The organism is Rhizobium sp. BK650, from assembly GCF_014195325.1.
Classification (GTDB): domain Bacteria; phylum Pseudomonadota; class Alphaproteobacteria; order Rhizobiales; family Rhizobiaceae; genus Rhizobium.
Window position 1 is genome coordinate 1 of record NZ_JACIBK010000002.1, and the last position, 115343, is coordinate 115343.

103 protein-coding genes, 1 tRNA gene, 1 other RNA gene and 3 pseudogenes (1 of these 108 running past the window's edge) are annotated in these 115343 nt (G+C 59.2%); 50 read left to right on the top strand and 58 right to left on the bottom strand.

What is annotated here, in order from left to right; genetic code table 11:
- Window positions 1-974: 974 nt before the first annotated feature.
- A complete protein-coding gene (locus tag FHX15_RS04300) occupies window positions 975-1757 on the top strand; it encodes a helix-turn-helix transcriptional regulator (protein WP_184394044.1) in 783 nt (260 codons plus the stop codon).
- Window positions 1758-1761: 4 nt separating this feature from the next.
- Here the strand turns inward: FHX15_RS04300 and FHX15_RS30885 are convergent, their stop codons facing one another.
- Window positions 1762-2085, bottom strand: a complete 324-nt coding sequence (locus FHX15_RS30885; RefSeq protein ID WP_246778882.1) for a hypothetical protein — start codon at window positions 2083-2085, stop codon at window positions 1762-1764.
- A 368-nt stretch (window positions 2086-2453) separates the two neighbouring features.
- Between FHX15_RS30885 and FHX15_RS04305 the strand changes: the two genes are divergently transcribed.
- From FHX15_RS04305 to FHX15_RS04325, 5 genes and pseudogenes are all read left to right on the top strand, one after another.
- Window positions 2454-3476 (top strand): UDP-glucuronic acid decarboxylase family protein, encoded by a 1023-nt coding sequence (locus FHX15_RS04305; RefSeq protein WP_409526997.1) that lies wholly within the window; start codon window positions 2454-2456, stop codon window positions 3474-3476.
- A gap of 1 nt (window position 3477) precedes the next feature.
- Complete coding sequence (gene galE / locus FHX15_RS04310; RefSeq protein WP_184394046.1) at window positions 3478-4461, top strand: UDP-glucose 4-epimerase GalE; 984 nt, start codon at window positions 3478-3480, stop codon at window positions 4459-4461.
- Window positions 4458-6335 carry a glycosyltransferase family 2 protein gene (locus FHX15_RS04315; protein ID WP_184394048.1) on the top strand — a complete coding sequence of 626 codons (1878 nt, stop codon included), beginning with the start codon at window positions 4458-4460 and terminating at the stop codon, window positions 6333-6335. Before galE ends, FHX15_RS04315 begins: the two co-directional genes overlap by 4 nt.
- A 10-nt stretch (window positions 6336-6345) precedes the next feature.
- A pseudogene (locus FHX15_RS04320) lies at window positions 6346-6873 on the top strand (DUF995 domain-containing protein); the annotation flags it as partial.
- A 7-nt stretch (window positions 6874-6880) separates the two neighbouring features.
- A complete protein-coding gene (locus FHX15_RS04325; protein WP_184394050.1) occupies window positions 6881-7855 on the top strand; it encodes a glycoside hydrolase family 26 protein in 975 nt (324 codons plus the stop codon).
- Window positions 7856-7909: 54 nt separating this feature from the next.
- Here FHX15_RS04325 and FHX15_RS04330 read toward each other — a convergent pair whose 3' ends face one another.
- Entirely contained in the window at window positions 7910-9196 is a 1287-nt protein-coding gene (locus FHX15_RS04330; RefSeq protein ID WP_184394052.1) for an ABC transporter substrate-binding protein, read from the bottom strand.
- Window positions 9197-9354: 158 nt separating this feature from the next.
- Between FHX15_RS04330 and FHX15_RS04335 the strand changes: the two genes are divergently transcribed.
- From FHX15_RS04335 to FHX15_RS04345, 3 genes are read left to right on the top strand one after another with little or no spacing between them, the layout of a single operon-like run.
- The gene (locus tag FHX15_RS04335; protein WP_184394054.1) at window positions 9355-10383 is read left to right on the top strand and encodes a LacI family DNA-binding transcriptional regulator; all 1029 of its coding nucleotides are present in this window, start codon (window positions 9355-9357) and stop codon (window positions 10381-10383) included.
- Window positions 10384-10392: 9 nt separating this feature from the next.
- Window positions 10393-12249, top strand: coding sequence for a DUF2264 domain-containing protein (locus FHX15_RS04340; RefSeq protein WP_184394056.1), 1857 nt, complete (start codon window positions 10393-10395; stop codon window positions 12247-12249).
- Window positions 12246-13256 (top strand): hydroxyacid dehydrogenase, encoded by a 1011-nt coding sequence (locus FHX15_RS04345; protein ID WP_184394058.1) that lies wholly within the window; start codon window positions 12246-12248, stop codon window positions 13254-13256. The genes FHX15_RS04340 and FHX15_RS04345 overlap by 4 nt, the downstream gene beginning before the upstream one ends.
- Before the next feature lie 6 nt (window positions 13257-13262).
- Here the strand turns inward: FHX15_RS04345 and FHX15_RS04350 are convergent, their stop codons facing one another.
- The 5 genes from FHX15_RS04350 to FHX15_RS04370 all read right to left on the bottom strand — a co-directional run bounded on the left by FHX15_RS04350 (window position 13263) and on the right by FHX15_RS04370 (window position 18568).
- Window positions 13263-14537: a Gfo/Idh/MocA family protein gene (locus tag FHX15_RS04350; protein WP_184394060.1), complete on the bottom strand. Its 1275-nt coding sequence runs from the start codon at window positions 14535-14537 to the stop codon at window positions 13263-13265.
- 46 nt (window positions 14538-14583) lie between these two features.
- Window positions 14584-15414 (bottom strand): sugar phosphate isomerase/epimerase, encoded by an 831-nt coding sequence (locus FHX15_RS04355; RefSeq protein ID WP_184394061.1) that lies wholly within the window; start codon window positions 15412-15414, stop codon window positions 14584-14586.
- Window positions 15415-15444: 30 nt separating this feature from the next.
- Window positions 15445-16608, bottom strand: a complete 1164-nt coding sequence (locus FHX15_RS04360) for a dihydrodipicolinate synthase family protein (protein ID WP_184394063.1) — start codon at window positions 16606-16608, stop codon at window positions 15445-15447.
- A 3-nt stretch (window positions 16609-16611) separates the two neighbouring features.
- Window positions 16612-17760 carry a Gfo/Idh/MocA family protein gene (locus FHX15_RS04365; protein ID WP_184394065.1) on the bottom strand — a complete coding sequence of 383 codons (1149 nt, stop codon included), beginning with the start codon at window positions 17758-17760 and terminating at the stop codon, window positions 16612-16614.
- A gap of 133 nt (window positions 17761-17893) precedes the next feature.
- Window positions 17894-18568, bottom strand: coding sequence for a TetR/AcrR family transcriptional regulator (locus FHX15_RS04370; protein ID WP_184394067.1), 675 nt, complete (start codon window positions 18566-18568; stop codon window positions 17894-17896).
- 206 nt (window positions 18569-18774) lie between these two features.
- On the opposite strand from FHX15_RS04370, the gene FHX15_RS04375 reads away from it, so the two are divergent.
- The 7 genes from FHX15_RS04375 (at window position 18775) to FHX15_RS04405 (ending at window position 27508) form a co-directional block, all read left to right on the top strand.
- A complete protein-coding gene (locus tag FHX15_RS04375; protein WP_184394069.1) occupies window positions 18775-20061 on the top strand; it encodes an ABC transporter substrate-binding protein in 1287 nt (428 codons plus the stop codon).
- Between the two features lie 6 nt (window positions 20062-20067).
- Window positions 20068-21027, top strand: a complete 960-nt coding sequence (locus FHX15_RS04380; protein ID WP_183727402.1) for a carbohydrate ABC transporter permease — start codon at window positions 20068-20070, stop codon at window positions 21025-21027.
- Window position 21028: 1 nt separating this feature from the next.
- Complete coding sequence (locus FHX15_RS04385) at window positions 21029-21907, top strand: carbohydrate ABC transporter permease (protein ID WP_184395313.1); 879 nt, start codon at window positions 21029-21031, stop codon at window positions 21905-21907.
- 37 nt (window positions 21908-21944) lie between these two features.
- Window positions 21945-23018, top strand: coding sequence for a Gfo/Idh/MocA family protein (locus FHX15_RS04390; RefSeq protein ID WP_184394071.1), 1074 nt, complete (start codon window positions 21945-21947; stop codon window positions 23016-23018).
- A 16-nt stretch (window positions 23019-23034) separates the two neighbouring features.
- Complete coding sequence (locus FHX15_RS04395) at window positions 23035-24111, top strand: ABC transporter ATP-binding protein (protein WP_184394073.1); 1077 nt, start codon at window positions 23035-23037, stop codon at window positions 24109-24111.
- Window positions 24112-24181: 70 nt separating this feature from the next.
- A complete protein-coding gene (locus FHX15_RS04400) occupies window positions 24182-25057 on the top strand; it encodes a choline kinase family protein (RefSeq protein ID WP_184394075.1) in 876 nt (291 codons plus the stop codon).
- On the top strand, window positions 25058-27508 hold the full coding sequence (locus FHX15_RS04405; protein WP_184394077.1) for an FAD-dependent oxidoreductase: 2451 nt from the start codon (window positions 25058-25060) through the stop codon (window positions 27506-27508). It begins immediately after the preceding gene.
- Between the two features lie 79 nt (window positions 27509-27587).
- Here the strand turns inward: FHX15_RS04405 and FHX15_RS04410 are convergent, their stop codons facing one another.
- Together FHX15_RS04410 and uxaC are read right to left on the bottom strand one after the other, a co-directional pair.
- A complete protein-coding gene (locus FHX15_RS04410) occupies window positions 27588-29045 on the bottom strand; it encodes a mannitol dehydrogenase family protein (protein WP_184394079.1) in 1458 nt (485 codons plus the stop codon).
- Complete coding sequence (gene uxaC, locus FHX15_RS04415; protein WP_184394081.1) at window positions 29042-30457, bottom strand: glucuronate isomerase; 1416 nt, start codon at window positions 30455-30457, stop codon at window positions 29042-29044. The genes FHX15_RS04410 and uxaC overlap by 4 nt, the downstream gene beginning before the upstream one ends.
- A 170-nt stretch (window positions 30458-30627) precedes the next feature.
- Between uxaC and FHX15_RS04420 the strand changes: the two genes are divergently transcribed.
- The 3 genes from FHX15_RS04420 (at window position 30628) to FHX15_RS04430 (ending at window position 33316) form a co-directional block, all read left to right on the top strand.
- On the top strand, window positions 30628-30837 hold the full coding sequence (locus FHX15_RS04420) for a SlyX family protein (RefSeq protein WP_007814119.1): 210 nt from the start codon (window positions 30628-30630) through the stop codon (window positions 30835-30837).
- A gap of 103 nt (window positions 30838-30940) precedes the next feature.
- Window positions 30941-31567, top strand: a complete 627-nt coding sequence (locus tag FHX15_RS04425; protein ID WP_184394083.1) for a ribonuclease D — start codon at window positions 30941-30943, stop codon at window positions 31565-31567.
- A 225-nt stretch (window positions 31568-31792) separates the two neighbouring features.
- Entirely contained in the window at window positions 31793-33316 is a 1524-nt protein-coding gene (locus tag FHX15_RS04430) for a hypothetical protein (RefSeq protein WP_184394085.1), read from the top strand.
- Between the two features lie 90 nt (window positions 33317-33406).
- On the opposite strand, the gene rpsA is transcribed toward FHX15_RS04430, so the two are convergent.
- The 3 genes from rpsA to aroA all read right to left on the bottom strand — a co-directional run bounded on the left by rpsA (window position 33407) and on the right by aroA (window position 37470).
- Window positions 33407-35110 carry a 30S ribosomal protein S1 gene (gene rpsA, locus FHX15_RS04435; RefSeq protein ID WP_112564859.1) on the bottom strand — a complete coding sequence of 568 codons (1704 nt, stop codon included), beginning with the start codon at window positions 35108-35110 and terminating at the stop codon, window positions 33407-33409.
- Between the two features lie 178 nt (window positions 35111-35288).
- On the bottom strand, window positions 35289-35933 hold the full coding sequence (gene cmk / locus FHX15_RS04440) for a (d)CMP kinase (protein WP_184394087.1): 645 nt from the start codon (window positions 35931-35933) through the stop codon (window positions 35289-35291).
- A 184-nt stretch (window positions 35934-36117) separates the two neighbouring features.
- Window positions 36118-37470: a 3-phosphoshikimate 1-carboxyvinyltransferase gene (gene aroA, locus FHX15_RS04445; protein WP_184394089.1), complete on the bottom strand. Its 1353-nt coding sequence runs from the start codon at window positions 37468-37470 to the stop codon at window positions 36118-36120.
- 274 nt (window positions 37471-37744) lie between these two features.
- Here aroA and FHX15_RS04450 point away from each other — a divergent pair, with 274 nt between their 5' ends.
- The 4 genes from FHX15_RS04450 to FHX15_RS04465 all read left to right on the top strand — a co-directional run bounded on the left by FHX15_RS04450 (window position 37745) and on the right by FHX15_RS04465 (window position 40630).
- Window positions 37745-38125 carry a TIGR02300 family protein gene (locus FHX15_RS04450; RefSeq protein ID WP_184394091.1) on the top strand — a complete coding sequence of 127 codons (381 nt, stop codon included), beginning with the start codon at window positions 37745-37747 and terminating at the stop codon, window positions 38123-38125.
- Between the two features lie 149 nt (window positions 38126-38274).
- Window positions 38275-38350, top strand: a tRNA-Ala gene (locus FHX15_RS04455).
- A gap of 406 nt (window positions 38351-38756) precedes the next feature.
- Complete coding sequence (locus tag FHX15_RS04460; RefSeq protein ID WP_184394093.1) at window positions 38757-39659, top strand: macro domain-containing protein; 903 nt, start codon at window positions 38757-38759, stop codon at window positions 39657-39659.
- Window positions 39650-40630, top strand: a complete 981-nt coding sequence (locus FHX15_RS04465) for a DarT ssDNA thymidine ADP-ribosyltransferase family protein (protein WP_184394095.1) — start codon at window positions 39650-39652, stop codon at window positions 40628-40630. Before FHX15_RS04460 ends, FHX15_RS04465 begins: the two co-directional genes overlap by 10 nt.
- A gap of 68 nt (window positions 40631-40698) precedes the next feature.
- Here FHX15_RS04465 and FHX15_RS04470 read toward each other — a convergent pair whose 3' ends face one another.
- The 5 genes from FHX15_RS04470 to FHX15_RS04490 all read right to left on the bottom strand — a co-directional run bounded on the left by FHX15_RS04470 (window position 40699) and on the right by FHX15_RS04490 (window position 44204).
- On the bottom strand, window positions 40699-41640 hold the full coding sequence (locus FHX15_RS04470) for an STM4504/CBY_0614 family protein (protein WP_184394097.1): 942 nt from the start codon (window positions 41638-41640) through the stop codon (window positions 40699-40701).
- 100 nt (window positions 41641-41740) lie between these two features.
- A complete protein-coding gene (locus FHX15_RS04475; protein WP_184394100.1) occupies window positions 41741-42133 on the bottom strand; it encodes a thermonuclease family protein in 393 nt (130 codons plus the stop codon).
- A gap of 202 nt (window positions 42134-42335) precedes the next feature.
- A complete protein-coding gene (locus tag FHX15_RS04480) occupies window positions 42336-43106 on the bottom strand; it encodes an SOS response-associated peptidase family protein (protein WP_184395315.1) in 771 nt (256 codons plus the stop codon).
- A 328-nt stretch (window positions 43107-43434) separates the two neighbouring features.
- Window positions 43435-43749 (bottom strand): hypothetical protein, encoded by a 315-nt coding sequence (locus FHX15_RS04485; protein ID WP_184394102.1) that lies wholly within the window; start codon window positions 43747-43749, stop codon window positions 43435-43437.
- A 65-nt stretch (window positions 43750-43814) separates the two neighbouring features.
- Entirely contained in the window at window positions 43815-44204 is a 390-nt protein-coding gene (locus tag FHX15_RS04490; RefSeq protein ID WP_184394104.1) for a hypothetical protein, read from the bottom strand.
- Between the two features lie 967 nt (window positions 44205-45171).
- Here FHX15_RS04490 and FHX15_RS04495 point away from each other — a divergent pair.
- On the top strand, window positions 45172-45753 hold the full coding sequence (locus FHX15_RS04495; RefSeq protein WP_184394106.1) for a recombinase family protein: 582 nt from the start codon (window positions 45172-45174) through the stop codon (window positions 45751-45753).
- A gap of 13 nt (window positions 45754-45766) precedes the next feature.
- Here the strand turns inward: FHX15_RS04495 and FHX15_RS04500 are convergent, their stop codons facing one another.
- Entirely contained in the window at window positions 45767-46240 is a 474-nt protein-coding gene (locus tag FHX15_RS04500) for a hypothetical protein (protein ID WP_184394107.1), read from the bottom strand.
- Between the two features lie 421 nt (window positions 46241-46661).
- Between FHX15_RS04500 and FHX15_RS04505 the strand changes: the two genes are divergently transcribed.
- From FHX15_RS04505 to FHX15_RS04525, 5 genes are all read left to right on the top strand, one after another.
- Complete coding sequence (locus tag FHX15_RS04505) at window positions 46662-47177, top strand: hypothetical protein (protein WP_184394110.1); 516 nt, start codon at window positions 46662-46664, stop codon at window positions 47175-47177.
- Window positions 47174-47929, top strand: coding sequence for a hypothetical protein (locus tag FHX15_RS04510; protein ID WP_184394111.1), 756 nt, complete (start codon window positions 47174-47176; stop codon window positions 47927-47929). The genes FHX15_RS04505 and FHX15_RS04510 overlap by 4 nt, the downstream gene beginning before the upstream one ends.
- A 53-nt stretch (window positions 47930-47982) precedes the next feature.
- Window positions 47983-49251 (top strand): hypothetical protein, encoded by a 1269-nt coding sequence (locus FHX15_RS04515; RefSeq protein WP_184394113.1) that lies wholly within the window; start codon window positions 47983-47985, stop codon window positions 49249-49251.
- Between the two features lie 338 nt (window positions 49252-49589).
- A complete protein-coding gene (locus FHX15_RS04520) occupies window positions 49590-49919 on the top strand; it encodes a hypothetical protein (protein WP_246778884.1) in 330 nt (109 codons plus the stop codon).
- A gap of 64 nt (window positions 49920-49983) precedes the next feature.
- Window positions 49984-51054 carry a hypothetical protein gene (locus tag FHX15_RS04525; RefSeq protein ID WP_184394117.1) on the top strand — a complete coding sequence of 357 codons (1071 nt, stop codon included), beginning with the start codon at window positions 49984-49986 and terminating at the stop codon, window positions 51052-51054.
- Between the two features lie 14 nt (window positions 51055-51068).
- Here the strand turns inward: FHX15_RS04525 and FHX15_RS04530 are convergent, their stop codons facing one another.
- Together FHX15_RS04530 and FHX15_RS04535 are read right to left on the bottom strand one after the other, a co-directional pair.
- A complete protein-coding gene (locus FHX15_RS04530; RefSeq protein ID WP_246778885.1) occupies window positions 51069-51785 on the bottom strand; it encodes a TIR domain-containing protein in 717 nt (238 codons plus the stop codon).
- Window positions 51786-51948: 163 nt separating this feature from the next.
- On the bottom strand, window positions 51949-53316 hold the full coding sequence (locus tag FHX15_RS04535; RefSeq protein ID WP_246778886.1) for a DUF6538 domain-containing protein: 1368 nt from the start codon (window positions 53314-53316) through the stop codon (window positions 51949-51951).
- 269 nt (window positions 53317-53585) lie between these two features.
- On the opposite strand from FHX15_RS04535, the gene FHX15_RS04540 reads away from it, so the two are divergent.
- Both FHX15_RS04540 and FHX15_RS04545 read left to right on the top strand, forming a co-directional pair.
- Window positions 53586-54308 (top strand): YoaK family protein, encoded by a 723-nt coding sequence (locus FHX15_RS04540; RefSeq protein ID WP_184394118.1) that lies wholly within the window; start codon window positions 53586-53588, stop codon window positions 54306-54308.
- Window positions 54309-54374: 66 nt separating this feature from the next.
- Complete coding sequence (locus FHX15_RS04545; protein ID WP_184394119.1) at window positions 54375-55163, top strand: YdcF family protein; 789 nt, start codon at window positions 54375-54377, stop codon at window positions 55161-55163.
- 3 nt (window positions 55164-55166) lie between these two features.
- Here FHX15_RS04545 and FHX15_RS04550 read toward each other — a convergent pair whose 3' ends face one another.
- On the bottom strand, window positions 55167-55592 hold the full coding sequence (locus FHX15_RS04550) for a hypothetical protein (RefSeq protein ID WP_184395321.1): 426 nt from the start codon (window positions 55590-55592) through the stop codon (window positions 55167-55169).
- Between the two features lie 154 nt (window positions 55593-55746).
- Here FHX15_RS04550 and FHX15_RS04555 point away from each other — a divergent pair, with 154 nt between their 5' ends.
- The gene (locus FHX15_RS04555; protein WP_184394120.1) at window positions 55747-56382 is read left to right on the top strand and encodes a trimeric intracellular cation channel family protein; all 636 of its coding nucleotides are present in this window, start codon (window positions 55747-55749) and stop codon (window positions 56380-56382) included.
- A gap of 3 nt (window positions 56383-56385) precedes the next feature.
- Here FHX15_RS04555 and irrA read toward each other — a convergent pair whose 3' ends face one another.
- Entirely contained in the window at window positions 56386-56805 is a 420-nt protein-coding gene (gene irrA, locus FHX15_RS04560) for an iron response transcriptional regulator IrrA (RefSeq protein WP_184394121.1), read from the bottom strand.
- Window positions 56806-57108: 303 nt separating this feature from the next.
- Between irrA and fabA the strand changes: the two genes are divergently transcribed.
- Genes fabA through fabI form a run of 3 tightly spaced genes read left to right on the top strand, consistent with a single transcriptional unit; the run spans window position 57109 to window position 59715 of the window.
- Window positions 57109-57624, top strand: coding sequence for a 3-hydroxyacyl-[acyl-carrier-protein] dehydratase FabA (gene fabA / locus FHX15_RS04565; protein ID WP_184394122.1), 516 nt, complete (start codon window positions 57109-57111; stop codon window positions 57622-57624).
- A gap of 46 nt (window positions 57625-57670) precedes the next feature.
- Window positions 57671-58903: a beta-ketoacyl-ACP synthase I gene (gene fabB, locus FHX15_RS04570; protein ID WP_184394123.1), complete on the top strand. Its 1233-nt coding sequence runs from the start codon at window positions 57671-57673 to the stop codon at window positions 58901-58903.
- Window positions 58904-58908: 5 nt separating this feature from the next.
- Window positions 58909-59715: an enoyl-ACP reductase FabI gene (gene fabI, locus FHX15_RS04575; protein ID WP_184394124.1), complete on the top strand. Its 807-nt coding sequence runs from the start codon at window positions 58909-58911 to the stop codon at window positions 59713-59715.
- Window positions 59716-59775: 60 nt separating this feature from the next.
- Here the strand turns inward: fabI and FHX15_RS04580 are convergent, their stop codons facing one another.
- The 10 genes from FHX15_RS04580 to rimP all read right to left on the bottom strand — a co-directional run bounded on the left by FHX15_RS04580 (window position 59776) and on the right by rimP (window position 71981).
- Window positions 59776-60792: a class I SAM-dependent methyltransferase gene (locus FHX15_RS04580; RefSeq protein ID WP_184394125.1), complete on the bottom strand. Its 1017-nt coding sequence runs from the start codon at window positions 60790-60792 to the stop codon at window positions 59776-59778.
- Window positions 60793-60926: 134 nt separating this feature from the next.
- Window positions 60927-63077 (bottom strand): polyribonucleotide nucleotidyltransferase, encoded by a 2151-nt coding sequence (gene pnp / locus FHX15_RS04585; protein ID WP_184394128.1) that lies wholly within the window; start codon window positions 63075-63077, stop codon window positions 60927-60929.
- A 332-nt stretch (window positions 63078-63409) separates the two neighbouring features.
- A complete protein-coding gene (rpsO, locus tag FHX15_RS04590) occupies window positions 63410-63679 on the bottom strand; it encodes a 30S ribosomal protein S15 (RefSeq protein ID WP_132653118.1) in 270 nt (89 codons plus the stop codon).
- Window positions 63680-63829: 150 nt separating this feature from the next.
- Window positions 63830-64681: an alpha/beta fold hydrolase gene (locus FHX15_RS04595; RefSeq protein ID WP_184394129.1), complete on the bottom strand. Its 852-nt coding sequence runs from the start codon at window positions 64679-64681 to the stop codon at window positions 63830-63832.
- Between the two features lie 84 nt (window positions 64682-64765).
- Window positions 64766-65698, bottom strand: coding sequence for a tRNA pseudouridine(55) synthase TruB (gene truB / locus FHX15_RS04600; RefSeq protein ID WP_184394132.1), 933 nt, complete (start codon window positions 65696-65698; stop codon window positions 64766-64768).
- A gap of 11 nt (window positions 65699-65709) precedes the next feature.
- On the bottom strand, window positions 65710-66111 hold the full coding sequence (rbfA, locus tag FHX15_RS04605; protein ID WP_184394134.1) for a 30S ribosome-binding factor RbfA: 402 nt from the start codon (window positions 66109-66111) through the stop codon (window positions 65710-65712).
- A 75-nt stretch (window positions 66112-66186) separates the two neighbouring features.
- Window positions 66187-68922: a translation initiation factor IF-2 gene (gene infB / locus FHX15_RS04610; protein ID WP_184394136.1), complete on the bottom strand. Its 2736-nt coding sequence runs from the start codon at window positions 68920-68922 to the stop codon at window positions 66187-66189.
- A 102-nt stretch (window positions 68923-69024) separates the two neighbouring features.
- Window positions 69025-69711, bottom strand: a complete 687-nt coding sequence (locus tag FHX15_RS04615; protein WP_184394137.1) for an RNA-binding protein — start codon at window positions 69709-69711, stop codon at window positions 69025-69027.
- Window positions 69711-71315, bottom strand: coding sequence for a transcription termination factor NusA (gene nusA, locus FHX15_RS04620; RefSeq protein ID WP_184394138.1), 1605 nt, complete (start codon window positions 71313-71315; stop codon window positions 69711-69713). The genes FHX15_RS04615 and nusA overlap by 1 nt, the downstream gene beginning before the upstream one ends.
- A gap of 60 nt (window positions 71316-71375) precedes the next feature.
- Window positions 71376-71981, bottom strand: coding sequence for a ribosome maturation factor RimP (rimP, locus tag FHX15_RS04625; protein WP_184394140.1), 606 nt, complete (start codon window positions 71979-71981; stop codon window positions 71376-71378).
- Window positions 71982-72227: 246 nt separating this feature from the next.
- Between rimP and FHX15_RS04630 the strand changes: the two genes are divergently transcribed.
- Window positions 72228-73859 carry an MFS transporter gene (locus FHX15_RS04630; protein WP_184394142.1) on the top strand — a complete coding sequence of 544 codons (1632 nt, stop codon included), beginning with the start codon at window positions 72228-72230 and terminating at the stop codon, window positions 73857-73859.
- A gap of 8 nt (window positions 73860-73867) precedes the next feature.
- Entirely contained in the window at window positions 73868-74323 is a 456-nt protein-coding gene (locus tag FHX15_RS04635; RefSeq protein WP_184394144.1) for a GNAT family N-acetyltransferase, read from the top strand.
- A gap of 15 nt (window positions 74324-74338) precedes the next feature.
- On the opposite strand, the gene FHX15_RS04640 is transcribed toward FHX15_RS04635, so the two are convergent.
- The gene (locus tag FHX15_RS04640) at window positions 74339-75595 is read right to left on the bottom strand and encodes a lytic murein transglycosylase (RefSeq protein ID WP_184394146.1); all 1257 of its coding nucleotides are present in this window, start codon (window positions 75593-75595) and stop codon (window positions 74339-74341) included.
- An 8-nt stretch (window positions 75596-75603) separates the two neighbouring features.
- Window positions 75604-76209: a recombination mediator RecR gene (gene recR / locus FHX15_RS04645; RefSeq protein WP_184394147.1), complete on the bottom strand. Its 606-nt coding sequence runs from the start codon at window positions 76207-76209 to the stop codon at window positions 75604-75606.
- Window positions 76210-76266: 57 nt separating this feature from the next.
- Between recR and FHX15_RS04650 the strand changes: the two genes are divergently transcribed.
- Window positions 76267-76884: an MOSC domain-containing protein gene (locus tag FHX15_RS04650; RefSeq protein WP_184394149.1), complete on the top strand. Its 618-nt coding sequence runs from the start codon at window positions 76267-76269 to the stop codon at window positions 76882-76884.
- A 1-nt stretch (window position 76885) separates the two neighbouring features.
- Here FHX15_RS04650 and FHX15_RS04655 read toward each other — a convergent pair whose 3' ends face one another.
- The 4 genes and pseudogenes from FHX15_RS04655 to ffs form a co-directional block, all read right to left on the bottom strand.
- Entirely contained in the window at window positions 76886-77497 is a 612-nt protein-coding gene (locus FHX15_RS04655) for a LysE family translocator (protein ID WP_184395323.1), read from the bottom strand.
- Window positions 77498-77547: 50 nt separating this feature from the next.
- Window positions 77548-77877, bottom strand: a pseudogene (locus tag FHX15_RS04660) (YbaB/EbfC family nucleoid-associated protein); the annotation flags it as partial.
- 13 nt (window positions 77878-77890) lie between these two features.
- Window positions 77891-79765, bottom strand: a complete 1875-nt coding sequence (locus FHX15_RS04665) for a DNA polymerase III subunit gamma/tau (RefSeq protein ID WP_184394153.1) — start codon at window positions 79763-79765, stop codon at window positions 77891-77893.
- A 43-nt stretch (window positions 79766-79808) separates the two neighbouring features.
- An RNA gene (gene ffs / locus FHX15_RS04670) (signal recognition particle sRNA small type) lies at window positions 79809-79906 on the bottom strand.
- An 89-nt stretch (window positions 79907-79995) separates the two neighbouring features.
- On the opposite strand from ffs, the gene FHX15_RS04675 reads away from it, so the two are divergent.
- From FHX15_RS04675 to FHX15_RS04695, 5 genes are all read left to right on the top strand, one after another.
- The gene (locus FHX15_RS04675) at window positions 79996-80406 is read left to right on the top strand and encodes an HIT domain-containing protein (RefSeq protein ID WP_184394155.1); all 411 of its coding nucleotides are present in this window, start codon (window positions 79996-79998) and stop codon (window positions 80404-80406) included.
- Window positions 80403-81362 carry an NAD(+) diphosphatase gene (nudC, locus tag FHX15_RS04680; RefSeq protein ID WP_184394156.1) on the top strand — a complete coding sequence of 320 codons (960 nt, stop codon included), beginning with the start codon at window positions 80403-80405 and terminating at the stop codon, window positions 81360-81362. The genes FHX15_RS04675 and nudC overlap by 4 nt, the downstream gene beginning before the upstream one ends.
- A gap of 64 nt (window positions 81363-81426) precedes the next feature.
- Window positions 81427-82119, top strand: a complete 693-nt coding sequence (locus FHX15_RS04685) for a helix-turn-helix transcriptional regulator (RefSeq protein WP_184394159.1) — start codon at window positions 81427-81429, stop codon at window positions 82117-82119.
- 234 nt (window positions 82120-82353) lie between these two features.
- Window positions 82354-82575, top strand: a complete 222-nt coding sequence (locus FHX15_RS04690) for a hypothetical protein (RefSeq protein WP_184394161.1) — start codon at window positions 82354-82356, stop codon at window positions 82573-82575.
- Between the two features lie 136 nt (window positions 82576-82711).
- Window positions 82712-83080, top strand: coding sequence for a VOC family protein (locus tag FHX15_RS04695; RefSeq protein WP_184394163.1), 369 nt, complete (start codon window positions 82712-82714; stop codon window positions 83078-83080).
- Window positions 83081-83130: 50 nt separating this feature from the next.
- On the opposite strand, the gene FHX15_RS04700 is transcribed toward FHX15_RS04695, so the two are convergent.
- Window positions 83131-83985, bottom strand: coding sequence for a prephenate dehydratase (locus FHX15_RS04700; RefSeq protein ID WP_113298111.1), 855 nt, complete (start codon window positions 83983-83985; stop codon window positions 83131-83133).
- Between the two features lie 12 nt (window positions 83986-83997).
- On the bottom strand, window positions 83998-84753 hold the full coding sequence (locus FHX15_RS04705; protein ID WP_184394165.1) for a 3-deoxy-manno-octulosonate cytidylyltransferase: 756 nt from the start codon (window positions 84751-84753) through the stop codon (window positions 83998-84000).
- A gap of 154 nt (window positions 84754-84907) precedes the next feature.
- Here FHX15_RS04705 and FHX15_RS04710 point away from each other — a divergent pair, with 154 nt between their 5' ends.
- Window positions 84908-85480: a cytochrome c family protein gene (locus tag FHX15_RS04710; RefSeq protein WP_184394167.1), complete on the top strand. Its 573-nt coding sequence runs from the start codon at window positions 84908-84910 to the stop codon at window positions 85478-85480.
- Between the two features lie 57 nt (window positions 85481-85537).
- On the opposite strand, the gene FHX15_RS04715 is transcribed toward FHX15_RS04710, so the two are convergent.
- Window positions 85538-86485 (bottom strand): AEC family transporter, encoded by a 948-nt coding sequence (locus tag FHX15_RS04715; protein WP_184394169.1) that lies wholly within the window; start codon window positions 86483-86485, stop codon window positions 85538-85540.
- Between the two features lie 398 nt (window positions 86486-86883).
- On the opposite strand from FHX15_RS04715, the gene FHX15_RS04720 reads away from it, so the two are divergent.
- Window positions 86884-87876, top strand: coding sequence for an adenosine kinase (locus FHX15_RS04720; protein ID WP_184394171.1), 993 nt, complete (start codon window positions 86884-86886; stop codon window positions 87874-87876).
- Here the strand turns inward: FHX15_RS04720 and FHX15_RS04725 are convergent.
- Entirely contained in the window at window positions 87869-88411 is a 543-nt protein-coding gene (locus FHX15_RS04725) for an SH3 domain-containing protein (RefSeq protein WP_184394173.1), read from the bottom strand. The genes FHX15_RS04720 and FHX15_RS04725 overlap by 8 nt on opposite strands.
- 177 nt (window positions 88412-88588) lie before the next feature.
- Here FHX15_RS04725 and FHX15_RS04730 point away from each other — a divergent pair, with 177 nt between their 5' ends.
- Window positions 88589-89590 (top strand): D-glycerate dehydrogenase, encoded by a 1002-nt coding sequence (locus FHX15_RS04730; protein ID WP_184394174.1) that lies wholly within the window; start codon window positions 88589-88591, stop codon window positions 89588-89590.
- 22 nt (window positions 89591-89612) lie between these two features.
- On the opposite strand, the gene FHX15_RS04735 is transcribed toward FHX15_RS04730, so the two are convergent.
- From FHX15_RS04735 to FHX15_RS04750, 4 genes are all read right to left on the bottom strand, one after another.
- Entirely contained in the window at window positions 89613-90086 is a 474-nt protein-coding gene (locus FHX15_RS04735; RefSeq protein WP_184394176.1) for a GNAT family N-acetyltransferase, read from the bottom strand.
- A complete protein-coding gene (locus tag FHX15_RS04740; RefSeq protein WP_184394178.1) occupies window positions 90083-90907 on the bottom strand; it encodes a molybdopterin-synthase adenylyltransferase MoeB in 825 nt (274 codons plus the stop codon). The genes FHX15_RS04735 and FHX15_RS04740 overlap by 4 nt, the downstream gene beginning before the upstream one ends.
- Window positions 90904-92028, bottom strand: coding sequence for a DNA replication/repair protein RecF (recF, locus tag FHX15_RS04745; RefSeq protein ID WP_184394180.1), 1125 nt, complete (start codon window positions 92026-92028; stop codon window positions 90904-90906). Before recF ends, FHX15_RS04740 begins: the two co-directional genes overlap by 4 nt.
- 76 nt (window positions 92029-92104) lie before the next feature.
- Complete coding sequence (locus FHX15_RS04750; protein ID WP_184394181.1) at window positions 92105-92305, bottom strand: hypothetical protein; 201 nt, start codon at window positions 92303-92305, stop codon at window positions 92105-92107.
- Between the two features lie 270 nt (window positions 92306-92575).
- On the opposite strand from FHX15_RS04750, the gene FHX15_RS04755 reads away from it, so the two are divergent.
- Complete coding sequence (locus FHX15_RS04755; protein WP_184394183.1) at window positions 92576-92941, top strand: helix-turn-helix domain-containing protein; 366 nt, start codon at window positions 92576-92578, stop codon at window positions 92939-92941.
- 30 nt (window positions 92942-92971) lie between these two features.
- Here the strand turns inward: FHX15_RS04755 and FHX15_RS04760 are convergent, their stop codons facing one another.
- The 5 genes from FHX15_RS04760 to FHX15_RS04780 form a co-directional block, all read right to left on the bottom strand.
- Window positions 92972-93178 carry a hypothetical protein gene (locus FHX15_RS04760; protein ID WP_184394185.1) on the bottom strand — a complete coding sequence of 69 codons (207 nt, stop codon included), beginning with the start codon at window positions 93176-93178 and terminating at the stop codon, window positions 92972-92974.
- A gap of 208 nt (window positions 93179-93386) precedes the next feature.
- Window positions 93387-94526, bottom strand: a complete 1140-nt coding sequence (gene dnaJ / locus FHX15_RS04765; protein WP_184394186.1) for a molecular chaperone DnaJ — start codon at window positions 94524-94526, stop codon at window positions 93387-93389.
- Between the two features lie 80 nt (window positions 94527-94606).
- A complete protein-coding gene (dnaK, locus tag FHX15_RS04770; RefSeq protein WP_184394188.1) occupies window positions 94607-96517 on the bottom strand; it encodes a molecular chaperone DnaK in 1911 nt (636 codons plus the stop codon).
- A 301-nt stretch (window positions 96518-96818) separates the two neighbouring features.
- A complete protein-coding gene (locus FHX15_RS04775; RefSeq protein ID WP_184394190.1) occupies window positions 96819-99134 on the bottom strand; it encodes a transglycosylase domain-containing protein in 2316 nt (771 codons plus the stop codon).
- Between the two features lie 835 nt (window positions 99135-99969).
- Window positions 99970-101358, bottom strand: coding sequence for a dipeptidase (locus tag FHX15_RS04780; protein ID WP_184394192.1), 1389 nt, complete (start codon window positions 101356-101358; stop codon window positions 99970-99972).
- Window positions 101359-101545: 187 nt separating this feature from the next.
- Here FHX15_RS04780 and FHX15_RS04785 point away from each other — a divergent pair, with 187 nt between their 5' ends.
- Window positions 101546-103930, top strand: a complete 2385-nt coding sequence (locus FHX15_RS04785; protein WP_184394194.1) for an EAL domain-containing protein — start codon at window positions 101546-101548, stop codon at window positions 103928-103930.
- A 2-nt stretch (window positions 103931-103932) separates the two neighbouring features.
- Here the strand turns inward: FHX15_RS04785 and FHX15_RS04790 are convergent, their stop codons facing one another.
- A complete protein-coding gene (locus FHX15_RS04790) occupies window positions 103933-104349 on the bottom strand; it encodes a MarR family winged helix-turn-helix transcriptional regulator (RefSeq protein ID WP_184394195.1) in 417 nt (138 codons plus the stop codon).
- A 403-nt stretch (window positions 104350-104752) separates the two neighbouring features.
- Here FHX15_RS04790 and polA point away from each other — a divergent pair, with 403 nt between their 5' ends.
- Both polA and FHX15_RS04800 read left to right on the top strand, forming a co-directional pair.
- On the top strand, window positions 104753-107752 hold the full coding sequence (gene polA, locus FHX15_RS04795) for a DNA polymerase I (protein ID WP_184394197.1): 3000 nt from the start codon (window positions 104753-104755) through the stop codon (window positions 107750-107752).
- A 174-nt stretch (window positions 107753-107926) separates the two neighbouring features.
- A complete protein-coding gene (locus FHX15_RS04800) occupies window positions 107927-110293 on the top strand; it encodes a DNA translocase FtsK (protein WP_184394199.1) in 2367 nt (788 codons plus the stop codon).
- Window positions 110294-110308: 15 nt separating this feature from the next.
- Here FHX15_RS04800 and FHX15_RS04805 read toward each other — a convergent pair.
- The 6 genes and pseudogenes from FHX15_RS04805 to phnE (FHX15_RS04830) all read right to left on the bottom strand — a co-directional run.
- Window positions 110309-110814: pseudogene (locus FHX15_RS04805) on the bottom strand (GrpB family protein).
- A gap of 2 nt (window positions 110815-110816) precedes the next feature.
- Window positions 110817-111422, bottom strand: a complete 606-nt coding sequence (gene phnN, locus FHX15_RS04810; RefSeq protein ID WP_184395325.1) for a phosphonate metabolism protein/1,5-bisphosphokinase (PRPP-forming) PhnN — start codon at window positions 111420-111422, stop codon at window positions 110817-110819.
- Window positions 111422-112561: an alpha-D-ribose 1-methylphosphonate 5-triphosphate diphosphatase gene (locus FHX15_RS04815; protein WP_184394201.1), complete on the bottom strand. Its 1140-nt coding sequence runs from the start codon at window positions 112559-112561 to the stop codon at window positions 111422-111424. The genes phnN and FHX15_RS04815 overlap by 1 nt, the downstream gene beginning before the upstream one ends.
- Before the next feature lie 12 nt (window positions 112562-112573).
- Window positions 112574-113269 carry a DUF1045 domain-containing protein gene (locus FHX15_RS04820; RefSeq protein WP_184394203.1) on the bottom strand — a complete coding sequence of 232 codons (696 nt, stop codon included), beginning with the start codon at window positions 113267-113269 and terminating at the stop codon, window positions 112574-112576.
- 138 nt (window positions 113270-113407) lie between these two features.
- Window positions 113408-114754: a phosphonate ABC transporter, permease protein PhnE gene (gene phnE, locus FHX15_RS04825; protein WP_184394205.1), complete on the bottom strand. Its 1347-nt coding sequence runs from the start codon at window positions 114752-114754 to the stop codon at window positions 113408-113410.
- 7 nt (window positions 114755-114761) lie between these two features.
- Window positions 114762-115343 carry the 3' portion of a phosphonate ABC transporter, permease protein PhnE gene (phnE, locus tag FHX15_RS04830; protein WP_184394207.1) on the bottom strand. It continues 384 nt past the right edge of the window, so 582 of the gene's 966 nt are visible here — the last part of the coding sequence; its start codon lies off the right edge, out of view; the stop codon is at window positions 114762-114764.

Consider the following 115343-nt stretch of genomic DNA (forward strand, 5'->3'; position numbering starts at 1 on the left):
AGCCCGGTAGCTCGTCAGGCTCATAACCTGAAGGCCGCAGGTTCAAATCCTGCCCCCGCAACCAATCCCCTTCATACCGAAATCCATTAGCCCCGCACCGAAAACCACTTTCGCTGCAGCGAAAACTGCGCTTGCCTCGCGAGCGGTAGCTCATGTGGCTTTCGAAGTTTCTTATCTCAAATGGGAATCTTTGCTCGCGCTTGCTCCGATGCGTTAACATCGGCAGACGTCTTCAATACCCTCCACCGCAGCTCCATCGCGATTTGTTGGCCAAATTCTGAATTGGGATTGTGCCTACTTAGAACGAAGACGCACAAACCCGCCCCCGGATTTGATATGAGCGTGAGCAATGTGGTCGAACTTCTTTTGAGGTTCCTCGACTGAAGACCAAGTATCAAACACATACCGATACTTGATTTTCGCATCGCCGCTTTAGAGATCATTATAGAAAAGTAGTACCCGGTAGATATCAATTCGGGTTAAGACACCGCTCAATACTTGAGATAAGCCGAGGCAGATAGCAGGCCAAGGGAGAGCTGTGTGCTAATCCCGGACGATGTCCCGTATTTTGGAAATCAATGGGCTCGACTGATTACGACGCGCCGAAGTTAAGTCCAAAAAGTTTTCCGTCTTATTTTTGAAATATCATCTGTCCATTACCACTGTGCTTTTGCACGTCTTGAAATAATACGTAGTGCTTTATACCGCGATTTAGTTCAAATACCGCCCTCTAGTATGTTTCTTGCTTGAAATACAACCATAAAGTAGTAAAAATAAATATATCTTGGTGCCAACTAACCCATTTGGGCCATTTCTTTCCTTTGAAATCCATATTAACATAATTAAGAAATGCCTAAAAGATAAGGCGGTCACATGCCGAGGGGCAATGTTCGTCGGCATGTAATACCCGCCATCGCGCCAACGGGAGTAGATACTCCGAGTTTTAGTATAGTGTAGCGCTAGGGGAGGCGTATATGTTCATGGTTGGGTCGGAAGTAGGAGATTCGGATCAGGCAAGGAGATTGGGTCCGAATGGAGAAACAATTCTGGTAATCGCTAAGGCGGACTTGTTCTCCGAATGCATGGTTGAAGCACTGGCGAAGAAATTTCCGAATTTCGAAGTTCTAAGCGTCCCGAGCGCGCAGTCCATATCCGAGAAGGATATCCACGACATGCGGCTTGTACTGTTCTATCATATCGCCGGCATCGAGTTGCACGAGGCGATGCAGACCGTTCGAGAAAATCGCCCGGACACGTCGATCGGCCTCGTCGTTGAAGCCATCGACATGATGGAGCCTTACGTCAGCCGCCTTGTCGAAGCGCGCGTCATCGATGGCGTACTGCCGCTCAATCTGCGCCTTGACGTGTTCATGGCGGCAGTCGACTTGCTGATGAAGGGTGGCGAGCATTTCCCGTCCGCGCTTCTTGGCCGTCTGTCCAATCGAGCGGCAGCACAGCTTGAGCCTTCACTGTACCAGACAAAGTCTGTCGACGCAGCGCGCACCAATGCGCTGAAGCTTCGCCGCAACAGCATGGCGGCGCTGACGACGCGCGAGGTGCAGATTCTCGATCTTATCTGCAAGGGCACGCAGAACAAAATCATCGCCGATAAGCTTCACCTGTCCGAAAACACGGTGAAGGTCCACGTCCGCAATATCTATAAGAAGATGAACGTGAGAAATCGCACGGAAGCGGCCTCACGTTTCTTCAACGACACCTCGGACAGTGGCGATCTTTCCGGCAGATGGCCGCACTAGGCCATCATTCCATCAGGGATGAGCGGGCGAAGCAACGCGACTTCTGACCGAAGCCGCTTGGCGAGCAGATGTACGGTGCAGAGCCGGGGTATCTGGCTGCGTCGATCCGTGCAGGAGCGGCAATCTTTATTTCGGCAGCGTAGGCGAAGTCCTTAGTGGCGTGCGGAACGCGCGCCACCATGACGCTCTTCTTCGTGCTTCCTACAGTGTTCACGTCGATGATCGCACAGGACATCGGTCCGATGGCCGAAAGAACTGTGATTGCTGCCAAAGCCAAAGAATTAAGTCTGCATGGCCATGTGCCACGCACTTGGTGATGAGCTGTCATTCGGCCCCCGTTATTTGGGCAATAGCGACGCGCCCTTACAAGCCAGTAGTTGACGGCTCCTTTATATCAACCCCTTGGCCGAGGCTAGAGCAGCCGGATGAAAAGCTTTGCAGAATAACCCTGTAAAAAGGATTAATTAAAGGAACGCCGAGTTTTCCGCATAGCTATTTGGAATTGTACTCCTGTTTTTAAATTGACCTCGGTTGATATTTTTCTATCATTTTGAGTATGGCTACAATCATCTGATGAATAGATGATGTATTTAACATGAGATTCTACTTGATGTTGAATGTATCGATGCGGATGAGAGAGGCGCCTAAAATATAGAAGGGTCCAGAAAGACCCCGTTGCATGGGAAGGAGTTTGTAGTGCGTAGTTTCATTCCCATCGGAACTTGTCGGGAACCTGCGTCCGCATCGACGACATCATGGCCAAAGGTGGTACTGGTCAACGGCGGCGCTGGTTTCCTGGGTTCCCATCTTTGTGAGGGGCTTCTCGATCGCGGCCATCAGGTCATCTGTCTCGATAATTTCTATACCGGCCGCCGCATCAATATCGAGCATCTGCTGCAGAATACTCGTTTCCGGCTTCTCGAACATGATGTGCGGCAGCCCTACGACATCGAAGCGTCCCTCATCTTCAATTTCGCTTCGCCGGCCTCGCCGCCGGATTATCAGCGCGATCCTGTCGGTACCTTGCTGACCAATGTGCTTGGAGCCGTCAATACGCTGGATGCAGCCCGCCGCATTGGTGCGACGGCCGTACAGTCCTCGACTTCGGAGGTCTATGGCGATCCGCATGAGAACCCGCAGCGTGAAACCTATTTCGGCAATGTCAACCCGATCGGTCCCCGCGGCTGTTACGACGAAGGCAAGCGGTCCGCGGAAACGCTCTTCTTCGATTATCACCGCAAATACGGCGTCGATATCAAGGTTGGCCGGATCTTCAATACTTACGGTCCACGCATGCGTCTCGATGACGGACGGGTCGTGTCAAACTTCATCGTCCAGGCGCTCTCGAACGCCGACATAACGATCTACGGCGATGGCCGGCAGACCCGTTCCTTCTGCTATGTCGATGATCTCGTCGACGGTTTCCTGCGTTTCGCAGATGCCGGCGAGAGCTGCATCGGTCCGATCAATCTCGGCAATCCGGCGGAGATCACGGTGGGGGATCTCGCGGAAATCGTGATCGATCTGACCAATTCGCGCTCGCGCATCATTTATCTTCCGGCCCTCACCGACGATCCACGGCAGCGCCGGCCGGATATAACCCGTGCCAGGGAAGAACTGAACTGGTGGCCAAGCACGGAGCTCAAGACCGGGCTGAAGCGCACGATAGCCTACTTCGATGCGTTGCTGGCCGAAAAGCAAGTGGCGGAGGCCGTATGAGATGCCTCGCTACATCCTGGTTACGGGTGGCGCCGGCTTCATAGGCAGTCACATCTGCAAGGTACTTGCGCGCGCTGGCATGGTGCCAGTGACCTATGACAATCTTTCGACCGGACATATCGACAGCGTCCTATGGGGGCCGCTGATCCAGGCGGATATCGCCGATGGCGCAACGCTGCGGCAGGTCATGGCGGAGTACTCGCCGGATTGTGTCATCCATTGCGGCGCCAATGCCTATGTCGGCGAATCTGTCGAAAAACCGGGCATCTATTATCGCAACAATGTCATCGGCAGTTTGTCGCTGCTTGAAGCATGCCTCGATCGCAATATCGACCGGATCGTTTTTTCCAGCAGCTGCGCGACCTACGGCATCCCGGAGGTGCTGCCGATCAGCGAGAAAACGCCGCAACATCCGGTCAATCCCTATGGAAGGACCAAGCTGATCTTTGAAATGGCACTGGAGGATTATGCCGCAGCCTACGGCATCCGCTTTGCCGCCCTTCGCTACTTCAACGCCGCCGGTGCCGATCCCGAAGGCCAGCTTGCCGAGCGGCACTATCCCGAAACGCATCTGATCCCGCGCGCGCTTCTCGCGGCCAGCGGCCGGATCGACAGGCTCGATATTTTCGGCACGGATTATCTGACCGAAGACGGCACTTGCGTCAGGGACTATATTCACGTGAGCGATCTCGCGGAGGCACATCTTGCCGCCGTTCGTTATCTTCTGACCGGCGGTAACTCATTGAGCGTCAATCTGGGCTCTGGCCGCGGAACGTCGATCCTTGAGATTCTCCATGCGATCAAACGCAAGACCGGCCGCGACGTGCCGGTGCGCCATCAGCCGCGTCGCGCAGGCGATCCGCCAGTTCTTTTTGCCGATACGAGAAAGGCCCGCTTGGAGCTCGGTTTCACGCCGGCGCTTTCGGATATCGATACGATTATTCGCACGGCCAGCCCGACTTTCGGACTGGAGGTGATTGCATGAGCGCTCGAGCCGAAGACCGCGAGTATCAATCTTCTGTCGTAAAGCCCGAGATGTTCGAGCCCATCTTTACCAGCTGGAACCGGGCCGCTTATGGATTTGGCGTCCTCTGCTGGCTGGCTGCGCTTGGTTATTTCTGGCTATGGTGGGCTCAGCCCATCCACATCGTACTGTGGCCCACATTCCTGCTCGTCACAGTCGTCCTTACATGGGTCACGCTATTGCCGGCTTATTTCATCCTGATTTTCCTGGATGCCAGGCAGATCGGACCATCTGCACGCCCGCCGAAGGGCCGCGTCGCCATGGTGGTCACGAAAGCATCGGCGGAACCTTTCGCCGTCGTGCGCAAGACGCTCCTTGCGATGCTTGATCAAAGGGGCGTCGAGTTCGATGTCTGGCTCGCCGATGAAGATCCGTCCGAGGAGACGAAGAGATGGTGCGGGCAGCATGGCGTCATGATCTCCACGCGCAAGGGCGTGAGCGAGTATCACCGTCCGGTCTGGCCGCGCCGCACCCGCTGCAAGGAAGGCAATCTTGCCTATTTCTATGATCACTTCGGCTATGAGCGCTATGATTTCGTCGCTCAGTTCGATGCCGATCATGTGCCGACGCCGACCTATCTTCGTGAAATCCTACGACCCTTCTCCGATCTCGAAGTCGGATACGTCTCGGCCCCCAGTATCTGCGATGCCAACGCGTCGGGAAGCTGGGCTGCCCGCGGCAGGCTATATGCGGATGCGAGCCTGCACGGCTCGTTGCAGACAGGATATAACAATGGCTGGGCGCCGCTTTGCATTGGCTCTCATTATGCCGTTCGCACAGCTGCGTTGCGGGAAATCGGTGGGATCGGCCCCGAACTCGCCGAAGATCATTCGACCACTCTGATGATGAATGCCGGCGGTTGGCGCGGGGTTCATGCGGTCAATGCGATAGCCCATGGGGATGGGCCGGCGACCTTTGCCGATTTGGTGGTTCAGGAGTTTCAGTGGTCGCGCAGTCTGGTCACCATTCTCCTGCAATATTCCGGCAGGCATGTTTCCAGGCTGCCGCTGAAGCTGAAGTTCCAGTTCCTGTTTTCGCAGCTCTGGTATCCGCTGTTTTCGGCCTTCATGGCAGTGATGTTCCTGCTGCCTGTGGCAGCTCTGCTCACGGGTCATGTCTTCGTCAATGTCACCTATCCGGCATTCCTGCTGCATTCCCTGCCGCTTTCGATCGTGCTGATGGCATTTGCCATCTTCTGGCGCGCGTCAGGGACTTTTCGGCCCTACGATGCGAAGCTCTTCGGCTGGGAAGGAGTGGCGTTTATCCTGCTTCGCTGGCCCTGGTCGCTTGCCGGTAGTCTCGCAGCCCTACGCGATCATGTAACCGGCTCTTTCGTGGATTTTCGCATCACCCCGAAGGGCGATCAGGTACAGCGCAAATTGCCGGCGCGGATAGTCGCACCTTATATCGCCCTGGCCGGCACCTGCGCCGCAGCTATGGTCTTTCCTGCCGATGGCGACGGCGCACGCGGTTTCCAGATCTTCGCGATGATCAACCTGCTGATCTACGCGTCGCTCGCAGTCTTGGTCTTTATCCGGCATGCCATCGAAAATGACCAGCCGCTTGTGCCTCGGTCGCAGGGCCTCAGGCTTGCCGCCGCAGGCGGCCTAGTCGCCTGCCTCATTGGCGGCGCGCAGCTTGGTAACCACGGGCTGACCGCTTTAGAAGCGATTTCACACGGTCAGCCATTTGTCACCTTCACCCGATCGCAATTCGCTGTGGCCGGTGCAGGGCTCGGCGGTGGCAATATCAGGATCGTGGAATTCCATCTCAAATGGCGCGGCTTTGCCGCTGGCCATATGGGAAGGGGTATTTGGGAGAGTAGAAATGCGTGAGGAGGATAAAATGAGCATGGCAGCACAATTGACGGGAGGAGCGCTGGCTCTGTGCCTTAGCCTTATCCCTCCGATGAGCGCACTCGCGACGGAAAAGAACAGTGTTCCGACACCGACACTGACGCCGCTGAGTGCCTGCGAGCTCTACGCAATCTACGCCGACAAAACCTGGACCTGGGACACCGGCGGCGGTCGTTTCATGGCGAGGGCAGGCATTTCGTCGCCTGGGTCAATAATGGCGGTAAGCAGTCTTTCGCCGAGGGTCGCTGGGTCGTCGACGATTTCGGCCAGATGTGCATGCGTGCGACCTGGACCAATAATGAGGGGGCGGCACGTGCCAGTACCTGCTTCGGCCACCGCAAGATCGGTGACACGATCTATCAGCGGCGTCAGCCGGACGGGAACTGGTACGTGTTCCGGCACGCCTCGATAAAAACCGACGACGAGTTCCGGAAACTGGTTCCGGCCGACACGGTGAGCCTGAAAGCCAAGGAGCTGAAACAGGTTCTCGCGACCGGCAAATAGCCGGAGGGGAGGAAAAGACCATGAAAACCTTGGCGAAGAAAATTTCGACGGCAACAATCGCGATGCTTCTGCTCGGCGTTGCCGACCTTTCGCACCGAAGCGAGGCGCAGAACACAAGCGCCGTCATGAATGCGGGTGCCCAGACAGTCACCGGCAAGACGATCACCGACAAGAGGCCCGCCATTCATGCCGATGGCATCAAGTTTGGTGCCTACGATCCGCATGGCGATTTCGGCGCGCAACAGAGCGTGACGACGGAGCACCTCTTCCTTCCATGGGAGGACGTCGATCTCGAAACGCTGCGTGTGGCGGATGCCTATGCGCTGGCAAGAGGCCGCAATCTGCTGATCACGGTGGAACCCTGGTCATGGGATGTGGACTGGCGGCTGTCCTCGGATGAGCTTCGCTGGAAGCTGTTTCGCGGCGATTATGATGTAAACATGCGGGCGATTGCCAGTATGATTGCTCAGTTGAAAAGCCCGGTCATCGTCCGCTGGGGACAGGAAATGGAAGACGACTCCGGCCGTTTTTCGTGGTCCGGCTGGAATCCTCCTGAATATATAGCCGCCTACAGGCGCATGATGGATATCGTGCGGGAGGAGGCGCCCGGCACACAACTCATGTGGTCGCCGAAAGGAAAGCCCGGCCTTAATGCCTATTACCCCGGCGACACCTATGTCGACTTCGTAGGCCTGTCCGTTTTCGGTTTGGAGCCCTACGACAAAATCGCTCATAACGGCCCGCGAACCTTCACCGAGGCATTGAAGCCAGGCTACGACCTTGTCGCTCAATACGGCAAACCCATCTGGGTTGCGGAGCTCGGCTATGAGGGCAGCGACGCCTACATCAAGCCGTGGATGGAAACAGCGACGTTGAAGCAGAGTGATTTTCCGGAGCTGCAGGAAGTCGTCTACTTCAATGACCGCGACGTACACGCCTGGCCGTTCAATCTCGGTCGGCCCGATTGGCGGGTTGTAGAAGACGCAAGCAACTAGGCTGGAGAGAAGGCTCGCCGACGGCGGGCCTTTGTCTCTGTATGCGGGATATAATTAACCCTTGAGGGTGGCCTTGCCGGTTTCGACGAGCTTGGCTGCGGCATCGGCTACCGAGATGCGCTCGAAGGCGAGCTCGTCGCAGGTGGGACGAAGAATACGCTGGTCGAATTCGGTCGCGCCCATTGGTACCGGCCGCGGATATTCGCCGACCTGGTCCTTGAGCAGGTTGATGTACTTGACCGTTTCCTGCTCCGTCGGGTTGAGCTGCGGCAGGATAGCTTCACGAACTGCCGTCGACATCGGCACGCCACGTTCAACACCCAGAATCTTGCCCGCTTCCGGATCGTTGACAAAGAAACTGATGAACTTTGCGGCGGCTTCACCGTGCTTGGTCGTGGCCCCTACGCTCCAGATCAGCGCCGGGCGGTAATAATGGCCTGACGGACCGCCCTTCTTCTCGCGCGGCAGCATGGTGATGCCGAGCTTATTCTTGATGATGAGCTGATAGCCGATCATCTGGTTGGAATAGGCCATGCCGATGACCGATTTGCCGAGGCCGAGGCAGTTGGTGTCGATGGTGTTCTGGTCGAGTGTCTGAACGTCGGCGGCAACGGTGCCGCCCGCCTTGCGTAGCTTTTCCCAGTAGTCGAACCACTCCTTGGCATCGTCGACCGCAAAGCCGAGGCCGACACCTTCCTTGGCGAAAACGCTCTTGCCGCGCTGGCGTAGCCAGGCGTCGAAGACGTAATTATAACGCGCCGCATAGGGGCCGCCGCCCTTGCCGGAGGCTTTGGCGAGTTCCACGGCGAGCTTGGCATACTCATCCCAGGTGAGATCGGGCGTCGGCAGCGGAATACCCGCCTTTTCGAATTCGGCGGTGTCGAAGAACATCGCGAAGGAGTTGAGCCCGAGGCCGACGCCATAGAGCTTACCGTCGACGGTGGTGAGCTTCAGCATGTCGGCGCCGAAACTGTCGACCTTCAGCGTCGAGGGAACGAATTCATCGAGCGGCAGGCAGGCGCCGCGCTTGGAATAGTCGGAAATCGTGCTCGGCTCGAGCTGGAAGACATCGGCAATCGAGCGGCCGGCCATCTGCGTTGCAAGCTTGGTCCAGTAGCCGTCGCCCGAAAGCGATTCACCGACGATGGTCACCCCTGGTGTCTTCGACTGGTAGAGCTTGGCGACATCGAGTGTGCGCTTGGCGCGGTCGTTGGAGCCCCACCACATGGCACGAAGCGAAGCGTCCTCGGCAAATGCGGGAATCGAACTGCCGGCGCCGAAGGCAAGGCCGGCCGCTGCACCTGCGGTTCCCATCAAGAATGAACGGCGATTGACCTGCATGATTTCCTCCTTTGTCTGATGCCCGATGCCATCCTCCAATGGTCTTTTCGAGCGCTCGGCAGCTAGACTACGCAAAAAATTTCTGTTTGCAAGAACTTATATCATACTTGCAAATTTGCATTATTTGCATAAACATTGCCGCAATGAGTGAGGTCAAGATGAACGAGACAAGGATCAGAAAGCCGCGCCAGGCTGATATTGCCAGATTGGCCGGCGTTTCCGTTTCCACGGTCTCACGCGTGCTCGCCAACGAGCCTGGTATCAGCGAAAACGTGCGGCGGCACATTTTGAAGGTCGCCGCCGAACATGGCTATCCGGTGAAGACTGTATCGGAAAGCGTTCCGGGCGGGCTTGCCCTGATTGCCAGCGACGGGGCGACCGGCGGCCTCAGTGTCTTCTACGAATCGATCGTCGAGGGCCTTCGTGCCGGCGCCGCCGATGCCGGCATGCCTTTCGAAGTCCGGCTGGTGCGCGAAGACCGTACGACGCCTGATGTTGTGGGCGAATATCTGCAGACGGCGGAAGCAGAAGGGCTCTTCCTCGTCGGCATCGATCCCGGCGATACGCTGCGGGCCTGGCTGGAAGAGACGGGAACGCCGACCGTTCTCGTCAACGGTACCGATCCGCGCCTGCGCCTCGATGGCGTCTCACCCTCCAATTTCTTCGGCGCCTACGAGGCGACGAGCCGGCTCACGAAAGCCGGTCATCGCCGTATCCTGCATCTCACCGGCTCGCATCGCCACACGATCCGCGAACGCGTGCGCGGCTTCGAGGCGGCGATTGCCGCGGTTCCCGGTGCTGAAGGCCGGCTCGTCCCGCTCACCTTCCAAGGCAGCGCCAGCCGCGAGGCACATGAGCGTACGGTCGCGATGCTCGCGGAAGATTCCGGATATACAGCGGCCTTCTGCATGAATGACTTCATTGCCGTCGGCGTGCTCGAAGCCGTCATCGAAGCAGGCCTTCGCGTTCCCGAGGATTTCGCTATCGTCGGCTTCGATGACTTGCCCTGTGCCGTCATGACCAATCCCAGGCTTTCCACCATGCGCGTCGACCGCGCGGCGCTTGGCCGTGAGGCTGTTTCCTTGATGATCTCCCGCTACCGCGACAGAACCGCTCCCGCCCGCCATATCTGCCAGGCGGTCGTTCCCGTTGCCGGAGGCACCGTTATTGATACCGACAAGCTGTGAGTGATGCCGATGACCTATGATCCCGCCAGCGCCAATCCGCTTGCAGGCAATCCGTTGAAAACCCGCGCCGATATGATCCGCGCCGTCAACGCTCTCTTCAATCCGCTGCTGCCTTTCTTCTCCGATGGGAATGCCCGCGTTCGCCTCGATGGTGCCGGCGCTCATTTCGACCGGGCCGCTGCCGATCTTGAAGGCTTCGCTCGTCCGCTCTGGGGGCTTGCACCGCTCGGCGCCGGCAAGAACGCTTTCAATCACTGGCACCGCTTTGCCGATGGTCTTGCGAATGGCTGCGATCCGGCCCATCCCGAATATTGGGGCACCGTCAATGCCCGCGATCAGCGCATGGTGGAGCTCGCCGCCCTCGGTTTTGCCCTGGCGCTGGTGCCGGAGAAGATCTGGGAGCCGCTCGACAAGCGCTCTCGCGACAATATCATCGCCTATTTCAAGCATGTCCGGCAGTTCGACTATGCCGACAATAACTGGAAGTTCTTTCGTATCTTCGTCGATATCGCCCTCGACCGCCTCGGCGCTGATTTCGACCGCAGCCTGACCAAGCAATATCTTGAGGAGCTCGAAGGCTTCTACATTGGTGATGGCTGGTACCGTGACGGCAATATCCGCCGCATCGATCATTACATTCCCTTCGCCATGCATTTCTACGGCTTGATCTATTCCAAGCTGGTCGATGACGAATATGCCAAGCGTTATCGCGAACGTGCGGTGCTTTTCGCCAAAGATTTCCGCCACTGGTTTGCGCCCGATGGCGCGACGATTCCCTTCGGCCGCAGCCTCACCTATCGTTTCGCCTGCGCCGGCTTCTGGTCGGCGCTCGCCTTCGCCGATCTGGAGGCATTGCCTTGGGGTGAAATCAAGCATCTCTGCCTGGAGCATCTGCGCTGGTGGCGGGACAAGCCGATCACTAGTCACGACGGCGTTCTCTCCATTGGCTTCGGCTATCCGAACCTCTTGATGTCGGAGAGCTATAATTCCGCCGGCTCGCCCTATTGGGCGTTCAAGGCTTTCCTGCCGCTCGCCATTGCCGAGGATCATCCCTTCTGGACCGCGGAGGAAAGGGCGCCCGAACAGACGCCGGAAGTCGTTCCGCAACGTCATCCTGGCATGGTGGTCATGCGTGCCGGCAATGATGTCGTGGCGCTCTCGTCCGGTCAGGAAAACCTGCAGATGCGCTTCGGCACGGAGAAGTATGCAAAATTCGCCTATTCTGCCCGCTACGGCTTCAGCGTCGAAGCTGACGAGCGGGCCTTCGCACTTGGCGTCTTCGATTCCGCGCTCGCCTTCAGCGATGACGGCCTCCATTACCGGGTCCGCGAAACCAACGAAGAAGCGAAGATCGCCGGCAACGTCCTTTACTCCAGATGGTTGGCCTTCAAGGACGTGAAGGTAGAAACCTGGCTCGTACCATCGGCACCCTGGCATATCCGCGTCCACCGGATCACGACACCACGCCCGCTGCAGACTGCGGAAGGCGGCTTCGCGATTGCCAAACGCGATCTCGACGCGGAAACGCTTTTAGCGGTTGAGGGCTCGGCTTATGCGATCGGCGAATTGGATTTCACCGGCATCGTCGACTTGGGCTCGTCGATCAAGCGATACGGCCTTACCCAGAAGGCGCTGCCGAATACCAACTTGATCGTTTCCAAGACGCTCGTGCCCCAGCTTCGTGGTGACATTCCGGCTGGCGAAACAGTTCTGGTCACGGCTGTACTCGCGTTGAACGATCCGGCTGCCGTATCGAGGGCGTGGACCACGCCGCCGAAAGCGCCTGATATCGCCACCCTTCAGAAGCTGCTCAGCGAAACGGGCATGACTGTCAGCGCCATCGAAGCGCCAGGACATATGCCATGAGCCATGCTGCCATCGTTCTCGCCATGCAGCCTTCCCGCACGGAGCATGTGCTGCCTGAGGCGCTCCTTCGCCGGCTGGATGGCATCGGGCGCCTGCTCGATGCCGAACCACTTCAGCACTTCGATGACGAGCGTGCGAAGCGACTGCTCTCCGAGGCGGAAATCCTGATCACCGGCTGGGGGGCGCCTTATGTCGGTCGCGAGGTGCTGGCGCTTGCGCCGAACCTGAAGCTCATCGTTCATGCGGCAGGAACAGTGAAAGGCATCATCGATCCCGGCATTTTTGAAGCCGGTATCGCCGTCAGCCATGCAGCCGAAGCCAATGCCGTACCGGTCGCCGAATTCACGCTTGCCGCGATCATCTTCGCCGGCAAACATGTCTTCCGGTTCCGCGACTTCTATGTTGCGGATCGTCATCGCGACCGCACCTACCCGATGCAGCGCGAGGCCATTGGCAATTATCACCGTACGGTTGGCATCATTGGCGCTTCACGGATCGGCCGCCGGGTCATCGACTTGCTGCGGCCCTTCGCTTATCAGGTGCTGTTGTCGGATCCGACTATCGATGCGGATCAGGCGCGCAGTATGGGCGTGCAGAAAGTTGAACTCGACGACCTGATGCGCGGCTCGGATATCGTCTCCGTCCATGCACCGTCGCTGCCTTCCACACGGCATATGATCGATGCGGCAAAGCTGGCATTGATGAAGGACGGCGCGACGCTGATCAACACGGCGCGTGGCGCACTGATTGATGAGGATGCTTTGCTGGCTACGCTGAAAACCGGCCGCATCGACGCCGTCATCGATGTGACCGATCCCGAAATTCCGGGACCGGAATCCGCTTTCTACCATCTTCCCAACGTTTTCCTGACACCGCATATCGCCGGCGCAGTCGGCCTCGAGCGCACCCGCCTAGGCGAAATGGCAGCAGATGAAGCTGAACGCTTCATCAAGGGTGAGCCTCTGCTTTACCGGCTCACTCTCGAAAACCTTGAAAACACCGCCTGAAGCCTCTTACGGCGCCTTCAGCGAGTTTGGCGAACCATCATTGGCAAGCTCCGGCATAAGATCCGAGATGTTGACAACTTTGCCGGTGCGCGAACTCGTCAGCGCCGCGATGCCGCAAAGCACGGACATGGCGCCGGCGCGCGTACCGGCCCGCTGCGCGAGCTTGTCCTGCATGTCGGGCTTGAAGATCATGTTGCGCATCCGGTCGTCGCCGCCATAGTGGCCGCCCGAGGAATGCGGCACCTTGATGCGTTCGACCGCTTCCTTGCCATGCGGGAAGTTGCGGATCAGCAGGATCGTGTCTTCTCTCGGCTCCTCCCAGGGCTGTGCCTCATACTGGCGGATCTCGATGCGGCCCTTGGTGCCGTTGAACGCGAGGTGATGACCCTCGATCGGCTGGAACGTGTTCAGCGAATAGGAAACATGGACATTGTTGCGATAGCGGATGGAAACGACCATCGTGTCGGGAATGTCGATATCCTCGCGAAAAACGCAGCCGTCGCGGAAATAGCCATCGATCTTCGAGGGATCTTCATAGAGCGAATCGAGGAAGGGATCCTTTTCGAGATCAAGATAGTAGTCGCAGTCCTGCGCGTGCGGACAGAGCTTGCAGCGCGGCCCGCGGAAGGGTCCCTTGCGGCCGTAATTCTGCAAGTCGGCGAAAGAGGTAACGGCGTCGGGATCGCCGTCCAGGTACCAGTTCAAAAGGTCGAAATGGTGGGTCGCCTTGTGAACGAACAGACTGCCGGAATTTTCCGTATAGGCATGCCAGCGACGGAAATAGTCGGCGCCATGCTTGGTGTTTAGGTACCAATGGAAATCGACCGAGGTGACACGGCCGATCTCGCCGGAATTCAAGAGCTCCTTGATCTTCGCTGCCGTCGGCGCATAGCGGTAGTTGAAGGAAACGTCGACCCGGCGGCCGGTGCGCTTTTCGGCATCCAGAATCCGGCGAATCTTCTCGACCGTAGTGGTCATCGGCTTCTCGGTGATGACGTCGATGCCGGATTCCAGCGCCCGCACGACGATATCGTCATGCGTATGGTCGGGCGTGCAGACGATCACCAGATCCGGCTTCTGCTCTGAAAGCATCGCATCGATGTTTTCGTAAAGCGGCGCGTTGCTGCCGATCATGGTGCGGGCACGTTCGCCACGCAACGAATTCTTCTCGACGATCGCAGTCAGGTCGACATGCTCACGCCAGCCGGCCAACAGATCCTTGCCCCACATTGTGGTACCGCGGTTACCGGTGCCGATCAGGGCAAAACGGCGCTTCTCCATCGAATGATTCCTCCTTCATACGTGATGAAACGATTGGATTTTAAAACTAGATCTGGCAGCAGCTCCTGAAGCGCTCGACGCAGGTGGCGATCACCTCGTCGGCAGGACGCTTCCACCAGTTGTCGGCAGAGAAGATTTCGACCTCCTGCGCGCCGAAGAAGCCGGCGGCCTCCACCATCCGTCTTATGCCCTTGAGATCGATGACGCCATCGCCCATCATGCCGCGGTCGAGCAGCATGTCCTTGGTCGGCACCAGCCAATCACAGATATGGTGCGCAAAGATGCGGTTCATGCGTCCGGCACGGGCAATCTGGTTGGCAAGATCGGGATCCCACCAGACGTGATAGACATCGACGGCGACGCCAACATCCTCCCCGAGCTGCTCGCACATGTCGAGCGCCTGGCTGAGCGTATTCACGCAGGCGCGGTCGGCGGCATACATCGGATGCAGCGGCTCGATTGCGAGTTTCACGCCCGCAGCCTGAGCATGCGGCAACACGGCGGCAATGCCGTCGAACACCATCTGCCGTGCGGCGACGATATCCTTCGAACTGCGCGGCAGGCCGCCGACGACGAGGACCAGGCAATCGGCGGAAAACGCTGCCGCTTCGTCGATGGCGCGCCTGTTGTCATCGAGGTTCTTCTGCCAATCGGCCTCGTTAGCGGCCGGAAAGAAGCCGCCGCGGCAGAGCCCCGTCAGCTTGATGCCGTTCGACTTGACGATCCTCACCGCCTCGTCGAGTCCGGCTTTGGCAACCTGATCGCGCCAGGGCGCGATCGAGGTGATGCCGTGTTTCAGGCAAATATCGACGGCTTCGGCGAAGCCGCATTGCTCGCGGATCGTCGCAAGGTTGATTGAAAGTCCTTCGACCTGCATGTCATTCCCCTCCCATTGCCATGCCGACGCTCAGAGAACGCCGTGGAGGGCAAGCACCTGTTTCATGCGATCAGTCGCGAGTTCCGGATCGGCGAGAACCCGGGCCTTGTCGGCAAGGCGGAAAAGCTCCGCCAGATGCGTCAGCGAGCGCGTGCTCTGCTGGCCGCCGATCATCGTGAAATGATCCTGCAGGCCGTTGAGGTAGGCGAGGAAGACGACGCCGGTCTTGTAGAAGCGGGTCGGTGCCTTGAAGATGTGGCGGGACAGCGGAACGGTCGGCTCGAGCAGGTCGAAGAATTCGTGGTTGCTCTTGCGGCCGAGTGCGTCGAGCGCAGCAGACGCCGCCGGCGCGATGGCGTCGAAAATGCCGAGCAGTGCATCCGAATGGCCATGCTCGTCGCCGGCGATCAGTTCGGCATAGTTGAAGTCGTCGCCGGTATACATGCGCACGCCCTTCGGCAGCTGCCGGCGCATCGCCACTTCCTTCTCCTTGGAAAGCAGCGAGATCTTGATGCCATCGACCTTTGCTGCATTGGCCTCAATCACCTGCAGGCAGGTTTCCATGGCCTTCAGGTGGTCGCCATTGCCCCAATAGCCGGCCAGCGCAGGGTCGAACATTTCGCCGAGCCAGTGGATGACCACGGGTTCCTTCACCTGGCGAAGAATGCGGTCATAGACCTTGATATAATCGTCCGGCCCCCTGGCTGCCGCAGCTAGCGCACGGCTTGCCATGAGGATGATGCGACCACCGGCGGCTTCCACCGTCTCGATCTGTTCCTCGTAAGCCCGGATGATCGTGTCGATCGTCACGTCAGGGCCGGGCGTCAGATGGTCGGTACCGGCGCCGCAGGCAATCAGCGCGTCCTTGCGCCCGGCTGCTTCGCCAAGTGCGCGGCGGATAAGCTCGCGCGCCTCCGGCCAGTCAAGCCCCATGCCGCGCTGCGCCGTATCCATCGCTTCGGCAACGCCAAGACCGAGATCCCAGAGGCGATGGCGGAAAGCGAGCGTACGCTCCCAGTCGATCGCCGGCGTCAACCAGGGATCATTGTCGGCCAGCGGATCGGCGACGACATGGGCGGCGGCAAAGGCGATGCGCGGGAAGCTCTTGGCGTCCCGCTTCTTGAGTTCGATCGGCGTGCCGGTCAGCGTATAAGCGACGCTCTTGCCGTCGAGAGGAAGATTGATCGTCATCACGGCTCAAAACTCCAGGGCAGGGACATCGAGCCAGCGGCGCTCGGTCCAGGATTTCAGGCCGAGTTCTGCAAGCTGCACGCCCTTGGCGCCGGCTTCCAAGCCATAAGGCCAGGGAGCGTCTTCGACCACGTGACGGATGAACATTTCCCACTGCGCCTTGAAGCCGTTGTCGAAGACCTGCGTATCCGGCACTTCGTCCCATGTCTTGTAGAAATCGATCGTCTGTGGCTGGTCGGGGTTCCAGACCGGCTTTGGCGTATTGACCCGATGCTGGCTCCAGCATTTGGTGAGGCCGGCAACGGCTGAGCCATGCGTGCCGTCCACCTGGAAGGTGACAAGATCGTCGCGGCGCACGCGCACCGCCCAGGAGGAATTGATCTGCGCGATCGCGCCGCCTTCGAGCTCGAAGGTCGCATAGGCAGCATCGTCAGTGTCGCAATTATATGGCTTGCCCTGCTCGTCGATGCGCGATGGAATATGCGTGGCGCCCAGGCAGGAAACGGCTTTCACCTCACCGAAGAGATTGTCGAGCACATAGCGCCAGTGGCACAGCATATCGAGAATGATGCCGCCGCCATCGGCCTTGCGGTAGTTCCAGGACGGGCGCTGGGCCGGAACGCCCCAGTCGCCTTCGAAGACCCAGTAGCCGAACTCGCCGCGCACAGAGAGGATCTTGCCGAAGAAGCCGGAATCACGAAGCAGCGCCAGCTTGCGCAGGCCGGGCAGGAAAAGCTTGTCCTGCACCACACCGTGCTTAAGGCCGGAGGCACGGGCCTTGCGTGCGAGGTCGATCGCCACCTGCAAGTCGTCGGAAATGGGTTTTTCGCAATAGACATGCTTGCCGGCATCGAGCGCCTTGGAAAGTAACTCGGCGCGCATCAGCGTCGTGCCGGCATCAAAGAAGATCGTGTCGTCGGGATTGGCGAGCGCGGCATGGAGATCGCTCGACCAGCGCTTGATGTTATGCTTGCGGGCAAGCTCCTCCATCTTCGCGCCGTTGCGGCCGACGATGATCGGATCGATTTCCAGTTTCTCGCCTGATTTCAGCGTGATGCCGCCCTGATCGCGAAAGGCGAGGATCGAGCGAACGAGGTGCTGGTTGTAACCCATACGGCCGGTAACGCCGTGCAAAATGATCCCCAAACGTGCCACTTTTTCCTCCCTGGAAGCTCTTATGCGTCGGGAGCGGGCAGTCAGGCCCGGCCCTCCCAAGCCGGTAACTAAACAGTTACTTGATGGCAGAAGAGGAATATTGCTGTCAATAGCCAATTCGTTCTTTTGAAAATCAGCGCTTTATCGAAGCGAGCGTGACGTGAACGATGTGCCGTTCCCAGGCCTCGAGATTGGCAGGCGTGATGAGATCGCGGCCGAAGATCGTCGAAAGCGTGTACTGGTTGGACAGGTAGAAATAGCCAAGCGAGGCGATCGTCAGATAGACATGAAGCGGATCGGCGGTCTCGATGAAGACGCCAGACTTTTTGCCTTCTTCCAAAACCTGAGAAAGCTCGCCAATCAGATGTGAATGCAGCTCCTTGAGCCGTACCGACTGTCGTAGCCAGCGGGCACGATGCAGGTTCTCCGTACCGAGCAGGCTCAAGAATTCCGGATGCTGCAGGAAATAGCGCCAGGTAAAGAGGGCTAGCTCTCCAATGCCCTCCTCAGGGTCGCGAGTACCGATGTTCAGCGCGCGCTCTGCGGTGCGAATGCGGACATAGGCCTCCTCCAGCACGCGCAGATAAAGCTGCTCCTTGTCGCCGAAATAGTGGTAGAGCATGCGCTTGTTGGTGCCGGCGCGCTCGGCGATGGAATCGACGCGCGCCCCGCCCATACCGTTCTCGGCGAACTCCTTCGTCGCGGCTTCAAGAATGGCAGCGCGGGTGCGCTCCGGATCGCGCTGGGTTGTGCGCTCGGCGGACGGACGTTTGGTCTTCCTTTTTACGCTCTCCCCAGAGTCGCTCATGCGATTTCCCCTATTTTCTCATGTTGCGCTCATAAGGCTTAAGCGGAAGAATGTAAAAACCCGATTTGGTCAGAGCAACCGGGCCAGCAACACCGCTTGACAGCTCGGAGGCTTTGAACGTAGCTTGTAACCAATTAGTTATTTGTTGCAAGATGGCTAATTCGGAAGCGTGTGGAGGCGCTTCCTATTGGGAGGAGGAAACCAATATGACTTTTCGTGTGAGCAGACGTAATTTCATGGCGGGCGGGGCAACGCTCCTTTCGCTTTCAGCGCTTGGAAACAGCGCTTTCGCACAGGAAACCCGCCTGCGCCTTATCTGGTGGGGCTCACAGCCGCGCGCCGACCGCACTAACAAGGTCTCCGACCTTTTCAAAACGAAAAACAGCGGTGTTTCGATCACTGGCGAGTTTCTTGGATGGGCCGATTACTGGCCGCGCCTTGCCACGCAGGTGGCCGGCCGCAACGCCCCCGACGTCATCCAGATGGATTATCGCTATATCGTCGAATATGCCCGGCGCGGTGCTCTTGCCCCGCTGGAGTCCTATTTGCCCTCGAAGCTGCAGCTCGATGATTTCGACCCGGCACAGATCGAAGGCGGCAAAGTCGACGGCCATCTCTACGGCGTCAGCCTCGGCGCAAACTCGGCAGCGACTGTCATCAACACTGTCGCATTCAAGGAAGCCGGCATAGACGTGCCGACCAGCAAGACGACCTGGGAGGAATTCGGCAAGATCGGCGCGGAAATCACCAAAGCCGGCAAGCGCAAGGGCTATTTCGGCTTTGCCGATGGCAGTGGCGGCGAGCCGCTTTTCGAAAACTATGTGCGCCAGCGCGGCAAGGCACTGTACACGTCGGATTCGAAGATCGCCTTCGGTGCAGATGACGCTGCGGAATGGTTCGATATGTGGGCGAAGTTCCGCGACGCAGGCGCCTGCGTGACGCCCGACATTCAGGCACTCTACAAGGATACGATCGACACCAGCCCGCTGACCCTCGGCAAGGCTGCGTGTGATTACGCTCACTCCAACCAGTTCGTTGGCTATCAGGCGATGGTCAAGGACAAGCTGATGCTCAGCAACTATCTGAGGATCAAGCCGGACTCGAAGGGTGGCCACTACCGCAAGCCTTCGATGTTCTTCTCCGTTTCCGCCCAGTCGAAGGTGATCGACCAGGCCGTCGATTACGTCAACTTCTTCGTCAAGAATCCCGATGCCGCCAAAATCCTCGACGTCGAGCGCGGCATTCCGGAATCGAAGGCGATGCGTGAGGTCGTTGCCGGTTTGCTCGATGAAACCGGCAAGGTCCCGCTCGAATATGTCAGCGGTCTCGGCGATCTTGCAGGCCCGCTTCCGCCGCCACCGCCGACCGGCGCCGGCGAAGGCCAGGTCGTTCTGCGCACCATCTCTGAACAGGTCGCTTTCGGCCAGATTAAGCCGGCCGATGCCGGGAAGCAGCTCGTGGATGAAATCACCCGAATTCTCGCGCGGGGTTGATCTTTAATGACAAATGCGATGCGCACGTCCGCAGGGACGGTAACCGTGGAAAGATATCAGGGAGTGCGAGCTGACGGACGCTTCCGGCGCCTGTGGAACGCCAATGCTCCCGGCTATCTGTTTCTGCTTCCGTGGCTGGTAGGCTTCTTTGGCCTGACGCTCGGCCCGGCCCTGATTTCGCTCTACCTCTCCTTCACCGACTTCGACATGCTGCGGGCGCCGGGTTGGGTAGGGGCGGCAAATTACGTGCGCATCGCCACAGCCGATCCGAAATTTGCATCGGCCATGTCTGTCACGCTGACCTACGTGGTGCTGTCGGTTCCCTTCAAGCTGACCTTTGCGCTGCTTGTCGCACTTGCTCTGAACCGCGGCTTGCGCGGCCTGCCGATCTACCGCGCGATCTTTTACCTTCCGTCGCTTCTTGGCGGCAGTGTGGCGATCGCCGTGCTGTGGCGCCAACTCTTTGCAAGCGATGGCCTCGTCAACGCTGCACTGTCGCATTTTGGCATTGTCGGCCCGAGTTGGATCTCGCATCCGAGCTATTCGATCTACACCCTGGTCGCGCTGTCCGTGTGGCAGTTCGGCTCACCGATGATCATCTTCCTCGCTGGCCTGCGCCAGATTCCGCAGGACATGTATGAGGCCGCAAGCCTCGACGGCGCCTCCAAGTTCCGCCAGTTCTACAAGATCACGCTCCCGCTGCTCACGCCTGTGATCTTCTTCAATGCCGTCGTCCAGACCATCGATGCCTTCAAGGCCTTCACGCCGGCTTTCATCATCTCCGGCGGCACGGGTGGCCCGATCAATTCGACGCTGTTTTATACGCTCTATCTCTATCAGGAGGCTTTCGGCAATTTCCGCATGGGCTATGCCTCGGCGCTCGCCTGGATCCTCGTGGTGATCATCGCGATCTTTACGGCTTTCTCCTTCCTGACCTCGCGCTATTGGGTACACTACGATGACTGAGATGCCCGCTTCCGTCACCGCGGCCAGGCCGCCATCGGACATTACCAAACGCAGCCTGCCGGCAACGCTCGTCATCCACGCGCTGCTGATCGCCGCCTCGCTTTTGATGCTCTATCCGCTCTTGTGGATGGTGTCCGCGTCGGTCAGGCCGGAAAACGAGATCTTCTCGTCAACCTCGCTCATCCCGTCGGCTGTCGATTTCTCCTCCTATATGCGAGGCTGGACCGGTCTCGACATCAGCTTCGGCCGCTTCTTCTGGAATTCGCTCGTCATCTCGTTGCTGGTCGTTACAGGCAATGTCATCGCCTGTTCGCTGACGGCATTCGCCTTCGCGCGGCTGCGTTTTGCCGGCCGGAATTTCTGGTTTGCGATCATGCTCGGCACGCTGATGATCCCCTATCACGTGACGCTGATCCCGCAATATGTGCTCTTCCTCGATCTCGGCTGGGTAAACACCATCCTGCCGTTGGTCGTGCCGAAGTTCCTCGCAAGCGACGCCTTCTTCATCTTTCTGATGGTTCAGTTCTTCCGCGGCATTCCGCGCGAACTCGACGAAGCCGCAATGATGGACGGTTGCAGCGCCTGGCGCATCTATTGGAAGATCATGCTGCCGCTGTCGCTGCCGGTTCTGGCCACCGCCGCCATCTTCTCCTTCATCTGGACCTGGGACGATTTCTTCGGCCCGCTGATCTACCTCAACGACATGAACACCTATACGATCCAGCTCGGCCTGCGCACCTTCGTGGATTCTACCAGCGCATCGGACTGGGGCGGATTGTTTGCCATGTCGACGCTCACGCTCGTGCCCGTGTTCTTCTTCTTCCTGTTCTTCCAGCGGCTGCTGATCGAAGGCATCGCCACGACCGGCATGAAGCGCTGATGGATCGGACAGGAAAGCCAGACAGGATAAAAGTGACATGAGCATCAAGACAGTCGCGATCATCGGCTGCGGTATCGGCCGCTCCCATATCGTTGAAGGTTACCTGCCGCATCCGGACAAGTTCAAGGTCGCAGCAATCTGCGACCTGAACGAGGAACGCCTGAAGACGGTCGGTGACGAATTCGGCATTGAACGACGGACGACCTCCTTCGAGGAATTGCTTGCTGACGACAGGATCGACATCATCGATATCTGCACACCGCCTGGCATCCACAAGGAGCAGGTCATCGCAGCACTAACCGCGGGCAAACATGTAGTCTGCGAGAAGCCGCTCACCGGTTCGCTCGCCGGTGCCGACGAAATCATCACAGCTGAAAAATCCGCCAAGGGCACGCTGATGCCGATCTTCCAGTATCGGTATGGCGACGGCGTCGAAAAGGCCAAGCGCATCATCGATTCCGGTCTTGCCGGCAAGTTCTACATGGGTTCGGTCGAAACCTTCTGGCGCCGCAAACCGGAATATTACGCCGTTCCCTGGCGCGGCAAATGGGCAACCGAGCTTGGCGGCGTACTCGTCACCCATGCACTCCATCTTCACGACATGCTCTTCTATCTCGCTGGTCCCGCTGTCCGCGTCTTCGGCCGCGTGGCGACCCGCGTCAACGAGATCGAGGTCGAAGATTGCGCCTCCGTCAGCCTGCAGATGCAGAACGGTGCTTTCGTCTCGCTCTCCTGCACGCTCGGTTCGCAGAACGAAATCAGCCGGCTGAGGCTTCATTTCGAAAACATCACCTTCGAAAGCAATCATGAGGCCTATGCGCCCGGCCAGGACCCCTGGCAGATCATTGCTGCCGATGATGACGTCCAGGCAAAGATCGATACCCTCATCGCCGATTGGCAGCCGGTGCCGCTGCGTTTCAACACGCAGATGCTGCGCTTCCACGATTATCTGATGGGCAAGGGACCGCTTCCGGTGACCAGCGCGGATGCCAGACGCGCGCTGGAACTGGTGACGGCCATCTACCAATCTTCCGATAGCGGCGCTGATGTCGCTTTGCCGGTCGGTCCTGACAGCCCGAAATACGCCGACTGGCGTGCAAGAACGAAATAAGAGGGGATTTCGGAACATGGCAACGAGTGTCGTTCTTCAGAAGGTCGAGAAGCGTTATGGCCAGCTCGACGTCATCCACGGCATCGACCTGACGATCGATCCCGGTGAATTCGCCGTCTTCGTCGGTCCCTCGGGCTGCGGCAAGTCCACGCTGCTGCGCATGATCGCCGGCCTTGAGGAAATCTCGGGTGGCGCGCTGCTGCTCGATAATGAGCGGATGAACGAGGTGACGCCCGCCAAGCGAGGCATCGCCATGGTCTTCCAGTCCTACGCGCTCTATCCGCATATGTCGGTATACAAGAATCTCGCCTTCGGTCTGGAGACCGCAGGTTACAAGAGGGCTGAGATCGAGCCGAAAGTGCGTCGCGCCGCGCAGATCCTGCAGATCGAGAAGCTGCTCGAGCGTAAGCCGAAGGCACTATCGGGTGGTCAGCGCCAGCGCGTCGCGATCGGCCGCGCAATCGTGCGCGAACCGCGCATCTTCCTCTTCGATGAGCCGCTGTCCAACCTCGATGCCGAACTGCGTGTGCAGATGCGTGTCGAGATTTCCCGGCTGCACCGCAGCCTTGGCAACACGATGATCTACGTGACTCACGACCAAGTCGAAGCCATGACCATGGCCGACAAGATCGTCGTGCTGAACTCCGGTCGTATCGAGCAGGTGGGCGCACCACTCGATCTCTACAACAATCCCGCCAATCGCTTTGTCGCCGGCTTCATCGGTAGTCCTAAGATGAATTTCCTCAATGCCAGGATCGAAAGCGTCACCGACACAGGCTCGATGCTCAATGTCTGCGGCAATTCCCTTCAGCTCGGCCGTCGGCTTGCCGGTCAAGCGGGGCAGGACGTCACCTTTGGCATCCGCCCCGAACATCTCGCCTTAACGGAAGGCGGCACTATTCTCTCGACCGTCAACGTCGATCTTGTCGAAAATCTCGGCGGCGCCACGATGCTTTACTCCACGACGCCGGACAATCAGGCACTGACCATCGCGCTCGACGGTCAGCAGAAGGTCGAGCGCGGCACCAATGTGAAGGCCTCCTTCGATCCCGCCCGCTGTCACGTGTTCGACGCGAGCGGCAAGACAATCTGAAAAGGCCGCCGCTTGACAGTCGATCCCCCTCAAGCCCATCATTTCCTTGAGGGTGATAAGGGGGATAGGCGTGACGCCTGAAGAGAGGATTCATGCGCTTGGCATCTGGCAGGGTCCGATCGACATAGTCCCGATCACGGGCGGCCTCACCAACCGGAACTACTTGGTGAGAGATGGCGCGAAGCGTCGCGTCGTTCGTCTCGGCGACGATATCCCCATCCACCACATCAACAGGCAGAACGAGCTTGCGGCAAGCCGCGCTGCGCATGCGGCGGGCATCTCGCCTGCGGTTATCCACCATGCGCCGGGCGTGCTGGTTCTCGATTTCATCGACGCCACGCCGCTGTCGCCTGATGATGTCAGAAGGCCGGAAACGCTTGCCCGTCTCATTCCATTGATCCGTGCCTGCCACAACGACATGGTCCGCCATTTTCGCGGCCAGGCGCTGATCTTCTGGGTTTTCCACGTGATCCGCGATTACATCGCAAACCTGAAGGCTGCGGGCAGTCCTCATGCGCCGTTGCTGAATGAGCTGCTTGCAAAAGCGGAGTGTCTCGAAGAGGCCGCAGGTCCCTTCGAGATTGTGTTCGGTCACAATGATCTGCTCGCTGCCAATTTCCTCGACGATGGCAGGCGGCTTTGGCTGATCGACTGGGATTATGCCGGCTTCAACACGCCGCTGTTCGATCTCGGCGGTCTTGCGTCCAACAGCGAGTTTTCCGAAGAGGCGGAGCGCCTCATGCTGGAGACCTATTTCGATCGGCCGCTGACGGATGATCTGAGCCGCCGCTACCAGGCCATGAAATGCGCCTCGCTGCTGCGCGAGACGCTGTGGAGCATGATCTCCGAAATCCATTCGACCATCGATTTCGACTACGCCACCTATACCGCCGAAAATCTCGCCCGCTTCGAACGTGCCTATCGGGCATTTGAACAGGATCATTGAATGACGAAGGAATTACCGAAGACGGCAAAGGCCGTGGTCATCGGCGGCGGTATCATCGGCTGCTCGACCGCCTATCATCTGGCCAAGCTCGGCTGGACCGATACGGTGCTGCTGGAACGCAAGAAGTTGACCTCCGGCACCACGTTCCACGCAGCGGGCCTCGTGGGGCAACTGCGCACAAGCGCAAATATCACCCAGCTTCTGGGATATTCCGTCGATCTTTACAAGAAGCTGGAAGCCGAGACCGGCCTTGGCACCGGCTGGAAGATGAATGGCGGCCTGCGGCTCGCCTGCAATGCGGAACGCTGGATCGAGGTCAAGCGCCAGGCGACGACAGCCCAGTCCTTTGGCCTCGAAATGCATCTCCTGACACCGCAGGAGGCCTTCGATCTCTGGCCGTTGATGACGACGGACGATCTCGTTGGCGCCGCCTACCTGCCGACGGACGGCCAGGCCAATCCCTCCGACATTACTCAGGCGTTGGCAAAAGGCGCCCGCATGGCCGGCGTCTCGATCTTCGAGGACACCGAAGTTCTCGATCTCGAAATTGACAAGGGCAGGATCCGCGCCGTCATCACTGCGCAAGGCCGCATCGAATGCGAGCGCGTGGTGGTCTGTGCCGGCCAATGGACCCGCAGTTTCGCCACCCGTTTCGGCGTCAACGTGCCTCTCGTCTCCGTCGAACATCAATACATCATCACCGAATCCTTCGGGGTGCCTTCCAATCTCCCGACACTGCGCGATCCCGATCGCCTCACCTATTACAAGGAGGATGTGGGTGGCATGGTCATGGGCGGCTATGAGCCGAATCCTATCGGCTGGGCTCTGGACGGAATACCCGAAGGTTTCCACTATACGCTGCTCGACAGCAACTTCGATCACTTCGAACAGATCATGGAGCAGGCGCTCGGTCGCGTGCCGGCACTCGAAAATGCGGGTATCAAGCAGCTTCTGAACGGGCCTGAGAGCTTTACGCCCGACGGCAACTTCATCCTCGGCGAGGCACCGGAACTGAAGAATTTCTTCGTCGGTGCCGGCTTCAACGCCTTTGGCATTGCGTCTGCCGGTGGCGCCGGCATGGCGCTTGCCGAATGGGTAACGAAGGGCGAGCCGCCCTATGATCTCTGGCCCGTCGATATCCGTCGCTTCGGCCGCCCGCATTTCGATACGGATTGGGTTCGCACCCGCACGCTCGAGGCCTACGGCAAGCACTACACACTTGCCTTCCCCTTCGAGGAATATGCAAGCGGCCGCCCCTGTCGAAAGTCGCCGCTCTATGACCGGCTGAAGTCGCAGGGTGCCTGCTTCGGCGAAAAGCTCGGCTGGGAGCGGCCGAACTGGTTTGCAGATCTCTTCGCCAATGAAGAGCCGAAGGACGTCTACACTTATGGTCGCCAGAACTGGTTCGATGCCGTCGGCCGCGAACACAAGGCGGTGCGCGAAGCAGCCGTCATCTTCGACCAGACGTCATTCGGCAAATTCGCGCTGAAGGGCAGGGATGCTGAAGCGGCACTGTCATGGATTGCCGCCAATGATGTCGCAAAGCCTGTGGGATCGCTGATCTACACGCAGATGCTGAACGACAAAGGCGGCATAGAATGTGATGTCACCTGCGCGCGCATCGCCGAAAACGAATATTACATCGTCACCGGTACCGGCTTTGCCACGCACGATTTCGACTGGATCTCGCGCAGCATTCCGGATGGTCTCCACGCCGAGCTCGTCGATGTCACCTCGGCCTATACCGTGCTCTCGCTGATGGGCCCGAATTCCCGCAGCATCCTGGAAAGAGTCACGACCAGCGACGTCTCCAACGCTGCCTTTCCCTTTGGCCGGGTCAAGACCATCGGCGTCGCCGGCTGCCCCGTGCGGGCGCTGCGCATAACCTATGTCGGCGAACTTGGCTACGAACTGCACGTGCCAATCGAATATGCGACGACCGTCTATGATGCGCTGATGGCGGCGGACGGGCAGTTCGGCCTCGTCAACGCCGGTTATCGCGCGATCGAGAGCTGCCGTCTGGAAAAGGGCTATCGCGCCTGGGGTTCTGAAATCGGTCCTGATCATACGCCCATCGAAGCTGGGCTAGGCTGGGCGGTGAAGACAAGCAAAACTACGCGCTTCAAGGGGCGGGCGGCGATCGAGCGGCAACTCGAAAGCGGTCTGAAGAAGATGCTCGCCTGCTTCGTGCCTGATGATCCTGATATCGTGCTGCTCGGCCGCGAAACCATCTATCGTGACGGAAAGCGCGTCGGTTGGCTTTCCAGCGGCGGCTTCGGCTACACTATGGGAAAACCGATCGGTTACGGCTACGTGCGTCACCCTGATGGTGTAACGGAGGATTTGGTTCTCTCCGGCACTTATGAGCTGGATGTAGCCCGCGAACGTGTGCCTTGCAAGCTTTCGCTAAAGCCGCTCTATGACCCGGAAATGAAGCGGATTAAGGCCTAGACGATTGCGGTGAAAACCGATTTCCCTTGACGCTTTCTCATCCCATGGCGGCCACGGGATGAGAAAGGCGCGCAGCGCTTCAGTAAAGGGGCAGCCTGCTGTCCTGGATAAGAATCTCTAGCTTGTTCGCCACGTCCTCAGTCCAGGCGATGTTCCCGGTCAGCGCCTTCGGAAACAGGCCTGGCAGCTTGAACAGCGCAGCCGAGACCGCCGCGCCATTGCGCGGCACTTCCGCGATCAAGGCCGCAATCTCCCCAGCGCGAGGGTCGCGCAGCTCATAGCGCTCGCCATTGCGGTCGATGCCCGTCGCATAGCGCATCCAGGCCGCGACGGCGATCGCATAGGTCTCCGCCTTGCTGCCCCTGGCAAGTGCTTCCGTTGCCGGTTCCAGCAGGCGCTGCGGCAGCTTCTGTGTGCCGTCCATGGCGATCTGGTAGGTGCGGTGCGCGATCGCCTTGTTTGCAAAGCGTGCTATCAATTCGTCCGCATAGACGTCGAGATCGATACCGGGAACCGGATCCAGCGTTGCCGCCGCGGCATTCATGTGCCGGCGCGCAAGCGCTGCCAGTCCTGCATCATCCATCACGTCACGGACAAATTCATAGCCTGCTATGTAGCCAAGATAGGCGAGGAGCGAATGCGCGCCATTCAGCATACGCAGCTTCATCTTCTCATAAGCCGAGACTTCCTCGACCATCAGCGCGCCATGAACCTTTTCCCAGGCCGGACGGCCGTTGGCGAAATGATCCTCGATCACCCATTGGGTAAAGGGTTCCGTCTCGATCGCCGCGAGGTCGGTGCGACCAGTCAGCCGCTTGGCATCGGCATAGGTTACGTCGGTGCTTGCCGGCGTGATACGGTCGACCATCGTGGACGGGAAGGGCACGTTCGCTTCAATCCAGTCATGCAGGTCGGTATCGATGCGAGAGGCGAATTCCAGCACCAGACGCTTCAACACCGCACCATTGCTCGGCAGGTTGTCGCAGCTGAGCGGCGTAAAGGGCGCGATACCCTTCTGCCGGCGCCGTGCCAGACCTTCGACGACATAGCCGATGACGCCGCGCGGCGCATGCCGGTTGGCGAGGTCGGCGACGATATCGGGATGCTTGAGATCGAGCCCGCCTGTCGCCGGATCGAAGCCATAGGCCTTTTCGGTCACTGTCATGCTGACGATGCGGATATCAGGATCTTCGAGCCGCGCCAGCAGGCCCGCCGGATCGCGGGGCGCCACATGTGCTCCAAGGATCGAGCCGATGACATGAGCCGTCGTGCCCGATGTATCGCGGATCAGCACGGTATAGAGCCCGTTCTGGGCGGAGAGGTTATCCGCGACATCGGGCGTGCGCAGGCTCGCCACCTCGATGCCCCAGTCGCCGCCAGCGGCTGCCAGCGCGCCATCCGTGAAAGGCGCGAAATGGGCTCGGAAGAAGGCGCCGGGACCGAGATGGAGGATGCCGGCCTTCAGCGCACTCCGGTCATAGGCAGGAAGCTTCGCCGTCGGCGCAAGGTCGGTCACGTTCTGTAATCTGTCACTCACAGTTTGTAGGCCTTCTTCGCATTGTCATAGGAAAGTTCGCGCGCGACGATCTCGGCTTCCTTTTTGGAAATCCGATGCTCGACCGCCAGCTGTGCCAGGAAACGGCAAATCTCGCGGCGCCAGACGTCGTGGCGGGCGGGAATCGATAGCAGGGCACGGGTATCGTCGTTGAAGCCGGCGAGGTTGGCGAAACCGGCCGTCTCCACGACCTGATCGAGATAACGGCGGATGCCGAGCGGGCTGTCATGGAACCACCAGGGTGGCCCGATCATCAGGCAGGCCCAGTGGCCGGCCATTGGCGCCAGCTCGCGGGCATAGGTCGTCTCGTCAAGCGTGAAGAGCAGGATACGCAGATCAGGCGCATGACCGTACTTCGACAGCAACGCATTGAGGCCGCCGACCCAGTCTGTTCGCGTCGGAATATCGGCGCCCATATTCGGTCCGCGCGTTTCGAAAAGGGCACGGTCGGTATTACGGCGCGAGCCGGCATGGATCTGCATCACCATGCCGTCTTCGGCAGAAAGGCCGGCCATCTCCGTCATCATCTGCCCGCGGAAAAGTTCCGCGTCTTCGGCTGAAAGCGGCCCCTTCAGTGCCTTTTCAAGCAGTGCCTGCTTTTCAGCAAGCGGCAGGTCGGCGGTAAAGGCACTCGGCACCCCGTGGTCCGTCGCCGTCGCGCCGAATTGACGGAAATAGGCGCGCCGCTTGCGATGAGCTTCAATCAGGCCGCCCCATTTGGTAATATCGCAGGTGGTGATCTCTCCAAGCTTGATCAGATTGTCGCGGAAGCCGAGTGCGTCGGGATCGGTGACGCTGTCAGGCCGGTAGGTCGTGCGGACTTTGCCGATCCAGCCGTCCGCAGCCATCTTCTGATGGTGCGGCAGCGGATCGAGCGCACCTTCCGTCGTGGCGATCGTTTCGATGCCGAAGCGCTGATGCAGAGCCCGCGGCCGGAACTCCAGAAGCCTGAGCTGTGCGTTGATGTGGTCGTAGAGCGCGTCGGCATTCTCAGCCGTCAGCGGTTCGGTGCATCCGAGCACGGCCGACATGGCATGATCGACCCAGAGGCTCGAAGGCGTTCCGCGGAAAAGGTGATACTGGGCGGCAAAAGCACGCCAGATATCGCGGCCGCTGGAAACCGACTTGCCGTCGAGACGCGGCACGCCGAGCTGGTCGAGTTTTGTGCCGGTGCTGTGCAGCATACGGAAGAGGTAATGGTCGGGAATAACGAGCAGCGACGAGGCGTCTTCGAAGGCCTTGTCGTCAGCGAACCAAGACGGTTCGGTATGTCCGTGCGGGCTGACGATCGGAAGCGCACGCACAGTCTCATAGAGATCGCGCGCTATTGTTCGCGTCGCCGGATCGGCGGGAAAGAGCCGGTCCGGATGAAGAAAGCCATTGCCTACATCCATCAGTTTTCCTCCCAGGTGGATAACGGCCTACCCCACATCCTCAGAGGCGGCAAGGGCTTTTAGTAACCAGACGGTCCACTTTCGGAATCGTTTTCGCTGTGACTCGAACCCATTGACGCTCCGGCGTATTTCGGCTTTGGAATGGGACCGGATCTCAGGGGAGAAAGCCGATGTCCGACGAGGCAGCCCGCATCACAAGACTCGAGGAAATGCTGGCCCATCAGGCAAAGACGATCGACGAGCTTTCCGATCAACTTGCCGAGCAATGGAAGGTCATGGAGCAGACTCGCGCCAAACTTGACCGATTGACGGAGCGCTTCTTGAGTCTGGAGGAACAATCGCTGGAAGCGCCGGCGATCACCAAACCGCCGCACTACTGAGCGGCTATGTCGCACCCGAAGGCGGCCTGCAGCAGGAAAGCGGTTTCGCGCTTTCGCCCTTTGCGATATAGCCGGAAAGACGAAGCTGAACGAGAGACATCCCATGGCGGCCACTATCCGTTATCACCAGGGCGATATTTCCGCGGCGGATGCCGCCCGTTACACCGGTGCGATCGCGATCGATACCGAAACGCTGGGCCTCGTGCCGCGCCGGGACCGCCTCTGCGTCGTGCAGCTCTCGCCAGGTGACGGCTCTGCTGATGTGATCCGCATCGCGGCCGGTCAGAAACAAGCGCCGAATCTCATTGCGCTGCTTGCAGATCCGTCGCGCCAGAAGATCTTCCACTACGGTCGCTTCGATATCGCTGTGCTCTTCCATACCTTCGGTGTCACCACCACGCCGGTCTTCTGCACGAAGATCGCCTCCCGTCTGACCCGCACCTACACGGATCGTCACGGCCTTAAGGATATTCTCAAGGAAATGCTCGAGGTCGATATCTCAAAAGCCCAGCAATCTTCCGATTGGGCTGCCGAAACACTCTCGCAGGCGCAGCTCGAGTACGCCGCCTCCGACGTGCTTTACCTCCACGCGCTGCGCAACAAGCTGAATGAGCGCCTTGTCCGAGATGGCCGCCTGGAACACGCGACGGCCTGCTTCGAATTTCTGCCGACGCGCGCCAAGCTCGACCTTCTCGGCTGGGAAGAGGCAGACATCTTCGCCCATAGCTGACATCGGCCCCTTATCCGACATGCACCTGCGGCCCTAGACTGGTGTCTGCGGCCATTAGGCGTTCGTTAAGACATTTTCAGTAACATTATCTTCAATTTTTATGCATTCGACGGTGCAACACGCGCCGATGCGGACAGGAGGATCTGCCGGGATGCAAGAGACCGGATGAGCGCGGTCTCTTTGTAGAACCTGCTTTCATAGCCACTTTGCGAAAGGAGCATGCCTGTGTTGTCTCCCATTCGTTCAGCGTCCAATGCAAGCCTTTCTTCTCAGGGTCAGACGGCGGCAATCGTTGCCGGTGGCCTTAGCCGTTCGGTGGTCGCCCCCACCCCGGTGAACGCAGTTGAAGCAGCCGATCTGAATTCCGCGATTGCCGGCAAGCTAAATATTCTGCTCATCGCCGCGCGTCAGCGCATGATTGAAGCACTTCTCGACATCATCAATGCAACGGGACGTACCATCACGTTGCAGCGCGGCGAAGGTGAATCCGACCAGGCCTTTTCGATCCGCGTCGCTGATGCCATCCGTCGCATGCCCGACGCCGAGATCGATGCGGTCGAACGCCAGCTCTCCGATGACGGGCATGGCCTGCCGCTGAGGATGATCGCCGCGGCGCTCAAGGAACCAACCGGTCCGGAGGCTGCCCGCGTCATTGCCTATCTTGAGATTGTCAACTACAAGGAGAGGGATCTCGCAGCCCGCGCTGTAGTCCGCTCTTATCGCCAGAACGACGCCGCGCCGCTGCCGCGCGCCGAACCGCGGCCGGAAATCAAGCTTCAGGGAGAAAACCTGCCCGCTATACGTCAGCCCGCAGCAAAACCGGCCGAAAATGCAGCGATGCCTGCTGCCGAAGAAATCGTTCCAGCCGAAGCAGCTGTCGTCGTGACGATCGACCCCGATGTGGAGGCCCCGGAAGCCGATAGTCGATCCGCGACAGCGGCGCATGACGTTTCATTGCAGATAGCCGTGCCGAGAGAGACGGAAGAAGTTCAGACTGAAGCGGCAGGGCAGGTGGCCGAGCCGGAACGGGCCCGACCCGCCACAAAGCAGCAGACAATCTCCGCCAAGGCTGATCCGGTTATCCCGCGCAGCTGGACCGGTATCGCCAGCTCCATGACCGAGCAGGTTTCGCAAAAGATCGCAACGGTCATCCGCGAGCAGGAGGCTACTGTCCTGCTGACGGATATGCCTGTCGAAGCTGCCGTCGAAATCGATGCTATGCTGGACGAGGCCGTTATCAGCGACGCGACGGAGAGCCTGGTTCGCACAAGCCGGGAGGATGTGATCGAACCCGCATCGGCCCAGGCCGTCCAAGCTTCCAGCCCGTCCCAGGCGGAGCTCGAAACAGCCGCCCAGACGACGCGTCCTCCCAGGGACATTGCCGCTCAGCCGCAGCCGGTTCCTCCCTCGGCGGTCGAGATACCCTCATACATTCCGCTCGCAGCACGTATGCCGGATGGTCTGCCCTACGCCCAGACGCCGTACCAGTTCGCTCGTGACGAATATAAGGCGGCCAAGGCCGATGAGCCGCCTCATCGCCATCACGAAAATGGCGACTCTCAGGATCAGCAGCAACAGCAGCAGGCACAATCCGGTCAGGGCGGCGAGGAGCAGCAGGCGGGGGAGGGCGAAGCCCCGCGTGATGAGCGGCGCCAGCCGAAGATGTTCGATCCCGATGCGTCGACCGCACCGGCAACAGTCGCCGACCCGGTCTATGCCCTCTACCAGCGCATGGTCGGCTGGGAATAATCCGATCGGAAATTCAGAAAATCTCCCAAAACGAAAGAACCCGCCGAATCGCTCCGGCGGGTTCTTCATGTCTAAGGGATCAGCGAAGGATTATTCGCCGCCGCGGTTCTTCAGAGCCGCACCCAGGATGTCGCCGAGCGAAGCACCCGAGTCGGACGAACCGAACTGAGCAACGGCTTCCTTCTCTTCCGCGATTTCCAGAGCCTTGATGGACAGCATGATCTTGCGGTCCTTCTTGGAGAAGTTGGTGACGCGAGCGTCAACCGTCTGGCCGATCGAGAAGCGTTCCGGACGCTGCTCGTCGCGATCGCGAGCGAGGTCGGCGCGACGGATGAAGGAAGTGATGTCTTCGTGGTTGACGAGCTTCACTTCGATACCGCCGTCGTTGACAGCGATGACTTCAGCCGAAACGACGGCGTTCTTGCGCAGGTCGCCGGAAGCGGCGGCTTCACCGACCGAGTCCTTGCCAAGCTGCTTGATGCCGAGCGAAATGCGCTCCTTTTCGACGTCGACGTCAAGAACGACTGCCTTGACGACGTCGCCCTTGTTGTACTCTTCGATGACCTGCTCGCCCGGACGGTTCCAGTCGAGGTCGGAGAGGTGCACCATGCCGTCGACATCGCCGTCGAGGCCGATGAACAGGCCGAATTCGGTCTTGTTCTTGACTTCGCCTTCGACTTCCGTGCCGGCCGGATGGCTGCGGGCGAATGCTGCCCACGGGTTTTCCAGCGTCTGCTTGAGGCCGAGCGAAATACGGCGCTTGGACGGATCGACTTCGAGAACGACGACTTCGACTTCCTGGCTCGTGGACAGGATCTTGCCGGGATGGACGTTCTTCTTGGTCCAGGACATTTCCGAGATATGAATCAGGCCTTCGATGCCCGGCTCCAGCTCGACGAACGCACCGTAGTCGGTGATGTTCGTAACGGTACCGGAAATCTTCTTGCCTTCCGGATACTTGGCCTGGATGCCATCCCACGGATCGGACTCGAGCTGCTTCATGCCGAGCGAGATACGGTGGGTTTCCTGGTTGATGCGGATGATCTGAACCTTGACCTGCTGGCCGATGTTCAGGATTTCCGACGGATGGTTCACACGGCGCCATGCCATGTCGGTGACGTGCAGCAGGCCGTCGATGCCGCCGAGGTCCACGAACGCACCGTAATCGGTGATGTTCTTGACGACGCCGTCAACAACCTGGCCTTCTTCGAGGTTCTGAACGATTTCAGAACGCTGCTCGGCACGGGACTCTTCCAGAACCGTACGGCGCGAAACCACGATGTTGCCGCGGCGCTTGTCCATCTTGAGGATTTCGAAGGGCTGCGGGTTGTGCATCAGCGGGGTGACGTCGCGGATCGGACGGATATCGACCTGAGAACGCGGCAGGAAGGCGATCGCACCGTCGAGGTCGACCGTGAAGCCGCCCTTGACCTGGTTGAAGATAACGCCTTCGACGCGCTCGCCAGCTTCGAACTTGGCTTCGAGCTTGATCCAGCTTTCTTCGCGGCGAGCCTTCTCGCGCGACAGAACAGCTTCGCCAAGCGCGTTTTCGATGCGCTCGACGTAAACTTCGACTTCGTCGCCGACCTTCAGCGAACCGTCCTTGGCACGTGCGCCAAATTCCTTGAGCGCGATGCGGCCTTCGACCTTCAGGCCAACGTCAACAACGGCGACATCCTTTTCGATGCCCGTGACGATACCCTTGGTAACATAGCCTTCAGCCAGATCGTTCTTGGCAAAGGACTCTTCGAGAAGGGCCGCGAAATCCTCGCGAGAGGGAGTTGCTACTGACATAAAATCTCCTGCGTGGCCTTCGATAGCTTCAAGGCTCACGTATGCGCCGGTTGGTTCGTGTTGAATGGGCCTGAACCCAGTCCGCCTTCTTTCAGGAAGGCAATCCGGCGCTTGGACGGAATTTCAGGCTTGCTTTCGCATGAGCGTCCCGCGCATGAAGCGCGGAAAATCGCTTGAGTTAGGCATTTCGGCTCAAGGCAGCGTCGATAATCGACTTAGCAGCTTGAAACGCGGCTTCTATACTCATTTCTGAGGTGTCAAGCAAGTGCGCATCGACTGCCGGTTTCATTGGGCTGTCCGCCCGGTTCATGTCGCGATCGTCGCGCCGTTTGACGTCTTCGAAGATCGCTTCGAAATCCGCTGATCCGCCCTTGCCGATAATCTCGTCGTAACGGCGCTTCGCACGGACTTCCGGCGACGCCGTCACATAGAGTTTCACCGGGGCATCTGGGCAAACGACGGTGCCGATATCGCGCCCATCGAGAACCGCCCCCGGCGCTTTCTCGGAAAACCGCCGCTGCGCCTCGACCAGCGCCCGGCGAACCGCCGGCATCACGGCAATCTTCGAGGCGGCTTCACCGATCTCGTGTCTCGACAATATATCGCGATCCAGACCTGCCAGTTCAACCTCGCGCGCCATCTTTTCAGCCACCACTTCATCGTCGAGCGGCAGTCCCGCATCGATCAGCGCCTTGGCCGTTGCCCGATAGGTGAGGCCGGTGTCGAGGTGATGGAAGCCGTATTGCTCAGCGATCTCTCGCGAAAGCGTGCCTTTACCCGCCGCGGCCGGGCCGTCGATAGCGATGACGAAGCTGTCGGTCATGAAATCATCCCGTGCCGAGGCCGCCATAACGGCGTACCAGTTCCTGCATCTCCGCTTGCTCTGCCATTTCCTCCAAGCCCTTGGCAACACCCTCAAGGTCGGAAACCGACCGGTTTTGACTCAGCAGGCTAGGCGCATGTTTACGCCGAGATCATCTTCGCCAATATGCGCTGGCTGGTACATGTCAGACCTGCTCGATCCTTCCGCCCAGGCTCTTCATCAGATTCATGAACTGCGGAAAGCTGGTGGTAATCATATTGCTGTCATCGATCCCGACAGGATGCTCCGAAGCCAGTCCCATGACAAGGAAGCTCATTGCGATACGATGGTCGAGATGCGTGATGACCCGCTCGCCGGCAGCATTACCAAGTCCCTTGCCGTCAGGCCGGCCGGTTACAGAAAGCCAGTCCCGACCCTCCTCGCATTCGACACCGTTGAGCTTGAGCCCATCAGCGATGGCAGAGAGACGATCGGATTCCTTGCCCCTCAATTCCTGCAGACCGTTCATGATGGTTTTGCCTTTCGCGAAGGCGGCGGCAACGGCAAGCGCAGGATATTCATCGATCATCGTTGGCGCACGCTCTGCCGGTACGCTGACGCCTGTCAATTCTGAGTGGCGCACACGCAGATCCGCCACATCCTCCCCGCCTGCAAAGCGCGGATCGCGGATTTCGATATCGGCGCCCATCTCCTGCAACGTCAGGATCAGCCCGGTTCGTGTCGGGTTCATCAGTACATTGGAAATGATGATGTCGGAGCCCGGCACCAGCAAAGCCGCCACGAGCGGGAAAGCGGCGGAGGAAGGATCGCCCGGCACCTCGATAATCTGGCCGGTCAGCCTGCCACGGCCCTGCAGCCGGATCGTCCGTGCACCATCCTCGCCGGTTTCGGCCGACAGCTCCGCGCCGAAGCCGGCCAGCATCTTTTCTGTATGGTCACGCGTGATCGCCGGTTCGATGACCGTCGTCACACCCGGTATATTGAGCCCGGCAAGCAGTATTGCTGACTTCACTTGCGCCGAGGCGACGGGCAGGGTGTAGCGGATCGGCGCCGGCGTTTCAGGTCCGCGCAGCATGACCGGCAGGCGATCGCCCTCCATGGCCTTTACCTGCACGCCCATGCGGTGCAACGGATCGAGCACGCGGCCCGTTGGCCGGCGGGAGAGCGAGGCGTCACCGACAAAGACGGTGTCGAAATCATAGACGCCGGCTAGGCCCATGATCAAACGCGCCCCCGTGCCGGCATTGCCGAAATCGAGCGGAGCCTCCGGTGCCAGCAACGCTCCATTGCCGGTCCCGTTGACGATCCATTTGTCGCCGTCCTTGCGGATCACGGCCCCCATCGCCTGCATCGCCTTGCCGGTATTGAGGACATCCTCGCCTTCGAGAAGGCCGGAAATACGAGTTTCACCCGATGCCAGCCCGCCGAGCATGAGCGCGCGATGCGAGATCGACTTGTCGCCGGGGATGCGAACGGTTCCGGAAAGGCTAGAGGATTTGCGGGCAATGGCCGGTTTCAGTGTGGAACCCTGCGACATGGGTTAATCCCTGCAAAGGCGATATATTCACGCCGCTCACAATTCAGTGCCAGCATATTCTTCCTGCAAGCTCGGCGGCAATTGCGGCTGGTTAGCACAAACCTGCCGAGCGGTCATCCGCAATGCCGGGCAAAAGCCTGATGTGCCAGATGAAGTTTAGCTTTGACACGGGAAGCCGTTGCGATTAAGGGGACCGGCTTATAAATTCCGAATAGAACGCCGGTTTGACGGCATTTGCCGAATCTCGCATTCGGCCATTCTCACGAGGCTTATAGTGGCGAAAGCGGAACTTGGAACCAAGCGCACCGATCCGGAAACCGGCAAGAAGTTCTACGACCTGAACCGGGACCCGATCGTTTCTCCTTACACGGGCAAGTCCTACCCTCTGTCCTTCTTTGAAGAAACTTCGGCCATCGCTGAAGTTCAGGACGAAGATGAGGTTGCAGAGGTCGATACCGAAAACACCGAAGTCGAACTGGTTTCGCTCGAGGACGCCGATGACGGTGCGTCTGGCGACGACATCCCGGACATCGGTGATGACGATGTCGAAATCGAAGGCGATGACGACGATACCTTCCTCGAAGCAGATGAAGATGACGAAGATGACGACATGAGCGACATCATCGGCGTCACCGGTGACGAAGACGAAGTCTGACAAGACGAATACCGGCCCGGACGACAAAAAATTTCTGGGCCGGATTTTTTAGGCTTGCTATCTGCGAAAACCGCAAGTAATAAGCCGCCACTCTGGAGGAAACGCCCTCCGGAACATCCCAGGACCGGCGCAGGCCGGACCACCCTGATGGGGCTATAGCTCAGCTGGGAGAGCGCTTGCATGGCATGCAAGAGGTCAGCGGTTCGATCCCGCTTAGCTCCACCAAATCACACGTCGATCAATTTATAGCTGGAAAATCAACCGGATAAAGCGTTACTGCGTTTGCGTAAGTACCCATTTAAGTACCCAGCGCAGGTCCCATCGTTGGTCCCCGGCCCGAGTTGACGAATGCTCGATGCAAGCTTCAGGGTATACCTTCGGTAAAATGCGCTTCGGCTTCGCCTATCTTCATGCGAACAAAAAGGTGTGCAACAATCCCGCTCGAAGGGGTGTGCAGGTTGACTGGCTTCCTGAAAGGCGATTCGTAGTGACTTTGGTTGCTCCGGCAGGCGCAATAATTCCTTCACCAAGGTTGGCTTGAGGGTTGGCATTACGCTCTCGGTTCCGCTATGTTCTTATTTTGTTCTCGTGATGGCGGGAAGCCGATAAGAAAACCAAGAGGTAAATAACTATGCTGGTTTATCGACGCACCGATCTATTTTCCTCTCCGGCACAGACGCTGGTTAATACCGTCAACTGCGTCGGCGTAATGGGAAAGGGAATCGCGAAGGAGTTCAAGGACCGTGATCCCGACATGTTCGCTGCTTACAAGCGACTATGCGACGACAAGCGTTTATCGCCGGGAAAGCTGTGGCTGTGGAGGGGGGCCAATTACTTAACACTCAATTTTCCAACTAAGATGCACTGGAGGAATCCGTCGAAGTTGGAATGGATAGAAGCCGGATTGAAGAAATTCGCTTCCTCCTATGCTGATGTCGGGATTGAGGAGATTTCGTTTCCGCGACTTGGTTGCGGCAATGGTGGCCTGAACTGGGACGATGTCCGTCCTCTTATGGAGAGATACCTCAAACCTTTGCCCATCAGCGTCTACATTCACGACTATACCGTAGACGTGGGCCTCCCTGAGCACCTGGAACACCTAGCAAAAGACCTCAAGGCTTCAACACGTGAACTGACCTTTGAGAGCTTCCTGTCAGATCTTGTAAAGGCTGTAGATCTTTCAGGCGATAAGCTTGTTGATCTGGTGACTCACAGGCCGATGCGCGCTCATATAATTGACGACGACCTGCGAATTGACACCGACCATGCGTCTTGGACGTTCGAGCGGGACGATCTGCGGAGCGCCTGGATCAGTCTTGTTAAGGGACTCCTAACGAAAGATGAACTGAGTTGGGGAGACGAGGGGAGCCCGTTGCTCTCCTTGTTGAGCATTCTTCCGCAAGTACGACCTATCGAGATCCACCGGTCGGAAGAAGCCTCACCGGAGCTGGCGATCGAGTTAGATCCCCGCAGTCGTGGAACTGCGCAGATCCCACAGCCAAAATCCGGTCAATTGGAGATGGCATGGCACTGACCGAAGGGGCTGTCGAAGCCCACATAGCGGTGTGGGAAGGCTGGCTATCACAACCACAGCATATCGCTCATCGTGCGCGGTGGCCAAATTACCTTTTCCACCACAGCCCCTTGCAAAACGCGATTGAAATACTTCGGTCGGGACAGTTGCGGTCTCGGAATGATCCGAACAATCCTCATCCGGTGGACGTTGCTGCGCCCGGAGTTATTGATGCACGCCATGAAGCGCACGAATTTGTGAGGCTATATTTTCGACCCTGCACGCCGACCCAGTATCGAATAGAGGGAATCCGTAAAGCTGGCGAAGCAAAGTACGGTGATCAATCTCACGCGCCGTTTCTGGTGATGTTTGTTCTGGACGCCAGATCGATTTTGACGCGCGCCGGCACGTACTTCAGTGACCGCAACATGCAGGCCGGTGGGGGCTTTGGCGACACCCCCGAATACTTTGCCAGCATTCCGTTCGCGAAAGTTTACCATATGGGCGGCACAAGCCATGATATGTCAATTATCCAACATCGTTGCGCGGAAGTCCTGGCAGCATCACCAATGCCGCTCAGCGAAACGATGCAATGGGTTTACTGTCGATCAACGGCTGAACGCGAAACTCTGATCTATCATCTTCGTGGCTTACAAATCGATTGGTCCAGGCTCGTGATTTCTGACGACCTGAAGGTCTTCCAGCGTGAGTATACCTTCGTAGAAAACGTCAGATTGAGCAGCAACGGCCTTATATTTCAGCTAAATCCTCGTCTGGATGGTGCCACGGTTTCTATCGACCTTAGGATCTGGGATTCTGCAGATAGACTTGTAGCCACCTTCTCCAAAAGCGATTTCCCTCCTCTTCCGCCCGCAGCTCTGCAATGGCGTCATGCGTGCGTGTTGGGTCCAGGTAATTATCGAGTGCGAATAATGCTCGAAGGCCATCTTGCATATCTCAATGAACTGAGCCTCGATGATCCGCTTTTCTGACCGTATTGTCCTGCTATGGCGAGGTAAATCTCCGCAAATCTAGGATCGGGCCACCACAGCCACTGAGCTCAGCCGTAAGGCAGGCTCTGCTCTGCCGTCGTGAGAAAGACGAGGGTCGAGGCTGTCATGTGCAACATGTAGGCAGCCATATGGTCGGGGACGGTAGTGGGGATCGCTCCCTGCCCGTGTCCGCTCTGCTTGTTGCGGCCTGTGGGGATGCTGCTTTCGAGGAGGCCCCGAAGAGAGGCGAACTGGTTCTGCCAGAATGGCGGCACGAGGCCCTCAGCATACAGAACATCGATTAACGCCTTGGCCGTGTCTCCTGGCTTGTAGGCCCAGCTTCGCTTGTCGCAGATCGCCTTCATGGTGCTCTCGAAAGCCTTGAGGCAGTCGTTCAGCGCCTCCTTGTTTCTGCCTTCGCGGTAATGCTGATAAGCATTCAGGAACTCCTGATGCGGACCGGCGTATTCATTGGTGTTCAATAGCCGCAGGGCAGGCTTGACGGCCTCGGCATGTATAAGTTCCGAGTCTACCCGGACGATCTCGTCATCGACGAACTGATATCCGACTGCATTTTCCTTGAACCTGATGTTGAGGTCGGAAATCGCCGCATTCGCTCGTTCGTTGTAACCATGCCTGTTCATATGGTCGATAGTGCGAGTAAAACGATCTATGAACTTGAACGCCAATTCAATCACGTCTAGGCAGGCCTCAACGTTTCCCTCGAAAAGAAAATATTCTGTCAGCTCTTTATAGGGGTTCACATACTTTGAAGCTGGCGGCAGATGGAAAACACCCATCTCCTCTCGCAGGGTATTTACTAGTAGAGAATAGCCTTTCGTGACCCTGAAATGGTCGTGCATTGATTGTTCATAGTTGCCTATCGTGCGGTCCATTATATGAATTATTTGGACTTTGAGCTTCCTCGGTATCTCTTCGTATTGGTAGACATCGGTATCGCCGCCCCGAAGCTGCGCTTGTCGTTTTGAATAAAGCTCGTGTACTGCCATGCGAATCGCCTTACCTCTTTACCGAGCATTCAGCCACGCTTGCACATCTCCGTCCAGCAATACCAAAAGGCGCACCCCCACAAAACGCCCGCCCGTCCTTTCATCCTTTGATATACTCTCCTCGGCACCAATCGTTTTTATGCCGGGGTCTCCATTCGCGGGCGAACCCTTCCGCCAAAAGCATCGCCCCCAGCTCCCGGCCATCCTCCCGATAGATGTTCACGAGTGGCCGCTGGGCTGGCGTATTGTCGATGCCTTTGATTTCGATCCGAAGGCCGCGCTCCTTAAGTAGCTCCTTGAGCCGCCCTTTGGCTATCAGTGCAAGCTTCCTCTCTTTGATACACTTAGCATGACTGCCAATCTCAGGGGTATCTATCCCCCAAACAAACGGAACGCCGCCACCGAGCAGCCGCATGAGCTGCCCGTCGCAACGCACAGTGTCACCGTCCACGGCAGTCAACGAGGCGCATATCATCACTGTGCTGGCTATCATTGTGCGCGCACCGGCATACTTGAGGGCTGCTTGTGGGGGTAATGCTCCCAGCACCACCAGATCGTTTTAGCTGCTCGTCCGGTGGATAGCCCAAAGCCACCCCACTTGCCGCACCCCTCCACCGAACAGTAGTGCTCTTCAATGACGTTTGCGCCGGGTGCCGATGAATGGCCTTCGTCGCTCATGCAGCGTCCTTTCCGCCTTACAGCAAGCTTGGCTGCTCGGGTTCGCCCTCTTTGCTGATAATGCTTGATCCGTAGGCCTCTCGCGAAGTCACCATGATCGCATCGTTGGGCAATGGCCGGGCGAGGGCCTTGGCCTCCTCCCACGGGGCACGCATCCACACATCGACTTCTTCCCGCGTCAGCAGCAGGACCGGCATGGCCTTCTGATGGATAGGCCTAACGATGTCGTTAGGATCGGTCGTGAGGAAGGCATAAAGATCATCGGTCGTAAGGCCGTCTTTGACCTTGCGAACGCTCGTCCACTGGGGAACATGGACGCCGGCGAAGAACATCAACGGCTTGCTTTCGTCGCGAGCAAACCAAGCGTTCGGGGTTGACCCGCCGTCCAACTTGCTTGCGGGGTCTGGTTCCGCAAAGCTGGTCACCGGCACAATGCATCTGTTCTCGACACCAAACCATTGCCGCCAATGCCTGAAGTTGAGGTTGCGAATGTTGGTGACGCCCTTGTCCGGCTCCATTTTTGTGAGAAGCTCGATGTCAACCGGCTTGCCTTTCTTACGCAACTGCACAGCCCTCTTTTCAACCGCTTCCTTGATTACGTGCGGAGGTGAGGGCACGCCCCAGCGAGCATGGACAAGCTGTCTGCGACCGTCCGCCGTATTGCGAACAATCGGCCCCATCTGGTCGGGGTTCATCTGGTAGGCCGGCATTAGGTTAGCTAGGCTTTCGGCGTCCTGAGCCCACTTGTTTATCCAATCCCTGGCGTCCATTCGGTATAGATTGCACACATCCGCCTCCCTTGGCCTCCAGATGTCCTTCCGGTCTACTTCATCAACGCCGATAAATTGGCCGTCCCATCGATCTTTAAACTGACGAGCTGCCTCATGGTCGCTGAAGCAAAATACAAGATACTGATCCCATTCAACCCAAGCGCTGAAGTGTTTCGACTCTTGCTCAAGATGGATTGCCGAGGTTAACACTTCGCCCCGCTGCCGGTAGTCGTGGGGCTGTTCTTCACTTCGATAGTTTCCCCACCAGATGATGACATGGTGAGGCAGCTCCGAGTTGAGCCTCCATCGGGCGAACGGATTTTTTCTTCGATCTGCCATTTGCAGCCTACAAGGTTTCGTCCCGCCAGACCGGCACCTTCACCTCCTTAATGCCAGCCAGACGGCGCACAGGAAGCTTGCCGATCTCCGACCGAGAGGGGACGTAAACGGCCACATCCATGTAGTCACGCTTGTTGCATTCCAAGCAGATGAACCTCAGGCGGCTGATGGTCGTGTTTTTGCGGATTTTAAGGATATCGTCCGGCAGGTAACGCCGCGTTGTATTGCAGAGACCGCACCGGACAACGAGGATGTGCCCGACCTCCCGCGCATCTTCCAAGGACCAGCGCGAGAGCTTTTTCGAATGGTTCATTTCCGGCATTGGCAGTCTCGCCCGTTGGCGTCGTCTCTTAGGCGGGCGACCCGGAAGCCGCGAGGGGCCGGATGTTAGGCCAGATATCCTCTTTCCCTAACGCGGTCATACAGGGCCTTGAGGGCTAGATCGATGTCTTGCTCGAAGGCAAACCACATCGGCTCCTTCGCGCTCATGTCACCGGCGACACTGTAGACCCCGCAGGCTCGGTCGCTCGCCTCGCCGGAGGCAACCACGAAGGTCCCCATCGGAGCGCAGGTTTCCATATCGAAGGCGTGGGCTAGGTGTAGTTCGAATTGGCCCATATTTTCAAAGCCACTTCCAATGGCCATGGATAGTGCAGCGCGAACCGCAGGGGTCAGCTCATGAACGCTCACCGGGATAGGCGGTGTCCAGTAGCTGCCAACAGGGTTCCTCTCGAAGTCGTCATCTTGGCGCAGTTCATCGATCGGCAAATTACTCATAGCCGTCATCCTTCGTTTCGAGTGGTGATCCCAGAAGACGAATTGAGAGCCGCGCAGCATTTGGTGTGTAACAAGGAGGTAGCCACGCGGCCCATTCTGTCCCTCGAGATGTTCTTATTATGTTCTCATTTTAAGGGGAGTCAATATGCACCGAGAGGCCAATGAAATTTAGGGGTCACCTATCTCAGAGGTGATCTACGTGACAGTGACCGCGCGACTTCCCCCCCGGTACCCGTGATGGGACCCGTTCGCCGCATCACACAATCGGAAGCCAGCCGATCTCCAACCCAGCGGTAGCGTTCCCCGCCTTATCGCATAGCAAGGGCCTTTGGGGCGCATTGTCCAAGCTGCACCTTTCGACCTGTAAACGGGGCTTTGGCGCCGGCCATACTCCCGGCCTTCGGGAGTTCTTCAAACTTTAAATGTTTGAAATTAAAAGGTTTTCTCTAACGTTCTTGGCGATTTTGCTTGACAAGTGTCCGCGATTATGCAATACAGCGATGATCGTGGATTTAGCCCAATTGGTGGGCATCCATTCGCTACACCCCTTGTTGCTACTGCCGCATTCGCATTTTGTTTCACTCTAACCACAGCGTCGTACTGCCTTCTATCACTAGCCAGCAACAGCAAGGAGTTTCCCATGAACGCAACCAGTGTTAATAACAAATCCCTAAATTTCACCCAGCTAATTCTAGGTGGTTTATTGATGGCCTCTTCTAACATTATGGTGGCAATAAGTGCGGGTGTAGGGTTGGGCTAAATCCACGCTTCGCTGGCGAACTGAAACGGCTCGCCAATTTACTTCCAAATCTCTTTCACGCTTTTTCGTCTCTGCCGTCTCAATAGGCCAAGCCCGTGTGAGTCTGTCGTAACGTCGCCCAAAGAGTCTCATATAAGTACCATTGACATTTTGAGACTGAGGGTGTCTCATAGTCGTTAATCCATGTGAGACTACGAGGGAGCCACTATGACAGCCGTGATGATTGGTTACGCCCGTACATCCACCACCGACCAGAAGGCCGGCTTAGAGGCCCAGCTCCGGGACCTTCAGGCGGCAGGCTGCACAAAGATTTTCAAAGAGCAGCTCTCGTCGGTCGCCACTGAAAGGCTGGAGCTGGAGCGCGCCTTGGACTTCGTGCGTGAAGGTGACGTGCTGGTGGTGACCAAGTTGGACCGCCTAGCCCGCTCCGTGGCCGACCTCATGGCGATCACCGAGAAGCTACGGCACAAGGGCGTAGAGCTGCGCATCTTGGCCCTTAATCTCGATACCTCTACGCCTACCGGAAAGCTCATGCTAAATCTGCTGGGGTCCATCGCAGAGTTCGAGCGAGAGTTGATGCTGGAGAGGCAGCGCGAAGGCATCGCAAAGGCCAAGGCGGAAGGCAAATATAAGGGTCGTGCTCCAACGGCACGCAGCAAGGCAAGCACGGTGCTAGCCCTTAGGGCGGACGGTAAGACCCCGGCAGAGATACAGGCAGCTCTCGGCATCAGCCGAGCCAGTGTGTTCAGGATATTGAAGGAGCGCGCAATCGCAGGGGAGGCTGCCTAAGTGCCGGCGCTCATCATTGCAAATATGCCGCCTTCTCCTCCATAAGCCGGCTGCACGTCTGTATCTCCATGCATGCTGAAAGGGCGGCCTTGTATTGGCGGCCTTGCTCCGTTTGAGGCGTCACGTATTCGCAATACCTGTAGCCACCCCAGAGACCAGCAATGAGAATTATCGGGTATGCAAAGGTTGCTATAGCCCGACGAAAGCGCTCCCTTCTTTGCCCTCCATCAAGCCAGAGGGTGAACGCGAGTAGTACCACCACGAATGAAATCAAGAAGCCACCGATGACGCCCTTGGGATGTTGCGAAACAGCCGGGAACCCTCGAAGGGTAATTTCCGTAAGTGCCAAGGCGACGAGATAAGCTCCAACGGCCCTCACAATGTAGTCCGCCAACAGCTCGAATATCTCCCTAAGGGGGTTCTGCTGCGCGCCTGCCCGATAGGGCGCGAGGAGCGTTTCCTGTGGCGTTGTCTCTGTGGTTTTCATGTCGGCTTCCCTTGAGGCCTTCGCCTGCGGTTCGCCCCCGCAAGCATTGCCTCCATGACCCCTGATCGGGGAGTTGGAAAACCGACTCGGTCGGTCCCTGAGGCCTTTAGTTCGGTGAACCTGGACATACGCCACAGGCTCCCCGACCTAGAGAAGGTCAAGGATCGATCTCCCTTCCGGTGGGGGACCACATACCGCCGAGTTCAGGGTTTCCACGCCCCGGAGCGCCGCGTCTGCGCTCGGAATCTCGCTACCAGCATTTTGTAAGAAACGCAAAGGGATGCCGAACGCCCTATGTTGCGCAAGGGCAACAATGTTGCTATACTGTAACAGTTGTAGTGTTCTGCAACACCGACAGGCATGTCGCCCGCCGGTAACGTTAACTGGAGTTTTAACTCTATGAACTCGAATGAGGGACGGCGTGAACGCGCTTAGTTCCCTGGGACGTCCTCAGTCCCTTCAGCCTAGACTGGTGATTGGCACTAGCCACACCCAAGCTCACGGACAACTGTTTTGCGGTTACGCGTTTGAGCTTTTGAATAAAGAAGGTGCCGTACTGGCGTATGGGCACAGCTATCCGAAGATTCTCAAAGGAGATCATACAAAAGCAGTCCTACCTGCAATCATTCATGCCATGGGATTGCTAAACGAGCCCCAGAACATCGTGGTGGTAACTCAGCTTGAGTATCAAATCAGCGCTCTGAACCAACGCTCCCTCGGGCCAGCAAATACGAATTACAAACGAAGCAGTGGCAAGGGTTACCTTGCAGATTACCTAGCCTTACGACAGCTAGATGAGGCTCTCGCCAAAAGCGGGCACAAAATCACCGCCCGTTATCCTCGCTCATTAGACGAAGTCGCTTGCTACGACCGCCTAACCGCCTCGGCTCACGAAAGTGCGATAGCGGCAGCCGACTTCACGAGTAATGCCGGATGAAGGCGACCTTTGCCGGAGGGCGTCGCAGCAATGCGGCGCTTTCACTGGAAAATGCCGAAAAGCGGGGATGCGCGGTCCCGGGGTGTAACCGGGTGACGATGCAGTCTCAGGGGGCCGGCCTCGCTCGTTATCACTGCCGCTATCACGTCCAGCATAAGTCTCGGCACGGCTCGCATTGGCACACGACCTACAAGGCGTCTGAGCTGCGGCCCTATGTGCAGAGCGCAGAACGTTGGATTATGGAGCACCGAGAGGATACGACCTATCGGGGGACCTATTGGGAGCTGGAGCACTTCATGGCGGGCGTCGGACGCGTTGACCCTGCGATGAACCTGCGGGGCCAATCTGCCGAGTATCGCGCTCGTATCGCCTTTGCGCGTCTGCGGGCGGCGGAGATTCCCGCTCGGCGGCTCATAGCCATTTATCTTGGCGTTGCGGCCCTCATTGAGGATGATTTCGGAAGTCACCGCACCAGGGAATTTCGCATAGTACAGGCGGCAAAGGCTATCCATAGGCTCGCGAGCGGAACGCACCGAAGGTGGGACACGTGGGACCCCCGAACGGGCGGCACAAGGAAGGCCGAGCTTCACGCCTATCCTCGCTCATCCGGGCACGTCCTGAGGAAGATCGGGGAGACGCTGGAAAAGGCCTGCGACGAGCTAGCCCGTGCAGCCGTACCCGAGGTGATCGCCATGCGTACGGAGCGCTTCGGTCCTCACCCATCTCACCCGCCTCTAGCCATGGCGTCCTAGTCAACAAAAAGTCCTCACCGCCGTCTGATCTCCTGGCGGAGGTGGGGACGCACATGTTGGAGCATACTTTGTCACCGAGAAAAGCAGGGGACAAAAGGGCATTGCCCTATGTCCGGCACTATGACGCGTGGCTGGCCGCTGGCGGCGATAGCCTCATGGCCTTGGCCGACTGCATCTTTGAAATGCTGACTCCCCCAGCTATCACCGAGGGAAGGAAACCTAGAGCTGACGCTGTGAAGAGGCGCAAGCGCTGCGTCGAGACCCTCGTTGCCAACCTCTTAGTAGTGGCTCTGGACCCCACCCAATACGACGGACTCGCGGTGCCGCTACGAAATGGAAAACAGACGCGCTACGACCGTCGAGATTTCACCGCTGATGTATTGAGACAGGTGATTGCAGAGGCCAAAGGAGTAGGCCTGCTCTCGGTCGTGAAAGCTGTCTACAAGGAGCGGCGAACAGTCGTCGTTCCGACTCCACGCTTCAGGCTACTTGTCGCCGAAAACGGAGTGTCGCTTTCCGATATCCGTCACGTTGAAGGACGCGAGAAAATCGAGCTTTGGACAGGAAGCAACCGGGGCCGGGACAAGGCACCTATCGACTATAAGGACTGGCCGGAAGCAGACAGGCTGCGGGCGGAGATGGCGGAGATTAACAGGATCCTCAACAATGCCGATATTCGCCTTGATGGCGACCCAACCGCTCCAATCCATCTCGTGCGGCAATTCCACACCGACGAGCCCGGAGGCGCCCCGAGGTTTGACCGTCACGGAAGAATTTACGGTGGTTTCTGGGAAGACCTGCCGAAGGAGAAACGCCGCTTTCTGACCATTGGTGGCGAGCCTGTCGTAGATCTCGATTTCGCCTCCATGTTCGTGCAGCTCGCTTATTGCCATGCCGAGGCTGAGCCGCTTTCCGGCGACCAGTACGAGATTCCCGGATTGGAAGGGTATCGCAACGCGGTGAAGTCCCCGATGGTCTCGCTATTCTTCCGAAAGGAAGATGCACAGAGGTTGCCCGCCGGCAGCGGAGAGAAATTGCCTGAGGGGTGGAACATGAGACGCTTCAAGGCCGCCGTGAGGGCGCGTCACCCCGCAATCGCTCACCTTTTCGACACTAACGTTGGCTTTGAGTTGATGGCGAAAGAGAGTGAAATCCTCGTCGGCATTTTGTTGGAGCTGGCGTCAGAAGGTGTCGCTGCGCTGCCAATGCACGATGGCATCATGGTGGCCGCTAGCCACAAGAGATTGGCCGTGGAGACAATGCGGAGAATCAGTACAGAGAAGCTCGGCAGGCCGCTTCAAGTGGTTGAAAAGGAAATCTAAAAACCACCAAATAAGTCCCCCGTATGGACTTCTAGTCGCGCCTTAGAGTGTCTGACTTTGATCATTTAGACCCCTCATCACCTTCAGCTCAGAGGCCAGCTTCAAGACGCTTGGAGGAAAGCTAGAGGCCTATCTCAAAGTGACTGACCTAAGGCAGCCTCTGTGCACCTCTCGGGGGGCTTCCTCTTGGGGAAGAGATGATGAGAGGCAATCCACCACCAGCACAGTTCCACAAAGCTATTCCTTGCGTTCGCCAGCAGGAGAGCCTTAAAGTTGCTCCGTTAGGCGGCTGTCGGTGTGGGGCGATGATGGGGTCTATGGTTCACAAGAGACTGCTGTTGGCCTTGGCCTCCCTGTTTATCGTCGGCGCACCTTATGCCAACGCCTGCGATCAAACCATTGTGCTGTCCAACTGGAAGTCATGCGCGGTGGGGCCCTTGAGCGAAACCGGAGGCGATGCTGATTGGAAGGCCGTCCCGAAGTGGACCCGAAGCAAAGACCTCAGGCCGTGGTTCATGGACAATCCTCGCCTGCTCGCCAACCATGGTCTCTGTAACGCCAAGTTTCACCGGGTCGTGCTCTGTGCGCCCGGATGGCAGGAGAGCGACGATAAGGATGCTTGCTGGTACGCCATTTGCAACGGCTACCAGGCATCTCTGGGGGATTGAAGGTGAGAGATTCGTCTTCGCTCATAGCTAGACAAACCGTGCTGGTGTTGTTCAACCTCTCGTTATGTCTGACCAATTGATTCTCCTCACCGCTGAAGGCGCGCAGCTCAATGCCAAAGTTGAGATGCATGATCTAGGTATCATTCTGCACAGCCGCAGTGGGACCGACCGAAACCGCGATTACCGCGCCGCGCTTGAAATGCTCATGAGCCGCCTGGATCATGGACAGATTGCCTATCGGATCTACCTTGATAGCCGCCCAGTGCAGGGGGTCGATCATGCTCAGAGGGAACTTTCCTTTGATCGGTTGTCGCCTGTCGCAACGCGATTTGATGAGCTTGTCCGCGCTATGAATGAAGGCAGTTCAAGCCATGGAGCGTGGAGGCGGCTCTTGATTGAAACCCCAGGTACGTTACCTGCGAGGGTGCGTGAAATCATCGAAGCTGGAGGTGGCATAGTTCGTCTGCCTGCGAGCGAACTGAGGAAGGTTACGACTGCTCATATCCGCAAAGCAGTCCTAAAGCTCCTCAGCGGGAGTGACGCTCCTAACTTCGCACAATCTCGCGACTATGATGCACTTACCGATACCGGCATTCCCCTCGCGCCTAAAAAGGTCTTCGGCCTGGCACTTGAGGAAGCGCTGGGGATAGAGGCTTACCCCGGCCACTTCAGTGCCGGATGGGGTCAAATATCCTTCGAACTCCTTCAAGAAGCGGGCCTCTGGCTGGTATCGAAAAAAGAGGGAGCCGCCCGCCCAAAGCGTGATCCCAAGCAAATTGCGCTAGAGCTGGCCGATTTTGTGCCGACCGAAGAGGAGCGCAGTTGGATTGAGGGTAACCCGAAAATCGTGTCTCACCTGAAACGTGAAAGGGCCCCTGGTTTAGCGAAAGAAAAGCGGGCTGCTTTCATGGCTGAGCACAAGCGGCTTTTTTGCGAAGAATGCAAGTTTGATCCGATGGAAAAGTATGGCCCAGAGGCAGGAGCCGCGTGCATCGAGGTTCACCACCACCGAACGCACGTAGCGAATATGGAGCCCGGTCACAAAACCAGCATGGACGACTTGAAGTGCTTGTGCGCAAACTGCCACCGTGTGCTGCACCGCAAGCTGGCTTTGGGCCTCGCAGTGACAGTCTAGTGTTGCGTCACGCCTCAGAGATTTTTGACGTCGATGTCATACCCTTGAGACACCATCTCCTTAGCCAACAGTAGGCCTGCATCCTTCTGCACGTTATCTTTGAACGGTATGTAGATCAGCCCTTGAATGTCAGACGGGCGTTCCATGGCCTCTTGCGATCCCAAGAGGATTGCCACTCTTGGCCGTCCAAGTTTTACCAGCAACATTCCCAGCTCTAGAACTACGTTCTGGCGCGCACGAAAAGCTCGCTGATCCTCGTGACTTTTCGGAAACCCAATGTCATCAGGGGTGGCAAGAACTACGGCGAAGCCAACGTCTTCCGTGTAATCTTCGAGTTTCTCGATGATCGTTTGCCCTTTAGACGGAAGTTGGTCAAGAATTACAGGTTCCAATCCCCAACGACGCAGCATTGCATCAAGCTGTGTTCGGGCACCCTCATCGTGACCGTACACTACAAATACCTTCTTGCTCGGCCTGTCTTCCGGTTCAGGGCGAGCCGCTGCCGCCGCAGGTATCTGACCAGTACCATCAATAATCGCTTCAAGCTCGTCTTTACCAGGCGACTTCCCCTGCGCGCTTATAGTGTGGGTTCCGGGCCAGTAACTCAGCACGCCGCCGCGATTATTTCGAAATACATGACATCCGTTCTGCTCAGACCAGCCACCCTTTTGTCCAGACTCAGCAATCAGTGCCTTCAAGACTTCAATGCCGTCATAGAATTTTTTAGCCAAGAACTACCTCCACTCATCATGTCGATGGCGCAACATAAAATTAGACTTGCCAGTTGTTTCCGAGATTCGCAACTTCAGCGAGCTGTTTGGTCCCCATGAATGCGGCTTTCAATTGCCGTCTCTGAACCAAATCGCTTTGCCTGATGGAGGCTCAGGCAGGGGCTTAAGCAGGAAGCCTTACAGCTTCGACGCATTGCCGCGCCTGCTCAAGCAGTGGTCCCCCAGAGTAGACGCCAAAGGTCATCCCCTGCCGCTTGTGGCCGACTACAACGGCGATGATGCTTTCTGGCTGTCCCGCCTGCTCAGCTTTGGTGATGAACCACCGACGGAAGCTGTGGAAGTTCACGAGACCCCTGCGCTTGCCCTCGCGCCTATCCTCAACGCCAACGCTGCGGCGATACGCCGTGAATTCGTTCGACGTCTTGAAGGACCGCTCGCGTAGTGAAGTGGATTTCCTCACGCCAGGCCATTCGGGGAAGATGTCATCCTCAGGTCCTTTGTCTCTTTTCCGGCGCTCAATGATTTCGATGAGGTCAGAATGGATAGGGCAGAGGCGTGGACCCGGCTCTTTCTTTTGCGGCTTGAAAATGAATACCCCATCATCTCGGCAGTGCTTCACCTTTAGGCATACGATAGCATCCAAGCGGGCGCCTGAGAGCGCTGCTATCCGCATGAGGTCGTCCATCGCAGGGTCAACGGGCCCCTTCAGCAAAGTCTTCACTTCATCGTCGCTAAACGGGCGCTCCTTCTGGTCAGTAGTCTGCTGAGGCTCACGTAAGCGCCGTCCCTGCCAGATGTTCGAATCGACCTCGTGCCGGTTCTCCAGCCAAGTCCAGTAGACCGAAAGGCGGCTAACGTATTTATTGAGTGTCACAGGGGTCAGGTTGGCGGTGAGGCTCGGAAGCTCATCGCAGAACCGCACGGCCTCCTTTTTGGTTATGGATTGCAGATAAGGCGGTACACCAGCCTTGCGGCACCAATCCTTCAGCAGTTTCATCGCCCGCCTGTCGTCCGCCAGGGTACGAGCCTTAACATGCGACGTGGCCAGAAATTTTTCGTGGTGAAGGTCAATGGGCGTTCTCTCCCCTCGCGCCAATTGAGAAAAGTCGGTCGCAAGGCGCAAGCGATCGGGGTCGAAGACTTCATGGCCATCCTCGTCGGTAGCGATGGGCCGACCCGCAAGGGATTCCGCCTGCCAGTCGATCTCTTCATCAATCTCGTCTCGCTGCGCCAAATCGAAAGCAGCCTTGCGCTGCTCGGCAAATCGAATGGCCTGCTGCATCGCCTGCTCGCGGCTTATTGATCGGGCAGCGTCCAACGAGAGCGAAGGATTTTCCGCATGCGTGATGACGGCTTTGAGTTCGGCTATGACATCCCACTTAAGCCGGTTTGCCTCCTTGAGGCTGTCTGTCCCCAGCGCCCTCTTCAACTTGGTGCCGAGTGTCGCGCGCAGCTTTTTCGGCACGTTCACAACAACCCGCCACTGGTTGCCATGACGCTCTAGAAACATGCGATCAGATGAGAGGGCCAAGAAAGCCTCCGAGTACCCAGAAAAGTACCCATATCTAGTCCCGTAGCCAACTGAATTTCAACAAGTATTTGACATAAAATGGGAAATTTTCGGGTAAGGTTGTCTCCCGCTTAGCTCCACCAACCCTCCAAATGCGGTTCAATAAACATCTCAGTTCAGCATAACTGACATTTTCAGTGATTGCTCAGTTGCCGCTTTGCCAGCGGCTAAAGCGGGTTCTTATATTGATTGTCGAAGTCAACCGATTCGACATTTACCGGACCCGAACCATGACACGAGCAAGACGCCGCCACATTATCAGAACCCGCAGGACTGCGACCGGACTGGCGCTGGTTGGTGCGATTTCCTTTCTTGCGGGAATGACGGATGCGACCGGTCTGCTTCTTACCGGCGATTTCGTTTCCTTCATGACGGGCAATACGACGCGTGCGGCACTTGCACTGAGCGGTGGCGATGTCAGGCACGCCGCCGTGCTGCTGTCTGCCATTATCGTCTTCGTGCTCGGCAATGCCGCCGGCATCGTCGTCGCACACCGGGCCGGACGGCGCATCTTCGTCGTGCTCTGCTGTGTCAGCCTCTTGCTTGCGCTGGCCTCGATGATGACGCTGCAGGATCTGTTGATGACACGGTTCTATATGATCGTTCTCGCGATGGGCATGGTGAATGTGGCCGTCGAGCATGTAGAAGGGCTGCCGATCGGCCTGACCTATGTGACGGGTGCGCTGTCGCGCTTCGGCCGCGGCATAGGTCGCTGGATCATTGGTGACCGGCGCGTTGACTGGACCATCCAGATCGTGCCCTGGGGCGGCATGATCCTTGGTGCCATCAGCGGCGCCCTCATGACGCGTCTTGTGGGCGCGCAAGCGCTGTGGCTGGTCTCCATCTTCGCGATGACGCTGGCGATTGCAGCCCTGTTCATTCCCCGGCCGCTGCAACGTCGGTTCAATCAAAAGATCGCAACTCCTCAATCGCATCCGGTGCGCGTCAGGTAACGGCATCATTGCGTTCGCTTCCGAATCGGATAGGAAGCCCGAATGCTACCGAGCGAGGAGTTGAGCGTGTTCGTATTTTCGAAGCTCGTCTGGATCTTTGGCCAGCCTTTGTCGCTCGCCTTCTTCGGCGCCCTGCTTGCATTGATCGCGGGTCTTCTGCGCTGGCGCATGCTAAGCGCTCTCGGAGCGGCAGGGTCCGTCGTCATCCTTTTCGTCACGCTCTACACGACGTCAGGCAATTATCTGCTGCAGGGATTGGAAGAGCGCTTTCCGAAGCCGGACAGCGCTCCGGAAGATGTCAAATGCATGATCGTGCTTGGCGGCGCATTTGAGAACGAGGTGAACACTGTTCGCCACGGTATCGAGTTTGCCGATGGTGCGGATCGTTTTGTCGAAGCCCTGCGTTTGGCGCAGAAGTATCCGCTATCGCGCATTCTCGTGTCGGGCGGCGATGGGTCGCTCTCGGGAACCTATGAAGGGGATGCAGCCGCTTCCAGGCGCTTCTTCTCGCTCTTCGGTGTCGGCAAAGAGCGCCTCGTAGAGGAAACGCAATCACGCTCGACTTACGAAAACGCACTTAACACCAAGAAATTTCTGGCGCAGCAGGCCCTTTCGAATTGCCTGCTGATCACCTCGGCCTTCCACATGCCGCGCTCGGTCGGCCTGTTCCGCAAGCTCGGCATCGATATCGTGCCCTGGCCAACGGATTACCGCACGACCGGCAATGTCACGCTCGGCCTGGATTTTACGCAACCGAGCCTGAACGCTCAGAATCTGGGGACGGCTCTTCGTGAATGGTACGGTCTCGTCGGTTACTATCTCGCCGGCCGCACCTCTTCTCTTTTTCCGGTTTGAAATCTACTTCTTGGAAATGGTGACGAATTTCGTACCGCGTACGCGCGTGGTGACCACGCAGGGGTCGCCGCCGGTGCGGTCGCAGAAGCGGGGGTTCATCTTCATGGCGAGCACCATATTGCCGAACCGCTGCACGAAATCGTAGCCGAAGATCTGCGCGGTCGCGATCATGAAGTAGCCGCCTTCGGCCACCTGAAGATAAAAATTATAGGTGCAGCCGTCCTCGTTGCATTGCGGACCCTTTTGGCCGTCGCAGGTGAGGTCGCCCTCGTTGACGACCGCGTCTATGAGCCCGTCATTGTTGATATCCTGACGGATGAGGAAGCCGTTACCGAAGGATGCTTCCGTGCATTGCTCCTGGAAATGCTTCTTCTCGTAGATCTCCGGATCGGAGATCAGCGATTGCTGGGCAAAGGCCGCGACCGGCATAACCAGCAGCAAAACGACGTTCAGGAGTACGGGCAGCAGCTTCACGGCTTTCCTCTTAGGATAAAGACTCTTTGGCCTTCCATTCTGCGCGCGCCGCCTTGCGCCGCCCTTGCCGCGATGATTCAGTATGCCTCGTTTCGCTGTGGAGGCCTTGATGTCGTTGCTCAACTATCTCGATTACGCTGGCATTGCCCTCTTCGCCGCCACCGGCGCACTGGCCGCCTCACGCAAGCAGCTCGATCTGATCGGCTTCCTGTTCTTCGCGATCGTGACGGGAACAGGGGGCGGCACGGTGCGCGATATCATTCTCGGCCGTGTGCCGGTATTCTGGGTACTGAACCCGTTCTACATCGTCATCTGTTGCATCGCAGGCTTCGTGGTATTCTTTACCGCCCATCTTCTGGAATCGCGCTATCGCCTGCTGATCTGGCTTGATGCGATCGGCCTTGCTGCCTATTGCGTGCTTGGTGCCGCAAAGGGACTGGCTGCCACCGGCTCGCCGACGATTGCCATCGTCACCGGCGCCTTGACGGCTACCTTCGGCGGCATTCTGCGCGATCTCCTGGCCAATGAGCCGTCGGTGCTGCTGCGGCCGGAAATCTACGTGACGGCAGCTCTGGTCGGGGCGGGAGTCTTCACCGCTGTCAACGCGCTTGGCGCGGAAGTCTATATCGCGTCGGCGTTTGGCGTTGCGGCCGCTTTTGCAGTGCGCGGCGGCGCGCTGTGGTTCGGCTGGACATTTCCGACCTACAAGCACAAGCCCGGCCGGCACCCTGATGACGTGATGTGAAAATCAGCTCTGCTTCGGTCGCAGGCGGATCACCACGTCGACATGGGCGATCTCCATGCCTTCGGGCGGCGGCGGCAGATTGTCGATGGTCAGATTGCTGATCGGGATATCGAGCACCTCGTTTTCACCTTCGACGAAAAAGTGATGGTGATCGGAGACATTGGTGTCGAAATAGGTCTTGGTGCTCTCGACAGCGAGGACGCGGATCATCCCCGCTTCGGTGAACTGATGCAGCGTGTTGTAAACCGTCGCAAGCGAGACCGGTACGCCGGCAGCCACCGCTTCCTCGTGCAGTTCTTCGACGGTCAGATGCCTGTCGCCCTTAGCAAACAGAAGATCGCCCAGCGCGACGCGCTGGCGGGTGGGACGCAGGCCCGCGGTGCGCAACCTTACCTCTATTGCGATCGGGGCTTCACCCGTCATCAACACCAACTCCAGTTATTCTGGCATAAAGCAATCAGGTTTCCTTTCAAGCGATATAACTTTTGCGCAAAAGGCTTTCAATAGTTCAATGGGGACAAGGAGCCTCAAAAGGCCGCAAAAACGGGCTTTTGACGCAAATAGGTCTGGTCGCGGCCTTGGCCTTCCTGTATGCGACCACCAAATATTGGCTCAGGCCCAGTCCGGAACGGAGAAAAGAAGCTGCCATGCTTGCGCTTCATTTTCTTAGGAACTTGGACTAAAGACACACATCCATCGCAAGACCGCGGGGGGAAACAGAGATTTATGACAACCAGACAGTCTAGTTACTCGTACGAAGAACTCATCGCCTGCGCACATGGTGACCTGTTCGGGCCCGGCAATGCACAGTTGCCTCTGCCGCCCATGCTCATGGTTCACCGTATCACGGATATTTCCGATACGGGCGGCGCCTTCGACAAGGGCTATTTGCGGGCCGAATACGATGTTCGTCCCGACGACTGGTATTTCCCCTGCCATTTCGAAGGCAACCCCATTATGCCGGGCTGCCTCGGCCTTGATGGCATGTGGCAATTGACCGGTTTCTATCTGGGTTGGCTCGGTGAACAGGGTCGTGGCATGGCGCTCTCGACCGGCGAAGTGAAATTCAAGGGCATGGTTCGCCCGCACACGAAGCTGATTGAATACGGTATCGACTTCAAGCGCGTCATGCGTGGCCGTCTGGTGCTCGGCACTGCCGATGGCTGGCTGAAGGCAGATGGCGAAACCATTTACCAGGCGACCGACCTTCGCGTCGGTCTCTCGAAAGACAAGACGGCCTGAAAACCGTATTTCGAGCGGCTTACGAAAACAACAAGGGTTTGATCAGATGAGACGGGTAGTTGTCACGGGTCTAGGTGTCGTGTCTTCGATCGGAAACGATGCGGCCGAAGTTACCGAATCCCTGCGCCAGGCAAAATCGGGCATTTCCTTTTCCAGTGATTTCGCCGAACATGGCTTCAAATGCCAGGTCTGGGGCAGCCCCAAGCTCGGTGCCGACAAACTCGCCGAACTGGTCGATCGCCGTGCCATGCGCTTCCTGTCGCAGGGTGGCGCCTGGAACCATGTCGCCATGAAGCAGGCGATCGCCGATTCCGGCCTGGAGGAGAAGGAATACAGCGAGAACGAGCGTGTCGGCATTATCATGGGTTCCGGCGGCCCATCGACGCGTACGCTTATCGAGGCGGCCGAGATCACCGTCAAGAACAACAGCCCGAAGCGCATCGGTCCTTTTGCAGTACCAAAGGCCATGTCATCCACCGCATCGGCAACGCTCGCCACATGGTTCAAGATCCATGGTGTCAACTATTCGATTTCGTCGGCCTGCTCCACGTCAGCGCATTGCATTGGCAATGCCGTTGAGATGATCCAATGGGGCAAGCAGGATATGATGTTTGCCGGTGGCCACGAAGACCTCGACTGGACCATGTCGAACCTCTTCGACGCCATGGGCGCCATGTCCTCGAAGTACAATGATACCCCGGATAGCGCTTCGCGCGCCTATGACGTCAGCCGTGACGGCTTCGTCATTGCCGGTGGCGCGGGTGTTCTCGTGCTCGAGGAGCTGGAACATGCCAAGGCGCGCGGCGCCAAGATCTACGCCGAGATCATCGGCTACGGTGCGACTTCGGACGGCTATGACATGGTTGCTCCTTCGGGCGAGGGTGCCATCCGCTGCATGCGTCAGGCGCTTTCGACCGTGAAGGGTGACGTCGATTACATCAACACACACGGCACCTCGACGCCGGTCGGCGACAGCAAGGAAATCGGCGCCATCCGCGAGGTCTTCGGCGACAAGATTCCGCATATCCAGTCCACCAAGTCGCTGACCGGCCACTCGCTCGGTGCGGCCGGCGTGCAGGAATCGATCTATTCGCTGCTGATGATGCAGGAGGGCTTCATTGGCGAAAGCGCGCATATCACAGAACTCGACCCGGAATTTGAAGGCGTGCCGATCGTCCGCAAGCGCATCGACAATGCCAAGATTGATATTGCTCTCTCAAACTCTTTCGGCTTCGGCGGCACTAACGCCACGCTCGTATTCCAGCGCTACAACGGATAATAAAAATGACGGGAATCATGCAGGGTAAGCGCGGCCTCATCATGGGCGTCGCAAATAATCATTCGATCGCTTGGGGAATTTCAAAGGCGCTCGCCGCCCAGGGTGCCGAGCTGGCTTTCACGTTTCAAGGCGAGGCGCTCGGCAAGCGCGTCAAGCCACTCGCAGCCGAACTCGGCTCCGATTTTCTTCTGCCCTGCGATGTCGAGGACATCGCTTCGGTAGACACTGTTGTCGATACGATCAAGGAGCGCTGGGGCAAGCTCGATTTCATCGTTCATGCGATCGGCTTCTCCGATAAGAACGAGCTGAAGGGTCTCTACGCCGATACGACGCGGGAGAACTTCAGCCGCACCATGGTGATCTCCTGCTTCTCCTTCACGGAAATCGCCAAGCGCTGCGCGCCGCTGATGGAAGATGGCGGCACGATGCTGACCCTGACCTATAATGGTTCCACACGCGTCATCCCGAATTATAACGTCATGGGTGTTGCCAAGGCGGCTCTTGAAGCTTCCGTGCGTTACCTGGCGGCCGATTACGGCCCACGCAGCATCCGCGTCAATGCGATCTCGGCAGGCCCCATCCGCACGCTTGCCGGCGCCGGTATCTCGGACGCTCGCGCCATCCTATCATGGAACCAGCGCAACGCGCCGCTGCGCAAGACCGTCACGATCGATCAGGTTGGCAGCTCCGCGCTCTACCTGTTGTCGGACCTCTCAACCGGCGTGACCGGCGAAATCCATTTCGTCGATGCCGGCTACAACATCACCTCGATGCCGACGCTGGAAACCCTGCGTAAAGCGGACGTCGAATAGGCGGAGCGAGCTTCAAAAGAAAAAGGCGGCCGATCAATGGCCGCCTTTTTTATTGTCGGTCTATTTCCGGGCCCACAGCACCTTGAAGCGAGCGTTGCGGCAGGTCTCGCCACTTTCCTTGAAGTGCTCCGCTAGCACCGGCTCGTAGGGCAGGCCGCGATTGGCGACCAACATCAGTCGACCGCCACCGCGCAGCGCAGAGGCGGCGGTCTTGATCATCGCCTGGCCGAGCGAAGGTTCGGCCGCGTGGCCCTCATGGAAGGGCGGGTTCATGATGACGAGATCGTATTTGTCGCGCACCTGTTCGCCTGTCAGATCGTGCCAAAAGAAGCGCGCAGGCGCGTTCGGGCAATTCTCTGCCAGATTGGCTTTGGCCGCCTCCAGCGCCTCGTAATTGGCCTCGTAGAGGTCAAGGCGGGCAAGGTTTGGAGACTTTTCAGCCAACTCAACGGAGAGATACCCCCAACCGGCACCGAAATCGGCTGCATCGCCGCTAAAGTCCGTCGGCAGGCGCGAAGCAAGAAGCTGCGAACCGGCATCGAGCCTATCATGGGAGAACATGCCGGGCGACGCGATGAAGCGGCCTTCGATGCGCACTGGCGACTTGCCGAATTTCGAAACGATCTCGCTGTAATCGGACGGCCGGCCGAACCAGAAGGCGACTCCATGGTATTTCGGCATATGTTGGATATCGAGGGCGAAGCTTTCCACGCGTTTGCGCAGCGGCTGGATACCGTCTTCCTTGCCGCCGGCGACGAGGATCAGGCCGCCCGCCTTCACGCGGGAAACGGCAGTGGCGATATTGGCCTCGTTCTCGCCCTTGTGCTTGGTGCAGAGCACCAGTGCCGCATCGTAATCTTCGCCCTCGATCTCGGGCTTGGCGTCGATGCGCTGCGCCAGAAGCTGCCTGTAGAGCGGCTTGAAGCCCTGTACGGCCTCAAGCGAGGCGGCAAAGCCTTCGGGCAGCGCAAAGCCCGCCTCAGCGCCAAGGAAAAGCACACGCTGGCCTTCGCCGGGCGGCGGTACGGTTTCGCTGGCGAAGGGGTGAAAGAGGGTCTTCAGCGTCTCACGGCTCATGGTCTGGTCCCGTCGTCTGGAGCAATTCCAGGAAAATTGCGCAGCGGTTCTTCGTCCGCAATTGCGCAAGGGTCGAATACAAAAAAGGGCGCGGAAACAGTCCCGCGCCCGGATATCAATTAAGAAGGCGCGGCTTATTCGGCCGCTTCGTCCTTCTTCTTGTCGCCCTTTTCGGCAGCCGGGATTTCTTGGCCGGTGGCCTGGTCGACGACCTTCATGGACAGGCGAACCTTGCCGCGCTCGTCGAAGCCGAGCAGCTTGACCCAGACCTTATCGCCTTCCTTGACGACATCGGTCGTCTTGGCGACGCGCTCGGAAGCGAGCTGGGAGATATGGACGAGACCGTCACGGGCGCCGAAGAAGTTGACGAAGGCGCCGAAGTCAGCGGTCTTCACAACGGTACCTTCGTAGATCTGGCCGATTTCCGGCTCGGCGACGATCGAGTGGATCCACTTGCGGGCCGCTTCGATTTCCTTGCCGGAGGACGAGGCGATCTTCACGGTGCCGTCGTCTTCGATGTTGATCTTGGCGCCGGTCTTTTCGACGATTTCGCGGATGACCTTGCCGCCGGAGCCGATGACTTCACGGATCTTGTCGACCGGAATGTTCATGACTTCGATGCGCGGAGCGAATTCGCCGAGCTGGCCGCGGCTTTCGGTGATGGCCTTCGCCATTTCGCCGAGGATGTGGGCACGACCGCCCTGAGCCTGGCTGAGAGCGACCTTCATGATCTCTTCGGTAATACCGGCGATCTTGATGTCCATCTGCAGCGAGGTGATGCCGTCGGCAGTACCTGCGACCTTGAAGTCCATGTCGCCGAGGTGGTCTTCGTCGCCGAGAATGTCGGAGAGGACGGCAAAACGATCGCCTTCAAGGATCAGGCCCATGGCGATACCGGCAACCGGCTTAGCGAGCGGAACGCCCGCATCCATCAGCGCCAGCGAGGTGCCGCAGACGGTTGCCATCGAGGACGAACCGTTGGATTCGGTGATTTCGGAGACGACGCGCAGCGTATAGGGGAACTGCTCTGGCGAGGGCAGCATCGGGTGGATGGCGCGCCATGCAAGCTTGCCGTGACCGATTTCGCGGCGGCCCGGCGAACCCATGCGGCCGGTTTCACCAACGGAGTAGGGCGGGAAGTTGTAGTGGAGCATGAACTGCTCCTTGTACATGCCCGTCAGGCTGTCGACATACTGTTCGTCTTCGCCGGTGCCGAGCGTGGCAACGACGATCGCCTGCGTTTCACCACGGGTAAAGAGGGCCGAACCGTGTGTGCGCGGCAGCAGGCCGACCTCGGCAACGATCGGGCGAACCGTTTCCAGATCGCGTCCATCGATACGGCTCTTGGTGTCGAGAATGTTCCACCGAACGATCTTGGCCTGGAGGTGCTTGAAGATCGCACCGACTTCCTCGGCAGTGTACTTGGCTTCAACGCCTTCCGGCAGGAAGTGGGCCTTGACCTTGGCCTTGACGGCGTCGACCGCGGCGTAGCGATCAGCCTTCTGAGTGATCTTGTAGGCTTCACGAAGCTCGGCTTCGAAATGCTTCAGCATTTCGCCTTCGAGTTCGGAATAGTCTTCCGGCTGGAATTCGCGCGGCTCCTTGGCGGCGACTTCGGCGAGCTTGATGATTGCGTCGAGAACCGGCTGGAAGCCCTTGTGGCCGAACATCACGGCGCCGAGCATGACGTCTTCCGGCAATTCCTTGGCTTCGGATTCAACCATCAGGACAGCGTCATAGGTACCAGCGACGACGAGGTCGAGGCTCGACTCGTCCATCTCGTCGAGATGCGGGTTCAGGACGTATTCGCCATTGATATAGCCGACGCGTGCGCCGCCGACCGGACCCATGAAGGGAATGCCGGAGAGCGTCAGAGCAGCGGAGGTTGCGACCATGGACAGAATGTCCGGGTCGTTTTCGAGGTCATGCTGGACGACGGTAACGACGACCTGCGTATCGTTCTTGTAGCCTTCCGGGAAGAGCGGGCGGATCGGGCGGTCGATCAAGCGGGAGACGAGCGTTTCGTTTTCGCTCGGACGTCCCTCGCGCTTGAAGTAGCCGCCGGGAATCTTGCCGGCTGCATAGGTCTTTTCCTGATAGTTGACCGTCAGCGGGAAGAAGTCCTGACCCGGCTTCGGTGCCTTGGCGGAAACGACGGTCGCGAGAACGACGGTTTCGCCATAGGTGGCGAGTACGGCACCGTCAGCCTGACGGGCGATCTTGCCGGTTTCGAGCTTGAGCGGGCGGCCGGCCCACTCGATTTCTACAGTATGTGTATCGAACATGTCTTGTCCTTCAATGCGGCCAACGCGCCGTCTCCATCTGGAGCAGCGCAGAGTCGACCGCAATCAGTGTGACGTATCACGGGCAAGACAACGGGAAGCTTTAAGTGGACGATTTCCCCTTGGAAACCGGGCCAAAGCTCTTGCGAAGCTCTGGCCGAAAGCATCCGGCAATCCTGCCCCATGACAGGTCAACGGTTGGTCTGGCAGATCCGGCCCATCCGGGCCTGCCGGTATTTCCATCACGCAGATAGCGCGTGCCTGGAAAATGTCATCGGGAACACGGTTCCGAAAACGCATCCGGCGGGCGAAGAGCTTCGCCCGCCGGAAAATTATTAGCGGCGGATACCCAGGCTGTTGATCAGCTTGGTGTAGCGGCCTTCGTCCTTCTTCTTGAGGTAGTCAAGAAGCGAGCGGCGGCTGGAAACGAGCGTCAGCAGACCACGGCGGGAATGGTTGTCCTTCTTGTGGTCCTTGAAGTGTTCTGTCAGGTTGTTGATGCGCTCGGTGAGGATCGCAACCTGGACTTCCGGGGAACCGGTATCGCCTTCGGCGGTCGCGTATTCCTTGATCAGCGCAGCCTTGCGCTCAGCAGTGATCGACATCGGACAATCCTTTCTATGAGAGGAGTTAAAGTCGCCAAAAGCCGGGATGTCGTCCAGCCTTGGCCGCGAATGCAATCGGGGGATACCTGATGCTGGCGCTGCCTATAAACCAAATGAGCAGCGTTGGAAAGAGGGGCGCCCGCAGCCGTTTCAGCGGCCCGCAATGGCATTCCGGATCATGGCGTCGTAACCCTCGGGATCCTGCAGCATGGCGAAATGGCTGGCATCCTTCAGGATGACGAGTTTTGCGCCTGGAATTTCCTTCGCCATTAGTTCTGTATGATCCAGTTTTATCGCCTCGTCGTGGTCGCCAATGGCGAGTGTGACCGGCACCGTTATCTTGCCGAGGTCGGCTACGGTCCAGGCCGGCTGCGTCGCCCACATCTGCGAGATCTGATTGACGAAACTGTCATATTCGTTCGGCGTCGGCGACAGCTTCTTGTAATATTCGCCTGCGACATTGATGTAGTCGTTGAAGGTCTTGTTGTTCATGACATCGGCTTTTACGCCGTCGGTAGTCACATTTGCTGCCTGGGCGATTACGCGCGTGAGCTTCTCAGGATATTTCATCGCCATGTCGATACCGATGATGCCGCCATCCGACCATCCAACCAGCGTCACTTTGCCGATCTTCAGATAGTCGAGGAGTGCCGCATAGTCCGATGTCATCAGGTCATAGCCGAAGGGTCGTTGGCTACGGGTGGAGCGCCCGTGCCCGCGGCTGTCGGCGACGATGACGAGATGGTCCTTGGCAAAATCGGCGACCTGATGGCCCCAGACATCGGCATTCCCAAGCCCGCCATGGATGAACAGGATCGGTTCGCCCTCGCCATATTCGGCGTAATACATCTTGATGTCGTTCACATCGGCCATACCGCTCGCCTTCGGCGCCGGCATCGGAGGAAAGGCCGGCAGTTCGGCCCAACGCTCACCAGCCCCAGCCCCGCCAACCGCGAGAAACAGTGAAAAGAACGTCAGTATTCCAATGGTAATTCTGCGCATATTCTTCCCCTTTGACGGGCCGTTATGACCCGCCGGAAAGATATCGCATCGCTGCATTCTGGCAATTGCCGCGATTTGTAGCGCTTAGGCGAAAACGCGCTTCGGCCGGAATTCGCCCTGTCCGATTTCGCCGATGGCGATCAGCCTGCCGCGCGCCGTCGCATAAGCCTCGCTTTCGGCAACCGGCGCGTCACGGCCGCGCACCAGGATCGGATTGCCCATTTTCAGGCGGTGTGCCTGGTCGTCGCTGACAACAAGGTGTGGCAGGGCCGACAGTGCCTCGCAGGTATCGATCAACAAGGCATCGAGTGCGGCAAGGCGCTCATCCATGTCCTCGATCTCCTCAAGCGCGGTGAGCTTGGCAAGCGGCACCATCGTCTCTTCGGCGAATGGGGCAACGAAAGTCCGGCGCAGCCCGGAAATATGGCCGTAGCAGCCGAGCTCGCGGCCGAAATCGCGGGCAAGCGCACGCACATAGGTGCCCTTGCCGCATTCCACTTCGAAATGCGCCGTATTGGCATCCGGGCAAGCGAGAAGGGTAAGGCGATGAACCTCGACCTCGCGCGAGGGTATCTGAACCGCCTCACCGTCACGCGCCAGGTCATAGGCGCGTTCACCAGCGATCTTGATTGCCGAAAACTGTGGCGGCACCTGGCTGATCGTGCCGATATATTTTGGCAGGATGTCGCGGATCTGCTGTTCGGTCGGACGTTTGTCGGATGCTTGCGTCACCTCGCCTTCGAGGTCGTCGGTTGCCCGCTCTTCGCCCCAGGTCACAGTAAATTCGTAGATCTTGCGGCCGTCCATCACATAGGGAACGGTCTTGGTGGCGTCGCCGAGCGCGATCGGCAACATGCCCGAAGCAAGCGGGTCGAGCGTGCCGGCATGGCCGCATTTCTGCGCCTTATAGAGCCACTTGATCTTGGAGACGGCTTCCGTCGAGCCGAAATCCAACGGCTTGTCGAGGATCAGCCAGCCGGAAATCGGGCGGCCCTTGGGTTTGCGTGGTTTGGACATCTGTTCTTCTGTTATTCGTCGTCATTGTCGAGATCGCGGCTCACCTCGGGTGAGCGCAGCAGGTCGTCGATCTTCTTGTAATTGTCGAAGCTAGTATCGTCGCGGAATCGTACTTCCGGCATGTATTTCATCTGCCTGAGCTGCGGCCCGAGCCGACCCCGGATGAACTTCGCGTTGCGATTCAGCGCATCGATGACGATGCTGTGGTCGGAAACGCCAAGCGGCGTCACATAGGCTGTGGCGATCTTCAAGTCGGGTGACATGCGCACTTCGGAGATCGAGATCACGGTTGCCTCGATGATGTCGTCGCGCACTTCACCACGCTGCAGAACCTGCGTGATCGCTGCGCGAACCTGCTCGCCGACGCGCAGCATTCGCTGCGAGGGTGCCGAGGATGTGGGTCTTGTTGCCATTGTTCTCTATCCCAAACGAAGCGGGCGCCGGACTGGATCATCCGGCGCCCGTCCAAGATTTCAATCGTGATGCGATCAGAGCGTGCGCGTGATATGCTCGACGCGGAAGCACTCGATCGTGTCGCCGGCGCGGATATCTTCGTAATTCTCGAAGGCCATGCCGCATTCCTGGCCGACTGGCACTTCCGAGACTTCGTCCTTGAAGCGCTTGAGAGTCTTGAGCTTGCCTTCGTGGATGACCACGTTGTCGCGGATGAGGCGTACGCCCGCACCACGCTCGACCTTGCCTTCCGTGACGCGGCAACCCGCGACCTTGCCGACCTTGGTGATGTTGAACACCTCCAAGATTTCGGCATTGCCGAGGAAGGTCTCGCGGCGTTCCGGCGACAGAAGACCCGACATCGCTGCCTTCACGTCATCCACGAGATCGTAGATGATGTTGTAGTAGCGGATTTCGATGCCCTGGCGCTCGGCTAGCGTACGAGCCTGCGAATTGGCGCGGACGTTGAAGCCGATGATGGCGGCACCGGAAGCCTCTGCCAGCGAAAGATCCGATTCCGTGATGCCGCCGACCGCCGAGTGAACGATACGGGCCCGCACCTCGTCGGTGCCGAGCTTTTCGAGAGCACCGGCGATCGCTTCGATCGAACCCTGCACGTCGCCCTTGATAACCAGCGGGAATTCCTTGACGCCGGCCGTCTGGAGCTGGCTCATCATCTGTTCCAGCGAGCCGCGCTGGCCCGAATGGCGGGCAGCTGCCTTGTCGCGGGCGAGACGCTGACGATATTCCGAGATCTCGCGGGCGCGGCTTTCGTTCTCGACGACGGCGAACTTGTCGCCGGCCTGAGGCGTGCCGGAAAGGCCGAGCACCTCGACCGGCATCGCCGGCGGCGCTTCCTTCACATGCTCCCCCTTGTCGTTGACGAGGGCGCGCACGCGGCCCCAGACATCGCCGGCGACCAAGATCTGGCCAGGCTTCAGGGTACCGTTCTGAACGAGAACCGTGGCAACCGAGCCACGACCGCGGTCGAGCTGGGCTTCGATGACAGTACCTTCCGCGGTGCGGTTCGGGTTGGCCTTGAGGTCAAGGATTTCCGCCTGCAGCAGAACAGCTTCCAGGAGCTTGTCGAGGTTCTTGCCGGTCTTGGCGGACACTTCGACGTCAAGCGTTTCGCCGCCCATCGATTCCACGAAAACTTCGTGTTGCAGCAACTGGTTGCGCACCTTCTGCGGATCGGCTTCATGCTTGTCGATCTTGTTGATCGCCACGATAATCGGAACACCGGCCGCCTTGGCGTGATTGATCGATTCGATCGTCTGCGGCATGACGCTGTCGTCGGCGGCCACGACGAGGATTGCAATGTCGGTCGCCTGCGCACCACGGGCACGCATAGCCGTGAAGGCGGCATGGCCGGGGGTGTCGATGAAGGTGATCTTCTGGCCGTTCTGCTCTACCTGGTAGGCACCGATATGCTGCGTAATGCCGCCGGCTTCGCCAGCAACCACGTTGGCATGCCGGATGGCATCGAGCAGCGAGGTCTTGCCATGGTCGACGTGACCCATGATGGTCACGACCGGCGGACGTGAAACGCGGTCGCCTTCCACGTCGGCAACGTTGAAAATGCCGAGCTCGACATCGGATTCGGAAACGCGCTTGACAGTATGGCCAAATTCGCCGGCGATGAGTTCTGCAAGGTCGGCGTCGATTACGTCGCCCGGCTTCATCATCTGGCCTTCCTTCATCAGGAACTTGATGACGTCGACGGCGCGTTCAGACATGCGCTGTGACAGTTCTTGAATGGTGATGGTCTCCGGCAGAACGACTTCGCGGGAGATCTTCTCACGCGTTTCCTGCATCTGGCTGCGGCGGAACTTTTCCTGCCGGCGGCGCATGGAAGCGAGCGAACGTCCGCGTGCATTGCCTTCGTCATCCACGTCTGCCGTGGTCACGGTCAGCTTCCCGCGGCGGCGGTCATCCTCACCCTTCGGGCGGGTTGTTGCGGGCTTTGCTGGTTCCGGACGAATCGGGCGCCCGCGAACTGGCCCGCTGCGCGCAGGGCCGCGATCGTCGTCTTCGGATTCGTCGCGGCGGCCACGAGCGCCGGTCGGTGCGCCAGGCGCAGGCCGGGCGACGGAAGGCGACGGGGCGGCTTCCGGCCGGCGTGCGGCCGGTGCAGATGGGGGCTGCTGCGGACGCGGGGTTTCGATACGTGCTTCCGCGGCAGCAGCCGGTGCTTCGGCCACGGCCGCTGCTGTGGCCTCGGCTTGGCGTGCAGCCTCTTCGGCAGCGCGCAGCTTAGCCTCTTCCGCTTCAGCGGCCCGACGGGCGGTCTCTTCAGCGGCGCGGCGCTTTTCGTCCTCGGCACGACGGATAGCGTCCTGCGCATCACGGGCCTGTGCTTCGGCAAGCGCGCGGCGGCGGGCGTCCATTTCCTCGGGTGAGAGATGGTTCAGCACGACGGGGCGCGGACGGTCCTGCTGGCGAGGCTGCTGGTAGGATTGCTGCGGACGCTGGTTGCTCTGGCCGCCGGGCTGGTGGATGCGCGGAGCCGGACTCGGCTGCTGCGGGCGAGCCTGTACGGGCGCCGGTGCCGGTTCCGGCGCGCGTACTGGAGCTGAGGGCGCAGGCGTCATCGGCTTTTCATCTTCGGGCCGCATCGGGCGCCGCTTGCGGGTCTCGACAACGACCGCCTTGGTGCGACCGCGACCCATATCCTGGCGCACGGTACCCTGGCTCATCCCTGATGGTTTCAGGGTGAGGGTCTTCTTCCCCGTTACGCTGAGTGTCTTGTCGTCGTTGCTATCGGTCATTCGTTCCCGTTCCTTCGGACAGGGAACGATGAAACCATCACACCCTGTCAATCACATACAATCGGTCAATGATATTGGGGCCGGCTTCCGCCGGTGACCGCATCATTGTTTTTGCTGGCCAGCGCCGCCCGGTGCCCGGGACTGACCGCCGTTACGGTACTGTTCGAGCATCTTTGCGCGCTTCACTACACCCTCACCTGCCTGCCCTGCAAGCACCGCGGCATGGATAAAAGTATTCTGGCCCATCACCCCTTCCATTTCGCCCTCCGAGAAGAGGCGGAAGGAAGGTATTTCCTCCTCGGTTTCCATTCCGAGGTGCCAGGCCTTGCGGGCCTGGTCTATTTTTCTGACCCCATCGGCTGCGGCGTCCGTCGAATGGAACACCGCAAGCGCAGCCCCGCTGCGGATCGCGGCATCCACCTTTGCCGAGCCGGTGACGAGCTGGCCCGCCTTGCGCGCCATGTTCATCATCTGTAGGAGCTGCTGCAGAAGCAGCCGCTCCACCCGCTCGCCGAGGTCGTCGGCCGCCTTCACATCAGCCTTGAGGGCGCGGGCGAAGAGCTTCTTCGCCACCGCCTTTTCGACCAGTGACCGATCGATCTTCACCCAGCAGCCGCGTCCCGGCAGCTCACGCTTCAGGTCGGGCACCACCGTCCCGTCAGGGGCAGCTACGAAGCGGATCAGCTCGTCCGGCGATCCGCTTTCACGTGTCACGATGCACATGCGGCCGTTCACGTCGTAACCTGCAAGATCGTCGTCCTCAGCAGATGCGTGCGGCCGAACGGTCATTATGCGTCCTGCTCGGCAGCGTCGGCTTCAACAGCCTCGGCGTCCTTCGCAAGGTCTTCTTCGGTGATCCAGCCGGCGAGCAGGCGCGCCTGCACGACCATCTGTTCGGCTTCTACGCGCGAAATATCGAACTTCGAGAATAGGCCCTCGAACTTCTTCGTCTCGCCATTCTTACGCTCGGTCCAGCCGACGAGGTCGTCGGCAGCGCAGCCTGCGAAATCCTCGATCGTCTTGATGCCGTCCTCGCCGAGCGCAACCATCATCTGGGCGGTGATGCCGTCGATCTGGCGCAACTCGTCAGAAACGCCGAGAGCCTTGCGCTTCTCATCCATTTCCGCCTCGAGCTTCTCGAGGAATTCGCGGGCGCGGGTCTGGATTTCCTGCGCCGTATCTTCGTCGAAACCGTCGATCGAGGAGATTTCATCGAGATCGACGTAAGCCAGCTCCTCGACAGCGGCGAATCCTTCCGAAGCCAGGACCTGGCCGACCATCTCGTCGACGTCGAGCGCGTCCATGAAGAGGTTGGTGCGCTCGTTGAATTCCTTCTGACGGCGCTCCGACTCTTCGGCTTCCGTCATGATGTCGATGTCCCAGCCCGTCAGCTGCGACGCGAGGCGGACATTCTGGCCGCGGCGGCCGATGGCGAGCGAAAGCTGCTCGTCCGGAACGACCACTTCGATGCGCTCGGCATCCTCGTCGAGAACGACCTTGGCGACTTCAGCCGGCTGCAGGGCGTTGACGACGAAAGTCGCCGGGTCCTGCGACCAGGGAATGATGTCGATCTTCTCGCCCTGAAGCTCGCCGACGACGGCCTGAACGCGCGAACCGCGCATACCGACGCAAGCGCCGACAGGATCGATTGAGCTATCGTTCGAGATCACGGCGATCTTGGCGCGCGAACCCGGATCGCGGGCAACCGACTTCACCTGGATGATACCGTCGTAGATCTCAGGCACTTCCATGGTGAAGAGCTTCACCATGAACTGCGGATGCGTGCGCGACAGGAAGATCTGCGGACCGCGCTGCTCGCGACGGACATCATATACATATGCACGAACGCGATCGCCATAGCGAACGTTCTCGCGCGGAATCATCTCGTCACGGCGAATGATGCCTTCGCCGCGGCCGAGATCGACGATGACGTTGCCATATTCGACGCGCTTGACGGTGCCGTTGACGATTTCGCCAACACGGTCCTTGAATTCGTCGAACTGGCGGTCACGCTCGGCTTCGCGCACCTTTTGCACGATGACCTGCTTGGCCGATTGTGCGGCGATACGGCCGAAATCCATCGGCGGCAGCGGATCGGCGATGAAGTCGCCGATGGCGGCGTCGGGGTTGCGGTCGCGGGCCAGCTCCAGCGGGATCTGCGTGGAGTAGTCCTCGGCCTTCTCGACGACTTCGAGCAGGCGCTGCAGACGGATTTCGCCGGTCTTCGGGTTGATATCGGCGCGGATATTGGATTCGGTACCGTAACGGGAACGCGCCGCCTTCTGGATGGCATCGGCCATCGCGGCAAGCACGATTTCTCGGTCGATGACCTTTTCGCGCGCCACTGCATCTGCGATCTGCAGAAGTTCGAGCCGGTTTGCACTGACTGCCATTGTTCTGTTTCTCCGTCCTTGACTACCCGGGTTCCCGTCCCTGGAGCTTGCGTTGATCGGTTATTCTTCGTCGTCCGCTTCGTTCTGGTTCGCAGCCTGCGCCTTTGCCAGCTTGTCGGCGCGCAGTGCATCACGGATCAGATCGTCGGTCAGAATAAGTTTGGCATCGCTGAGCGCGGTGAAGGGGATGGTGACCTTCTGCTCTTCGCCATAGGCAACCTGATCGCGTTCGATCGTAAACCCTTCGGCGTCCGCTTCGACGATCTTGCCGCGGAAGCGCTTGCGATTGCCGATCATGATCGACGTTTCGCACTTCACGAGGTGGCCCTGCCAGCGAGTGAAATCGGATTTCCGCACCAGAGGGCGGTCGATACCCGGCGAAGACACTTCGAGATGATACTCTTTATCGATCGGATCTTCCACATCGAGCACCGGAGAAATCGCCATGGAGACCTGCTCGCAGTCTTCGACGGTCATCGTGCCGTCGTTCTTCTCGGCCATGACCTGCATCGTCATGCCATTCTGGTTGAGCATGCGGACGCGAATGAGGCGGAAGCCGATGTCGACGAGTACGGGTTCGATAATGTCAGCAAGACGCTGGTCAAGCCCGGTCTCGGTGATCAGCCGCGGCTCATGTTGATTGTCTGCGTTTGTCAGATCCGACAAGCGGTGCGCTCCCTGCGATTTCTGGCATTCGGGATGATCGCGCTAATAAAAAAGAGCGGGTCCTTGCGGCCCACTCTTCATCGTACGATCAAGAATTTGAGTGCCATATAGTCCCGTTTTTTAGAAATTGCAAGGTCGGACGCGATTCCGCCTCTCCCGCCGCTTCAAGGACGAGCTAACCTATGGCGAGCATCCGTCTTCCGAATATATAGCTATTGAAGCATAGCGATAAAAGCGGGAGGAAGCGTGGTCGATAGCTCATCAACGTTTGCGCCTTTGCGGCATGAAACCTATCGCAGCATCTGGTTTGCGAGTCTCGCCTCGAATTTCGGCGGCCTCATCCAAGCCGTCGGTGCCGCCTGGATGATGACGAGCATTACTTCGTCCGAAGATATGGTTGCGCTGGTCCAGACCTCGACCGCACTGCCGATCATGTTGTTTTCGCTGATCTCGGGCGCTCTCGCCGACAACTATGATCGGCGCCGGATCATGATGACGGCGCAATCCGCCATGCTGGTTGCCTCGATCCTGTTGACGGCCTGCGCCTTTGTTGGCTGGATTACACCCGGACTGTTGCTTTTCTTCACATTTCTCATCGGCTGCGGCACGGCGCTCAACAACCCTTCCTGGCAGGCCTCGGTCGGCGACATGGTGCCGCGCGCCGATCTACCGAACGCCGTCACGCTGAACAGCATGGGCTTCAACATAACCCGCAGCGTCGGTCCGGCGATCGGCGGCGCCATCGTGGCGGCTGCCGGTGCGGCCGCGGCCTTTGCTGTGAACGCGCTGAGCTATGTTGCCCTGATCTATGCGCTGTTTCGCTGGCGGCCGACAACGCCGGCCTCGTCACTGCCGCGGGAAGCACTCGGCAGCGCCATCTTTGCCGGCATGCGCTATATCTCCATGTCACCCAATCTGGAAAAGGTCCTCCTGAGAGGGCTGGTTTTTGGCATTGGCGCGAGCTCCATCCAGGCACTGCTGCCCGTCGTCGCGCTCGATCTCGTCTCCGGCGGGCCTCTGACCTACGGTTTCATGCTTGGAGCCTTCGGGATTGGCGCGATTGGCGGCGCGGTGCTCAGCAACAGACTGCGCGACATGGTTTCCAGCGAAACGATCATCCGTCTGGCCTTTCTCGGTTTTGCGCTCAGCGCGGTGATCGCGGCTCTCAGCCCAAGTGCCGTGCTCACCTCCGCCGGGCTGCTCATTGCCGGCGCCTGCTGGGTTTCGGCGCTTTCGCTCTTCAACACGATCGTCCAGCTCTCGACGCCACGCTGGGTGGTCGGCCGCTCCCTGTCGCTCTATCAGACCGTCACCTTCGGCGGCATTGCCGGCGGCAGCTGGCTCTGGGGCATTGCCGCCAACAATTATGGCCTTTCCAACGCATTGTTGATGTCGGCTGTCGTCCTGCTCTCCGGCGTCGTCATCGGCCTGCGCTTTCCCATGCCGGCTTTTGCCTCCCTCAATCTTGATCCGCTGAACCGCTTCATCGAGCCGGCTCTCGGCTTGGACATCACACCACGCAGCGGCCCGATCGTCGTCCAGGTCGATTACCAGATCGCTGATGAAGACCTGGCCGAATTCATGGCGTTGATGGGGGAGCGGCGGCGCATCCGCATTCGTGATGGCGCCCGACATTGGGCTTTGATGCGCGATCTCCAAAGTCCCGGACTGTGGACAGAAACGTATCACACTCCGACCTGGGTCGAGTACATCAGGCACAATCAGCGTCGGACGCAGGCCGACGCCGAAAATACCGACCGGCTTCGTGCACTGCACCGTGGCGATGGCATGCCGGGTGTTCGCCGTATGATCGAACGCCAGGCCATCCCGCCTGTCGATGACGTCTTCCACAAGGCCCCGATCGATCTGCATCATTGAGACCAGACATGCATATTTTCAGAACCGCACGGCAATCCGATCTTCCTGACATCGTCCGCCTGCTCGCCGATGACGATCTCGGCAGCACGCGGGAGGTCGTCTCCGACCCAATCGACGCACGTTATCTCGCCGCCTTCGCCGCGATCGACGCGGATCCAAACCAGCTGCTTGCCGTTGCAAGCGACGAGACCGACCGGGTTACCGGCTGCCTGCAACTGAGCTTTCTTCCCGGCCTTTCGAGAACCGGCATGTGGCGAGGTCAGATTGAAAGTGTGCGTATTGCAAGCCACCGTCGCGGTTCCGGGCTTGGCTCGCAATTTATCGAATGGGCAATGGCGCGTTGCGCAGAGCGCGGCTGCGGTCTCGTCCAGTTCACCACCGACAAGGCGCGCGCAGATTCGATCCGCTTCTATGAAAAGCTCGGCTTCGTGGCGAGCCATGAAGGGTTGAAGCGCAACCTGTAACAGGACCTGTGGGCTTTACCTCAGCTTTCCCTTCATCGACGCCTCGGGGAAGCAGGTCGGTTTCATGCCGTTCTTTTCCTGCCACTGGCCGATCGAGCGGCGTGTCTTGTAGCCCGGCAATCCATCGGTGCCGCCGACATCGTAACCCTGCCGCTCCAGCGCGCGCTGCATGGCGGCAACATCCGAGCGCAGCATCTTGCCAACATCACCCCATTGCCCCTGGAAAGCACCGGAGCCGAAGGCGATGCGGTCGGCGAGATTGCCGATGTACAGCGCATAGAGGTCGGAGTTGTTGTACTCCTTGATGACGTAGAAATTCGGCGTGACGATGAATTCCGGCCCGTCGCGCCCGGCCGGCACCAGCATCATGCCCTGCGCCTTCAACTCGCCGGACGGAAAGCCTTTGCCGGAAATGCGATCGATGCCGAGCGACGCCCAATGGGAGAGCGGCTTAGCAAGGTCAGGTCCCTCCTGCGCACAGGATACGGCTTGCGGGATCGTCACCTCGAATCCCCAGTCGCGGTCACGCTGCCAGCCCTTTTTTACGAGGAAATTGGCGATCGAGGCAAGCGTATCGGGCACCGAGGTCCAGATGTTGCGATGACCGTCGCCGTCAAAATCGACCGCATATTTCAGATAGCTCGTCGGCATGAACTGTGGCTGTCCGAGCGCGCCTGCCGACGACCCCTTGAAATCTGCAGGGGTCACGTCTCCCCCGTCGAGAATATGCAGGGCGGCGATGAGTTCCATGCGGAACATGTCCTTGCGCGTCGACATAAAGGCCTTGGTTGCCAGCACCTCGACCGCCGAACTGGGGATCTTCGCCGCGCCGAAGCCGGTCTCGCGTCCCCAGATCGCCAGCACGATCGAGCCCGGCACGCCATAGGTCTTCTCAATACGGCTCAACGTCGAGGCATATTGCGAGGCAAAGCCGCGCCCGGTCACCGCAAGCCGTTTCAGCCGGTCCTCATTGAAATAGGGACCGGGAGAGGAAAACTCGGCCTGGGTCTGCTTCTGTTCCTGCGGCGGCGGAAAGCCGGGAGGGGCGAGATCGGTCAGGGTCCAATCCAACTCGACACCGGAAAAGGCGGCGCGGAAAGTCTTTTCTGATATGCCGTTCTTCTTTGCTTCAGACCAGAGGTCGGCCTGCACCCATTTTTCGAATTGCGCTTCGACATCCGCCTTGGAGGGGGCAGCGTAAGAAGGGATCGTGGACAATGTCAGCAGGGCGGCGCCCGCAAGAAGAAGCCGGCCAAAGAAGCCCCTATTCATATATCCCCCTAGATTGTCGTGCGCGCACGAAGCGCTGCAGACAGCGTACCCTCGTCGAGATAGTCGAGTTCGCCCCCCACAGGCACCCCATGCGCGAGCCGCGTGATCTTCACGTTGAGATCGGCAAGCTGATCGGTGATGTAATGCGCCGTCGTCTGCCCTTCGACGGTCGCATTGACGGCGATGATGATTTCCTTGATGCCGCCTTCGCCGACGCGGTTGATCAGTCCGCGGATATTGAGATCGTCAGGCCCGATACCGTCGAGCGGCGAGAGCGTGCCGCCGAGCACATGATAGGCGGCATTCAGTGCGCCGGCGCGCTCCAGCGCCCAGAGGTCGGAGACATCCTCGACGACAATGATGACGGACCGGTCGCGTTGTGCGTCGGTGCAGACGGTACAGGGATCGACCGTATCGACATTGCCACAGCGCGAGCAGATCTTCACCTTGTCATAGGCCTCGCCCATCGCATGCGAGAGAGGACCGAGAAGCTGGTCCTTCTTCTTGATGAGATGTACTGCCGCTCGCCGCGCCGAGCGCGGCCCGAGGCCCGGCACTTTCGCCAGAAGCTGGATCAGTTTTTCAATTTCGGGGCCGGTGACTCGCTTTGCCATGCGCCTTTCTTAACTGATATGGAACGGAAACGGAATCACGGAAGGATTAGCTGACTGATGAAAATCCTCGCAGTCTGCAAGGGCGCAGCAGAACGCTTGCCCGGTAAGAGTTACAAGACAGGTATTTTCAAACATGCCGTCAGCGGCGGCGTCATGATCGATGCCGAAGGTCTCGTTGGCGACGCCATCTGCAACAGAAAACATCATGGCGGCGTCGATCAGGCTGTCTATCTGGAAGGTTCGCTCAGCCTCGACTGGTGGGCGAACGAACTCGGCTATCCCGTCGAACCCGGCACTTTCGGTGAAAACCTCGTCATCGAAGGACTGGATAACCGTGATGTCACGGTTGGCGACCGCTTTATTATCGGTGAGCTGATCTTTGAAGTGACGTCCTGCCGCATTCCGTGTGCCACCTTCGCAGCAAGAATGAACGATCCGACATTCGTCAAGCGCTATACCAAGGCGGCACGTCCCGGCATCTATTGTCGCGTGATCGCCAATGGGATCGTGGAAGCCGGAATGCAGGTCGAGCACAAGTCATTTCCGGGCGCCCCAGTCACGATGCCGGAAATGATGGAAACTTTCGGACGCCGGCTTTCAGCCGCAGACCGCGAGCGCTATCTGGCAGCGCCCGTTCATTACAAGCTGCGAGCCGTGCTGGAAGCACAGCAATAGCTCAGCGTATCGCGATCGTAACGGCGGCACCCGCCATCGTTCCCGCACTCACCCGATTGGCGATCCGGACCGCACGGCGGCTCTTCAGGAAACCGCGGGCTTTTGCGGCGAGGAACATCCAGCTGAAATCGACGATAGCCAGAACGACGAAGAGCGTGACGACGAGTTCCGCCCAGCCGGCAAGCGATACCGCGGGAATGTCGATGATCGATGGCAGAAGCGCCACGTAGAACACCATGATCTTGGGATTGCCGAGCGCAATCGCCAGGCCGGCGAAAAACATCCGGCCACGTGAACGCTCCTGCGGCAGCTCCTCTTCCTCGACATCGGCTCTGGCGAACCACATCCGCCAAGCGAGATAAAGAAGATAGATGACGCCGAGCCATTTGATGACGACGAAGACGTGGTAGAAGCTTTCGGCAATCGCCGAGAGACCGGCAACGGCGCAGGTCAGCCAGATCGCATCCCCGGCCCACATGCCAAACAGGAAAGGCAGCACGTCGCGTGCGCCTTTTGAAATGACGCGGGCGACAAGCGCCGCAATGCTCGGTCCAGGTGTCCCGGCGGCAATAAAAAGAGCGCCGGCAAAAACCAGCAGTGTCGTTACCGTCATCATCTCCCGTATCCTCCCCGGGGCAGCTCATTACCGGATAAGTCTATGAATCAGAACGGCAGCTTGAAACCGGGCGGGATTGGCAGGCCGGCCGTGAGCGCCTTGGTCTTTTCGGCGGCAATGGCTTCCGCCTTGTCCTTGGCGTCCTTGTGGGCCGCAACGATCAGGTCTTCCAGGATTTCAACATCGTCTTCCCTGAAGAGCGAGGGGTCGATCTTCAGGCTCTTCAGCTCGCCCTTACCGGAGATGATGACGGTGACGAGACCGCCGCCGGCCTTGCCTTCGGCGGTCAGCTCGGCGATTTCCGCCTGCATCTGCTCCATCTTGGCCTGCATTTCCTTGACTTTGCCCATCATGCCCATAATGTCGCGCATCGTCTTCTCCTTCTTGAAACTAGAATTCTAGGTCGTCGCCGGGCAGGATATCGCCCTCCTCGGATTCGGCTGCGGCCGGTGGTTTGACCTCCTCGGCTTCTTCCTCCAGCGTCGGAGCTCGCACGCGTACGTCGATGATCTTGGCGCCTGGAAACTGGGCGAGGATCGCCGCAACATCAGGGTCCTGGCGCGCGTCGCTGACGCGCTGTTCCTGCGCTCTCGCTTCCGCCTCCACCATCGTCGGCCCGCCTTCTTCGCGGCTGGTGCTGACGATCCAGTGAATGCCGGTCCATTCCTTCAGCTTGACGGCAAGCTCGTTGAGCAATGTGCCCGGTGCGCCCTCGGTGAGGTTGACGTCCAACCGGCCGGGCTCGATGCGCACCGGGCGGACGAAGTTGCGCACTAGCGCCTTCAGCTTGACGTCCCGCTTTTCGGTGGCGAGGTCGACGATATCGCTGATCGAATTGACCGGAACGACGGGCTTCGGCACTTCCGCCGGCCTCGTTTCCAAACGGCCGAGATTCTGCGGCTCCGGATTGGGAACGGCCCGCAGCATGGCGGTCAGCCCCGAGGGTTGCGGTCGCGGCGCGGGCTCGGGAGCCCGTGCCGTCACGTTGGTCTGGTAGGGAACGCGTGTGCCGTTGCCACCGCCATTGCCCGAAGGAGCAGGTGAGGACGGGCGTGGCGCACCACCTTCGTTGGAAAATTCCGCTAGTCGCCGCGCTGCATCCTCGGGTGCCGGCAGATGCGCCGCATGCGCCAGCCGGATCAGCACCATCTCCGCAGCCCCTGCCGTGCGTGAAGAGTTCTCTGTCTCGGGAATACCCTTCAAGAGCATCTGCCAGATGCGCGACAACGTCGTGACTGCGACACCCTGGGCAAATTCGGCTGCCTTGGTGCGCTCCACTTCGCTGAGCGAAGGGTCGTTCGCGGCATCCGGCACATATTTCAGCCGCGTCACCAGATGCGTGAAATCGGCAAGATCCGTCAGCACCACGACCGGGTTGGCGCCCGCCTCGTATTGGCTCTGGAATTCGTTAAGTGCGCTCGCGACATCGCCGCGCATAATATGCTGGAAAAGATCGACGATGCGGGCGCGGTCGGCAAGGCCGAGCATGCTGCGTACGGCTTCTGCCTGCACCACACCGCCGCCATGAGCGATTGCTTGGTCCATCAGCGACAGGCCGTCGCGGGCAGAACCCTCGGCCGCACGCGCGATCATCGCCAGCGCATCGGGCTCAGCCTCGATGCCTTCCTTGGCGGCGATCGTCGAAAACAAGCCGACGAGATCCGACGCGCTGATGCGACGCAGGTCGAAGCGCTGGCAGCGGGAGAGAACCGTGATCGGAACTTTGCGGATTTCCGTCGTCGCGAAAATGAACTTCACATGTTCTGGCGGCTCTTCGAGCGTCTTCAGCAGTCCGTTGAAGGCGGCAGTCGAAAGCATGTGCACTTCGTCGATGATATAGACCTTGAAGCGCGCCGAGACCGGCCGGTAGCGCACCTGCTCGATGATCTCTCTGATATCGTCGATACCGGTATGCGAGGCGGCGTCCATTTCGATCACGTCGACATGGCGGCCTTCCATGATCGCCTGGCAATGTTCGCCCGGCACCCGAAGGTCGATCGTCGGCTTGTCGATTTCGGCGGTCTTGTAGTTGAGGGCACGGGCCAGAATGCGCGCCGTCGTCGTCTTGCCCACGCCGCGAACGCCAGTCAGCATATAGGCCTGCGCAATGCGGCCGGTCTCGAAAGCGTTGGTGAGCGTGCGGACCATCGGCTCCTGGCCGACCATCAGGTCCGTAAAATCCTTGGGGCGGTATTTGCGTGCCAGCACCCGGTATCCGGTGCCCGTCGAGGCGGCATCTTGTGATTGTCGCTCGGTGTCGCTCATCGCCCTGCTTGCGCCCGAAAGCCCGGGCTTCTTGGAAGAGAAGGTGGGAGGCTGGCACGATGACCCGTGCCGGGGCTCGTTAGGGCTGCTTCCTTCCGGACCTGACCCGGTTGGCGAGTGGCTCGTCCACCACCAACCTCCCGGATGCACATATCGGCAATATCATCATCAAAAGCAAGCCAAGCACCAAAAAAACTGCTAGTTCATTGTAAAACATGAGGAGAACGCTCTTGAGCGATTTCGTGCTCGACCCCAGGCTCGAAAACGACAGCACAAATATCATGGCAACTGGCCTATGCGATGTCAGATTGTCGAAGGATGCCCGCTGGCCCTGGTTGATCCTGGTGCCGCGCCGGGCGGACATTACAGAAATCTTCGAATTGACCCCGCTTGACCAGGTGTTGCTGACCTTTGAGATCGAGCTTGTCTCCTCAGCACTCAAGAAGGCGACAGGTGCCACAAAAATCAATGTCGGGGCTCTTGGCAATATCGTCCGCCAGCTTCATGTTCATGTCATTGCGCGTTCCGAAGGTGATGCGAACTGGCCGGGGCCTGTCTGGGGCTTCGGCAAGGCCGAGCCTTACGAGGACGCAACGAGAGACGAATTGATAGCAAAGCTGCGGGAAGCCCTTTTACCATGAGTCATTCGCTTTTCGATTCGGATGTGCCGCATCCGGAACCTAGCAATCTCACCGCCTTTGCCGCCAACGACCTGAGCCGCGACAGTGAACATCGCGACGAGGGTTCGGTCGAAAAGGCGCTTGCCCGCGAAGGCACGCATATCTTCGCCTTCGCCAAGGACAAGTTGGTGCTGAAGCACGACGGCCAGGTACTCGATCCGCTCTTTGCCCGCTACGAGTTGCACGAGTTGAAGCCGAATTGGGACGAGACCGTGCTGCTCGGCTATCGCAAGACCGGCGAACCGCGCCTTGCCGTCCCCGTCGGCATCGACGTCGAGGATATGGCGAGCCAATATAAACCGGTCGACGGCCGTTCGCTCTTTCGCGACGAGCTCGTCGATGAAATCCTGCTCGGCGAATTCGCACAGGCTGCAAGTCTCATTCGTTGGAACAACGACAACCAATTTTGCGGCCGTTGCGGCTCGGTCATGGAAATCCGCATCGGCGGTTACAAGCGCGTCTGCACCGCCTGCGAACATATGATCTTTCCGCGCACGGATCCCGTCGTCATCATGCTGACGATCGATGAGGAGCGTGATCTTTGCCTGCTCGGCCGCAGCCCGCATTTCGCGCCCGGCATGTATTCCTGTCTGGCGGGTTTCCTGGAGCCTGGAGAGACTATCGAAAACGCCGTTCGCCGTGAAACGCTGGAGGAATCGGGGATCAAGACCGGCCGTATCCGCTATCATGCCTCGCAGCCCTGGCCGATGCCGCACTCGCTGATGATCGGCTGCTATGCCGAGGCGAAGTCGCGCGATATTCATCGCGACGAGGCTGAACTCGAGGATTGCCGCTGGTTTACCCGCGAGGAAACCGTCGAAATGCTAGAGCGTCCCGGTGTCAACGGCAAGGCGCCGCCGCCGAAGGGCGCGATTGCCCATCGCCTGATGCGCGATTGGGCCGAGTGGAAACGCTGAACAAAAGGTCGGAGAGCACGGATGATCGCAACCCGGCCCAGCCTGTCTGCATGAGGGCATAACCATGGTCGCCCGCTCCGAACGGCTGCTGACCCTGCTTCAGACGCTCCGGCGCTACCGGCGGCCGGTCACCGGCACGGTACTAGCCGAAGAAACGGGTGTCAGCCTGCGCACGCTCTATCGCGATATTGCGAGCCTTCAGGCGCAAGGCGCCATGATTGAAGGCGAGGCCGGCATAGGCTACGTGCTGAAACCAGGCTTCATGCTACCGCCGATGATGTTTTCCGAGGAAGAGCTGGAAGCGCTGGTGCTTGGCTCCCGTTGGGTGGCACGCGCCGCCGAGCCGCGCCTGGCCAATGCCGGCGCCGATGCATTGGCAAAGATCGCCGCCGTGTTGCCGCCCGACCTGCGCGATATGGTCGATTCCGCCACGCTTTTTGTCGGCCGCAAACGACAGGATGAGGACAAGGCGGATGTTTCGGCAATCCGCAAGGCAATCCGCCTGGAGCGTGTCCTAGAACTGCACTACGGCGACGAACAGGGACGTATCTCCCGCCGCCGTATCTGGCCCTTCGCGCTCGGCTATTTCGAGCATGTACGGATCATCATGGCCTGGTGCGAACTGCGTCAGGATTTCCGTCATTTCCGCACAGATCGCATCATCGACATGACGATCCATGACGCGCGTTATCCCCGCCGCCGCACCGTTCTCCTGAAGGAATGGCGGGACACGCAGGATACTCCGATCGAACATTAGAGCCTTTCCTGGCTAGATTGCAGCATTCTGCCGGGCATCTTTGCGCCAGGATCAAAGGCGATCGGCTCGGACGTACCTGGGGGTATGCCCGTCGCCAATCGCCTTTGCCCTGACACAAACCTGCTCCGGCAGAATGCTGCAATCTAGCCAGGAAAGGCTCTAACGCTACTGCCATAAACTGTCAGCAGGAGGCGCTATTGTCAGTACCAGTCCAGCAGGAAAGGAGTACTGATCATGGGAATGCCTCAAGTCGTTCGATATGCCGGCCGTCGTACTTCCGTCGAAGCCGGAAAGACCCTTCGCTCTCGTCTGGTGCGGCTGTTTGCGGATAGGTTCGCAAGAGCGTCATCACGCCGTCCCCGCCTGGATCTCGAGACGATGCCGCAATGGCGCAAGCGCGATCTCGGCCTTGCGGACGGCCATGACTGGCGCGTCGGCGACGATCTCTTCCGTTAAGCCCACACGCCGACCTTATTGATATTCCTCCCGGTGACGATGCGGCGCTGTCCATAGTGCCGTTATCGGAAAGCTGCTGTCATAAATTGGCAGCAGCTTTTGGCCGGGCATCTTTTCAACCCAGTGGAGAACTGAAATGACCAGCCCCAATCTCATTATCCTCTATGTCAAAGATCCCGCCGAAAGCGCTGCCTTCTATCGCAATATTCTGAGCCGCGAGCCGGCCGTAGAGGCGCCGAACTTCGTCGCTTTTCCGCTCGATGGCGGCTTCACTCTCGGCCTGTGGCGCCGCAGCAAGGTCGAACCGCAGCCCTCGGCGATTGGCAACCGCGGCGAAGTCGCCTTCATGGTGGCAGGCGATAATGCCGTCGCCCGGCATTACGAAGATTGGCGCAGCCGCGGCCTGCCCGTTGCCCAGGAACTGACTGAACTCGACTTCGGCCCGACTTTCGTCGTTCTGGACCCCGATGGGCACCGGTTGCGTGTTTGTGAGCCGGATAAATAAGTATAGCCATAAGGCCTCTCTGACCGTCTGCCAGAGAGGCTTTTTAATTCCTAGAGAAGTCCGCGCATCGGATGACCCTTGTAGACACCGAGGATGCGCACCTTCTCCGAAAAGAAACGCAATTCCTCCAGTGCCCGACGCACATGCGCGTCGTTCGGATGGCCCTCGATATCGGCATAGAACTGCGTCGCTACAAATTTTCCGCCGAGCTGATAGCTTTCGAGTTTGGTCATGTTGATGTTGTTCGTCGCAAAGCCGCCGAGCGCCTTGTAGAGAGCAGCCGGAATGTTGCGGACGTTGAAGACGAAGGTGGTGACGATCTTTTCGTCATGGGTTGACCGTTCTGCCCATTCTTCGTCCCGCGACAGCACCACGAAGCGCGTCACGTTGTTTTCCGTGTCCTCGACATTCTCAGCGATAATATCGAGACCGTAGAGGTCGGCTGCAAGACGCGGCGCGAGCGCTGCCATGGAGCGATCGCCGGTTTCCTTGACGAGTTTCGCAGCCCCCGCCGTATCGCCGGCGATCACAGGCTTCCAGCCATTGGCGCGCACGATCTTGCGGCACTGGCCGAGCGCATGGATATGGCTGTGCACGGTGCGGATTTCATCCTTCGTTACCCCCGGCAGCACCATGAGCTGAAAGCGGATCGGCATGAAATATTCGCCGATGATGTGCAGTCGCGATTCCGGCAGCAGGTGGTGGATGTCGGCGACCCGGCCCGCGATCGTGTTCTCGATCGGAATCATGCCGATATCGGCGTCGCCGTTGTCGACCGCGGTGAAGGCGTCCTCGAAGGTCTGGCAGGGCAGCGGTTCCATGGTCGGAAACATGTCGCGGCTCGCCATGTCGGAATTGGCGCCGAACTCACCTTGGAAGGCGATCCTGTTGGTCTTGATGTTCATGAGGAAAATCCGTCAGTTGGCCTTCGCTGAGAGAATGCGTCGCGCCTTTTCGAGGTCAGCGGGAGTATCGACACCGAGCGGAACCGTGTCAACGATCTCGACATCGATGCGCATGCCCGCTTCGAGCGCTCTGAGCTGCTCCAGTGATTCGCGCTTCTCGAGCGTAGAAGGACCGAGCGAGACGAAGCGTTCGAGCGCTGCTCGCCGATAGGCATAGAGCCCGAGATGATGATAGAGCGGGCCGCTGCCATAAGGCGCGGTCGTTCGGGTGAAATAGAGCGCGTGCAGGCGGCTGGCAGACACCGGCGAGCCAACGACCTTGACGATATGCGGCGCTGTCTTGTCCTCGTCGTTGTCGATCTCGGTCGTCAGCGTTGCGATATCGACCTTCTCGTCCTCAAGCGGACGCAACGCAGCACGCACCGTTTCCGGCTCGATCGTCGGAAGGTCACCCTGGACGTTCACAATAAATTTCGCTTTCCCGTCCGGATCGACCTTTGTTAGCGCCTCGAAAATGCGGTCTGAACCGGACTGGTGGTCCTGTCGCGTCATGACCACCTCAAAGCCCGCGGCAGCGACAGTATCAAAAACCTGCTGATCGTCGACGGCAACAACCACCCGGCCGATCGCCGCTTCCTGTGCCCGTTTCGCCACCTGCACGATCATCGGCAAACCGCAAATATCGGCCAGCGGCTTGCCCGGAAGGCGGGTGGAGGCCATGCGTGCGGGGATCAGCACCAGCACGTCGTCTAATTTTGAATCACTCATTGTTCGGGCCTTCTAATCCGGGCTGAAAAGTGGCAAAAAGTCTCACGCACAAGACCATTTAGGCAGTTGCAACGGATAGCCAAAAGACATAGGTTCCGCGCAATTTCAAGATGGTCCGGTTTCTGGTCTGCCGGCTGCAAGGGGAGCATTGCAGATGAATTCATACGTCAATACGGCCGTGGGGGCGCTGCTGGGAACGGTCTTCGTTCTGATGTCGGTATCCATTGCCTCCGAGGGGATCTTCCATTCCGAGGCGCCGGAAAAGGAAGGTTTTACCATCGTCGCCGAGGAGGCACCCGCTGCCGGGGGTGAAGGCGCACCTGCTGCCGTTGCTGTTCCGATCGCAAAGCTTCTTGCCAGCGCCGACGCCAAGGCCGGCGAAACCATCTTCAAGAAGTGTCAGTCCTGTCATGACGGCACCAAAGGCGGACCGAACAAAGTCGGTCCGAACCTCTATGGTGTCGTAGATCGACCGATCGCCTCGCATGAAGGCTTTGCCTATTCCTCTGCCATGAAGGACTTCTCCAAGGGCGGCAGCGAACATTGGACCTTCGAAAACCTCAACAAGTTCCTGACGGCGCCGAAGAAGGACGTTCCGGGTACGGCCATGGGCTTTGCAGGTCTGCCGAAAGATCAGGATCGTGCGAACGTTATCCTCTACCTGCATACGCTGGCTGATTCGCCGGTTGCCCTGCCGGATCCGAATGCTCCGGCTGCAACGCAGTAAGAGCAACAAAATTTCTTCGAGAAGAGCCCGGTCGCAAGCCCGGGCCTTTTTGTCACTTCAGGCGCCAAGAATGTAGGCCCAGAAGGAAACGGTGATGGCGCCGAGCGCCGTCGTTACCGTAATCGTGGAAGCGGCAAGGCTGTGACCGACGCCGAACCGATTGGCGATCAACCAGGCATTCACCCCTGTCGGCACAGACGAGGTCAGCACCAGCGCCGCTGCCCATTCGTTGCTAAGGCCAAAAAGACGGCTTGCCGCCCACACGCAGCCGGGCAGCAGCAGCAGCTTGAATGCCGAGGTTACGCTGGCGATCCCGACATTGCCTGAGACGCCGTATTTCTGGAGCGCCATACCGAGCGATATCAGTGCCGCCGGACCAGCCGTGCCGGCGATCTGCCCGACGACAGAGTTTACCGTTGCAGGCATGGTCAGGCCCGAAACATGAAAGGCAGCACCTGCCGCAATGCCAATGACGAGCGGGTTATGCAGCAGATTGAGGCCGATCTGCTTTAATACCAAGGCCATGCTGCGGTCGGTCTTTCCGGAAATCTTGCGTTCGGCATGTTCCATCATGATTGTGCCGGCGACCATCATGACCGGCAGATGTACGGCAAGCAGGATGGAAAGGGCGACAAGACCCTCACTGCCGACGGTGCGCTCGACCAGCGGCAGGCCGATGAAGATGTTGTTCGCGAAGGCCGAGGACACGCCGGCGAGCACGCCGATCCGCTCGTCGCGGCCGAAGAAACGCGTTGCGACGATGTGCCCGGCCGTCCATGTCACAGCGACGCCGGAAAAATAGACGGTCCAGAGCCGGAACGGCGACGCGCCATGGAAATCAGCTCCGGCGATGGTGCGGAAGAGCAGCAGCGGGACGGCGATCTTGAAGACGAACTCGCTCAAGGCGTCGCCAACATTTGCGGTCAGCACGCCGATGCGGACGATCAGCCAGCCGATGAGAATGAGAAGGAAAATGGGAAGAACGTCGAAGATGATGGCTGACATACTGCTGCTCTGCGCGGGGGTATCCAGATCTAGCAGCAAATTGGCGGCCATGACAAATGCGCGGGACCGATTTATTCCGCACCGCAATAAAAAAGCGGGCTGAGCCCGCTTTCTGCATCCGGTCCTGTCGGAAACCAGATCCAACACTGCCAGTTCATCCGTGGTCAGCGCCGTTCCAGTAAGACTGAAGGGATCATCCCTTCCGCAACCAGCTTTACGAAAAACTGCATGCCGATCTTTCCGATGAGATTTTTAGGTAGGCAAGGTGACAACGGCATGACGAATAAGCGGCAGTTTTGCGAAGACTTATAAGGCTGTGTGCTATTTATCCTTCCAATACCGGCAAATTTCGCTAAGACCGACTACCGGCTATCACAAAATCCGGGACTTCCCATTTCATGACCAAATTCGATGTTCTGACAGTCGGCAACGCAATCGTCGATATCATCGCCCGTTGCGACGACCAGTTCCTCATTGACAACAAGATCACCAAGGCTGCGATGAACCTCATCGATGCCGATCGCGCCGAACTGCTCTATTCCCGCATGGGGCCGGCACTTGAGGCTTCCGGCGGCAGTGCGGGCAATACGGCCGCTGGTATTGCCAGCCTCGGCGGCAAGGCCGCCTATTTCGGCAAGGTCGCGGAAGACCAGCTCGGCGAGATCTTCGCGCATGATATCCGTGCCCAGGGCGTTCACTATCAGACAAAGGCCAAAGGCACGTTTCCGCCGACTGCGCGGTCGATGATCTTCGTCACCGATGACGGTGAGCGTTCGATGAACACCTATCTCGGCGCCTGCGTCGAACTCGGGCCTGAGGATGTCGAAGCGGATGTAGTCGCGCAGGCCAAGGTCACCTATTTTGAAGGCTATCTATGGGATCCGCCGCGCGCCAAGGAAGCGATCCTCGATTGCGCCCGCATCGCACATGAGAACGGCCGCGAAATGTCGATGACTTTGTCTGACAGCTTCTGTGTCGATCGCTACCGCGGCGAGTTCCTGGATCTCATGCGGTCCGGCAAGGTCGACATCGTCTTCGCCAATCGCCAGGAGGCACTGTCGCTTTACGAGACCGATGATTTCGAAGAGGCGCTGAACAAGATCGCCAAGGATTGCAGGATCGCTGCCGTGACCGTGAGCGAAGACGGGGCCGTGATCCTGAAGGGCAACGAGCGCCATTACGTCGATGCAATCAAGATCGACGAGCTCGTGGATACCACGGGCGCTGGCGACCTTTTCGCCGCGGGCTTCCTGTACGGATACACCCAGGGCCGTTCGCTGGCAGATTGCGGCAAGCTCGGCTGCCTTGCCGCCGGCATCGTCATTCAGCAGATCGGCCCGCGGCCGATGAAATCGCTGGCCGAAGCCGCAAAAGAGGCGGGCCTTATTTAAAGGCCTCGCCCGGATAGGCGCCCCAGATTTCCGACTGCGCCACCCAGCCCTCGGCGCCGTCGGTCTTTGCAAAGCACCACTCTCCGCTGCATTCGCCAATCGTGATCATTACGCCGGGCTCCAGCTTTGCGACGATGCTGGAGGACGGTTGCGCTTCACGGCGGAGGTTGACATAGACGCCTTTGCCCTTGCCTTTCATCCACGGCGCCGCGATAGCGGCGCGCTGGCCTGACAGCAGCGACTGGTTGACCCAGCCCTCGGTGCCATCGGCATCGCGGATGCGGCGCCAGTTGTCATATTCCTGGATGATTTCGACCGGCAATCCGGATTTCAGATAGAGCCAGGAAACGGCGTAATCCGTTCCCGGTCCGATGCGCAGATTGACGCGCTTGGACTTCAGCGTCACGAAGCGCGGCAGCGGCAGGCCGCTCGGCCCCTTGGCTGCCGTTTGGGCTTGCGCAAATTCAATTGTGCCTGCGGATACGGCAAAGGCGACCGCCAGGACGAGGCAGGACTTCAGAACAGTGCGACGCATGGAAGCTTCCGTTGGCTCGAATTCGAAGCAGGCCCTGCCTGCTCGTTTTCCGGGATTCCCCGGTCGCCTCGCGAGTTTTGTTTGTCTTCGCGTGCGGGTCTGGTAGAAAATGCCCGGAATGGGGAAATGATCGCCCAACTTGGTTAAAGACCTCTGAACAAGGCACCGCAAGCCGCTATGACGACGAAGAAAAAACCGAAGGTCTACATAACCCGCAAGCTGCCTGATGTCGTCGAAACTCGCATGCGCGAGCTTTTCGACGCCGAGTTGAATATAGACGACACGCCACGATCCGCCCTCGAACTTGGCGAAGCTGTCAAAAGCTGCGACGTCCTCGTTCCGACAGTGACGGATCGGATCGACGCGGCCTTGATCGATCAGGCCGGGCCGCAGATGAAGCTGATCGCAAGCTTTTCGAACGGTACCGATCATATCGATGTCGAGGCTGCCGCACGCAAAGGCATCACCGTCACCAACACGCCGAATGTGCTTACAGAGGACACTGCCGACATGACGATGGCGCTGATCCTCGCCGTACCGCGGCGAATCGGCGAAGGCGCGCGTGTGCTGACCGACAGGCCAGGCGAATGGGCCGGTTGGTCTCCGACCTGGATGCTCGGACGCCGCATCCATGGAAAGCGCATCGGCATCGTCGGAATGGGCCGCATCGGCACGGCCGTTGCGCGACGCGCCAAAGCCTTCGGGCTGTCGATCCATTACCACAACCGCAAGCGGGTCCACCCGGCGACTGAAGATGAGTTGGAGGCGACCTATTGGGAAAGCCTCGATCAGATGCTGGCTCGCGTCGATATCGTCTCGGTCAATTGCCCCTCGACGCCGGCCACTTTCCATCTGCTCTCGGCGCGCCGGCTGGCGCTGCTGCAGCCGACGGCCTACCTCGTCAATACGGCCCGCGGCGACGTGATCGATGAGGCCGCGCTGATTAAAAGCCTGCGGGAAGGAAAGATCGCCGGTGCCGGGCTCGATGTCTTCGAGAACGAACCTATGGTCAATCCGAAGCTGGTAAAGCTCGCCAATGAGGGCAAGGTCGTGCTGCTTCCGCATATGAGTTCGGCAACGATCGAAGGGCGCGCGGAGATGGGCGACAAGGTCATCATCAACATCCGCGCCTTCATTGACGGCCATCGTCCGCCGAACCGGGTGCTGCCGGGACGGTGAGGGCCCTGAGGCACTCACACCCTTAGTCGATAAGCGCTTTCCGCATCTCGATGAACGTTACGCGCGCAAAGCCTGGATGAGACCTCTCAGCGGTTTTGGCAAAGCCCCAGGCAGTGAAGGTCGCGTGATTGCCGATGAGCTCTATCCGCGTCTCAAGCCTTAGCGCCGGAAGGCTGAGGTCGCGCGCCGTCTCTTCTGCGACCGCCAGCAGGCGACGGCCGATGCCCTTGCCCTGCGCGGATGGCAGAACCGCAAGCTTTCCGACGTAGAGGCAGTCTGGCTCCGGGCGCAGGAAAATGCAGCCGACGAGCTGTCCGTCATTCTCAACGGCGTAAGCGATTTCTGCCTTTGTTTTTTCTACCAGCGATTCCGCCGTCAGGCGGATTGCCGAGGAGGGCGGATCGATGCGGCCTTCCATATAGGCAAAGGATGCGAGAATGAGGTTGAGCAGTTCGCCCCAGCGGGCAAAGCTCCCATCGATGCGGAAAGGGGTCATGCAGTCTTGCTCTGCCTCGCGCGCCGACGCTTGTAGCGGATGGTGTCGAAGCGAGCCGAGAGCGCATCATAGAGCAGCAAGCGGCCGATCAACGGTTCACCAGCACCGGTAATGAGCTTGATCGCCTCCATGGCCATCAGCGTGCCGATGACGCCCGTCAGTGCACCGATGATCCCGGCCTCCGCGCAAGCGGGGATCAGGCCGGCCGGCGGCGCTTCCGGAAAAAGATCGCGGTAGCCGGGATTGGCGGTACCGTCTTCGCTAGCCTCGTAAGGCTTCAGCACTGTCAGCGATCCGTCGAAGCGGCCGACAGCACCCGTAACGAGCGGAATGCGCGCTTCCTCGGCCGCATCGGCGGCAGTATAGCGTGTGTCGAAATTATCTGAACCGTCGATCAGCAGGTCGAAACCGGAAAGATGCCGGCGCGCCACCTCGGCCGAAAAGCGTTCGGTGAACCGGATAACCTTGATATGCGGATTTAGCCGCGCGATCGCTTGCGCAGCACTTTCCGTCTTCAGTTCACCAATGGTGCCTGAATCGTGGATGACTTGCCGCTGCAGGTTGGAGAGGGAAACGCGGTCGTCATCGGCAATGCCGAGCGTGCCGACACCCGCGGCCGCCAAATATTGCAGGATCGGCCCACCGAGCCCGCCGGCGCCGATGACAAGCACGCGCGCGGCCTTCAGCTTTTGCTGCCCTGCGCCGCCGATTTCAGGCAGCAGGATATGACGATGGTATCGTGCAATTTCGTCAGGGCTCAGAGGTTCCATGGGCACGATGCTATCACGCCCTGAACCGGCAGGAGAAGTGCTATCGCTCATTCGAGAATCTTCCCGTCGGCAACCGTGAAAAACTGCGCCCGCTCACCGAGTGCCGCAAACATCGAGCGGTCTGTTCCAGTCATGAAGGCCTGGCCTCCGAGCCCGTCTATCAGGTCGAACAATGCTGCACGGCGGCCTTCATCGAGATGGGCAGCGATCTCATCCAGAAGCAGAATGGGCGCATGGCCCGTAAGATTGCCGACGAGCCGCGCATGGGCAAGGACGAGGCCCACCAACAGGGCCTTTTGCTCACCGGTCGAGCAGCGGGCCGCTTCCATCTGCTTCTCGCGATGATGCACGATGAGATCGGCGCGATGCGGTCCCTCCAGCGTACGCCCGGCGCCGGCATCGCGGTAACGGCTGGCAGCCAGCATCGCCATGTATTCGTCCTCGAGGTCGACTGAGGGCCTGAAAAACTGACCATCCATGAAACCCGCAAGCTGCAGCGATGCGGAAGGGAAGGGGGATGTCTCGTGGCTTTCCTCGATCAGCCGCGTCAGCAGGCCGAGCATTTCCTGCCGTGCGAGCGCCATCGCAATCCCGAGGTTTGCCATCTGCGCCTCGATGCCTGAAAGCCAGGAAGGATCGAAGCGGCCTTCGTCGAGCAGCTTGTTGCGGCTGCGCATAGCGCGTTCGAAGTCGCTGGCGCGTCTGCCGTGTTCGGGGTCGAGCGACAGGACGAGCCGGTCGAGAAACCGTCTGCGGTCCGATGAGCCGCCGGTAAAAAGCCCGTCCATGGCTGGCGTCAGCCAGAGCACGCGCAGATGGTCGGTCAGCTCGTCGACCGTTTTCGCGGTCGTTCCATTGATGCGCAGCCGGCGCGTCGTCGTCTCGTCGCTGGTATCGATTCCGGTGCCAATCTCGACATCGCCTTCCATGCCATCGAGTTCGGCAAAGATCGAGAAGCCGCCTGCGGCATTCACGCGCGTTACGTCGCCATAGGCGGCGCGGCGTAGCCCGCGTCCGGGCGACAGAAAAGAGACGGCTTCCATGAGATTGGTCTTGCCGGCACCATTGTCGCCGGTCAGCACCGCATGCCGCCCGTCGAGCGAAAGCGAGGCCGATGCGTAATTGCGAAAATCGGTCAGCTTCAGACGGGAAAGGGAAACCTTGTGCGGCATCGGATATCCGGAATCGTTAGGGCTGACAGCTAAGCCGAAGCCGCACGGATATCAAGGCTGGGACCTGCTCATGTCCCTAATGCATGCGAGGAATGGGAGTTTCGAGCTGGGCCTCAGCCTCTGCAATTGCCTTCTCTATCCAGTAGAGGAGATCTGGCCGACCTACGATCGACCCGCGCAAGGATTTCAACGAGTCGAGGAGCATCATCAGCTTTTGGCGGCGCGTATCGATGACGATACTGTCGGCATCATGTTTCCCGGTGGGAGCGGATGTCATGGCAGTATTCGAAGCCTCTCGTCAGATCGGGTTCCCGGCGCGACTAACTATCGCCGCATGAAATGAAGTCAACCAAAAGCTGTTCAATTTTTCGTAACATCGCCGTAAAGTCATCAAATTGGCAGCTGAAATTGTAGAACCTGCGGGGCAACAACTGCTTAGCGGGGCATAATGCCCAAAAAAAGTCGGTTGAAATTTGCAACTTCCGGGTTGAGATATTCAGCTGACGCTATATGGTAAATAAAGGGTTTACCGGGAGAGAGCGCAGCAGTGCCAGATCCGATTGATATCATTGTCGGTCGCAACGTGAGACAACTGCGCGCTCGCCGGCGTGTTTCTCAACTGGAGCTCGGCGAAGCACTTGGCCTTACATTCCAGCAGATACAGAAATACGAGAAGGGGACGAACCGCGTCTCTGCCAGCAAGCTGCATCAGATAGCGGTCTTTCTGGGAGTTGATATCTCCGAGCTTTTCGAGGGTACGGGTATCTCCCAATTTGCCAATCGCGTTGAGCTGAGCCCTGAGGCCTATGAACTGGCGGTCAGCTATGACAGGTTGAGTTCGTCTGCAGGCAAGCAGGCGGTCAAGACGATCCTCAATCTCATGAACGGCCAGGCAACCGAAAACGCCGCCTGAAGCGTTTCACGCGTTCTTCAAATGATGAATTCAATGAAGCTCGCGCTCGTGTAGCGCAACGAGCAGAGCATCCTGCGTCTGATGGCCGGCATGATAGAGATCGATCGCAATGCTGGCGATCGAAAGGCCCTGCTGGCTGCGGAGCTTGATGTTGCGTTCAGCGCACCACGAATAGAGCGCACCTGCCAGCGCATCGACATCTTCGGGCAGGTAGTTGGGAAAGTTGGTTGCCGACATGGAGATACCCTCTGTTAGTCCGGACTATAGGCCGAAGACAGTATGGATTTCAGGAACTTGCAAGGGCGATTCGGCCTCTGCGTTAACACAAAACATCTGCCGGTCGGCCTGCGTCCCAGCCCGATACATGTGTTCAGAAATGGAGCGCCCATGAAAAAAAGCCGGAGGGGGAACCTCCGGCTTTTTGCAATCATCAGCGCTATCGAAATCAGCCTTCGAAGAATTCCTTCATCCGGGCAAAGAAGCCCGTCGATTCCGGATTGTTTTCCTTAGAGGAAAGCTGCTCGAATTCCTGCAGAAGCTCGCGCTGGCGCTTGGAGAGTTTCTGCGGCGTCTCGATCTGGATCTGGATATAGAGGTCGCCCGTCTGGCTGGATCGCAGCACAGGCATGCCCTTGCCCTTCAGGCGGAACTGTTTGCCCGCCTGCGTTCCCTCGGGAACGGTGACGCGCGACTTGGTGCCGTCGAGTGTCGCCACATCGAAGGTGCCGCCGAGCGCTGCCGTCGTCATGGAGATCGGCACGGCGCAATAGAGATCGGCTCCGTCGCGCTGGTAGAACTCATGCGGCTTTACCGACAGGAAGATGTAGAGATCGCCCGCCGGACCGCCGCGCATGCCGGCCTCGCCTTCGCCCTGCAGGCGAATGCGGGTGCCGTCCTCGATGCCCGAGGGAATGTTGACCGAGAGCGAACGCTCTTCCGTCACACGGCCCTGGCCGTGGCACTTCGGACATGGATCCGGAATGATCTGGCCGCGGCCGTGACAGGTCGGGCAGGTGCGTTCGACCGAGAAGAAGCCCTGTGCCGCGCGTACGCGGCCCGAGCCCTGGCAGGTGCCACAGGTCTTCGGCTGCGTGCCCGGCTTTGCCCCGGAACCGGAACAGACGTCGCAAGTGATCGATGTCGGAACGCGGATCTGCGCCGTTTTGCCGGAAAAGGCCTCTTCCAGCGAGATTTCCATATTGTAGCGAAGGTCGGCGCCGCGTTCGCGCCCGCCGGAAGAGCGTTGGCGCCCACGGCCGCCGCCCATCATCTCGCCGAAGATGTCCTCGAAGATGTCGGAGAAGCCGCCGCCGGCAAATCCGCCCCCGCCGAAGCCGCCGGGACCTCCCATGCCGCCCTGTTCGAAGGCCGCATGGCCATACCGGTCGTAGGCCGCGCGCTTCTGCGGGTCCTTCAACGTTTCGTAGGCTTCGTTGATTTCCTTGAACTTGCGTTCCGCGTCTTTGTCATCCGGGTTCTTGTCCGGATGGTATTTCATTGCCAGCTTGCGGAAGGCGCTTTTCAGCTCTTTCTCATCCGCCGTCTTGGCTACACCCAGAGTTTCGTAAAAGTCCGCTTTTGCCAATTTAAGCCCCGGAAATGGATTTCCGGCTGCCATGGTGAGCAGCCGGATGTCTATCGTCTAGAGTAGGCCGCAACCCCGTATTACGCGGACTTCTTGCGGTCGTCGTCCTTGACTTCTTCGTAGTCGGCATCGACGACGTTATCGTCCTCAGCAGAAGCGTTGGCTGCGCCGCCTTCGGCCTGCTGGGCTTCATAGATCGCTTGGCCGAGCTTCATGGAAACTTCCATGAGCGTCTGGGTCTTGGCCTTGATGTCTTCGGGATCGGCATCGGTTGCGTCGGCCGCAGACTTCAGAGCGGCAATCGCATCGGAGATCGCGTTACGGTCGGCTTCGGAAACCTTGTCACCATAGTCCTTGAGCGACTTTTCCGTGGAATGAACAAGGCTTTCAGCCTGGTTTTTGGCTTCCACGGTCTCGCGGCGCTTCTTGTCCTCGGCAGCATGAGATTCGGCATCCTTGACCATCTTTTCGATGTCGGCGTCGGAGAGACCGCCGGAAGCCTGGATGCGGATCTGCTGTTCCTTGCCAGTACCCTTGTCCTTGGCCGAAACCTGCACGATACCGTTGGCGTCGATGTCGAAGGTGACTTCGATCTGCGGAACGCCGCGCGGTGCCGGCGGCAGGCCGACGAGGTCGAACTGGCCGAGCAGTTTGTTGTCGGCAGCCATTTCACGCTCGCCCTGCGAGACACGGATGGTGACGGCCTGCTGATTGTCTTCCGCAGTCGAGAAGGTCTGGCTCTTCTTCGTCGGGATCGTCGTGTTGCGTTCGATCAGGCGGGTGAAGACGCCGCCGAGCGTTTCGATGCCGAGAGACAGTGGGGTTACGTCGAGGAGCAGAACGTCCTTGACGTCGCCCTGGAGAACGCCGGCCTGGATGGCGGCGCCGAGAGCGACGACTTCATCCGGGTTCACGCCCTTGTGCGGTTCCTTGCCGAACAGCTGCTTGACGACTTCCTGGACCTTCGGCATGCGGCTCATGCCGCCAACGAGAACGACTTCGTCGATCTCGGCTGCCGTAACGCCGGCATCCTTGAGGGCTGCCTTGCACGGAGCGATGGTGCGCTGGACCAGGTCATCGACCAGGCTTTCGAGCTTGGCGCGGGTCAGCTTCAGCGTCAGGTGCTTCGGACCGGAAGCGTCGGCCGTAATGAACGGCAGGTTGATTTCGGTCTGCTGCGAAGAGGACAGCTCGATCTTTGCCTTTTCGGCAGCTTCCTTGAGGCGCTGCAGGGCGAGCTTGTCGTTCTTCAGGTCGATGCCGTTGTCCTTCTTGAACTCGGCAACCAGATATTCGACGAGACGCATGTCGAAGTCTTCGCCGCCGAGGAAAGTATCGCCGTTGGTGGACTTCACTTCGAAGACGCCGTCGCCGATTTCGAGGATCGAGATATCGAAAGTACCGCCGCCAAGGTCGTAAACGGCAATCGTCTTGCCATCCTTCTTGTCGAGGCCGTAGGCGAGCGCTGCAGCGGTCGGCTCGTTGATGATGCGGAGTACTTCAAGGCCAGCGATCTTGCCGGCATCCTTGGTTGCCTGGCGCTGCGCGTCGTTGAAGTATGCGGGAACGGTGATGACGGCCTTTTCGACCTTTTCACCAAGATAGGATTCGGCGGTTTCCTTCATCTTCTGAAGGATCATCGCGGAAATCTGTGCGGGCGAGTAGCCCTTGCCGTTGGCTTCGACCCAGGCGTCGCCATTGTCGCCCTTGATGATCGAGAAAGGAACGAGCCCTTTGTCCTTTTCGACGGTCGGGTCTTCATAGCGGCGGCCGATGAGGCGCTTTACGGCGAAGAGGGTGTTCGTGGGGTTGGTGACTGCCTGGCGCTTGGCCGGCTGGCCGACAAGGCGTTCGCCGTCATCGGAAAATGCCACCATAGAAGGGGTCGTGCGCGCGCCTTCCGCGTTCTCAATGACCTTTGCGTCTTTGCCGTCCATGACTGCGACGCAGGAATTTGTCGTTCCAAGGTCGATACCAATTACTTTTGCCATGTCATTCTCTCCTTGAAGCAAGCTGTCGGAACCCCGAGAAGGCATTTCCCTGACAGCCCCTTACGGGATGGGTCTACTAAGATTACGCAATCGTGATTGCGGTGATGCGGCGTATATAAGGAGCGGTTTTCTGGACTGCAAGGCGAGAAATGGCTTGGAATCCAGCAAAACGAATGTGTTGCCTCAATTTTTACAGTAGTTGGAAAAAGGCCTGCTTTGCACCTGCAAACCTCGCAATCTTGCATGCCTCGCTTTGCGCGGGACGTGCTGCCGCAAGGCACGCGGATCCCGTTCAATACTGTTACTGCCCCATGATGAGGTCAAGCAGCGTCGTGTGCCGCGGTTGCGCTCCTCCGGCATTTCCAGAGGGGACCGTGTCGTCGTAGCCGCCGCCGGCAACATCTGCAGGCGGTACAGGTCCGCCCCCGTTTCTACCAGTGACGGGAATGGCTGCCTGCCGCTGTCCGGGCGCCGGTGGATAGCGGTTCAAATCATCATTGCCACCGAAGACGCCGGAAATGATGCTGCTGACCGTCGAAGGCTGTTCGGGCACCGGCTGTGCCTGCGCCATCGGCTGTCCGCCGTTGGGGTCGATGCCTGGAGTGGTTCCGGGATCGGCGAATGTCTGGCCCATGCCGAAGAGCGGTGCCGGAGAAAGCCCCTTATGCGCGGCGACCATGAATTCTTTCCAGGCCTTGGCCGGAAGCCCGCCGCCGGTCACCTTCTTCATCGGCGTGCCGTCGTCATTTCCGAACCATACGCCCGTCGTCAGGTTGCTGGTGAAGCCGACGAACAGCGCATCGCGCGAATTTTGCGTCGTGCCCGTCTTGCCGGCCGCCTGCCAGCCGGGAAGCTTGGCGCTCGAACCGGTACCGCCGTTGATGACGCCCATCATCATCATGTTCATTTCGGCAACAATCTGCTCGGAAAGCACGCGCGGAGGATTATCGTAGGTATTCTCGTAAAGCACTTTGCCATCGGTGGTGGTTACCCGGCGGATCACATGCGGCGTCGCCTTATAGCCGCCGTTCATGAAGGCGGCATAGGAGGCCGTGAGCTCCATGAGCGACACTTCCGAGGTGCCGAGTGCGATCGAGGCATTGGGTTGTAGGTCCGATTCAATGCCGAGGCGATGGGCGAGCTTGATCACCTGATCCGGCCCGTCATACATCACAAGCTGGGCGGCCACCGTATTGAGCGACTTGGCGAGCGCCGTGCGAAGCGTCACTTCGCCATTATATTTCTTCTCGTAATTCTCCGGCGTCCAATTGCCGATGCGGATCGGTGCGTCGTTAAATACGGAATCCGGTGTCAGGCCCTTTTCGAGCGCGGTCGCATAGACGAAAGGCTTGAAAGAGGAGCCCGGCTGGCGTTTGGCTTTGACGGCGCGGTTGAATTGGCTCGTCGCATAATCCCTGCCGCCGACGAGCGCTCGGATCGCACCCGTGCCGTCGATCGAGACGAGGGCTGCCTGCGACGCGTCGAACCTGCCGCCCTCCTTGTCGAGCACGCCGATCAGCGACTGCTCGGCCTTTTTTTCGAGCGTCTTGTCGATCGTCGTATCGACGATGACGTCTTCCTTCACGTCGCCGACCAGGCCTTGCAACTCGTCCATCACCATATCGGCGACATATTGTCCGGCGCCCGACCAATAGCTGCGGGCAGAGGCCGGCGTCTGCGACATCGCCGTCTTGATTTCGTCGGCGCTGATATAGCCCTGATCGCGCATCGCCTGCAGCACGACCTGGGCGCGGGCATTTGCCGCCTCCGGATCACGCGCCGGCGAAAGACGGGACGGCGCTTTCACAAGGCCAGCAAGCAGGGCCGCTTCGCCGAGGTTCACATCCCGCGCCGATTTATTGAAATAACGGCGGGAGGCCGCTTCCACGCCATAGGCGTTCGAGCCGAAATAAACGCGGTTGAGATACATCGCAAGGATCTGGTCCTTGGTATATTTCTGCTCCAGCCAGAAGGAGAGCAGCACCTCCTGCACCTTGCGCTCCAGCGTGCGGTCGGGCGAAAGGAACAGGTTCTTGGCGAGCTGCTGCGTCAGCGTCGAGCCCCCCTGGATCGGCTGGCCGGTCAAATTGTTGACGAAGGCACGCGCAAGGCCGAACGGATCGACGCCGAAATGCGAATAGAAGCGCCGATCTTCGATGGCGATGACGGCTTCCGGAATATAGGGCGACATGCTCTCCAGCGAGAGCGCCTCGCCGCCGGTCGTACCGCGATTGGCGATCACGCTGCCATCGACGGCTGTGATCTTGACATTCGGCGGCCGTTCCGGGATTGCCCAGGTGCTGGCGCTCGGCATACGCGACCCGTAGTAGAGCACGAGCCCGGCGACGCCGATGCCGGCCCAGATGCCAAGCACGACGCACCAATAGATCACCCTGCGCAGAAATATGAACAGGCCGCCGCCGTCGCGTTCCCGCGGCTCGGGACGGCGCTTGGCCGGTACGCGGCGTGGCGCCGGTGATCGCGATGCGCGCTTGGCGCCGTGTCTGCCGTCGATGCGGTCGTCGTCATCGAGCGCGAATTCGTCATCATCCTCGCGGCCGCCACGGCCGTTAAAGGACGGTTCGATTCTTTCATCTGATCTACGTCTGGCTACCATGGCAGAGCGGCGCACCCTTGCTCCAAAGACCGCCCCTCGGTAGCGGTTTTACCCGACTGAACTGTAAATGCGGCGATTTAACGAGCTGTTAAGAACGATAGCCAATAGGTCAAGTGACGCTATTTCCTGCCTTTTTGCTGGTGGCGGGCCTCATTCCAGAATGGCTGCCATTCCTCGCGATGTCGCAAAACCGACATATACAGCCGCGGCCTCCGCTCGCCGAAGAAGCAGAGGGCAACATCCGGCCAGAAAATGACGATCGACCCAATAGGCACACAAAGCTAACGCCGGGAAGTTGCACTACCTGCTTGCGACTCAAAACGCACATCATCCGGGTGGGAAGGGAACCAATACGCTTCGCGGCAGTTTTATCTGCAGCGGGACATACCCCTCACGTCCCGCTCAGATCGGTCCGTCTCCCCTCAACACGTGCCGATCAATATCAGGCCCGGCGTATCACCAGATACGTCGGGTCCTTTTCTTTAGGGGCGATTGGGACCGCGATCGCGGCAATAATAGTCCGCTCCGCGGCGCCAGCGCTCCCGGGGCCTTGAAATGCGGAAGGCGGCTTCCGACATAGTGACCAAGAAATCGCAGCCCCAGAAATGTTGTGCGCATGATCGGCCGTACCGTTTCTGAGATTTGGTCGGATGGATCGTTTAACCGGTCGTTAGCCTTTCCTGATCACTCTGGCTGTGCACTATCCGCTTCTCCCTTGACCACGGATGTACTGGCACTGAGATGAGGCGGGTAACGGAAGGCCGGTTTGCCCCGGCCTTTTTGTTTGTAGATTTCGGACGGCGTGCCACGCAGACCGCGGGCACGCCTTTTCGTTTTAGGCCTTCAGCGCAGCAAGGATGCGCACCCAGGAGCGGATGCCCTTGTGGTAGGAGGCAAGCTCGTACTTTTCGTTCGGCGAATGAATCCGGTCGTCGGAGAGACCGAAGCCGACGAGCAGGGATTCCATGCCGAGCATCTTCTGGAAATCGCCGACGATCGGGATCGAGCCGCCCATGCCGATGACGACGGCAGGCTTCGGCCATTCATCGGAAAGTGCCGTACGTGCCTTGGTCAGAACAGGCGAGTCATAGGAAAGATGGATGGCCGGCGAGGCGCCATGCGGATGGAACTCGACTGAGCAGTCAGCCGGGATCTTCGAGCGAACATAGGCGCGGAAGCTCTCGCGGATCGCTGCCGGATCCTGTGTGCCGACGAGGCGGAAGGAAACCTTCGCCGATGCCTTGGCTGCAATCACGGTCTTGAAACCTTCGCCGGTATAACCGCCCCAGATGCCGTTGACCTCGGCGGTCGGGCGCGCCCAGGTGAGCTCGAGGACCGAGCGGCCTTTTTCGCCCGACGGGACGGAAAGGCCGACTTCTCCGAGGAAGCTCTCCGCCGACTTGCCGAGCGCTTCCCAGGATGCCTTGATGTTGGAGGGTGTTTCCTCGACGCCGTCATAGAAACCATCAAGCGTAATGCGCCCGGTCTGGTCATGCAGGCCGGCAAGAATTTCCACGAGGATATGGATCGGATTGGCGGCAGCACCGCCGAAAAGGCCGGAATGCAGGTCGCGATCTGCAGCGGTCACCACGATTTCTTCGCCGACAAGGCCGCGAAGTGCTGCCGCAATCGCCGGCGTATCCCGATCCCACATGCTGGTGTCGCAGACGAGGGCGTAGTCCGCCTTGAGTTCGGAGGCATTGGCTTCGAGAAACGGCTTCAGCGACGGCGAACCGGATTCTTCCTCGCCTTCGAAGAGAATGGTGACGCGGCAGGGAAGCGCGCCATTGATTTCCTTGTAGGCGCGGCAGGCTTCGACAAAGGTCATGAGCTGGCCCTTGTCGTCGGCGGTGCCCCGGCCGGTCAGGATCTTGCGACCGCTGCCGCCATCCTTGACGGCAGGATCGAAGGGATCGTTTTCCCACAGCTCGATGGGATCGACTGGTTGCACGTCATAGTGACCGTAGAAGAGGACATGTGGTGCATCAGCCAAGGCGCCTTCGTGATGAGCGACCACCATCGGATGGCCGGGCGTGTCACGAACCGAGGCTTCAAAGCCGAGTGTCTTCAGATAGCCTGTGAGCCATTCGGCTGCCTTGCGGCATTCGGCCTTATAGGCCGGATCGGTCGAGATCGACTTGATGCGTAAGAGCTCGAACAGCTTTTCCAGGCTCGAATCGAGATTCTGGTCCGCACGCGCAAGGACAGGATTTAGTTCGGTCATTTCCGACTCCTTCTGAAATTCGGCCGGACGATAGACTCAATTGGCTGCGGTTTCGAGCGGCAAATTTTCCACTCGTCGCGTTAACATCAAACGCCGCAATGGATAAAGTAGAGGTAGCTAATGCAATTTACAGTTATTTAGCACACTCTAAATAATGTTGCCTCGAGGTCGATTTTCGAGGTGATGAATGTTCTCCGTTATTGCCTGCATCAGGGACAATCATGACTGGCGGCTGGTCACCGCTGCTGCAATCGTCTGCCTCATCGGCAGCCTGACGACAATGCTTCTTCTCTCCCGTGCTCAGGAATGCGACGCCGGCCAGCGCAAGCTGTGGATCGGTGCCTCGGCTTTTGCTGCCGGCGTTGGTGTATGGGCTACGCATTTCATCGCCATGCTCGCCTATGATGGCGGCATGCCGATCAGCTACGATCTTGGCCCGACTTCTCTCTCGGTGATCCTGTCGATCTTCGGCTCGTGGGTGGCGATCCTGATCGCCTCGGAGGGTCGAACCGCTAATTCCTTTGCTTTCGGTGGCGTGCTGATGGCGCTTGGCATCACGGCCATGCATTTTACCGGGATGCAGGCGGTCGAGGCGCAGGCACTCGTCGTCTATGATGCCCCAACTATAGTCGTCGCTTTCTCCTCCTGTGCGGCACTTTCTTCCGTCGCCTTCCTCGCCTTCTTCAAGCTGAAGGGAATGAAACGCTTAGCCGCATCGTCGGCCGCCTTCGTGCTGGCAATCTGCGCGCTCCATTTCGTCTCGATGAGCAGCATCACTCTGGTGCCGGACCCCATGCGTAAAGTGGCCGCGATGGCGCTTGCGCCTGAAGTGCTTGCCGTGATCGTCATGGCCGTTTCGACCGGCCTCATTCTTATGGCCTTCGGTGCGGTTTTTCTGGAAAGCCACCTGACTGATCTTCGCGGCCTCGCCAACGTCTCGCAGGACGGCCTCGTCATTTTGCGAGAAGGCAGGATCATCGACACCAATGAACGCTTCCTGTCCCTGTCCGGCTGGAAACTCTCCGAACTCACCGGCCATGTGCCCTCGGCAGTACTGGCGCTCATTCATGCGGAGCAGGAGGGCGATCGCTGGGAGACGCTGTTGATTGCCCGGGATGAGCGGGAAATCCCAGTCGAAGTCGTCACACGGCGTATCGTCTATCGCGGTCGCCATTGCGATGTTCTCGTCGTCCGCGATCTCACCGAGCGAAAGCGGGCCGAAGAGCTGATCGAACATCTTGCCCATCACGATGTCCTCACGGACCTGCCGAATCGCTCGCTTTTCGACACGCGCATTCGCCAGGCCTTGCATGTCGCTGAACGAAAACGAACCCAGGTTGCCCTCGTCTGCATCGACCTCGATCGCTTCAAGGCTGTCAACGATCTCTTCGGTCATTCCGAAGGCGATCGCATCCTGCGCAAGGTTGCGGCAATCCTCAAACGCTGCGTCGATACAGACGACACGATTGCGCGGCTTGGCGGCGATGAATTTGCCGTCATCCAGCCGGGCAAGCAGCAGCCCGATGCCGCGCGCCGTCTGGCAAATCGTATCCTCGATGAATTTGCGGCCGAGATGGATACTGCCCGCGATCCGACGGCCGTCGGCGTCAGCATCGGCATCGCGCTCTATCCTGCGGATGGAGAATCTGCCGAGGAGCTTTGCAACAACGCCGACACCGCGCTTTATCGCGTCAAACATGCAGGACGCGGCGCTGCCTGCTTCTTCGATGCGGAAATGGACGAGTCGGTGCGCGCCCGCCGTCAGATCGAGCATGAACTTCGTCACGCCATCATCCGCAAGCAACTCCACGTCAACTATCAGCCGATCCTTAACGCGCGCAACGGCGAGATCAATGGCTACGAAGCGCTGATGCGCTGGAACCGGCCGGGTCATGGCATGAGCGAGCCGGAAATCTTCATTCCGATCGCCGAGGAAAGCGGCTCCATTGTTCAGCTCGGGGAATGGATCCTGCATGAAGCCTGCATGGAGGCCGCCCGCTGGCCGCAACCGCTGTCGATCGCCGTCAATGTCTCTCCGGTGCAGTTTCTGCTGCCCAATCTTTGCGAGCGTGTGGCGGAGATCCTCAAGGAAACAGGCCTTGCGCCCGAGCGCCTGGAACTGGAGATTACCGAAGCCGCGCTCGTGCGGGATCGCAAGCGGGTCATGAACACCCTTCAGCGCCTGCGCGCGCTCGGCGTGCGTATCGTCATGGACGATTTCGGCACCGGCTTCTCCTCGCTGTCCAACCTGCGCTCCTTCCCCTTCGACAAGATCAAGGTCGACCGCAGCTTCACCGGCATCCTGGAACATGACGAAGGCGCCCGCTCGATCGTTCGCGCCATTATCGGTCTGGGACACAGTCTCGGCATGCCCGTCGTTACCGAGGGCGTGGAGACGGAGATGCAGCGCCGGATCGTTGTCGAGGAAGGCTGCGCGCAGGTACAGGGGCTGCTGCTCGGCAAGCCCGACATCGAGCCGAGCATCAAGCAGGCGGCCCGCGAGAGCTTTCTCTCCGGACATGCCGATGCGCCGGTGACAAAGCTCAGGCGCCGTCGCACCGCCTCGCAGTGAACTCAGAGCGCCTTGGCATTGTTGATAAGGCGCCGGATATATTCGAACATCAGCTCCCGCTCGAAGGCTCGGAAACCTTTAAACAGCGCAAGATCGGCCTCGCGCGCCGTATCGATGGCTTTCGTTTCCATCGCCCTGGCTTTCTCGGTCAGGAAGATCAGCTGGGCGCGTTTGTCGGTAGGGTGCGGGCGACGTTCGATCAGCCCGTCACGCACCATGCGTGAGAGCGTATTTGCCATCGTCGCCTGCTCGATATCGACGCGCTCCAACAGCTGCTTCTGGGTCAGCCCGTCTTCGGCCCAAAGTTCCAGGAGTATGGGGAACTGGCCGGGAGAAAAACCGAGCCCTGCCGCACGCTGATGCAGCGAGCGGGCAAAACCCTTGGCCAGCTGGCTGGCAAGGTAGGCACCGGAATCCATTCGATTAAATCCCATGATTGTAAGTTAGGCTCAAAATCGTGCGGTAGACAATGCAACAAATTGTATACGATCAATCAAAACATAGGGGCGAAGCTATTAATTCCTTCGGGAGCTGAAAAACAAAGCCGCCACGGCCTGGAGGAGGGCCATGGCGGCTTGAAAATGGGGACAAAGGCCCGTAAGGCCTTTGTCCAAGCCTGACGCGGGCGGGGGACAAGCCGGCTATCAGACCCGCGGCGCGATCAAACGCCGGTAAGCCAGATTTGTGATTGAAAATGTGGTTTTTCAAGGGAAAGAGAAAAAACTGCCTATTACAAATTAGTAACAGTTTGGTGAGGCGGAATCTTTTTGCGCAGCCAAGTTTATATGGACCTTATCAGGCCGGCACGCTATCCATGCTGCCATGAAAAAAGGCGATCATCTCTTCCTCGTTGACGGTTCGGGATTCATCTTCCGGGCCTTTCATGCTCTACCGCCGCTGACGCGCAAATCCGATGGCCTGCCGGTCGGCGCCGTCTCGGGTTTCTGCAACATGCTGTGGAAGCTGCTGAGGGATGCACGCAGCACCGATGTGGCTGCCACGCCGACCCATCTTGCCGTCATTTTCGACTATTCGTCGAAGACCTTCCGCAAGGATCTCTATGACGCGTATAAGGCGAACCGTTCAGCGCCGCCCGAAGAGCTGGTGCCGCAGTTCGGCCTGATCCGCGAGGCGACGCGCGCCTTCAATCTTCCCTGCATCGAGACGGAAGGTTTCGAAGCCGACGATATCATCGCGACCTATGCCCGCCAGGCCGAAGCCGTCGGCGCCGACGTGACGATCGTCTCCTCCGACAAGGATTTGATGCAGCTCGTCACGACCAATGTCCACATGTACGACAGCATGAAGGACAAGCAGATCAGCATCCCCGATGTCATCGAGAAATGGGGTGTGCCGCCGGAAAAGATGATCGACCTGCAGGCCATGACCGGCGATTCCGTCGACAATGTTCCGGGCATTCCAGGCATCGGCCCCAAGACGGCTGCCCAGCTTCTCGCCGAATATGGCGATCTCGATACGCTTCTTGAGCGTGCCCACGAGATCAAGCAGGAAAAGCGCCGCCTGACCATTCTCGAAAACATCGACAAGGCAAAGCTCTCCCGCGAGCTCGTACGTCTGCGCACCGACGTACCGCTGGAACTCGATCTTGACGCGCTCGTCCTGGAGCCGCAGAACGGCCCCAAGCTGATCGGTTTCCTGAAAACCATGGAATTCACGACGCTGACGCGCCGTGTCGCCGAATTCTGCAATTGCGACGCCAGCGAGATCGAACCCGCCTTCGTTAAGATCGAATGGGGGGCGGATGCACATGGTCCGGATCTCGATTCGGCCGAGCCGGAACCTGTCGCTGGCGCCGTCCCCGAAATCGGTGGCGAAGCCCTCGCGGTTCCGCCGCGCGCAAAGGCGAAGACTGCGGTTGAAGGCACCTTTGCGCCGGCCGATCTTGCCAAGGCGCGCGCCGAGGCGTTCGCAACCCTGCCGTTCGATCATTCTTCCTATGTGACGATCCGCGACCTTGCGACCCTCGATCAATGGATCGCAGCTGCGCGCGACACCGGCCTCGTTGCCTTCGATACGGAAACGACCTCGCTCGACGCCATGCAGGCCGAGCTCGTCGGCTTCTCCCTGGCGATCGCCGATAACACCGCCGATCCGACAGGTATGCGCATTCGCGCCGCCTATGTTCCGATCGGCCACAAGACCGGCGTTGGCGACCTGCTCGGCGGCGGTCTCGCCGACAACCAGATCCCGATGGGCGACGCGCTATCGCGGTTGAAGGCGCTGCTGGAGGATGAATCGATCCTCAAAGTGGCGCAGAATTTGAAATACGACTACCTGCTGATGAAGCGCTACGGCATCGAGACGAAGAGTTTCGACGATACGATGCTGATATCCTACGTGCTCGATGCAGGCACCGGCGCGCACGGCATGGACCCGCTATCGGAAAAGTTCCTCGGCCACACGCCGATCGCCTACAAGGATGTCGCCGGCTCCGGCAAGTCGAACGTTACCTTCGACCTCGTTGATATCGAGCGCGCGACACACTATGCCGCCGAAGATGCCGAAGTGACGCTGCGTCTCTGGATGGTGCTGAAGCCGCGCCTTGCCGCCGCCCGGCTGACGCGCGTTTATGAGCGCCTGGAACGTCCGCTCGTGCCTGTCCTGGCGCGTATGGAAGAACGCGGCATCACCGTCGACCGCCAGATCCTGTCGCGCCTGTCGGGCGAACTGGCTCAGGGTGCAGCCAGGTTCGAGGATGAAATCTATCAACTCGCCGGCGAGAGGTTCAATATCGGCTCTCCCAAGCAGCTTGGCGACATCCTGTTCGGCAAGATGGGCCTTGCCGGCGGCACAAAGACCAAGACCGGCCAGTGGTCGACCTCGGCAAGCGTGTTGGAAGACCTGGCGGCGGCCGGCTTCGAGCTGCCTCGCAAGATCGTCGACTGGCGCCAGCTCACCAAGCTGAAATCGACCTATACGGACGCTCTTCCGGGCTACATTCATCCGGAAACGAAGCGGGTGCACACGTCCTATTCCCTGGCCTCGACGACAACAGGCCGTCTTTCCTCTTCGGAGCCGAACCTTCAGAACATTCCGGTCCGCACCGCCGAAGGCCGCAAGATCCGCACCGCCTTCATTTCGTCGCCGGGCCACAAGCTGATCTCGGCCGACTACAGCCAGATCGAGCTTCGCGTGCTCGCCCATGTCGCCGAAATCCCGCAGCTCGTGCGCGCCTTCGAAGACGGCATCGACATCCATGCGATGACGGCCTCCGAAATGTTCGGCGTTCCGGTCGAAGGCATGCCGGGCGAAGTGCGCCGCCGCGCCAAGGCCATCAACTTCGGTATCATCTACGGCATCTCCGCCTTCGGCCTCGCCAACCAGCTTTCCATCGAGCGTTCGGAAGCCGGCGACTACATCAAGAAATATTTCGAGCGCTTCCCGGGCATCCGCGATTACATGGAAAGCCGCAAGCAGATGGCCCGCGACAAAGGTTATGTCGAAACGATCTTCGGCCGGCGAATCAACTATCCTGAAATCCGCTCGTCCAATCCTTCCGTCCGCGCCTTCAACGAACGTGCCGCCATCAACGCGCCGATCCAAGGCTCGGCCGCCGATGTCATCCGTCGCGCCATGATAAAGATCGAGCCGGCGCTCGCCGAGGCCGGCCTTGCCGATCGGGCGCGCATGCTCTTGCAGGTGCACGACGAATTGATCTTCGAGGTCGAAGAGGGGGATGTCGAAAAGGCCATACCGATCATCGTTTCGGTCATGGAAAACGCCACTTCGCCGGCGCTTGAAATGCGCGTGCCGCTTCGGGTCGACGCCCGCGCCGCCACCAACTGGGACGAAGCGCATTAAGGCGCTTCGTCCCATTCGGCCAAAGATTTTTCCTTTCGTATCAAGCTGCTGAAATAAAATTGTTTTCGCCTTTGAAGCCATTCCGCGACGGGACGGCTGGAAGGAACTTATTAACCTTCATTTTCTATCCGGAAGGATGTCAGAAATTACCAGGCGTGAGTGAGTAGCTGTCGCATGCGTTTTCCCAGAACCAATTTGACGGACGCCGGAGATTTCTCTTCCGGACTTGAAGCTGAACATTCCGTGGAAAATGCGCCCGTGGAATATGTAGGCGAAAAACCGGTGCCGCCGCTCTGGCAGAGCAATTTCTCGCTCGCCCCGAACGTGCGCTTCACTCGCACGCCGGAAACGCTGATCAGCAAGCGCCACGCGCCGGAGAAGCCGGTTCGCGCGGAGGTCGTCGCACCTCCTGCTCCGCAGCCCGTAGCCGCTCCGCAGCAGGTCACGACGGCGCAGACGCGTGCACCGATAACGGTCAATGTACCCTTCGATATCTATCTGGCTGATATGGCCGAGCCGATTATTGCACCGCAGCCGGAACCTCAGCTACAGCCCATTGCGGCAGTTTCGGTCGAAACCACGCTGCGCGCCGCAACGGAGCTTTCCTCGATTTCGGATTTTGCCTTCTGGGAAGTCATGGCTTTCGAGGAGGCAGATGCGATTCCATCGCGTTCTCCTGTCATCGCGTTGCAGCAGGCCGAATCCGAATCGATCACTTCGCGCTTCCGAATCATGGAATGGCGGCCGGGCCGGCATAATCCGGCGCCGGTAGCCCCCCGCGCCACGCTGCCGGTCGCGCCTGCGCCAGCACGTCCCGCACGTCCTCCGGCAATTCACGTTGGTCAGGCTTCGGACGTCCCGACTCCGGTCGTGCAGGCTCCGGCGGCTCAGGCGCCGGTGATTCAGTCGAACCCGGCACCGGCCGAAGCCCCGGCCGGCTCGCGTGTAGAAATCGCCGCACCTGCGTTGTCCCCGGTTCGCCCGGCCCGCATGGTCGTCGATAAGGTCGATGCATCCGGCTACGAGTTCCCGCCGCGCGCCCTGTTGCAGGAGCCGCCCGAGCGGCTCGGCGAGATTATGTCGCAGGAAACGCTCGAGCAGAATGCGGGCCTCCTGGAAAGCGTGCTGGAGGATTTCGGCGTCAAGGGCGAGATCATCCATGTCCGCCCCGGCCCCGTCGTCACGCTCTATGAATTCGAGCCGGCGCCGGGCGTGAAATCATCCCGCGTCATCGGCCTTGCCGATGATATCGCCCGGTCCATGTCGGCGCTGTCGGCCCGCGTAGCCGTGGTCCCCGGCCGCAACGTTATCGGCATCGAACTGCCGAATGCGACGCGCGAAACCGTCTATTTCCGCGAGATGATCGAGAGCGACGATTTCGACAAAAGCGGTTACAAGCTGGCGCTCGGCCTCGGCAAGACCATCGGCGGTGAACCTGTTATCGCCGAGCTCGCCAAGATGCCGCATCTGCTCGTTGCCGGCACCACCGGCTCCGGCAAATCCGTCGCCATCAACACGATGATCCTATCGCTGCTCTACCGCATGACGCCGGAACAGTGCCGCCTCATCATGGTTGATCCCAAGATGCTGGAACTGTCCGTCTATGACGGCATCCCCCACCTGCTGACGCCTGTCGTTACCGATCCCAAGAAAGCCGTCATGGCGCTGAAATGGGCGGTGCGCGAGATGGAGGAGCGCTATCGCAAGATGTCGCGGCTCGGCGTACGCAATATCGACGGCTACAACGGCCGCGTCTCCCACGCTCGCGAAAAGGGCGAGACCATCCATATCATGGTCCAGGTCGGCTTCGACCGGCAAACCGGTGCGCCGATCGAGGAGCAGCAGGAGCTGGACCTTGCACCGATGCCCTATATCGTCGTTATCGTCGACGAGATGGCCGACCTGATGATGGTCGCAGGCAAGGAGATTGAAGGCGCAATCCAGCGCCTCGCGCAGATGGCGCGTGCTGCCGGCATTCACTTGATCATGGCGACGCAGCGTCCGTCAGTCGATGTCATCACCGGCACGATCAAGGCGAACTTCCCGACCCGTATCTCCTTCCAGGTCACCTCCAAGATCGACAGCCGCACGATCCTCGGCGAGCAGGGTGCCGAACAGCTGCTCGGCCAGGGCGACATGCTGCATATGCAGGGCGGCGGCCGCATCGCCCGTGTCCACGGCCCCTTCGTTTCCGATGCGGAAGTGGAAAAGGTCGTCGCACACTTGAAGACGCAGGGCCGGCCGGAATATCTCGATACGGTCACAGCAGGCGACGAAGAAGACGCCGAGGATGAGGAGGACGGCGCCGTCTTCGACAAGAGCGCCATGGGCGCCGAAGATGGCGACGAGCTCTACCAACAGGCAGTCAAGGTCGTCATGCGCGACAAGAAGTGCTCCACCTCCTATATACAGCGCCGTCTCGGCATCGGCTATAACCGCGCCGCTTCCCTCGTCGAGCGCATGGAAAAGGAAGGGCTGGTCGGCCCGGCAAACCATGTCGGAAAACGCGAGATCGTCTCGGGCCGCGGCGACAACGAATAATTGGAGTGCGGCTGGTTACCCTTTCTCGGAAGCCAGCCGCAGCGTCTCGAGCACGAAGTCGCGCTTGCCGCCGGTATAATAATCCCAATCGTCATTTGCCTCGCCCATGAGCTTTAGCTTAAGAGCGGCATAAGCCTTTGCTCTTTCCGGATGTGAGCGCAGATAATCGCGAAATGCGATCCGGTCTCGCAGCACGGCATTATCAGTCGTGCATAGATAGAGCCGTGCGCCGTAAGAGCCTTTGCCGCTGGTGAAGGTCCAGGTCTGTTGCTGGTACTTGTCACCATGGAAAGTGTAGGCGCCGAGCGATTGCACACGTTCGATCGTCTCGGGAAGCACGTCCGCATTCTCAAAAGCGGCGTGCAGGTCGATCTTGGGCTTGGCCGCCAGTCCGGGGACCGACGTGCTGCCGACGTGATAAAGACCGGGGCGAGGTGAGCGAGAAGCGGCTCCAGCTCGCCCACGATCCGGCGGAAGAGAGACGGCCATTCCGGGTCATAGTCGACGACATGAATAGCCATTCTTATGTCTTCCAGACGATTTCCTTCAAGAAGCTGTCCAGGATATCGATCATCTTGCCCTTGGCTTCTTCCAGCGAGCCGCTGTTGTCGAGCTCCACGACATCGTAATCGCCGCGCACCGTCAGCGGTCCGCGCGCCAGGCGCGCCATGATGTCCTCATGCGTCTCGCGACCGCGAGCCTCAAGACGACCAGCCAGCACTTCCGGACGGGCAGTCACATTGATGACCTTTAGACGCGGGAAAGCAGCCTGGAACCGGTGCAGCGCCGAGCGCGAGCCATTGGCGACGACGATGTGGCCCTTGGCGAGCGACACGGAAACCTCAGCGGGGATTCCATATTTCAGGCCATGCGCCTCCCACCAGACAGCGAAGGAGCCTGCTTGCTCCATCGATGCGAATCCGGCATCCGAAACGGCGAGATGATCCTCTCCGCCAGCCTCACCGTGGCGGGTGATGACGCGGCGGACGAAATGTACCTCTTCGCGGTGATCGAAATGTCGGGCGGCAAGGTTCATCAGCGTATCCTTGCCGGCGCCGCTCGGGCCGACGACGACGACCATGATGCCGTGTTCGGCGCCGGCGCCCGGATGGGGTTCGTGGGACATCATCATGCGACACGGCGTCCTTCGCGCCAGACGGAACGCGTCACCGGCACGCCATGCGAGCGATGGACGCGGACGAGATCGGCGCGCAATCCGGTTTCGATGCGGCCGCGATCGTTGAGGCTGACGGTACGCGCCGGCGTCGCCGTCACCATCGCGATCGCTTTCGGCAGCGTTATGCCCTCAACTTCGTCGGCAAGGATGAAGGGCGCATGCAGCAGGCTGAGCGGCACGTAGTCGGAGGACAGCACGTCGAGCACACCGAGCTGTGCCAGGTCGCGGGCGGCGATATTGCCGGAATGCGACTTGCCCCGCACGATGTTCGGTGCGCCCATGAGCACGCTCATGCCATTTTCGTGCGACAGCCGGGCTGCGTCGATGCTGGTCGGGAATTCGGCAAGGCGAACGCCGTTTTCGATCGCTTCGTCGACATGGGCCGGCGTCGCATCGTCGTGGCTTGCGACGGTGATGCCGCGCTCGGCGCAGACCTTGGAGATCGCGTCGCGGTTTGGCGTCGAATTGCGGTCGGACTCGGCGATGCGGCGGGCGCAGAAACGGGCGAATTCCTCGTCTGAGAGACCGCGCTTCTTCTGATAATAAAAGATGTACTGATCCATCGTCTGGAATTGGCGCTGCCCCGGCGCGTGATCCATCAGCGAGACCAGACGCACATAAGGATCGTTCTCGAAATCGGCGAAGTGCTGCAGTACGTTGTCGGCGGAAACCTCGCAGCGCAGATGGAGGAGGTGTTCAGCACGCAGACGCCCTTCCTTTTCGGCCGACTGGATGGCGTCGGCCATCTCGCGCATCTCGCCATGTTCGAAGCCGCCGTCTTCATCCGCGCCCATGCGCAGGCAGTCGAAGACCGTGGTGATGCCCGAGGTGACGATTTGAGCATCATGTGCCTGCACGGCCGCCGTCTTGTTCCAGCGGATGCCGGGACGCGGCGAATAGTGGCCTTCCAGATGATCCGTATGAAGCTCGACAAGGCCGGGGATAATGTAGTCGCCTTCGAAATCTTCGCCGGCTACCGAGCTTCCTTCCGAAATATCGGCGATCTTGCCGTCGCGGATCAGGATGGAGCCCGAAAGAATATCATCTTCGAGAACGATGCGGGCGTTTGAAAGAACGGTTTCTTTGCTCATGTTGGATATCTTTCAGCTTCTGGCGCCGGCAAGAGGCAGCCATGTGTGCACTTTGAAAGGCGCGCCGCGCGCCTCCTCGCTAAAGACGGCAAGGCCGGAAATATGGAGCGGCCTGCCCGTGAAATCTGCGAAGCGCTCCGTCAGGATTGTCTTCATCACCTCGGCTCGCTCTTCCGGCACCGGGCCCGTCAGCGTCATGTGGAAGCCGAAATCGTCCATGACGTAAGGGTAGCCCCAACGCAGAAGGTTGCTGCGCTGGCTTTCGCTCAGCCTTTCCGGTTTGCGCCTGGCAATATCGGCCTCGGAGAGCGCTGCCCGGAAGGGTTCGAAAGACTTTACCACCTTTGCCGCAAAATCCTGAAGCGGCTGATGCAGAGAGCCCGGTACGAGCGCAAAAAAGTGACCAAGCTGGCCGAGCACCAGTTCTGGGATGTCGAAGGCCGGCGTTTTGGCGGCAAAATCCTCGACGACCGCCATCAGGTCTTTTTCGGTAACGGAGGCGGCGAGTTCGAAGGGCGCCTTGATGGTCGCATGGAAGCCGTAGCGGCGTGGATCGGCCGTCAGCGCGAACTGTTCGTCAGCCGGCAATGTCTCATGGTCAGGCGCAGGATAGGTTTCACCCGTAAAGGCATTGCGACCGAGCCAGACGGAGGCGGCATCCGTCAGGGGGTCATCCTTGGACGGCGAAAAATAGAGAGCGTAGCGCAAGGCTTTTATCCTGGAGATCGTCCGAACGGGAGCGCAATGTGCAGTGATTTGGCGGCGAACCGCAAGCACGCTCCGGCTAAAAGATTTCCATGACAGAATGATGATGACGGCAGCGCCGTCATCATCATTTACCTCGACCTAGTGACCTGCCTTCGTCCCCATCAGGCGGTGGCGCAGCGCGTTCGATGCGGCATCGAAGAGGAAGACGACGATCAGGATCAGGATGACCATGTAGGCGACGTTTTCCCAGTTGGAATTGGTGCGCATGGCTTCCCAGAGCTTGAGACCGATACCGCCGGCGCCGACAGCGCCGATGATCGTCGCGCCGCGCACGTTCGATTCCCACTGGTAGAGCGTCTGGCTGACGATGACGGGAACGATCTGCGGCATGATGCCGTAGCGGTGCACCAGCACGGTCGAGGCGCCCGTCGACTTCACACCTTCACGCGGCTTGTTGTCGATATTCTCGAGGCCTTCCGAGTAGAGCTTGCCGAGCGTGCCTGTCTCCGTGAGGAAGATGGCGCCGGAACCAGCCAGCGGGCCGGGGCCGAAGGCGCGCGTGAGGAAGAGGGCCCAGATCAGCATGTCGACCGAGCGCAGGAAGTCGAAGAAGCGCTTCAGCGCCTGATTGAGGAACCTGTTCGGCGTGATGTTGCGCGCCGCCATGAAGGCGAGCGGGAAGGCGGCAAGCGAACCGAGCAGCGTGCCGAGGAAGGCCATCACGATGGTCTGGAACAGCTTGGTCCATACATCGCCATGCTGCCATGCGCTGTTGTTCCATATGTTGTCGAATGCAAGCGACAGGTTCGATTGATCGGGATGGATGCGCGGGCCTGACACGATGAGGCTGATGACCTCGCTTGCCGGCTTGTCGAAGAAGGGCGACTGCGTATCGAAGATGAAGTTCGCCCAACCGAGGAAGCGTTTGCGCACCTTCACGCGGTCGACGGAAATGCTGACATCCCCTGCAAAACCAAGATTGGCGAGCACGTTGTCGTCATAAACAGTCATCCAGCCTGGAACCGGACCGACGACTTTCGGTGCGCCGCTGCTGACATCGACCGGCACCGTCATGCCATGGGCAACGATCGTCGTCCGGCTCTTGCTCACAGTGACCGTGCGGCCGCTGCCGCTGACGAGAACCGTGATGCTGCCATCGGCATTGTTCTTGACCCAGTCCGGATGCGGATCGTCGCCGAGCGGCGAGAAGCGGGGGTAGCGCGTCTGGATCGTGCCATCGTCCTGGATACGGAATTCCGGCTGCACGTCATAGCTGATCCACTGGCTCATATAGATGCCGAAGCGTTCCCAATGGGCTTCGGCGACGAGCTTCGGGAGGTCGAAGAACCAGACGGCATAGATACCGTAGAGGATCGTGGCGAGGACGATGAGCAGGCCGCCGAAACGCTGGCGGAAGGTCCGGTGAAAATATTCCGGATAGCGCGTTTCGATCTCATGCATGCGGTTTGCGTCGATGACCGTCATGGCAGCCTCAATGTTGCAGGAGGAAGGCGTGTTCGCCGACGAGCCGGCGGCGCAGCCAGGCGGAAAACTGGTCGACCGCGACGATCGTGATGAAGAGCAGCAGCACCAGAGCCAGGGTTTTCGCGCCGAAGCCACGGGAAATGGAGAGCTTGAGCTCTTCGCCGATACCGCCGCCGCCGACGGCGCCGATGATGGTCGACGCGCGCACGTTGATCTCGAGACGCAGCAGCGCATAGGACGCATAGTTCGGCATCACCTGCGGCAGTGCGGCGAAGCGCACCCGCTCCAGCCAGTTCGCGCCGACGGCCCGCATGCCCTCGTCGGGTTTCATGTCGATATTCTCGGCGACCTCGTAGAAGAGCTTGCCGAGCGCGCCGATCGTATGGAGCGTGATCGCGATGATGGCCGCCACCGGTCCGATCGAAAGGATCGCCGAAAACAGGCCGGCGATGACGATTTCCGGGAAGGCGCGCAGGAATTCCATGATGCGCTTGGTAAAGACGCGCAGCGGCCAGTTCTTCGTCAGGTTGCGCGCCGCAAAGAAGCTGAGCGGAACGGCGAAGATGAAGGCGATGATGGTCGAAACGAG

Coding starts and splice junctions, on each gene's coding strand:
- FHX15_RS04300 (WP_184394044.1), top strand. CDS start 975: ATGTTCATGGTTGGGTCGGAAGTAGGAGATTCGGATCAGGCAAGGAGA.
- FHX15_RS30885 (WP_246778882.1), bottom strand. CDS start 2,085: ATGACAGCTCATCACCAAGTGCGTGGCACATGGCCATGCAGACTTAAT.
- galE (WP_184394046.1), top strand. CDS start 3,478: ATGCCTCGCTACATCCTGGTTACGGGTGGCGCCGGCTTCATAGGCAGT.
- FHX15_RS04315 (WP_184394048.1), top strand. CDS start 4,458: ATGAGCGCTCGAGCCGAAGACCGCGAGTATCAATCTTCTGTCGTAAAG.
- FHX15_RS04325 (WP_184394050.1), top strand. CDS start 6,881: ATGAAAACCTTGGCGAAGAAAATTTCGACGGCAACAATCGCGATGCTT.
- FHX15_RS04330 (WP_184394052.1), bottom strand. CDS start 9,196: ATGCAGGTCAATCGCCGTTCATTCTTGATGGGAACCGCAGGTGCAGCG.
- FHX15_RS04335 (WP_184394054.1), top strand. CDS start 9,355: ATGAACGAGACAAGGATCAGAAAGCCGCGCCAGGCTGATATTGCCAGA.
- FHX15_RS04340 (WP_184394056.1), top strand. CDS start 10,393: ATGACCTATGATCCCGCCAGCGCCAATCCGCTTGCAGGCAATCCGTTG.
- FHX15_RS04345 (WP_184394058.1), top strand. CDS start 12,246: ATGAGCCATGCTGCCATCGTTCTCGCCATGCAGCCTTCCCGCACGGAG.
- FHX15_RS04350 (WP_184394060.1), bottom strand. CDS start 14,537: ATGGAGAAGCGCCGTTTTGCCCTGATCGGCACCGGTAACCGCGGTACC.
- FHX15_RS04355 (WP_184394061.1), bottom strand. CDS start 15,414: ATGCAGGTCGAAGGACTTTCAATCAACCTTGCGACGATCCGCGAGCAA.
- FHX15_RS04370 (WP_184394067.1), bottom strand. CDS start 18,568: ATGAGCGACTCTGGGGAGAGCGTAAAAAGGAAGACCAAACGTCCGTCC.
- FHX15_RS04375 (WP_184394069.1), top strand. CDS start 18,775: ATGACTTTTCGTGTGAGCAGACGTAATTTCATGGCGGGCGGGGCAACG.
- FHX15_RS04380 (WP_183727402.1), top strand. CDS start 20,068: ATGACAAATGCGATGCGCACGTCCGCAGGGACGGTAACCGTGGAAAGA.
- FHX15_RS04385 (WP_184395313.1), top strand. CDS start 21,029: ATGCCCGCTTCCGTCACCGCGGCCAGGCCGCCATCGGACATTACCAAA.
- FHX15_RS04390 (WP_184394071.1), top strand. CDS start 21,945: ATGAGCATCAAGACAGTCGCGATCATCGGCTGCGGTATCGGCCGCTCC.
- FHX15_RS04395 (WP_184394073.1), top strand. CDS start 23,035: ATGGCAACGAGTGTCGTTCTTCAGAAGGTCGAGAAGCGTTATGGCCAG.
- FHX15_RS04405 (WP_184394077.1), top strand. CDS start 25,058: ATGACGAAGGAATTACCGAAGACGGCAAAGGCCGTGGTCATCGGCGGC.
- uxaC (WP_184394081.1), bottom strand. CDS start 30,457: ATGGATGTAGGCAATGGCTTTCTTCATCCGGACCGGCTCTTTCCCGCC.
- FHX15_RS04420 (WP_007814119.1), top strand. CDS start 30,628: ATGTCCGACGAGGCAGCCCGCATCACAAGACTCGAGGAAATGCTGGCC.
- FHX15_RS04425 (WP_184394083.1), top strand. CDS start 30,941: ATGGCGGCCACTATCCGTTATCACCAGGGCGATATTTCCGCGGCGGAT.
- rpsA (WP_112564859.1), bottom strand. CDS start 35,110: ATGTCAGTAGCAACTCCCTCTCGCGAGGATTTCGCGGCCCTTCTCGAA.
- cmk (WP_184394087.1), bottom strand. CDS start 35,933: ATGACCGACAGCTTCGTCATCGCTATCGACGGCCCGGCCGCGGCGGGT.
- aroA (WP_184394089.1), bottom strand. CDS start 37,470: ATGTCGCAGGGTTCCACACTGAAACCGGCCATTGCCCGCAAATCCTCT.
- FHX15_RS04460 (WP_184394093.1), top strand. CDS start 38,757: ATGCTGGTTTATCGACGCACCGATCTATTTTCCTCTCCGGCACAGACG.
- FHX15_RS04465 (WP_184394095.1), top strand. CDS start 39,650: ATGGCACTGACCGAAGGGGCTGTCGAAGCCCACATAGCGGTGTGGGAA.
- FHX15_RS04470 (WP_184394097.1), bottom strand. CDS start 41,640: ATGGCAGTACACGAGCTTTATTCAAAACGACAAGCGCAGCTTCGGGGC.
- FHX15_RS04475 (WP_184394100.1), bottom strand. CDS start 42,133: ATGATAGCCAGCACAGTGATGATATGCGCCTCGTTGACTGCCGTGGAC.
- FHX15_RS04485 (WP_184394102.1), bottom strand. CDS start 43,749: ATGCCGGAAATGAACCATTCGAAAAAGCTCTCGCGCTGGTCCTTGGAA.
- FHX15_RS04490 (WP_184394104.1), bottom strand. CDS start 44,204: ATGAGTAATTTGCCGATCGATGAACTGCGCCAAGATGACGACTTCGAG.
- FHX15_RS04495 (WP_184394106.1), top strand. CDS start 45,172: ATGACAGCCGTGATGATTGGTTACGCCCGTACATCCACCACCGACCAG.
- FHX15_RS04500 (WP_184394107.1), bottom strand. CDS start 46,240: ATGAAAACCACAGAGACAACGCCACAGGAAACGCTCCTCGCGCCCTAT.
- FHX15_RS04510 (WP_184394111.1), top strand. CDS start 47,174: ATGAAGGCGACCTTTGCCGGAGGGCGTCGCAGCAATGCGGCGCTTTCA.
- FHX15_RS04515 (WP_184394113.1), top strand. CDS start 47,983: ATGTTGGAGCATACTTTGTCACCGAGAAAAGCAGGGGACAAAAGGGCA.
- FHX15_RS04525 (WP_184394117.1), top strand. CDS start 49,984: ATGTCTGACCAATTGATTCTCCTCACCGCTGAAGGCGCGCAGCTCAAT.
- FHX15_RS04540 (WP_184394118.1), top strand. CDS start 53,586: ATGACACGAGCAAGACGCCGCCACATTATCAGAACCCGCAGGACTGCG.
- FHX15_RS04550 (WP_184395321.1), bottom strand. CDS start 55,592: ATGCCGGTCGCGGCCTTTGCCCAGCAATCGCTGATCTCCGATCCGGAG.
- FHX15_RS04555 (WP_184394120.1), top strand. CDS start 55,747: ATGTCGTTGCTCAACTATCTCGATTACGCTGGCATTGCCCTCTTCGCC.
- irrA (WP_184394121.1), bottom strand. CDS start 56,805: ATGACGGGTGAAGCCCCGATCGCAATAGAGGTAAGGTTGCGCACCGCG.
- fabA (WP_184394122.1), top strand. CDS start 57,109: ATGACAACCAGACAGTCTAGTTACTCGTACGAAGAACTCATCGCCTGC.
- fabB (WP_184394123.1), top strand. CDS start 57,671: ATGAGACGGGTAGTTGTCACGGGTCTAGGTGTCGTGTCTTCGATCGGA.
- fabI (WP_184394124.1), top strand. CDS start 58,909: ATGACGGGAATCATGCAGGGTAAGCGCGGCCTCATCATGGGCGTCGCA.
- FHX15_RS04580 (WP_184394125.1), bottom strand. CDS start 60,792: ATGAGCCGTGAGACGCTGAAGACCCTCTTTCACCCCTTCGCCAGCGAA.
- pnp (WP_184394128.1), bottom strand. CDS start 63,077: ATGTTCGATACACATACTGTAGAAATCGAGTGGGCCGGCCGCCCGCTC.
- rpsO (WP_132653118.1), bottom strand. CDS start 63,679: ATGTCGATCACTGCTGAGCGCAAGGCTGCGCTGATCAAGGAATACGCG.
- FHX15_RS04595 (WP_184394129.1), bottom strand. CDS start 64,681: ATGCGCAGAATTACCATTGGAATACTGACGTTCTTTTCACTGTTTCTC.
- truB (WP_184394132.1), bottom strand. CDS start 65,698: ATGTCCAAACCACGCAAACCCAAGGGCCGCCCGATTTCCGGCTGGCTG.
- rbfA (WP_184394134.1), bottom strand. CDS start 66,111: ATGGCAACAAGACCCACATCCTCGGCACCCTCGCAGCGAATGCTGCGC.
- infB (WP_184394136.1), bottom strand. CDS start 68,922: ATGACCGATAGCAACGACGACAAGACACTCAGCGTAACGGGGAAGAAG.
- FHX15_RS04615 (WP_184394137.1), bottom strand. CDS start 69,711: ATGACCGTTCGGCCGCACGCATCTGCTGAGGACGACGATCTTGCAGGT.
- nusA (WP_184394138.1), bottom strand. CDS start 71,315: ATGGCAGTCAGTGCAAACCGGCTCGAACTTCTGCAGATCGCAGATGCA.
- FHX15_RS04635 (WP_184394144.1), top strand. CDS start 73,868: ATGCATATTTTCAGAACCGCACGGCAATCCGATCTTCCTGACATCGTC.
- FHX15_RS04640 (WP_184394146.1), bottom strand. CDS start 75,595: ATGAATAGGGGCTTCTTTGGCCGGCTTCTTCTTGCGGGCGCCGCCCTG.
- recR (WP_184394147.1), bottom strand. CDS start 76,209: ATGGCAAAGCGAGTCACCGGCCCCGAAATTGAAAAACTGATCCAGCTT.
- FHX15_RS04650 (WP_184394149.1), top strand. CDS start 76,267: ATGAAAATCCTCGCAGTCTGCAAGGGCGCAGCAGAACGCTTGCCCGGT.
- FHX15_RS04655 (WP_184395323.1), bottom strand. CDS start 77,497: ATGACGGTAACGACACTGCTGGTTTTTGCCGGCGCTCTTTTTATTGCC.
- FHX15_RS04665 (WP_184394153.1), bottom strand. CDS start 79,765: ATGAGCGACACCGAGCGACAATCACAAGATGCCGCCTCGACGGGCACC.
- nudC (WP_184394156.1), top strand. CDS start 80,403: ATGAGTCATTCGCTTTTCGATTCGGATGTGCCGCATCCGGAACCTAGC.
- FHX15_RS04685 (WP_184394159.1), top strand. CDS start 81,427: ATGGTCGCCCGCTCCGAACGGCTGCTGACCCTGCTTCAGACGCTCCGG.
- FHX15_RS04690 (WP_184394161.1), top strand. CDS start 82,354: ATGGGAATGCCTCAAGTCGTTCGATATGCCGGCCGTCGTACTTCCGTC.
- FHX15_RS04695 (WP_184394163.1), top strand. CDS start 82,712: ATGACCAGCCCCAATCTCATTATCCTCTATGTCAAAGATCCCGCCGAA.
- FHX15_RS04700 (WP_113298111.1), bottom strand. CDS start 83,985: ATGAACATCAAGACCAACAGGATCGCCTTCCAAGGTGAGTTCGGCGCC.
- FHX15_RS04705 (WP_184394165.1), bottom strand. CDS start 84,753: ATGAGTGATTCAAAATTAGACGACGTGCTGGTGCTGATCCCCGCACGC.
- FHX15_RS04710 (WP_184394167.1), top strand. CDS start 84,908: ATGAATTCATACGTCAATACGGCCGTGGGGGCGCTGCTGGGAACGGTC.
- FHX15_RS04715 (WP_184394169.1), bottom strand. CDS start 86,485: ATGTCAGCCATCATCTTCGACGTTCTTCCCATTTTCCTTCTCATTCTC.
- FHX15_RS04720 (WP_184394171.1), top strand. CDS start 86,884: ATGACCAAATTCGATGTTCTGACAGTCGGCAACGCAATCGTCGATATC.
- FHX15_RS04725 (WP_184394173.1), bottom strand. CDS start 88,411: ATGCGTCGCACTGTTCTGAAGTCCTGCCTCGTCCTGGCGGTCGCCTTT.
- FHX15_RS04730 (WP_184394174.1), top strand. CDS start 88,589: ATGACGACGAAGAAAAAACCGAAGGTCTACATAACCCGCAAGCTGCCT.
- FHX15_RS04735 (WP_184394176.1), bottom strand. CDS start 90,086: ATGACCCCTTTCCGCATCGATGGGAGCTTTGCCCGCTGGGGCGAACTG.
- FHX15_RS04740 (WP_184394178.1), bottom strand. CDS start 90,907: ATGAGCGATAGCACTTCTCCTGCCGGTTCAGGGCGTGATAGCATCGTG.
- recF (WP_184394180.1), bottom strand. CDS start 92,028: ATGCCGCACAAGGTTTCCCTTTCCCGTCTGAAGCTGACCGATTTTCGC.
- FHX15_RS04750 (WP_184394181.1), bottom strand. CDS start 92,305: ATGACATCCGCTCCCACCGGGAAACATGATGCCGACAGTATCGTCATC.
- FHX15_RS04760 (WP_184394185.1), bottom strand. CDS start 93,178: ATGTCGGCAACCAACTTTCCCAACTACCTGCCCGAAGATGTCGATGCG.
- dnaK (WP_184394188.1), bottom strand. CDS start 96,517: ATGGCAAAAGTAATTGGTATCGACCTTGGAACGACAAATTCCTGCGTC.
- FHX15_RS04775 (WP_184394190.1), bottom strand. CDS start 99,134: ATGGTAGCCAGACGTAGATCAGATGAAAGAATCGAACCGTCCTTTAAC.
- FHX15_RS04780 (WP_184394192.1), bottom strand. CDS start 101,358: ATGACCGAACTAAATCCTGTCCTTGCGCGTGCGGACCAGAATCTCGAT.
- FHX15_RS04785 (WP_184394194.1), top strand. CDS start 101,546: ATGTTCTCCGTTATTGCCTGCATCAGGGACAATCATGACTGGCGGCTG.
- FHX15_RS04790 (WP_184394195.1), bottom strand. CDS start 104,349: ATGGATTCCGGTGCCTACCTTGCCAGCCAGCTGGCCAAGGGTTTTGCC.
- polA (WP_184394197.1), top strand. CDS start 104,753: ATGAAAAAAGGCGATCATCTCTTCCTCGTTGACGGTTCGGGATTCATC.
- FHX15_RS04800 (WP_184394199.1), top strand. CDS start 107,927: ATGCGTTTTCCCAGAACCAATTTGACGGACGCCGGAGATTTCTCTTCC.
- phnN (WP_184395325.1), bottom strand. CDS start 111,422: ATGATGTCCCACGAACCCCATCCGGGCGCCGGCGCCGAACACGGCATC.
- FHX15_RS04815 (WP_184394201.1), bottom strand. CDS start 112,561: ATGAGCAAAGAAACCGTTCTTTCAAACGCCCGCATCGTTCTCGAAGAT.
- phnE (WP_184394205.1), bottom strand. CDS start 114,754: ATGACGGTCATCGACGCAAACCGCATGCATGAGATCGAAACGCGCTAT.